We start from the raw sequence: 115,343 nt of genomic DNA, 5'->3' as shown, positions 1-115,343 counted from the left end.
ACGACGGCACGTTCAGCGACTTCATCGAGCATCAGACGCTTGCCGGCCTCGAACAGATGCTGCTGGCGAACGGCCATCCGGTGCGGATGCGCGGCGCGATGCTCGCGCTCGGCTCGTTGCTGCGGCCGGTGATGACGAGCGGTTCGTCGCATCTCGAACGCGGCTTGACGCTGCCACTGCCGACCGATCCGCTGTATCGCAGTCTCGTGGCCGCGTTCTGGCTCGAACTGATCGCGCCGTTCGTCGCGAAGGCGGACTTCGAACTGGCGATCTTCATCGGCACGATCGCGCAGCGCGAACGGCTCGTCGTCGGCTTTAACGGCGCGTCCGCCAAAACGCTGCACAGCGTGGTCGATCCGCAGACGTACGCTGCCCACAACATCGACATTGACGATCCGGAGTGGATCGACGAACAGGCACACAGCGATCATGGCATCAGCAAACTCGTCAGCTATCTGGACCAGCGACAACTGTCGCTGCGCGTCAGCATCGACACGTTTCGCGAAGCCTTCGCCGGGGCGTGACGTGATGCGCGGCGATGCCTTTGCCCGTACACGGGCGCTGACCGGGTCCTGGTCCCGTTTTGCGGTCGCGGCGGTGTACGTCACGCTGGCCGCGGTTCTGTTGACCGGCGCCGATGCTGCGTTCGCGGACAACGGCGGCGCCAGCGCGCCTGTCGTCCAGGCCAACGCGGCACCGGGGCAGGTAGTGGCGGGCGGCAAGGTGCCTGACGAAGCCACGCACGCCGCGGTGCTCGCCCGCTTGCGCGACACGTATGGTGCCGCGAACGTCGTCGACCAGATCGAGGTGGGTGACGTGGCGACGCCGCCGAACTGGTCCGCGAACGTGCAAAAGCTGATCGGCCCGCAACTGAAGCAGATCAGTAAAGGTGAGCTGAAGATCGACGGCACGCAGATCGACGTGCGCGGCGAAGTGGGCAACGAAGCGACGCGTCAGCAGGTCGCGAGCGACATGGCCACCGCGCTGAACCCGACTTACACGATCCGCAACGGACTGCGCGTGCGCGCGTCCGAACAGGGCCTGCTCGACCAGACGTTGGCCAACCGCACGATCGAATTCGAAACCGGCAGCGCGACGCTCGCGCCGCAGGGCCGCGCGATTCTCGACCAGATGGCCGCCGTGCTCGTCAAGATGAATACACGCGTGGTCGAGATCATCGGCCACACCGACAACGCGGGCAATCGCGCATCGAACATCGCGCTGAGCCAGGCGCGCGCGGATGCAGTGAAGGGTTACCTGGTGTCGAAAGGCATCTCGCCGCAACAGTTGACGACGACCGGCGTCGGACCGGACCAGCCGGTGGCGTCGAACGATACGAGCGACGGGCGGGCGCGTAACCGGCGCATCGAGTTTCGGGCAGGGTTGTAGGCAGCGTGATTCCTGACTGATGGAGGCGAAGCCTCGTGCTTGAATTTTCAGAACAGCAGGCGGCGGCGCTCGCGCAGATCGATGCGCGCGGCTATGTCGAGCAGATCCGGCAAGACCTCGTGCAGGAAAATCCCGCGTTTGCGGACGACGGGACGCTGTCCGTGCGGCTATGGCATGCCTATGAGGCTGCGCGCGAGATGGGTATCTCCACGGATGAAAACATGGCGGCATTCCTGCGCCTCGAAGCGTTCTCGCCAGGGTTCTACGAAAAACCCGCGACGCGCAACTGGCTGACCCGGCCTGGGCGTCCAGCCGATGCGAGATTCCACGACTATCTGCGTGTGATCCGGTGGCACATCGAGCATCCGGACTGGAAGGGAGGGCTGGAGCATGGCGGGACTGGCAGTGCCGGTGGTCGAGGGAGCGGCAACGGAGCTTGGGCCGCTCTTGGCGCGAGTTGGAGCCGCCTTGTTGGGCGGGACGGCGGCGGCGGGAACGGCTAGCCTGTCGGGCGATACGGCAAAGGACAGCAGCAAGGCAACGCCTGCTGTTCGCGCGGTGCCGCGCAGTGACGAACGCTGCAAAAAATGTCCGCCGGAAGCGGGGGCGAAGCTGCGACGGAATCACGGCGTAAACTGGAATTCATACCGCTATCAAGCCCGTATTACCGGCTTTGCATTCGATGAAGAAAGCTGCCGCTGGAGTGACGAGTGGGCGTGGGAGGGCATCGATTTCGATGGCTTTCGTGCGGGCGAGTGTCTGTTGCAGGAAGCCAAAGGCAACTATGACCAGTTCATCGGCACGGACGGACGGCCCAAGCCATTCTTTATGGGATTCACTGATATGAGCGAGCAGATTCTGAATCAGTCCATCGCGGTCAACTCGAATCCGCCGGCCCGTCTGATGTGGTATTTCGCAACGCCCAAAGCCCACACCTACATGCTGCCGACGCTCACGCGCGCTCGCGTGCCGTCGGTCTATCAACCGTGATCAATAGCATGCAAATCGTCGCGCAATTTCACGATGCTTCTGACTTTGCTGCGCCAGCGGATTTCGCGGCGCATCTGAAACGGCTATGGCCGGTGATCGAACTGCTGGCAAGCAAAGATAGCCGTCTTGGCCGGTGGAACCTGACCGGATATACGGAAGAGGAAGCCCGGTTGTATCCCGCTTTCGAGAGTCCCGGTGTGCCGTCGACGGCATTGCTGGCCGTGCTGGAAACCAAATATCACAACAAGAAAAATCGGGCGAAGGTTCTTGGTCTGTGGAATGCACAAAACGATGCCGACGATGGCGCGACACTGTCGCTGTCGATCGATACGGGGCCGTTACCGTCCGAGATCGCTATCGATCTGCCGGGTGCGAACAGCGACAGCGCGGGATTGGCCGACTTCCCGGCAATGCGGGATGTTGTTTCGCTGTTGGCGGTCACCTATCTGCCGGTAGCAGTGACGGTTGCTCCGCTGGACTACTTCGAGAAGAGAGTGTTCGACGATAAGCCCGGTGTCGGCTGGATGCTGTATTTGCCGAAGGTCATCACCGAACAGCAGGTTCCTGAAGCGCGCGCGCTGATTCCGGTGCCCGCCGCGGGTAAGCAGCAGACCGGCACGATCATCGTCAGCGTCATCGATGCGATGTTCTCGGCAGACAAGCCGGAGCACGTCGAGATCGCCAATCGTATCGAGATCCGTCTGGTGGACCAGGATCTGCTGCCTGCGTATTCGGAGCTTTAGCGCGCGGGCCTGGCCGTTCGGCGGAAAATTCAGACACGCTGGCTTGTCCAGACTTCGGTCAGTTGACCGTTCACCTGCACCAGCCAGTCATGGGTCGGCGCAAAGAACGTCTGCCGTTGCTGTTCCGTCATCACGCCGACGATCCCGGGTAATAGCCGCGCGTCGTACCAGCGCAGCAGCGACACCGTTCCGTCCGGCATGCGCACATCGAGACGTTGCGTCAGCGCGTCGGCAAGCGGTCGCAAGTCGAGGCGGCTGATAAGCCAGCTCACGCCGGCCGGTGACTTTGCAAGCGCGGTTGCAATCGCCAGGTTCGAAGGCGCGCCCTTCGCGGCATCCATGAGCCAGGGGCCGGCCGGGGACAGCGTGTCGTCCGCCGTCAACGAAAAGAGTCCCCACGACCCCGCGCCGGGTTCGGGGTATCCCAGCCCTTGCATCTGCGCGAGCGTGCCGTCCACCAGCGCATACAGTCGGGCAAGCGGGCCGAACTGCAGAATCGCGCGGTCGAGTTCTTCATCGAGCGTCAAGGCCATCCGCTAGCCTCGCGGCACGGTGGTCGCGCCGCTTGCGGCAGCGGCCTGCAAACATTCGAGGCACAAGGTCGAAGACGGTGCCGGCGTGTCGGCCGCCGCGACGGCAGCAGCGGAACCGGAACCGCTTCCTGTTTGCTGCGTCGTTGGACTGCTCGACAGCAACTGACCGCTCGCTTCGATGATCGCGCCGCATGCGAGCTTGTCGCCGTGATAGGCCAGCGGCCGTCCATGAACGATGGTCTGCGGCGCATGGCTCGTCACGATGGGAAAGGAGCCGCCGCACTTCGGACACGGCACCAGATCGCCAAGCTGCGCGGCGGCCTTGCCTTGTACCTGGTAGGCGTCGCATCCGGTTTCGATCGTTCCGCCGTGAGAGGTTTTGTCTCCGACGCGGGCGACATTGCTGGCCATACTGGGTTCCTCTTTTGATCAGAACATGTTCGGTTATGCGCTTGGGAGTGGCATTGGATTCGCGTCGGTATCAGCGAAGCGTGGCGCAGGACAACGTGAATGCCACGCATGCGAAATTGTCAGAGGCTTCCGGGTTCACTGGGACAAATCGCTTGAGTAGATGTTGCGATCTGGATTGTGGAACCAGTTGCCTTTGTCCCAATAGACTTGCTTCTTTTCCGCATTGAATCCCAGCACGCCCAGATAGCCCGGGATGGCGAGCTTTTTCCAGTGATTGCCTTTGTCGTTCGAGAAGAAGACCCCGTTGCCTTCGATCTTTGCCCGTTTGCTTCCGAGAAAAGACGGTTGAACGGTCTCGTACTCACTGGTGATGGTCGCGAGGATGAGCGGACCACTGACGTAGAAATTGGTTTGCTGATTGGACCGGATGCTGGACGAAGCCGGAAGTGGCCAGAATGGATTCGGCAGATCGCCGAGCTTGCTCCACGAATGGCCGTCTTGCCCCAATTCGGCCAGTTCATCCTCGGCGTGGATGCTGCGACTCAGCTCCGCGATCACGTGGCCTGCACCATCGTCCTTGACCTCGTCTAAGTAGAGCCCCTGTGTCGTGCGGATGGCACCGGCTTCCCAATGTCCGTCATGAAGCGTCAATTGCGTTTCACGCGTGAAAGTCTGCCGCTTGCGGTCAGTATCCCAATAGCTCTGGCTGACCCAGGCCGTTGCCTGCTGATCATTGAACTGGATGACATGCGCCGCGATGTCGACAGGGTCTCCCGGTGTGTAAGACAGCGTGCCTTGCGGAGCTTGCCACAACTGATCAGTGGATTCGATGGCCTGTGCGTGTGCGCCCTGGTCGGACGAATAGAAAAGCTTTCCTTGCCCCGCGGCCCAGACTTCGTTGCTGCCGTGAAAGTAAGGATTCAGGCCCCATGCGAGCCATCCCGCGTCGGCCATGAAACCACCTTGGAGTACGCGCCAGTTTTTTCCCTGGTCGTCTGCCTGGAAAACTGCCGTCTGAGTTTGCAGGCCTGCTTTTTTCTCTGGGGGTTGCGCGCCGGTCAGCAGAAGCATGCTTGCTTTATCCGCGGAAGGCAGCGCGCACGCTTCGCCATTGATATAGGCCACCGTGTGAAACGCGCCATCGCTACCCAAACGGGAGATCTCCGAGACTTCGTGAGAGTCAGTGTCTGGCGTGGAACCGGCGGGCAGCAGGGAGTCCAGATTGATCGCACCCTGCGGGGGATTCTGGCCATCTTCAGTCTCGATGCGGCCGACCAGCCAGACGCTTTGCTTCGTGGTGACGACCCCCGTGCAGGCCTGGTCCATGGCACGCTGCCCGTCGGTAAGCGCCCGGCCCAGAATCTGCTGATTCGGCTGGCTTCCGCCAAGTTCCAGATGCGCTCGCGCCAATACCCACACAAAAGCAATCAATAGCAGCGCGATCGGCACGATGACGCAAAGCTTGACGATCGATAGACGACTTTTTTTCATGACGGTCTGTAAAGGGGGAAATCTGGATAGCGCGCTACGGCAAACGCGTGTGCCTCAGCGCGACCGGCAAGGGAGGTCGAAAAATTCTCCAGGTGCCTATCGGCCTTATTCACTTTCTTGAAGGACACGCATCTTTACCTGCTGCTTACGCCTCCGCTAGTGATACGGGACTCGCGTCGATATCCACAGGCCAAACCGGCTCGCGACTCGTGCGCATGCCGATGTAGTGCAGAACTGCCGTCAATATTTCGAATGGCTTCAGCAACCAGACGACAGATGTAGCGACGACGTTACCCTCGGCAAGTAGCGCCTTGTCGTCGCGGGCAAGCAGTTTCAGGCTGTTGCTCAGCGATACCTCAAGTGGCACCAAAGGAGGGGCGGCGACGGCGGACGGGCCGCCTTCCATGTATCGGCGAATGAGCTCGAATTGATCGTTTAGCGTATGGACAATCGAGCGGCCGTTTTCGGTCGTCTCGTCGTCGATGGTGAATACCCGCCGCCCCACTGAGAACGACTGCATCACGCGCCCCTGATCGTCGAGTACATGGCAACGCAGTCCGTATGGTGTTCCCCTCGAAATTGGATCCTTCGGGCGTTTCTCGATAAAAAAGAACGCCTTGTCCCACGGAACGGAAATAACGCCGTTCGAGCCGGCCCCACGAAAGGCATGCACCATGCGCGTCTGGCGATTGAAGCGGATCGGGATTCTGGTCCACGTGAAGTTTTCCTGGTGCAGTCCCCATAACGACGCGAGTACGATGAAGAATCCGAATAACATGAAACACACGATGAATGCCTCGGCCAGGGTTAGCTCAGTACCGGAAACATTAGAAGGTGGATTCAACAGGCACAATATTGCTAGCGAGACGGCGAACACGCCCCCAGCGAGAACGAAAAGGCAGCCATAGGTCAGCATGCCTCGCTGCGCGTACGCAGCATTGGTCATTTCCAGCCACGTGTCATTCATCGTGAAAACGAGATAGTCATCCTGAGTCTCGTTGCTGCTAGCGGACCGGTCAACACGCAGTTGCCGCGTCTTTTCTTCGTCGGTCAGCTGTCGGTGCAGCTTGATCCAGAATGTGCCGTCCCATGCCATTCCTGCTCTCTCCGTTTGCCTGCGCGTTATTGATGTCCTTTCTCGAAAGACACGCATCTGTACCTGCTGCTCACGCCCTCGCCATCGACACCGGACTCGCGTCGATATCCACAGGCCAAACCGGCTCGCGACTCGTGCGCATGCCGATGTAGTGCAGAACTGCCGTCAATATTTCGAATGGCTTCAGCAACCAGACGACAGATGTAGCGACGACGTTACCCTCGGCAAGTAGCGCCTTGTCGTCGCGGGCAAGCAGTTTCAGGCTGTTGCTCAGCGATACCTCAAGTGGCACCAAAGGAGGGGCGGCGACGGCGGACGGGCCGCCTTCCATGTATCGGCGAATGAGCTCGAATTGATCGTTTAGCGTATGGACAATCGAGCGGCCGTTTTCGGTCGTCTCGTCGTCGATGGTGAATACCCGCCGCCCCACTGAGAACGACTGCATCACACGCCCCTGGTCGTCGAGTACATGGCAACGCAGTCCGTACGGTGTTCCCCTCGAAATCGGATCCTTCGGGCGTTTCTCGATAAAAAAGAACGCCTTGTCCCACGGAACGGAAATAACGCCGTTCGAGCCGGCCCCACGAAAGGCATGCACCATGCGCGTCTGGCGATTAAAGCGAATCGGGACTCTGGTCCAGGTGAAGTTTTCCTGGTGAAGTCCCCATAACGACGCGAGTACGATGAAGAATCCGAATAACATGCCACACGCCATGAATGCGTCGGCTAGCATCAACTCAGTGCCGAAGGTATTGGGAGGTGGATTCAACAGGCACCATATTGCGACGTAAGCAGCGACCACCCCTCCCACAAGAAGGAAAAGGCAGCCATAGGTCAGCATCCCCCGCTGCACGTACGCAGCATTGGTCATTTCCAGCCACGTGTCGTTCATCGCGAAAACGAGATAGTCATCTTGGGTCACGTTGCTGCTAGCGGACCGGTCGACACGCAGTTGCCGCGTCGTTTCTTCGTCGGTCAATTGCCGGCGCAGCTTGACCCAGAATGTGCCGTCCCATGCCATTCCTGTTCTCTCCGTCCGCCGACGTGCGTTATTGATGCCGTTTCTCGAAAGACACGCGCTGTACCTGCTGCTCACGCCCTCGCCATCGACACCGGACTTGCGTCGATATCCGCGGGCCAGACCGGTTCGCGGCTCGTGCGCATACCGATGTAGTGCAGAAGCGCTATCAGCATCAGGAAGGGTTTCAATACCCAGACGAGAGCTGTCGCGACCACGTTGCCCTCTGCAAGTAACGCCTTATCGTTGCGGAAAGCCAGCTTGCAGCTATTGCTCAGCGACACCTCGATCGGCACCAGATCGGGTGCGGGAACGGCGCTCGGTCCGCCCTCCATGTATCGACGAATGAACTCGAACTGGTCGTTCAGTTCGTGGACAATCGAGCGACCGTTTTCGGTCGTCTCGTCGTCGATGGTGTACACACGCCGGCCGACCGTGAACGACTGGCTCACACGCCCCTGGTCGTCGAGCACGTGGCAACGCAGACCGTACGGCGTTCCCCTCGAAATCGGGTCCTTCGGGCGCTTCTCGATAAAAAAGAACGCCTTGTCCCAAGGAACGGAAATGACGCCTTTCGCACCTGCCCCACGAAAGGCATGCACCATGCGCGTGCGATGGTTGAATCGAATCGGAATCCGCGTCCAGGTAAAGTTTTCCTGGTGGAGTCCCCAGAGACACACCAACACCATACAGCACCCGAAAAGCATGAAGCAGACCATGAAAGCCATTGCGAACGTCAACTCGGCACCGTGCGTGTTGGGTGGCGGGTTGCGCATCGCCCATATCGCTCCGCATACAAACATAATGCTGACGGGCAGAAGCATGAGGAAACCATACGTCAATATGCCTCGTTGCACGTAGGCGTTATTCGTCAATTCGAGCCACGCGTCGTTCATCGCGAAGGCGGAATAGTCGGTCTTCACCCTCGTGCTCGCAGATCGATCGACTCGCAGTTGCCGCGTCTTCTCTTCATCGGTCAGTTGACGGCGCAGCTTGACCCAGTACGTGCCATCCCATGCCATTCTTATGCTCCCAAGCCGTTATAGGCCTTCTGCTCTTCCGCAAAAGATAGGTATTTGCCGTCCTCGTGTTTACCGAAATAGCTCCGACCAAGAAACTCCTTTATCTCTCTCTCCTTGAACCACATGATGACAAGGCCGATGGCAATTAACAGAAGAGTGAGTGGCAATAGCCATGACGCCATTATGTCAAGCAGAAGGCATACGGCAAGCACGAAGCCGAGAATTCCCGACATAAAGTACGCGATGGCCAGTCCGACGTGCCCCGCCTTCCATTGCTCCGTGAAGTTGATGAAGTCATATACGGCACCGACAATAGCAGCAGGCGCTCCTAGTATGCGTCCCGCCACGCCCAGGTTTTCTGCCAGATCCTTCGACAAAAATTTCGGCAGCGTCAGCTTCGCGCTGTGCATCGACTCGATCAGATTGCCGGAAAAACCCGCAGCGCCGCCGGCCAGTGTGGTCAGCGACGTACCGAACTTGAGCATCGTTTCGCGGCTGTTGAAGTGCGTCGATTTGCTGAACTCTTTCCACGCGAACATCACGTTGATCGCGGTGAATACCGCGCCGATCGCCGAGCCCGCAACTTCGCCGCCTGTCACCTTACGGAACGTCGGCACGAATTCGGCTTCGATGGTCTCGTCGGTCAGCATCAGCTTGTTCGCCGGATTGACGACCTGCTGCGCCGTGGCCTTTCCGGCTGCGCCCTTGTTGACGTCGGCGAGCCCGTCCTTGTCCAGGATGATGTATTGCGGCACCGACGTTGTCCGGCCGTTGGCGTCCTTGGTCGTGAACTGCGCGCGGATTTGTGACTTCAGCGTGCGCATGCTCGGGCGCTTGTCCGCCGGCATCATCTCGTACATCTGACGGGCAAAATACGTGATCCATTGAGACTGCGAGCCCTGCACGGGACGGTAGACCACCACCTTACCCGTGCGTGCGGCGGCAAGGAGAACCGCGGTCTTCGCGGCCACACTCTCGGCGCCGCCCGCCACCACCTTCGCAATCGGCGCGCCGGCTTCATAAACAAGACGCGCGCCACGTAGATAAAAAGTCGTGAAGTCTTTAGGCGCTTTGCCCTGCACCGCCTTGGCGGCTTGAAACCAGCTCTCGATAGCCTTCGCGCTGGTCTCGCGCAATTCGGCCACCGGAAATCCCGCCGCCGAATTCAGGTTGTTGACGTTCACAGTCAGGTTCAGACAAAGGGCGCGCAGCAACAGATTCGTTTGATCGTCCGGCTTGCCCTGCAACCATTTCGTGAGCTGGTCGAACGTCTCCTTGCGAGCGCTCGCCCCTGCGATGCAATCGGTAAATGTGCTTTCGTAGTGCATCCCGCTCAGCGCATCAGTCGCGTCATGGTCGTACTGAAACACATGCGCAAGGTTCGGCGACGTGAGCCACTTCGTGTAATCCTGCGACAACGGCAGCCAGGTGACATTCTGTTCGTTGGCAAAATCCTTCTGCATTGCCTTGAGATACTGGCCCGCCGCGTTTACGCTTACGCAGTCGTTATAAGGCTCCCACGAGTCGTCGCGAACCTGCTTCAACCCCGCCTGATCGCTCGCACGCGCCTGCGCAAGCTGGCTATTCATCGCTTTGCCGCCGTCGAAGAGCGAGAGGATCGCATTGTTCTCCATGATCTGGCCTTCCAGCATCTGCTCGGCGCTGCTGTCGTCCTTGACCGCGCCGTCCTCGACCACCGCCTGCCAGTTCATGACCATCGATGCCGACCATGCCCCCCACTGATACTTAGCTTGCACCACACCATACGCAAAGCGATTCTCAACGTTCAGTTCCTGCGTAATACCAACCGGGTCCCACAGCGCAAAAACCGCCCCTTTCTTCGGCGCAAGATGATCCATCGCGGCATTCAGCGCGGCCGCTTCCTGACTGCGATCGCGCCACGGAAACGGCGACGTCATGAACGGCACAGTCCCCCCTCCCTTGTATTCGGAAACGACCTGCTGCACGTGCGTTGCCGACGCGGCGTGAGTCGCATTGCCCGGACTCGCGAACCACGCCGACGCGTTGAACGCCTGCATCCGCTTCGTGCGGCATCCATCCTTGTCCGCCGCGTACGCGTCCCGCACGGCCTTGGTCCACTGCACGTCGCTGAATGCGAGAAAGACCGTGCCTACCGTATCGGCATGGTCGATCGTGATGCACTGCGCGAGTTCCGGATGTCCGGTCTGGGTACACGAGAAGGGCTTTTCGAGCGAGCGGTCCAGCACCGTGTCGAGCGGGCAGTCGTAGCAGTTTCCTTCGTTCGTCACCGCATAGCATTGCCACTTCGACGTCTTCGGATAGTAGACGTACACGAACCCGGATCGCAGCGAGCGCAGTGTGTATTTCGCCTTCGCATTGGCCACGTCCTGCACGTGCATGCCGAAATTGCCGCTGACGAGCGGCACGCCGTCGATGCCATGCGCGCGTGTCGCCGCCAGCGCGGCATAACGCACCGGAAGGATGGGCAATCCCTTCTTCTGGCACATCTTGCATGAAGTCGACGGAGCACCCGCCGCAGCGGCGGACTTCGTCATGGCGGATACGCTAGGTGTGCCGGATTGCGCAGGCATTGTTGTTCTCCAGAAAACCGGTTCTGTGTCAGCGCAACGGATAGTCGGCGCTTTCGCGGCCGATACGTTGCCAGTCGTTATCGTCGAAGGCCGCTACTGCTTCGGCGTACGGCTTCGCGCGTGCACCGGCAATCACCGCCTGAATCTGCGGATGCCGGTCGAAATTCGATGCCACGAGCACGCCGTGTAGCGCGAACGGGATCTGATCTTCCGCTTCGAGACCGTAGGCCTCGGCCTTGCGAATCTGCGCGTCGATCTGGCGGGGCAGTTCAGGCGTGATGTCCACGCCTCCGTCCTGCAGCAGCGTCAGCACCTGGCGGACCAGCGCGAGCCGCGCGATCTGCTGATACTGCTCGTCGCGCACGGCGAGCGGCGCGCTGGGCTGTCCGTCGAAACGCGCGTTCTTCCATTGGCCCGACACATCCAGCCAGCTCCAGCGCACGACCGGTCCCATCAGCGTGGCCAGTTGCGACGGTTCGAGTATCCAGCCCAGATGCGAGTACACGCGCGGATCGTAGTAACGGAACACGGCTGTGCCGGCCACGGGTTTGGACAGAAGCAGCGCTTGCGCGAGATGCTCGCGTACTTCATCGATCCCGGCCTCGGTCTCCAGAGTCGCGCACACGATCGGCGCGCGCTGCTGTTCGTGATCGTTCGAGGCCATCGCATGGATGTGCGAAAGTTGCCGTTCACCGTGATCGAGCAGGTATAGCACCGGCGCCACGCCGGCGAGTTCGGGACGCTTTTCCGGCACGAGTTCGCCCACCTCGTAGGCTCTCGGTCCGTCGCCCATGTCGAACTCGCCGTTGTTAGGCTCGACGATCAGATAGGTGTCCGTGGTCATGGTTATCGCGGGCAGGGGAGCGGGATCAAACGAGCGCGGCGCCGCTCGATGCGGCGGAGGCGAACTGGGATGCACAGGAGCCGGAAGCCGGCACCGATGCCGATGCATTCTCGCCTTGCGGGCCGTCGAAAACGTGGGATGCCCCCTTGAAGTCGAGCTTGCCCGGCGCATGCACCTGAATGTCGCCGTTGGCGATGCGGATCACCGCGCCGCCGGCCGACAGCGTGATTTCCTTCTGCGCGCTCACCGCAACCGCATCGGCGGTCGACACGACTTTCAGCGTCTTGTCGGCGGTCAGTTCCAGGTTGTCCGCCAGCGCCATCACCTGCACCTTGCCCTTGCCGGCGAACAGCTTCATGCCGGCGCCCTGCGCGAACAGGCTGATTTTCTGTCCGACGCTCGTAATGAAGGACTGAGTCGCGGCAACGTAGGTGTTGCCGCCGCTGACCATGTTGACGTGATCGGTCGCGGCCACGTGGGCCGACTTCATCGTCGTCAAGCCGATGCCGTTCGGGCTTCCGAGCACCATCACGGGTTCCGAGAATCCGTTGGCGGAACCCGAACCGCCGCCAGCGCTACCGCCGCTGCTACCGCCACTACCAGCGCCGCCGGACTGATTGCTCTGCGTTGCGGTGACGAACGCGGCGAGTTCGTCATGCCCTTCGGTCAATCCTTCCGCCTGCACGGCCGTTGCCGAGTCCGAGCGGGTCTGCATGATGTTCGCCGAATCGGACAGATGGCTGTTGGCCTCTTTCACATCGAGCGGCTGGCTGGCGGTGCCTCCGCGCGAGAAGGTTGACAGGTACAGGCCCTGCGAAGCCCTCACCGCGCCGAACGATTCCGTCTTCAGATCGAAGCCCGTACCGAGGAACGAACCGCGATTGTTGTCCTGCTGGTCCACCAGATAGCCCAGTTGCAGGTACGACGATGCGCTCGAACTGAAGATCTGCGTCCTGTTCTGTCCGGTGGTGTCGTCGAATACCAGTTGGTTGAAGCCCGAGCCTTTGTATTCCTTCGACTTGTATCCGGACATCACGCCCTGCGTGTGCCATTGCGGTGTCTGCGCGCCATTGAAAACCGCGCCCGAGACGAGCGGCCGATCGCAATCGCCATCGAGAAAGGTGACGACCACTTCCTGACCGATACGCGGCACGTAGACACCGCCGAAGTTACTGCCGGCGTGCGTGCTCATCACCCGCATCCAGCACGACGAGCTTTCCGTATTGCCGGAGCGGTCCCAGTTCATCAGGACCTTCACGCGGTTCAGGCTGTCGGTGTACACCTCTTCGCCCGACGGTCCGACGACGGTTGCCGTCTGTGTCGACAGCACGGGCTTTTTGTGTTCGAACGGGCTTCGATACGGAACGGTACGCCGCTGTGCTTCGATTTCGACGAGGAAGAATCCGGCGCTGCCCGATGCGTCGGGCACCTGAAACGGATCGCTCGTGCCCTGGTGATTGGCGCGGACCGCAGCCAGTTCGTTCTGCAGGCTATAGGGAAACGGTTGGCTATCGCCGACCGACAGATTGTTCTCGACGTACCAGCGCGTTTCGATAACGACGAACTGACGGTCCTGAGCGGAGTCATTCGCGTATTCCGGATAGTCGACGAACTCGAACCAGTGCCCCGCATCCATGCGCCGCACGCTGCCCGTACCGTGGAAGCGTTTCGCGCGCGACTCCCACTCTTCCATGTGGAAGCGGCTGATATCTGAGCCCCGGCCGCTCGCGTTATACGTATAGGCGCCGCCGTATTCATACACTTCCGCCTGATCCGGCAGACTGCCCTGGTCCGCTTTGGTCGGAATGCTCTGAGCCTTCGGCGTTTGAGGCGTTTTGTAGTCGACGGTGGTGAACGAATACGTGGTGCTCTGTAGCGCGCGCGAGCCGACCCATTGCACGAGCGCATCGGTTTCGCTCGTCACGCTCGAACGATAGAACTCGACCTGTTGAGGCGAAAGCGGCTTCAACGAATAGATATCGTCGGTGATGACGAGCGTGTGCGACTTGCCGTCGGACCCCTGTTCGACGGTGTAAAACCAGCCTTCCGATTCCAGCAGCCGATGCACGAAGTTGTGGTCGTCCTCGTACTGCATGCAGAAAGACCGTACAGGTGCCGGCTTGGCGATTTCGAACCGGTAAGCGCCGGCCGCCTGCGGATGCTTCGCGAAGATCGCCTCGATAATCGCGTCGGTCGTTTGTTCCTGAAAGATCTGCGCGTCTTTCCTGAAACGCAGGAAATGCATCCAGCTCGACATCACCAACTGATAGCTCGTCAACTGTCCGTCCGAACCGAGCCGTCTCGCCGTATGTACATACGCGTTGATCGGTACATACGTGCTGCTGTCGGTTTGCTGTAGCCAGAGCGTCGCTGTCGTCGCAATCAACGACTTCAACTCGACGGTGCCGTTGAGCGACACCACGTCGATGGTGAAGCTGAGTTCTCTGCCAATCCGCGAATGGCCGATGATTCGTTGCGGCAGCAACACGTCCGAGCCCAGCACCGTGTCGAGCTTAAGGAGCCGGCCTGACTGGCTGGCGGTCGATTGCAAAATCGACGTGATGTCCTGAGCGCCCATGTTCTTTTTCCTCCGCCCGTCAGCCTTCCTTCACCCCAAGCAACTCGCGCAGATGGGCCAGCGACCCATCGTCCTTGACGACCGCCGACAGCCACTGATGCAACGGCATATCCGCCCATTCCGCTGCCTTGTCCGCCAGATACGCCGCCGGACTATGCGGCTCCGTCCTGCGAAAGAACACGGCCACCGCGCGCAGTTGCGCGACGGCGTCCTCCCGGCTCCGGATTCCAGCCGGGCCAACCGGCTGGGCAGACTGCGCAGACTGGAAACGCGAAACGGTCACGTCGGGCTCCTGATCGGACAGCAACGGTAACGGTGCGATAAAACGCGGCTCGCTTCGCTCGGGCGGCGAAGACACCGCTGGCCGCGCCTCGGGGGGATTCGGCACGGCATGCGTGTTCGCTCCCACATCGCGCGCGAAACGTTCGGCGAGCCGATACACGGTGTCGTAGGTGTCGCGCGTGCGGCGAAAACTCGGCGCCGCGTCGCCCGCGCGTTGATCGAGCTGCGTGTCGAGCGCGTTCATCGCCGCTTCGAACGCGCGCAACTGATCGAGCAGCGCCGGATAGAACGCCACCGCGGTCGCACGCTTCGACGCGTCGATCTGTTCGATCGACGGCTTGCCGCGCAGGATGTCGTCCGCGTGATCGGGATCGCGCTTCGCGGCCTGCGCGGCGTTGGTCGCCACCTCCCAGTCGAGCGCGCTGAACGCCATGCCCGATTGCGTCAGCGGTACCACGCGCAGCAGTTCGGCGCTACGCCCCGCGAGCCAGCCGACATTGGCGAGCCGATACCCGGCATCGTCGGCATCGTCGCCATCCGCGAGCGGATGGATCTGCTCCCAGTAACGTTCGACCAGACCCGTCAGCACCCGATAACCCGCCGTGAGTCCCGCCAACCCGTCGCGTATCGCGAGCGCTTCGGTCAGCCACACGGCGAGCCGCAGGTCCTTGGTTCGCGTGCTCAACAGCGTCGTGCAATGCGTGATCACGAACGGCCAGTCCGCTTCCTTGATATCGGTGACCCATTCGCCCTGGTCGAGCGACGGGTCGTCGAAGCGGCGCGCCTGCTGGATCGCGTCGAAGTCCGTCGACAGCAGCAGATCGTCGCCGCACGGCGAGGTTTCGCTGATTGGTTCGAGCAGCGCGGCGTGATCGGTGTGCATGTCGGTCTGCATGTCGTTTGATGAAAGATCGCGAGTGCCCATTCAGCTCACCGTGTAGTCGAAATCGCCGGCGTCGTTGGCGCGCACGGCAATGCGTTCGATCGCGACGCCGTCCGCCAGACGCGTGAGCACGTGCTGCGCGAGTTCGGGCAGCAGCGTGCCGTTCAGAATGTGGTCGACGTTGCGCGCGCCGGAATCCACCTCGGTACAGCGGGCCAGCACCGCATCGACCAGCGACTCGTCCCAGTCGAATTGCGCTCCGTGGTTCGCCGCAATGCGAGTCGCTATCCGGTCGAGTTTGAGTTCGATGATGCCGGCCAGCACGTCGTCGGGAATCGGGTAGTACGGCACGACTTTCATGCGGCCGAGGAAGGCCGGCTTGAACGCCTTGTAGAGCGCCGGGCGCAGCAGTTCCGTGAGCGCGTCCGCGTCGGGCAGTTCGTCGGCGGGCTGGTTCAGGCAGGCCTGCATCACCGTGGTGGAGCCGATATTCGACGTCAACACAATCAACGTATTGCGGAAATCGATCGCGCGCCCCTCGGCATCGTCCATCGTGCCTTTGTCGAACACCTGGAAAAACATTTCGAGCACGTCGGGATGCGCTTTCTCGATCTCATCGAGCAACACGACCGAGTACGGATTGCGACGTACCGCCTCGGTCAGCACACCGCCTTCGCCATAGCCGACGTATCCTGGCGGCGAGCCCTTCAGCCCCGATACGCTGTGCGCTTCCTGGTACTCGCTCATGTTGACCGTCACGAGCTTGCGTTCGCCGCCATATAGAAGGTCCGCGAGCGCCAGCGCGGTCTCCGTCTTGCCGACGCCTGACGGCCCCACGAACATGAACACGCCGCGCGGCTTGTCCGGATCTTCGAGGTTCGCGCCGGCTGTCCGCACGCGTTGCGCGATCGCATCGAGCGCATGATCCTGGCCGAGCACGCGAGCGGCGAGCAGTTCGCGCAGATTCAGCACGGTCTGGATTTCGCTCTTCATCATGCGGCCGAGCGGGATGCCGGTCCACGACGCGACGATTTCGGCGACTCCATGCGCATCCACCTGCAACGGCACCATCGGTCCTTGCGCCTGCAACGTATGCAGTTTTTCGATCAGAGCGGGGAGGGCGTCGCGCGCGGCATCGGCGTCGCGCAGCCGCTCGCCCGACGTGCCGTCGGCGCGCGCGGCATCGATCCGCTCGCGCAATGCGCTGATTTGCGTGACGAGTTCGCGCTCTTCGTCGTAGCGCGCCTCGCTCGCGGCAAGACGCTGCGATTCGGCGTCACGAGTGGCGCGCAACGCGTCGAGACGCTCAGCGTGATCGATCCCGCTCGCGTCTTCGCGTTCGAGCGCGGCGATTTCCGCGTCGATCCGCTCGATGTATTTCCTGCTGTCGTCGATCAGGCCTGGCGTCGAGCCATGCGCGAGCGCCACTTTCGCGCAGGCGGTGTCGAGCACGCTGATCGCCTTGTCCGGCAACTGACGCCCGACGATATAGCGATGCGACAGGCGCACGGCCTCGGTGATCGCCTCATCGAGAATGCGCACGCCGAAGTGACGTTCCATCAGCGCGCTCATGCCGCGCAACATCGCGGCGGCGAGCGGCTCGTCGGGCTCCTCGATTTTCACGACCTGGAAACGGCGCGCCAACGCCGCGTCCTTTTCGAAGTACTTCTTGTATTCGCTCCAGGTGGTGGCGGCGATCGTGCGCAGCTCGCCGCGCGCGAGCGCCGGCTTCAGCAGATTCGCCGCGTCGTTCTGGCCGGCCTGACCGCCCGCGCCGATGATCGTGTGCGCCTCGTCGATAAACAGAATGACCGGATGCGGGCTCTTCTTGACCTCGTCGATCACGCTCTTCAGGCGATTCTCGAACTCGCCCTTTACGCTCGCGCCCGCTTGCAGCAGGCCCATGTCGAGCACGTGCAGCGCTACGCCGCGCAACGGCTGCGGCACATCGCCGGCGGCAATGCGCAATGCCAATCCTTCGACGACCGCGGTTTTGCCGACACCCGCCTCCCCGGTCAGGATCGGGTTGTTCTGCCGGCGCCGCATCAGGATGTCGATCGCCTGGCGGATCTCCGCCTCGCGGCCGATCACTGGGTCCACATGTCCGTCGCGCGCGCGGCGCGTCAGATCGGTCGTGTAGGTATCGAGCGCGGGTGTTGGTGACGCGCCGGTTTGCATCTGGATCGGCTCGTCGCCTTGCGTCGCCGTCGGCTGCGGCGCGGCTTCCGACGAGCCCTCGGTCAGCTCGTCGAAACGATGCTTGAGTTCGGCCACGCGCACGTCGCCGAAGCGCGGCGACATCCGCTGCGCGAACTGCGCGAGGTCCGGCGCGCTCAACAGCGCGAGCAGCAGATGACCCGAGCGGATACGGCCGATCTGCGAATCGAGCGATGCAATCAGCCAACCCTGCTCGAACAGCGCGATCAGATGCGGAGAAAACACCGGCGTGCGGGTATTGCCTGTTTTCAGGCGTTCGAGTTCGCGCTCCAGATCCGCGCGCAACGCATGCGGATCGATGCGCGATGCCCGCAGCACGGCAATGACGTCGCCCTCTGGCTGGTCGAGAAACGCGAGCATCAAATGCTCGAGATCGACTTCGTAGTGCCCGCGCGCGAGGCACAAGCTCGCCGCCCGTTCGGCGGCGAGGCGGCAAGCCGCGTTGAGTTTTTCGATCAGCGTTTTAAGGGGCGTGCTCATGTCGTGGGGGTGGGCTCGTTCGTCTTCGAGGTCAGTGAATTACATGCAGTTCGTAGCGCGCGTCCGAGCGGTCGTGCTCGGACTCGCGTGTGCACAGGAAGGCGTCCCAGCCGAGCCGCGAACCTTTGCCGAGATAGCTCGGTGCCACGTCCTCGCGCCTGAGCACCAGCGTGACTTCGTATTCGAAGGTCACGCCGGCCAGCAAGGTCAGCATCCGTTCGAGCGCGCGCGAATGTTCCGCGCCCGGCAGGAACGCCTCGTAGTCACGCAGCGTTAGTGGGCCGATCACGAGCCGGACGCGCATGTCGCGCTGCCAGACGCGCTCGCCGGCAAACGCGGTCGCGCCGAGTACGGCGTTGCGTTGACCGAGCATCGACAACTGCTCGGGCGGCACGTCGTACCACCTGCCGACGAACTGCTCGACGCCGATCGGTACGTTGAAGTATTCGGACAGCGTGTGCCGCAGCCACGCCGCCGATACCGGCCGATGCCTTGCGGCCACCGCATGGCCGGCTACCGCTTCGTCGAGTAGCGCGCCATCGCCTTCGTGCAGCGCGCCGCGGGCATCGTCGCTGACGACACCCGCGAGCGCCAGCAGCAGCGGCAGATAGCGTTCGTCGCGATCGAGTTCGTAGTGAAGCGGCAGACGGTATTTCTTCCATGCCGCGTAGAAGAGCGCCGTCGCTCGATTGGAAAACACGTCGAAGAATTCGCGCGCCGCGCCGTCGCGCCACAGATGCTCGCGCGCGGCGATCTGTTCGGTGTAGTGCAGCGGCAGCGCGCCCTGGCCGCCGAGCAGACCGAAGAATGCCGGCGTCAGATCGACGCGCGAGATCGTGCCGGCATCGAGCGCCGCGGTCCGTGCTCCGTCCGCGCCCAACGCATTGCCCGCGTCGTCGTACGGCATGATCCGCTCGATCTCGCTCGGCGGAAACGCGAGCGACAGCGTGTTGCGAAAGCCGATCCGGTAGGGCAGCACGTCGCTTTTTGCGGTGGGCGATGAATCGCTGAACCATTTCTCGATCAGCCGCACAGCCTGGAAAAATTCGAAGCTGTGCGGCTCTTCGAGCAGGCGCTCGATTACGCGAGGATCGATTCGCCGCTGCGGGGTTTGCATCGGATGATCTCCTCGCCGGTGCGTGCCGAAATGGCCACCAGCTGCACGAAACTGTTGAGATGCACATAGAGCCCGAAGAACCGGTCGAGCACCCGCACGAAGGTGCCGAGGCTCGTGCCGACGAAAAATTCCTCGTCGAGCGTCACGCGAACTTCGAGGCCGCGCACGAACGTGGCGAATGGTTTGCCGGGCAGCCACTGCACCGAGCCGGATTGCGCGACGTCGACGATGCCTTCGATATGCCGCGCGGACACGGCGGTGCGGCGCAGATCGTAGAGCGCGAGCATCTCCCGCAGCACCGTCGCACCGCCGTTCACCAGCGACACATGGTTCAGCGCGAGATGCGACAACAGTCGCCAGTGAGCGGCCTGACGGCGCTCGAAACGCGCGGTCGGGGTAGGGCGCCGCAGCATCGCCATGTCGCCGGCTTGCGACACGCCTTCGGCGAACAGGTCGCCGCCGCCGAGGCCCATCGCGAGTCCGGCCGGCAGATCGCCGTTCGTGCAGGTCAGTTCGAGGCTCAACGTGTCGGTCTGCTGCGCGGACGGATCGAAGTCGATATCGACGATCGAGATTTCCGTTTCGTAGCCGGGGCTTTTCTGCGCGACCCATTCGTTGCGGCGCGAAAACCAGTAGTGACCGGCGCGCGCGCTTTCGCCGTGACGCAGCGAATAGAACGGACGGAATTCGACGACGCGTTCGTCATGCTGACGCTGCCGCACGAGTTGCACCGAATCGATCGAATACACCTCGTACGCGAACGCATGTCGCCCTTCAGCGACGACCGGATAAGAAACAGCTTCATGCGTGAGCCGGATCGGGTCGCCGTGCTGCCGGAACAGGTTCACCACTGGCGTGCAGAAGAGGCGCAGATGATCGGCCGACAGCGCATCGAGCAGCCGCGCCGCATGCGAATCGCCGCGTACGTCTTTCAACACGACGTGCAGCGTCAGCTGATTGCATCGACCGACGGGCGCGGCCGTCATCGCCGCGAGATCGAAATCGACGAAGTCGAATTTCGCCGGGAACGCGAAGTACTCGGTCAACAAGCGGTAGGCGGGATGCGAACGCGCCGGGTAGTCGATCAGCGCATCGTCTTCGGCAAAGCCGGCCTGCGAGAACGGCAGCGACGTTAGCGCATGCCAGCGCCCGTTACGCTCCGGTTCGACGTAGGCCTGCAACGCATGCACGAACAGGCAATCGCCGAGCGCCGCGATCAGCGACTGCTCGCCGTGCAGGTAGGTGCGCAGTTGATCGACGCCCAGCCCCGCGAGATCGCGCTGCGGAGCCGTCGATTCGAACGTGATCGACACGATGCCGCTCGCGTTGCCCGGCAGCACGATCGCGCCGGGCGCCATCGCGACCGGCATGTAGCGCGCCTGCGCAACGCGCAGCGGTGCGAGCACGACATCGAACGCGGTACGGAAGCGGCACTGCACGCCGCGTATCGGTCGCGATTTCAGTTCGGTGCCCCGTTTCACCAGAGCGGGCGCGGTGAGCTGCGCGAGCGACGCACCGCCGCCCATCTGCGCGATCGAGCACGACGGAAACGGACGCAGATAGTGCGGATACAGGACTTCGAGCAACGCCTCGGTGAATTCGGGGTAGTCGTCGTCCAGCTTCTTGTTGATGCGCGCGCCGAGCAGCGCGAACGACTCGATCATGCGCTCGACGTGCGGGTCCTCGCCATGCTCGCCCACCATCGTCAGGCGCGCGGCGATCTTCGGGTAACGCTGGGCGAAGTCGCGCGAGTACCGCCGCAGGAACGACAGCTCGCGCTCGTAATACGGCAACAGCTCTTCCATCGGTATTTCCAGCCCCTGAAACTCAGTGTGCTCCGCGCGCTCACGCCGGCAACGGCCGTGTAGGCGTGACTTACGCCTTTGCGCGAGCGCGCGTGACCGAATACTGCAAGGTCGACGGCTGGAGCGTCGCGTCGAAATTCACGGGCTCCTGCGTCGGGTGCACGACCAGCACCGCCTGAATCGCGAAACACAATGCGTTCGCGGACTGCCTCGCCAGTTCCAGCGTGACCGCCACTCGCTGCAAGCGCGGCTCGTGACGCTCGATTGCCTGCTGGATGGAGCGGCAGATGAAGGTCCGGTCGTAATGGCTCGCGAGACTCAGGCCGGAGAAATCGTTCAGCCCGTAGGTGAGCACCGAACGCTGGCACTCCGGCAACGCCGCCAGTTCGTGCTCGCTGAACGCGATGCGCGTATTCAGGATCGACTCGAGATCACGCGCAACCGTGGCCTTCAGCTCGTCGATCGACAACTGCCGCATCACGGCAGGCGCCGACGCGTGCGGCTGGTCGTCGAACAGCTTGTCGAGCAGGCTTGGTTCGAAACGCTTCATAAGACGCGGCGCCCTCGCCAGGTCGCCGTGCCGGCAAACCTACGTGCCGGCACGCCGCCTCGCCTGCGCACGACCATCAGACCGCGTAGGTCTTGTCGTTCTTCGTGAGGCTCCATGCACCTTGCGCGTTGCCGCCCTGGTTGCCGCCGATTTTCTGCTGCGTGTACTTCCACTGCACCGCCGCGTACTTCAGCGAGAACTGTTCGGTCGGCAGTCCCACGCCGGCGACTGCCGGCGTGACGCTCGAAATGATCACGTACTTCAGCTTGATTTCGAGGTACTTGATGCGGTTGCCTTCACCGTCCGAGCGCATGAAGTCGATCGACACTTCGTCGAACGTCGTGCCGCCCGACGCATGCTGGTACAGCAGCGGGCTCACCACGTCGATGTCTTTCGTGAACTGCATGTCGCCATGCTCGCAACGCTCGGCGGTATGGCCACCGGCCGTGGAGGCCGTCGCGGAACGCGGCTGAACGATGGAATGAGTCCACGCGTCGATCTCGATCCAGCCCGCGTGATCCTTATCCTGCGATTCGCCTTTGATCGCGGGATTGCCAAATTTAAGGTAAATGTCTTTCATTGCTCACGACTCCCCGAAGGATGGTTTGTACCGTGTGTCAAGAATTTGCCGGCTTCGGCAGATCGGCGACGAGCCGTAGCGAAATCGACAGTTCGTCCAGCTGAAAATGCGGGCGCAGGAATGCGACCGATCGATAAGAACCCGGCTTGCCCGGAATCTCGGCGACCTGGATCGATGCCTCGCGCAACGGAAACTGCGCTTTCTGTTCCTGGGTCGCGTTGTCGTCGAGCAGCACGTATTGCGAGATCCAGCGATTCAGGAACACTTCGACGTTCTGCGCGGATGCGAAACTGCCGATCTTGTCGCGCATCATTGCCTTCAGATAATGGGCAACGCGAGAAACGGAGAAGATGTATTGCAGTTGCGCGGACAGCACCGCGTTCGCATTTGCGCTGTCCGTGCTGTACTTCTTCGGTTTCTGCACCGACTGCGCCGCGAAGAACGCCGCGTAGTCCGAGTTCTTGCAGTGCACGAGCGGAATGAAGCCGAGGTCGCTCAGTTCTTTTTCGCGCCGATCGGTAATCGCGATCTCGGTCGGACACTTGAGCGCGATCTCGCCGTCGTCGGTCTTGAACGTGTGGGTCGGCAGATCTTCGACGAGGCCGCCGCCTTCCACGCCGCGAATCGCCGCGCACCAGCCGAAGTCGTCGAATGCGGCGGTCAGACGAGCAGCGAATGCCCATGAAGCGTTGCACCACAGATACTTGCTGTGATCGGTGCCGTCCACGTCCTCGACGAAATTGAAGCTATCCGCCGTCTGGCCATCTTTCGGATTGAACGGCAGGCGGCCGAGAAAACGCGGCAGCGTGAGCCCGACGTAGCGCGAATCCTCGGCGTCGCGAAACGACTTCCACTTCGTATATTCGACGGTGTCGAACACCTTGCCGAGATCGCGCGGCTTGCCGAGTTCGGCGAACGATTCGAGGCCGAGCAGTTGCGGCGAAGCGGACGTCACGAACGGCGCGTGCGCGGCGGCCGCCACATGCGACATCTGCTCGATGAAGTACATGTCTTCCGGCTGACGCGTGATTTCATAGTCGCCGATCAGCGCGCCGAACGGCGCACCGCCGAACGTGCCGAATTCCTCTTCGTACACTTTCTTGAAGAGCGCGCTCTGATCGAATTCGACGGCACCCTTGAAGTCGCGCACGATGTCGCGCATCGGCGCATGCAGGGCCTTGATCTTGATCGTCGACCCCGTGTTGCTTTCCTTGCACAGATAGTCGAGGCCGCGCCACGTGCTTTCGAGGCGCTGAAATGCCGGCGCGTGCATCACCGCGCTCAGCTGCGCGGAGATCAGCCGGTCGAGTTCGGCGACCCGCGCGTCGATCGTCGCGGACAGATTGTTCGAGACGACCACCGTGCCGTCGAGCACCTGGTGCACCAGCTCGCCGATCAGATCTTTTGCGCGCGCATGTTCGAGTTCGGACTTCGCGACCTTGCTTTTCTCGACGATTTCATCGAGCAGCGAGGGCGCGCCGACGGTCGCTTCTTCTTCGGCGGCAACGGCGCCGCGGGCTGCTTCGGTCTGCTGGTTCATCACGATCTCCCGTCTTCGGAATCGTCCGGCGTATTCTTTTCGCCATCGCCCGGCGTGCCGGTAACGTTTGCCAGTGCCTGCAATTGCTGGGTATTGGTCAGCACTTCGCTCAGCAGATCTTCGAGACGGTCGTTGCCCGCCAGCTTGTTGCGCAGATCCGCGAGTTTCGAACGCGCTTCGAGCAGGCGCCGCAGCGGTTCGATCTGCGAGACGACTTCATCGGGATTGAAGTCGGCGATCGAGCGGAACCGCAGGTCCACCGCGAACGTGCCGCCCGCATCGCTCAGCTTGTTGGGCACCTGGAACGCCGCGCGCGGCTCGATGCCCTTCATCACGTCGTCGAAGTTGTCCCGATCGATGCTGACGAAACGGCGATCGCGCAGCCTCGGCTGTTCGACTTCGGACTGGCCGGCCAGGTCGCCCATCACGCCGACGACGAACGGCAACTCCTTCACTTCGATCGCATCGCCGAGTTCGACCTCATAGGTCAACTGAACCCGCGGCGGCCGCACTTTCTGCAAGCGCTTCTGAATGCTTTCCTTCTTTGCCATCGACGATTCCCCCTGCTGGCGCCAGAACCGGTTCGGGCACAGCGCGCCGAACCGCATGCCGCCTGTGAAATGGCCCGCCTAGCGCAGCGCGCTGAACGGATCCGCCGCCTGCCCACCCGACGCGCTCTTCGCGGCTGCGCTCACCGCCGGTGTTGCGACCGGGGTCGCTACCGGCGTGGTGACGGCGCCGCTGCCCGCCGCGTCCGCGGGCTTTTGCGCGACCGCCGGGACATGCTTGACGATGTGCCGGCGCTTGGGCGGGGCCTTGGCTGCCTGCGGCTGCTGCTCGGGCGGGAACAACGCGTCCTCGCCCAAGGTGTCGCGCAGCTGCTGCGCCAGTGCCTGCGCGTCCGACTTCGCGTCTCCCGCGAGCGACGCATCCTGACGCAATTGACCGAGCGACGCAGTCGCGATGCGCAAGCCTGCCACCGCGAGCACGCTCTTCGCGCCGCGATCGGACTGGTCACGCTGCAGCGCTTCCTGCGCGGCAACGATCGCCTGGCCATAGTGCTGTTGCTGAAACTGAATCTGCGCGATGCGGGACCAGGGTTCCTCACGCGTCGGGTCGGCGGCGGCCAGCTTTTGATAGAGGCCAATCGCGCGATCCTGATCACCGGCCTTCGATGCGGCATCCGCTTCGGCGAGCCCCTTATCGAATGCGCCCGGCGTCGACGCGATGTCGTTTTTTTGCGTGGCGCAGCCGGAAATCAGACCGCACACTAACAAGCCCCCGCAAATTACTGAAAAGAATTGCTTTTTCATCGTTTTATCACAGCGTGTAATTTCGGACGTGAACGAAGAAACTGGTTTTACACCTGGCGCCAATGCGCGGGTATAGTACAGGCCAAATTTGATTAGTTCAACATTCGTCAGAAGGAAGTCAGGGTATATCAAGGTTGTGATTACAAATAGCCTTCTTATGCGAAAACGATTTCAAGTCTTGAATTGTTAAATCCAGTTCCGTATTCAAAGTCGCACTGATTCTATAAGACGGTTAATGGTGAAAAAATTGCAATGCATATTGATTACGGCGAAGCTGAAACTAACAAATTTACCGATCACGCGTGCATTGCACGTCGCTATTCATTGATGGACGCACGCCTGATTCGCTACCTATGTGCACTCGGCGCCATTGCGGTGCTTGGCGGCTGCGCGGCTGCCGTACCGGCGCTCGGCAGCGCCGCGTCCGCCGCGCTGCAGCTTGCTGGAGTTGGCAAGCCGCCGGTGCCCGACGCGCAGAAACCCCCACGAAATATAGGGGTAAAACTATACGCGGCGCCGAATCTGAATGCGGCGAACGACAATCGGCCGCTCGCTTTAGTGGTTCGCCTCTACATATTGAAAGATCCGACTTCGTTCGAGCAGGCACCTTTCGATGCGTTTACGGATCCGGCAAAAGAGAAAAGCGCATTGGGTGATGATCTGCTTGGCGTCCGGGAAGTGACACTCACGCCGGGCCAGCATTACAGCGCGACTGAAAAGGTTTCGTACGAGGCGCAGGCCGTCGGAATCGTCGCGCTATTTCGCGCGCCAGCAATGCAGCGCTGGAAATTCGCATTCGATCCGGCGAAATCCGAAAAATCCGGCATAATCGTCGGCCTGCATAATTGTGCAATGACGGTCACCGGCGGCTCGGTGATCCCCACTGAACAAGGATTGCCCACCGAGTCGCTAAACCTTCTGTCATCGGTGAATTGCGGGTAAGAGCGGGGAGTAAAGCGGCGGGTGAAGTAGCGAGTGAAGTGGATCGGACCGACCTATTTAACAATTCGCCAGTCTGTATTAATGGACGATATGGCGACATTTCATTGATTTGTCATGAGCTATTCGGCAAAGGTGCTTTGGGGAGAGGGCCTTTTCTTAAGGCCGCAGCATTTCCAGCGTCAGGACGCGTATCACGAGGCGCGCCTGTTCGAATCGGTCCAGGCGATCCAGCCGTACAACTGGGGAGTGCGTTCGGTCCGGATTGATCAGGACGCGCTCGGCAGCAATATCTTGCGCGTGGGCGCGCTGTCGCTCGTATTTCCGGACGGCACGCTGTATTCCGCGCCGCACGCGGACGATCTGCCGCCCCCCATCGCGCTCGATACCTTGCCCGAAGGCATCGCCGAATTCACCTTCTATCTCGCGTTGCACCAGATCCGCGAGACCGGCTCGAACCACGTGCCCGACCGCAACGCGGGCTTCGTCGCGCGCTTCGTAGCCGAGCAGACGAGCGTGGCCGATCAGTACACCGACGCCGCGCTCGCGGACATCATGTTCCTGAAGCACAACGTCAAGCTGATCGCCCACAGCGAGCCGCGCGACCAGCTGCTGTCGTTACCGCTCGTGCGCGTGCGGCGCACCGCGACCTCCGGCTTCGAACTCGATGAGAGCTTCGTGCCGCCGGGTCTCGCCATCGAGGCGTCGCCGCTGCTGTTGCAAAAGTTGCGGCAACTGATCGACGCGCTGCAGGCGAAGGTCAACGCGCTGTACGGCTTTCATCGCGAGCCGACCAAGAACATCATCGAATTCCGTTCCGGCGATATCGCATCGTTCTGGCTGCTGCACACCGCGAGCGGCGCGTTTGCCACGCTCGCGCATCTGTACCAGCATTCGGCATTGCATCCCGAACGGCTGTTTCAGGAGTTGCTGCGCCTCGCGGGGCAACTGATGACCTTCTCGAAGGGCTACGCACTCGCCGATCTGCCGGCTTACCGGCATGACGATCCGGGCCCCGGCTTCGCCCGGCTCGACACGATCATCCGCGAACTGCTCGAAACGGTGATCTCGACGCAGTACTTCGCGATCGCGCTCGAAGAAGTGCGGCCGTCGTTTCATATCGGCCGGCTCGATTCCGGCAAGATCGACGAGAAGACCACGTTCTATCTCGCGGTGTCGGCCAACATGCCGGCGGTCGAACTCTTCGAGGCCGTGCCGGCCCGCTTCAAGGTAGGCGCACCCGACGACGTCGACAAACTGGTTCTTTCGGCGATGCCGGGCGTGCGGCTTCTTTATACGCCGCAGGTTCCGCCGGCCATTCCGGTACGCCCGGGCGCCTGCTACTTCTCCATCGAACCACGCGGCGCGTTGTACGAACGCATGGTTCAGTCGCGGTCCGCGATGGTGTATGTGCCCGCGGGCATCAATGATCTGAAGCTCGAACTGATCGCGGTGACGTCATGAGCAACGCGCCTTCCCTGTTTGCCGGCGTTACGCCGCCGCCCGTCAATGCCAATGTACCCGCTCACGAACCGGCCTACCAGGTGCGTTCGTTACTGGATCTGCTGTATGACGGCTTTTTCATGCTGTTCCTGCTGAAGAACGGCCGGGAACCGGAGGATGCCGGCGAATTCGGTGCGCGCGTACGGCAGTTCCTCGGCGATTTCGAACGCGGTGCGAAGAAACTCGGTGCCGCCGCCGAAGATGTGTTCGCCGCCAAATTCGCGTTCTGTGCCGCGCTTGATGAGGCGGTGTTGTCGTCGTCGTTTCGCATCCGCGATGCGTGGGAGCAGCGGCCGTTGCAACTCGCGCTATTCGGCGAGCAACTGGCCGGCGAGAAATTTTTCCAGCACCTCGAAGAGAGCAGGGCACAGGGCGTGGCCCGCCTGCATTCGCTGGAGGTGTTTCATATGTGCCTGCTGCTCGGATTTCAGGGCAAGTACATGCTCGAAGGGCCGGAAAAGCTGGCCTATCTGACCGCGCGTCTCGGTGACGAAATCGCGAACATGAAAGGCAAACGCGCGCAGTTCGCACCGCACTGGCCGTTGCCCGATCAGATCGCGAACCGGCTGCGGCGCGAGGTGCCGTTGTGGTCGATCGGCGCGATCTTTTCTCTGGTCGCGCTGCTCGCGTATCTGGGACTCAACACTTGGCTGCGGGACAACACGCTGCATGCGCTCGCGCCGTATTCGCAGGTCATCAAGCTCGGGCCGGAGTCGGCGAATCTGACGATTTCGCTGCCTTGAGTTGCGTAGTTGTGTGAGGGTGCTGCGTGTGGGCGCTACGCCCCTTGCGCACCACCCTCGGCCTCGGCCGACGCATTCATGTGCTGAACCAGATTCTCTCGTGCGAACTCCGTGTGCCGCATGCTGAGTTCAGCGGCGAGCGCTTCATTACCGTTCGCAATGGCTTCGGCAATCGCCGCATGCTCATCCCAAACCGTCTTGCGCTGCCCCACGACCTGGTGCACGGCCCCCATCACACGTCGCAGATGAATCCAGTGAAGTCGCGCGTTCTCAACGATCAACGGATTCCCGGACGCCGCATAGATCGCAGCATGAAAAGCCATATCGGCCTCGATCATGGCCTTGATGTCGCCACCCTTCGATAGCTTGCGGCCGGTCGCAATCAGCGACTTATCCAACTTCACGCGCTGCTTCGCGGCGAGACGGGCAGCGAGGCTGTCCAGCGCGCCTCTCAGTTCGTACAGGTGACCGACTCGTCGCGCGTCGAGCGGCGCAACTTGCAGCCCGCGGCCAGGCGCATCCTCGACCAGACCGTCTTTCTTCAACAGCCGGAACGCCTGCAGCACGGGAGAGCGGGATACGGCGAGTTGTTCGGCGATCTCCTCCTGAACAATGCGCGTTCCGGGAGCGAGCGAACCTTCGCTAATGGCGTCGAGCAGCACCCGGTAGACCTCGTCCACGTAGTCGGGGCGCGACTGCAACTTCAAAAGTTTTGCTGACATGATGACAAGCGCTGTGAATACAGAATACTGTCAGCTTACCAGCATTGCCGGGCGTGAGAAACGGCGCGAAATCAAGGGGGACAGGCAGATTTACCGTCCCATCGAGATCAACGGACAACCGCGGACAAGCACGCAAACCACAGCGGGATGGCCGCATCGAAGCCGGCTTCGTAAAGCACGTCGACCCGCACGTCGACCCGCACGTCCGCTCGCACATCGCTCGCGATGAACGCGTTACCAAGCGCGGCCCGTGCTTTGCGGCCGCCGTTCGAGTCGCTTTGCTGAACGAGAATGACAGCGGAGGTCGCGCAATATCGCCCGGCTTGCGTGACAGCGAAGCTCGCATCGTCGAGCAAGCCTTCGGCGCTGCAGTGATGGTCATCGCGCACGACGATCGACGTGAGCCCATACGCCGTTCGACCCAGAATCCATCCGGCTCGACAGCGGCCAAAGGTGTCGGCCTCGGTCGGCACGCGTAGCAGCCCCGTCAGTCCTTCAAATTGCCCGTTCGTTTGCAGAACCGCGCGCGCCGTCGGCGGAATCGTGCCGGCATGCATCCACGGAGTTAGCGCGGAGCCGGGCCGATCGCGGTCCTTGAACGAAAAGCCGGTCTCACCAATCAGCGGCGCCAGCCGTGTAGATGTCGCCTGCTCGGACACCATCAGGTAATCAGGGATCTGCACTGCATTTCTCCGTTGGTTCCAGATGGGAGTAGTCGAGGGTTCGATAAACCCGGCCGATTAAAAAGAATTCCGACTACTGTCTACTGTATCCAAACAGCGTAAAGTCTCGGACGATAGCGAGCCTATCCGTACAAACACCAAGCATCCGGCGCCTGCCCTTCTCTAGTCGAAAAATCCACCAGTAAGCGTTTACCCATAGAGACATCGCCGCATCACGCATCTAATCTCTGTATACAGAGTTCAGAACACAGTCTCCGGTAGACGGTTCTGGCAACAACACCTGGATAGGGTCCCTATCAATCATTGGAGGCACGAAGTCATGAGCGTCAAATCGGACAAGATGGATGAGCAAAAGCGCACCGGAGCAGGGTCGGCCCCGGTCGCGAAAAAGCTGATTCCTTTCGGCGGTTACTACGCGAACCGGACGCCGGAGCACGATCCCGAGCTGACGGAAACGGGTCCGGGCACACCGACGGGCGAGTTCATGCGGCGGTTCTGGCATCCCGTCTGCATGTCGATGGAACTGACCGACACGCCGCGCTTCCTCAAAATCCTGAACGAAGAACTCGTCGCGTTTCGCGACAAGAGCGGCCGCGTCGGCGTGCTGCACGCGCATTGCGTGCACCGTGGCGCGTCGCTCGAATACGGCGCGATCCAGGAGCGCGGCATCATGTGCTGCTACCACGGCATGGTGTTCGACGTGGATGGCGCGTGTCTTCACGTGCCGTTCCCGAAAGGCGAGGAGAAGGAAGCCGAGAAGTACGCGTGCTCGATTCGCCAGGGCGCGTACAAAGCCGTCGAGCGCAACGGCCTCGTGTTTGCCTACATGGGGCCGCCGGAAGAAGAGCCGCCGTTCCCGGAATGGGAAGGCGATTACACGGTGATGCCCGGCGACGAACTGGTCCCGTACAGCAACTTCCAGCACTGCAACTGGCTGCAAGTGCAGGACAACGCGGCGGACAACTATCACCCGACGGCGCTGCACGCGGGCAAGAACGTCGTCGACGGCAACTATCAGGGCACGACGTTCGATGAAGTCGGCGCCGCGTCGATGGAAGTGGCGCCCGACATGAACTTCGTGCCGGTGCAAGGCGGCCGCAGCCTCGCGTGCGCCGGTGCACGCCGTGTCAACAAGGACCGGCTCTTCGTGCGCGTCCAGCATCAGGTGCTGCCGAATCTGAGCCTGCATGCGTACACATCGGAAGACGGTTCGAAGAAAAAGTACTTCAGCCGCTTCCATATCATCCGCTGGACGGTCCCTGTCGATGACGAAAACAGCAAGATGATCGGCTGGCGCGTGATGGGCCCGGGCATCGATACCCGTGGCATCGGCAACAAGGATATGGTTGGCTACGAAACCATCGACTTCCTCGAAGGCCAGGTCGCCATGCGCCGTCCGGAGCGTTTCGGCAAGTACAAGCTCGAAGATCTGCCGCCGATTCCGACCAACCATCGTGAGCGCGCGATCTACAAGCAGGCGCAATACGCGCCGGGCGATTACGAAGCCATCATCAGCCAGCGTCCGATCGCGGTCCACGCGCTGGAAAACCCGACCAAGTTCGACGCGGGTCTTTATCAGTTCCGCAAGATGCTGCGCGACGCGGTGCGCGGCACGAACGCCGCCGCATCGGCGCAAGGTTTCGCCGAATGGTTCCGTGCTTTGGGCGGCGCGCCCAACAGCTTCTGCTCGGGCAACGTCTTCGAAATCGCCGAGGGAGAGACGGTTGAAGAAGAAGTCGCACGTCGTCGCAAGGTACTGAAGACGGTCGTCCAGATCCTGACCGAAAGCGACGGCATGAAAGGCGAAGCGCGCGGCGAATTCGTGCGCGACAGGTTCGAAGAACTCGAGCAGTCGTTGAAGCGCTAATCAGCCGCGCGCGCCATCGCCGGCGACAAGGTACGCGCCGGCACCCGCCGTCCGATGCGGCGGCGGGTTGCTCGCCAGCAAGGAAGAGATCATGGACACGGTATTGGAAAGAGAAGAAGCGCTCGAAGAAGACATCGAAGCCGGCACGCTCGATGTCCGGGTCAAGCAGATCCGTTACGAAGGCAAAGGTATCAACTCATACGAACTCACGAGCCCGAGCGGCGCGACGTTACCGCGCTTCGAGGCCGGTGCGCACATCGACATTCATTTGAAGAACGGCGTCATCAGGCAGTACTCGCTGTGCAATTCGCCTGCCGAGCGTAATCGTTATGTGATCGCGGTGCTGAAGGACGAAGGCGGCCGCGGTGGCTCGCGCGCCGTTCACGAGAGCATCGCCGCGGGGGACATCGTCACGATCAGCACGCCGCGTAATCACTTCGCGCTCGCCGGCGATGCGAGCAAGGTGATCCTGATTGCGGGCGGTATCGGCGTCACGCCGTTAAAGGCAATGGCGCATGAACTGGAACAGCGCGGCGTCGACTTCGACATGCACTACTGCGCACGCAGCCTCGAAGCTGCGGCCTTTGGCCCCGAACTGGAACGCATGCAGCGCGCGGGAAAGCTGCGCTATCACTTCGACGATGGCGAAGAGGCGAATCGTCTGGACTTGCGTGCGTTGTTGAATCAGCCGAAGCCCGGTACGCACGTCTATTACTGCGGGCCGGGCGGATTCATGGCGGCCTGCGCCGACGCCGCAAGTCATTGGCCGAAAGGCACCGTGCACTTCGAGCATTTCAAGGCGCCGGAGCAGCCGAAGCGGGCGCCCGCCGACACGGAAAACCAGCGCGGCTGCGACGTCACGATTGCCAGGACCGGTCAGGTCATACACGTCGAACCCGACCAGAACTTTAGCGAGGCACTGAACGAGGCCGGCATTGAAGTTCCGACCTCATGCTGCGCCGGGTTATGCGCGACTTGCAAGGTTCGCTACCTCGACGGTGAAGTCGAACACAACGACTTCATCCTCGATGACGACGAGCGCAAGGAATTCCTCACGGTCTGCGTGTCGCGGCCAGTGAGCCGGACTCTGGTGCTGGACCTGTAACCACCAACCATCGATGCGGGACTGCATGTTCCAACGCAGCCCCACGCAGTCCCGCGCGGCGGCGCCCCGTGTGATCGCCGCAGTCAAAGTCTTCGCTTGTCTATCTGTTTCCCACTCGATATGAGGAGTATCTGATGTCTACAGTCGCCGAACGGCAATCGGAAACCAGTCAGCAGTCGATTCTGAAGCCCGGCAAGATTTCGATTTACGAGCCGGACCAGCCAGGGCTGATTTTCCCGACGATGCCCAAATTCTCGAACGTCGCCGAGCATCGCAGGTATCTGAAGGAGCGTCTGGTCGGCGCATGTCGCGCGTTTGCTCTGCAGGGGTTCGACTACGGCTTCGCCGGTCACCTGACGGTACGCGATCCAGAGAACCCGAGCCTGTACTGGACGAACCCGATGGCCGTTCACTTCTCACAAGTGAAGATGTCCAACCTGATCTGCGCGGACCATCAAGGCCTTGTCGTCGAGGGCGAATACGCGATCAATCGCGCGGGCTTCGTGTTGCACGCGGCCGTGCACGAGCAGCATCAGGACATCGTCGCGATGTGCCACGCGCACACCACTTACGGCACCGCATTCGCTGCGCTCGGCCGGCCGCTCGCGCCGATTTCGCAAGACGCGGCCGCGTTCTATGAAGACCATGTCGTGATCGGCGACGAGGCCGGCAAGGTTGCAGTGGAAGTGAAGGGCGGCAACAAGGTAGCCAATGCCTTCGCCGGTGTGAAGGCTGCCATTCACCAGAATCACGGGCTGCTCACGGCGAGCCGTCACAGCATCGACTCCGCCGCGTTCTGGTTCATCGCGCTCGAACGCTGCTGTCAGCAGCAATTGATGATCGAAGCCGCCGGCATCACGCCGAAGGAAGTCACGCCGGAGCGCGCGCGCTACAGCCGCGAGCACGTGGGCAGCGACTACATCGGCTGGCTGCACTTCCAGACCATCTGGAGCGAGTTGGTCAATACGCAGCCGGACATGTTCGACTAGACATCGCGCTTACGTAGTCCCCGATCGTGCGCGCTGTCTCTGAGGCGCGCATGCATCAAACGTCGGCGGAGAAGAGTCGGAAGGTCACCCGCCGTTTACAAGAAGGTCCTCAGGAGACATACCGTGAGTTCCCACAGTCCTGCCACCTACGTGGCAAGCGCTGACACGTCTGCCTTTACGAAAGCAACGTGGCGCCTGCTACCGTTCCTGTTTGTTTGCTACCTGTTTGCTTATCTCGACCGTATCAATGTCGCTTTTGCCAAGTTGCAGATGCTCAGCGATCTCGGCTTCAGCGAGGCGGTTTATGGATTCGGTGCAAGCGTGTTTTTCATCGGTTATCTGCTGTTCGAAATTCCAAGCAATCTGTTGCTGTTGCGTGTGGGTCCGCGGCGCTGGATTGCGCGAATCATGGTCACGTGGGGCCTTGTGTCGGCCGCGATGATGTTCGTCAGAACGCCGACGACGTTCTACGTGATGCGCTTTCTGCTGGGCGTCGCGGAAGCCGGCTTCTTCCCCGCGATCGTGCTTTATCTGACCTACTGGTTCCCCGCATCGCGACGCTCGAAAGTGACTGCGCTGTTTCTCACGGGCATTCCGATGTCGGGTGTGCTGGGCGGTCCGCTGTCGGGCTGGATCATGACGGCGTTCAATGGCGCGCATGGTTTTGCCGGCTGGCAATGGCTGTTCCTGGCCGAGGGCGTGCCGACCGCGCTGCTGGGTGTCGCCGCGTTTTTCTATCTCGACGACAAGGTGCGCGACGCAACGTGGCTCAGCGAGGAGCAGAAGGATCTGATCGAGCAGAAGCTGAAGGAAGAAGCACCCGCGAGCGCGTTGCATTCACTGAGGGATGGTTTGCTCAGCTCGAAGGTGCTGCTGGTCAGCGCGATCTACTTCTTCTACACGATGGGTTTGTATGGCGTCAGTTTCTGGCTGCCTACCTTGATCAAATCGAGTGGCGTGGCCGACCCGTTCGAGGTCGGGTTGCTGTCCGCGATTCCGTACGCTGCCGGCGCGGCTGCGATGGTGCTCGTCAGTCACAACTCGGATCGCACCGGCGAACGTCGCTGGCATCTGATTGTGCCGGGACTCGTCGGTGCATTCGGCCTTGCGATGAGCGTGTGTTTCTCGGGCTCGACTCTGGCGGCGATGATTGCGTTGACGGTGGGCACGATGGGTGTGATGACCACCATCTCGCAGTTCTGGGTCATTCCGCCGGCGTTCCTCGGCGGTGCCGCGGCAGCCGCCGGGTTGGCACTCGCGAATTCGGTGGGCAGCATTTCCGGCGTGGTCAGTCCGTCGCTGATCGGTGTCATCAAGCAGGCTTCCGGCTCGGCGGGGGCCGGGGTGCTCGCGCTTGCGGTGAGCCTCGTGATCGGCGGACTGCTGGTTTTGTTTGTTCCGGCTACGCTCGTGAACAATCGGCGGCGATAGCAGGGCGGTTGTGCGGAAGTCGAAAGCCGGCCGGAGTCGAAAGATCTGACGATTTCGCTGCCTTGAGTCAGTGTGCGGTTTAGCGCGTGTCAGCTCGTCTAGTGATGTAAGGGATTCTTTTCCTTTTCATCTGGATATCGCAGGTTTCGGGCAAAGTCCCCCAGCCGAAACCGATCACGCACCGACATGAAACCGCGCAGCAAAACGAATCGAAAAGGGTACGCGCTGGCGCTGTGTCTCGCCGTCTTGACCAGCATCGCCGTACCCGCATCTCCGGCCATCGCGCAAACGCCCGCGATACCGCAGCCGTGGATCACCTATGCCCAGCTCGTCGGCCACCAGTTCCAGGCATGGCTGGAGGGCGACGACGACGCGGCGAATCAGCTGCATCAGTATCTGGAAGAGCGGATCCTGAACGCGAAAGGCGATGCGCCGCCGCCGGCTGTCGTCATCCGGGCGTGGATTGGCGCCGATGGCGGCGTGACGCGGATCGCTTTCGATTCGCTCGGCGATCCGAAGGCCGATGCACTTCTGCGGCAACTGCTTACCAGCCATCCGATGACGGAGCCGCCGCCGCCCGACATGTTGCAGCCGTTGCGCGTGCGCCTGCGTCTGGAAGCGAATCCGGATGCGCCGCCGGACACACCACCGGCGAGTTCCGCCAGGACGCCGTGACCACCTCTTCGACGACGGGCGCCGGCGCGTGGTGGCGCCTGGCCGCGGCGGCGATCTTCGCCGTGATGGCGCCCGTCGGCGCCACGCTGGCGCAGACGACGACGACCCGCGAAGAGCCGATGATGATCCCGCCGTCGAAGCCGATCGATGCGTTCGCACTCGAATCGAACGCGACAGGCTTTTTCGTCAACGACAACGGCGACGTGTTGACGGCCCGTCACGTTGTCGAAGCCTGCCAGTCACTCTTTCTGATCAAGGACGCGCAGGTCGCGCGGGCCACCGTCAAGGCCGTGAGCAAGGACCACGACCTTGCGGTGATCACCAGCCGGATCAAGCCGTTCCTCAACGCAAGCTTCGCGAAAACGGACAACGTGGGCGGCGCGCAGCCCGTGTTCACGGCCGGCTATGAGGTGCTGCGGCACATGCCGGATCGCGCGACGACGATGTACAACGCGGTCACGCTGGGCAAGCCGACGGCGCAGACCGGTGAGTTCTCGATGATGTCGTCGGCGACGAATGGCGCGAGTGGAAGTGCCGTGCTGGATCAGGGCGGCCTTGTCGTGGGCCTGGTCACGGATCGCTCCGAGGCATCCAACGCCGACCCGCGCGCCTATGTGACCCGGGCTGGCGCGGCCGACTACGTGGTCGCCGTGTCCGCGGACTCGATCAAGGCATTCCTCGCGGCAAACGGCATTCCGTTTACAGAAACCGATACGGTACAGCTCGAACTGATGCAGGCGCATGCACCGCGTGCCGCGACGCTGGAGGCCGGGGTGTTGTGTGGCGGTTAGTGATCGGGCAAGCTTGACCATCACCGAATTGACATCAAGCCCGACTAGTTTCAAATGACACGACTTACAAGGCTTTCAAGGAGCGTCGTATGAAAAATCTATCGATCGCGCTTGCCGCAACCATCATCGGGTTTTTCGTCGTACCGGCTCATGCGGCCGACGTCACTGGTGCGGGCAGTACGTTCGCCGCGCCCATTTACAACAAGTGGGCCGCAGCGTACGTGAAGACAGGCGGAGCCCGCGTCAACTATCAAGGCATCGGGTCGTCCGGCGGAATTAAACAGGTTCTTGCGAAAACGGTCGACTTCGCCGGTTCCGACGCGCCGATGAAAGACGATGAACTTGAAAAGAATGGTCTGTTCCAGTTCCCGACGGTGGTCGGCGGCGTGGTGGCGGCCGTCAATCTTCCGGGCGTCAAGCCGGGCGACTTGACGCTGTCCGGTCCGGTGCTTGCCGACATCTATCTCGGCAAACTCAAGAAGTGGAACGCGCCTGAGATTGCGGCGCTCAATCCGAACCTGAAGTTGCCGGACACGGACATCGCGGTCGTGCGGCGCGCGGATGGCTCAGGCACGAGTTTCATCTGGACGCACTACCTGTCGCAAGTGAGCTCGGAATGGAAAACAAAGGTCAGTGAAGGCACGACGGTGAATTGGCCGACCGGCACCGGCGGCAAGGGCAATGACGGCGTGGCGGCATTCGTACAGCGTATTCCGGGCGCCATCGGCTATGTGGAATGGGCGTACGTGAAGCAGAACAAGATGGCCTACACCGCGATGAAGAACCAGTCAGGCACTGTCGTGCAGCCGAGCATCGAAACATTCAAGGCGGCAGCGGCTGGCGCGGACTGGACCAAAAGTTTTTACCAGATTCTGACCAATGAGCCTGGGGCTAACGCATGGCCTGTCGTCGGCGCGACGTTCGTGATGCTGCACGCGGTGCAGGCAAAGCCGGAGCAAGGCAGGGAAACGCTGAAGTTCTTCGACTGGGCATTCAAGAGCGGCGGCCAGGCCGCGCAGGACCTCGACTACATCACGCTGCCCGACTCCGTGGTCGATGAAATTCGCACGCAATGGCGCGCGAAGGTGAAGGACTCGGGCGGGAAACCGGTTTTCCAATAGCGCGTTTCAAGCGACAGGGCCAGTGTTCCTGCGCCGTGCCCACAACTGCCTATTGAAATGCTGCTCGCCGATCAAGGCGCCCCACGCGGTAGCCCAGCGTTCGGCTTGTTCTGTGTCCGCCTCGTCGCACGTGGCGAGGCGTGCCATCGCGCGACGCAGGCGCTCGCGCATGTATCGTCTGCGAATCTCGGCGACTGACTGCAACGGCGTTCCGATTGCATCGCCTGACATGGCGGCAATACGGTTCATCACCAGACCGCCGTCTGACATGGCGTCACTTTCGGACGCGAACCCTCTCTCGTTGTAAGCGACTATCTGAAATCCGTATCCGCGTCCACGAGGGACACTGATACCCCAATGCCAGGCACCATCCTGTGCGAAGACGTGAAGTGCGACGGGTTTCCCGTCCATGGCGCACTGGAGCGTGGACACGGTTGACAACCTCAGGGACTGCGGGTGTGGAAGCTTCAGCTTAGTCACTGGAGTGCTGCGAAAGCAAGACGCGTGACCAGACGCGATTCGCTAACGAAAACGTCTGTCAAAAGCCTGCCACTTCGATCCAGTCCGCGGATCATCACGCGGGCGGAGGCGTTCTCGCGCAAGGAACGTGCGCGGTGGATAGGACCAAAGGCCAATACCGTTCCAGACCTATGCCCCATAAGCTGACAGGCGAATGTGTTTGCTTTAAGAAAATCAATAACTAATCGAATCACTGACGAGCTGATGTATCCCGAATCGGATCTTCACAACGTAGTCATTGGGATAGGCATTGGCGATCGGTTCAAAGGCGAACGGATGCTGGCGAGCCTGCTCTCGTAATACGAATGGAGGTAACCATGTCCGACCCGAAAGATCCGGCGGAAAACGGAACCCGCAGAGCCTTCCTGAAAAACGTCGCGGTGGCTGGCGTGGCAACGGGACTATCGGGCGTGGTCGGCGAGACATTGGCGCAAACAGGTGCGATGGCCAAATCAACGAGTCCGGCGTCGAAGCCCGCCACGCCCGCTACCATCGCGCTGAACAAACAGTACGCAGAGTTCCTTTCGTTCGCGGATGCCCAGGATTTCGAAGACGCCAAACGCGGACTGATCGCCACACTTCCCGAACCGGTGATCATCAAGGGACAAGGCGATATTCCCGCGTGGAATCTGCAGCAGTTCGAGTTCGTCAGCGGTGGCCCGGAAAACAATGCGCCACCGACGGTCAATCCGAGTCTTTGGCGCAATGCCAAGCTCAACATGAACCACGGGCTGTTCAAGGTCGTCGATGGCATCTGGCAGGTTCGCGGCTACGACCTCTCTGTGATGAGCATCATTCAGGGCGATCAGGGTTTTATCGTCGTGGACCCGTTCATCACGACCGAGGTGGCCTCGACGGTCTGGAAGCAGCTCGTTGTCCCGCACCTCGGCGATAAGCCCATTACTCATGTGATCTATACGCACAGCCACGTGGACCACTATGGCGGCGTGCGCGGACTCGCCAGTGACGACGATCTGAAATCCGGCAAGGTGAAAATCGTGGCGCCAACCGGCTTTACTGAAGCCGCCGTCGGTGAAAACGTCATTGCCGGCAATGCGATGGGGCGCCGCGCCAGCTACATGTACGGTTCGCTGCTGCCTCGTAGCCCTGAGGGGATTGTCGACGGCGGTTTGGGCAAGACCACTTCGGTGGGCACCATCACGCTTGCCGTGCCGTCCATTTTTGCCGAGAAGACCGGGCAGAAAATGACACTCGACGGCGTCGAGATGGTGGTGCTGATGGCGCCGGAATCGGAGGCACCGTCGGAGTACATGTTCTACCTGCCGAAGTTCAAGGCGTTCTGCGCCGCGGAAGACGCTACCCACACGCTTCACAATCTGTACACGCTGCGCGGCGCCAAGGTCCGCGACGCGCTGCTGTGGTCGAAATACCTGCAGTCGTCGCTCGAGATGTTCGGCGATGATGTGCAGGTCGTGTTCGCCTCGCACTATTGGCCGACGTGGGGCAACGATCGCGTCGTCGCGTTCCTTGGTGCGCAACGTGACATGTATCGCTACATGCATGATCAGGTTCTGCGCATGGCCAACAAGGGCATGACGCCACTCGAAATCGGCGAAGCGATCCGTCTGCCCGATAGCCTGGCGAAGCATTGGTTCTGCCGAAGCTACTACGGCACCGTCTACCACGATGCCGTTGCGCAATACAACCTGCGCCTCGGGTTTTTCGACGGCGTTCCGGCGAACCTGCACCGCTTGCAGCCAACCGATGCAGGCAAGCGATACGTCGAGTTCATGGGCGGCTCGGCCGCCGTTCTCAGCAAGGCACACGCGTACTACAACAAAGGCGAGTACCGATGGGTGGCTGAAGTCGTGAATCACGTCGTCTTTGCCGAGCCGCAAAACATGGCGGCCAAGCAGTTGCTGGCGGACGCTTATGAGCAGTTGGGTTATCAGTCGGAATCGGCGTCGTGGCGCAATTTCTATCTGACCGGTGCGATGGAATTGCGTAATGGCATCCAGCAGCTACCCGCGCCTCAGCCGCAGAGCCCCGACACGATCCAGGCGATGCCGCTCGACATGTTCCTCGATTACCTCGGTATCCGGCTCAACGGCGATCGCGCGGCCGGAAAAACGGCCTCGTTCAATCTGGTGTTGACCGATACCAAAGAGAACTACGTGCTGGGCGTCGAGAACAGCGCACTGCACTATTCGAGGAATAAAAGTTCGAAGACGTCTGATGCAACGGTCACGATGGCACGCGCGGACCTGAACGACATCATGATGGGGAAAACGAATATGCAGAAGCTCGTGATGGCCGGCAACGTCAAGATCGACGGCGATAACCAGAAACTGGGCGAGTTCGTATCGTGGCTCGACAACTTCGACTTCTGGTTCCCTATCGTTACGCCTTGAGGTGCGGTCATGTGCGCAATCTGCAACTTCAAGCTTGATTTCAGTGTTGGCCATCCATTGGCGCTGAGCGTTGCCGTGGCGGCGCGGCGCGCGATCGAAGCGGGTCTCATCGAGCCCGTCGATGCAGCGGGTGCAGGAGCGCTCTCGGCCGCGCGGATGAGAATGTCCGCCGTCGAAGCGTTGAATCTGCTACAGGCACGCATCGAAGACGCTCACAGCGAGCAAGCGTTGCTGGCTATCCCGGACTTCTACGTGCTGCTGATCGAGAACGACACCTGGGGCTTTTTCCACGCCACGACAGAAGGCTTCGATCCGGATATCGTTCCCGACATGCCCGATGTCGCAACGACCGACGAAGCGAAGCGCAGCAATATCATCGTCACATCGGAAGCGGGCTTGCGTGCATGGCTGGATGGGCGGCTGGACATCGGATACGCGTTGCGCGAATCGCTGCTCGTTGTCGACGCGCCGGTAACGTTCAGTGCGTTGCTGACGCAGATGCTGACGGCAGCCGGATCAGCAACCATCGGCGCTCATTGAATCCGATACGCGTCAGGTGCCATGTTGCCGCCGCGCTCGGAGTGACGACCGCTATAACGGAGACCTTGCATGGCAGCGTTCGTCGCTCATCCGGCTGTCCTGTTCGTGGTGCTGCTTGTGCTCTTCATCGGAGCCGTCGCGTTCGGCGCTCGCGTACTACGGCGCATAGTCGTCCTTCCGGAGGACGACCGCGAGGATTTCAACATTGTCCAGACCGCGACGTTGACGTTGCTGGCGCTGCTCGTCGGCTTCAGCCTTTCGATGGCGGTCGGCCGCTATGACCAGCGCAAGAATCTCGAAGAAGGCGAAGCCAACGCGATAGGAACGGAATACGCGCGCGCCGATCTCGCCGATGCGGCCATCGCCGCGAAGATCAAGGCCGGCCTGATTCGCTATACGGAGCTGAGACTGGCCGACTTCCGGACACGAGACCCGCAGGAACTCGAACGCATCGGCCGCGAGACGGCGGCGCTTCAATCCGAGTTGTGGCAACTCGCGACGCAGGTCGCGCATGAGCAACCGACACCGATCGGCGCGCTGGTCGTCGCAGGGATGAACGACGTGCTGAACTCACAGGATTATTCCGAGGCTGCGCGGATCAATCACATACCGCTCGGCGCGTGGTTTCTGATGATCCTCATCGCGCTCTTTGCTTGTGTCGTGCAGGGCTATGGCACCAGGGGGACGCTGCGCAAAGGCCTGCTGATTGCGATCCTCCCCGTGACGGTTGCGCTGTCGCTCGCGCTGATCTCGGACATCGATAGTCCACGCGGTGGAATCATCCACGTGCAGCCGCAGGATCTGGCCAGACTGCAGCGGTCTCTGGCGAAATGACGCATGCGCTTTTTTTCAACATGCTTCCTTGCCGCGATAGTGCCGCCATAGCTTCATGATCGATCCGTAAGCAAGTGCAGCGATGATCAGCGGAATCGCCACGTTATACGGAACGAAAACATCACTGACTTCGCGCGAGCCAATGCCTTGGGCAATGCTCGCCTGTGCAAACGCTTCACTATCTGGTATCAGGCCAGATTCGCGAGTACAGCGCATGGCCAGAACGAAAAGGCCGATAAAGAGAGTGACCTTGAACAGCGTGCAGGTGAGCGTTGCGCTAAGTGATGACCTTTCTCGCGGGACATCCTGCTGCGCCGCATTTCTGCCCTGATACCACTGCCATAGCTTCATGATCGCAACATAAGCCGCTACAGCTACGATCAACCAGATCGACACGAATACCGGCAGGGAGATAGCATCGGCTTCGCGCAAGCCAAGGCCGTTGGCGACGCTCAACCATCTAAGCTCCGCGCTCTTTGGCAATGGGTCATCTTCGCCAACAAAGCGCCCCGACAGAACCAGCAGGCCGACAAAGAGCGCGACTTTGAACAGCGCGCGGGCGAGTTCTGCCATATATGATGACCTTTCTATTAGGCCATCCTGCTGCGCGGCTTTTCTGCCCTGATATTGCCGCCATAGCCTCATGATCGTCACATAGGCGATCACCGTCACGATCAGATCGATAGACACGCAAACCCAAAAATACAGGTCCTCAGGGTCGCGGATGCCGAGCCAGTCCGAAGCAGAAATCCATGCTCGCGTTTCGGCTGGTGTCCATTCATGGGACAGTGGGATATAACGAACTGAAAGAAGGAATAACCCGATAAACAGCGCGACTTCGAATAGCCTACGGACAACAGTTCTCATGCGTGACGACTCCTTTCATGGGGTACCTCTCTGCGCGGTCCTTCTGTCGAGATACCGGCCCCATTGCTTCACGATCCATCTATGAGCAAACACAGCGATGATTAGCGAAATCGCCAGGTAAAGCGGAATGCAAACATCACTGGGTTCGCGCAAGCCAAGGCTTTGGGCAATGCTCAACGATCCGAGCGCCTCACTATCCGGTGTCAGGCCAGACTCGCGAGTACAGCGCTCGACCAGAAGGAAAAGGCCGATAAAGAGAGCGACCTTGAATAGCCTACGGGCGAGTACTGCAATACGTGATGATCTTTCTAACGGGCTATCCTGCTGCGCGGCTTTTCTGCCCTGATACCACCGCCACAGCTTCATGATCGATCTATAAGCGAATGCAGCGATAGTCAGCGATATCGTCACGTAAACCGGAACGTAGACATCGCTGGCTTCGCGCAAGCCAAGGCCTCGGGCAATGCTCAACCATCTAAGCGCCTCACTATCTGGCATCGGCAGATTGCGGCCGATAAAACGCACGAATAAAAGGAACAGGCCGATAAAGAGCGCGACCTTGAATAGCCTACGGACAAGTGTTGCCATAGGTGATGACCTCAATTGTTCCGTATGCGTTGATACTCGAATTACCGGCGGGGATCGTCGTTGTGCGCAGCAGCGCGTTGCGGATTCTAAGAAAATCTGTGCGGCTCGGCAGAGTAATGCAGCCGTAGGAAACTCCGTCGCCACCGGCCGGATGTAGACGGAACTGGCCGCGCTGGACACCATTGATCCAGGTAAAGTCGTCGACCTGTCCGTCATCCCGATACAGCGCGAACCATTCCGAATGGTAAGACGGCTTGCCTCTGAGTACGTTGTAAGTATCTTTAAAGTTGGCAATACGCTGTGAGGCCCAACCACCCGTAGGTCGATCGACAATCCAGTAACGGCCCGCCGGAAGTGGCCCATTATCGGGAACCATTGTGCAGCCGCCCCGATTCCGATAGATGCCGTCACCGGAAAATGCATCGAATGTACCGAGGCCATCAATCGTGAGTGGTGACACGAATTTGTTCTCGACCAGAAATTTGCCCCTAACAGCCATCGTCACCCCCGCTCACCCACGCTCATTCCACGAATCCGTGTACTTGATATTCCCATCAAGGTAATGCCACGTGATCCGTTCATACATCATGGACACAGACTCAACGTGATTAAGCTGGGATGCCTGCGCGAGTTTCGTATTAGTCATGCCGGAATTGATGCCGCACACCTTTACGCCTTCGAGCAGCATCACGAAGTACATCTCCTCTTTTCCCGCATCGTTGATGCGATACCACTTGATCTCGGCCGATTGCAGCGTTTGACCCTTCGCCACGGCTTTGTAGAGATAAGGCGTCGCCGCATCAAAGTCCTTTTCGAACGCAATTGGCGAGTGCGTACGCGCGCCGGTGATCTTGCCGGTCGCACCATCAACCGGAAGATTCACACCGTGGCTGAAGCTGATAACTTCAATGCTTCCTTCGCGATCCTGCACGGTCGACGAGCCTTTGATGTCTGCGCCGCCATCGTCTTTAAGCCACATATGTGCGGGTATCGGCATATCGACAACGCCTCCTTGGCAAGCTTGATGTAAGACAGGCGATCCTATCCGAGGTTATTCGGATTCGCAATTATTGAGATTGCACTATCCGGCAGTCATCCTGAGTACATGAGTTCCTTGCGAACTCTGATGAGCAATTAGCTTCGGCACCTAACGGCCCATTTCAAAGTGGTGTACTCCAACGAGCACTCACACTCGGTTGTCCGACCTTTGGGACTTCGCCCAAAATGTACAAGTACTAAATACGAGATGACTTTTGCCATATAGAATCATCTGGTCGTTGGGAAACATCCAACGGCCAGGTTTAGCAGCCTGCATCTGTACCCGTACTCCCACTCAGGTGGGAGTACGTCTGTCGCTGCACGTCTATACTTCCACGGGCGGGCTATGGCAGGGGAGCCGCAAGGCTCGCCGGTTTGGTACAGATCCGGTCTGCTAACCCTGTCATGTGCCCGCCCACCCCTTTCCCAAAAAAAGCGAGTGAGCAGGCGATTCATGAAGCAACAGGGAGAAGATCGCACCATGACCAAGTCCGTCAAAAAGCAAACGGCTTCACGCCCCCCCGTCGACGCAGTCCAGTACGAAAAGCTTGCGCTTTCCGCATTCGACTTATGCGATCGGGAAGTGAATCAACTGGATACGCTGATCACACTGATGTCGGCGATATGCCGCAACCCCGCGATCACTCGCGACGAAAGACACAATCAGAAAAAGCTCACCGAATTGCTGCTGGACACTGCGGAGCAATACCGGCGGGATCTCGAATGCGACCGTGAGCTATACCAGGTCATCGCGCTCGACGCGAAGGGCATCGCACAGACCCGACTCACAGCCAGCCACGCGGCCAAGCTGCTCGCCGAAGCATCACAAGAGGCCGCGGCAGCAAGGCAAGCAAAAACGCGCGTCGCTAGCACGAACACTGTGCAGTAACCAGCGACGGCATTGCACCAGGCAAGCAGGCAAACAGATCAGCACGTTGGCCAAGTCGTTCCAGTAGAAGGAACTGTCCGCGGTTTCGTAGATTGGCGGCGCGCTTGCGATGGTGTTTCGTCCGTCACAATTCGCCGATAGCATCACGGTCGCTCTGAAGACAAAAGCCGGCACGAGCTAATACTCGTGTCGGCTTTTGTCGTTGTCGAGCGTGCGACGCGCGGCTTCATTCACGCGTCACTGTTCACGATTTGTAATAAAAACGCGATGTCGTTTAACATTTTCATTCGAAAATTTAACAATCAGACTCGCCAATTACAAACCAATATGTTTTGGTTCATACAAAAAACCCGCTTTCTAAATTTTTTCTGAATTTGTCAACTTTTTGTGTAGACAATTGTTACATACCTATGCGACAGTGCAGGCGCAATGTCAATGATGAATTGCGCCATTTACATGGGGACTCGCCGAAGCCGTTTCGGCATCTACTCGTAGTGGCTTACGAACAAGAACTTGGCCCGCCCCGGAAGATAGCCGAATACCTGCGGGGTGATACTGCATACCCGCCTTGGGACCCTACACGCAAGGCGCTCTGGCTTACCGGGAACGGCACGCATGAACATTTTCCAGCGAGAAGGCGCGGTACACCCGCCCACTGAAAGAGTGTTTGTGGCATCCACTCAGCATAAAACGCCGAACGGCAACGACGCTTGTCTACATCATGGTCCTTCGTGAATAACGGCGTCCGATCGTTCTAATCAGAACGATCGTTCCTTTCAGAAAAATTTTCCGATTTAATTCGGGCGATTATTCGCCGGAAAATGGAATTGTCTGTTAATTCCATTTTCGTATTCCATTGCTATCAGCATTTGGGATTGGAATAACTCGCCCGCTGTTTTATCGGCTAATTGCACTCATCGTGCACTCATCGATTAATCAACGAACGGAGCAACGTCCGGGGATCGGCTCGTCCGTACGCAGCAGTTCGCGTCGACGAAGCCGCGGGGGCCTAAGGCGTTTCTCCTAACAAATTCAGCGGAAGGCAAAGCATGAACAGGTCATTCAGGACGGTGTGGAACGAGGCGCTCGGGGCGTGGGTGGCGGCATCGGAGATCGATCGCGCGCGGGGTAAGCGGGTGTCGTCGGTAAGTGCAGCGAATGGTGCGGACGTGGCAGGCACGGCGAAAACGGACACACGGCACGGCAATCATGTTTCGGCGAGTGCGATCGCAGCGGCGGCCGTGCTGGTTTTCGGCGCGGCGCTGTTGCCGGGTTACGCGCACGCGCAGATCGCCAACGGCGATCCGGGCGGTGCGGCAGCGACCGCAACTGCGCCGGGGGATACGGCGGTCGGATCGGGTGCCGCAGCAACCGGCGCCACGTCGACCGCGATCGGCAATGCAACGGTCGCGACGGGGGACAACTCGACCGCACTCGGCAGCAATTCGACCGCGAGCGGCCTCGATTCGACGGCGATCGGCAAGTTGGCGACGGCGGTGGGCTCGGGGTCCGTCGCGCTTGGCAATCAGGCCGAAGTGACATCGGGTGGGGCAGGCGGCCTTGCGCTCGGCAGCGGCACACTGTCCGGCGGTGGCTCCGCGGTCGCCATCGGTACGAACAGTGGCGCAACAGGCACCCAGTCGATTGCCATCGGCGCGGGCGGGGGTGTTGGCGGTGTGCCGGGTTCGGGTGCAAGTGCTTCAGGCAATAACTCGATTGCGATCGGCGCGGGCGCGGTGGGCACCGTCAATGGCACCGTGTCATCCGCCGCGAACTCCATCGCGATCGGCCTGGCCACCACTGCGGCGGCGGCGAGTGCGGTCGCTTTCGGTCCGAATTCCCAGGCGCTCGCCGCGTCGACGCTTGCCTTCGGCGACACCAACGTCGTTCAGGCTGCGGCCGGCGCCGGCTCGATGGCGGGCGGCCAAAACTCGCAGGTGATCAGCGGCACGGGCGCGGTCGCGCTCGGCCAGGGGCAGGTCGCGGCCGGCAACGGCGCGGTGGCGATCGGCGATCCGAACACCGCGATCGGCACCGGCGCGGTCGCGATGGGCGCGAACAACATCGCTTCCGGCGACGGCACCACGAACACCGCCGCGGCTAACGCAGCCAACGGCGCGATCGCGATCGGCAACTCGAACACGGCGGTGGGTCAGGGGTCGGTTGCGCTCGGCAATGCATCGACGGCGGGCACTGCGGGCGCGGTCGCGATCGGCAATACGGCGGCCGTGCAGGCTGCCGGCACGAATTCGATTGCGATTGGGTCGGGGGCGTTGTCGGCTCAGGCCACTAGCGTCGCAATCGGCAGTAGCGCGTCGAATCAGGGTTCCGTTAACAATCCAAATCAGGTCGCAATCGGTACGTCGGCCGCTACCGGCGGAGCCGGTGCGATTGCCATCGGTGCGAACGCTTCAGCGCTCTTTTCGAACTCGATTGTGGTCGGCTCGTCGGCTTCGGTGACCAACTCGTACGCGGTGGCCATCGGGACGGGGTTCATCGGCGGGGGCGCGACTGCCGGGGCCGACTCCGTCGCCATCGGCAGCGGCGGCGGCGGCCCGGGAGGCAACGCGGCGCAAGCAACTGGAACCCGGGCGGTCGCTATCGGGGCAAGCACGATTGCCAGCAGCCAGAACTCGACTGCCATCGGCTTCGGTGCCACCGCTGCTGGTGGCTTCGGTTCGGTCGCAGTCGGCGATAACACGAAGACCGGCACAATTGGTGCAAACGTGTCAGTGGGCCTCTCGAACTTGACCAACGCTGCCACCAGCGCCAGTACCGCAGTCGCAATCGGAGGCAGCAACACCGTGACTGGCGACGGCGCACTTGCGGTAGGCAAGTCGAACACCGCCTTCGGCAACGGCGCGGTCGCGCTCGGCGATCCGAGCTTCGCGAGCGGTACGGGCGCGTTCACCGGCGGCGCGAACAACATCGCCAACAGCGACGGCACGCAGACGGCCGTCCTTGGGAACGAGGCCAATGGCGCAGTCGCGATCGGTAACGGCAATACAGCGGTCGGCCAGGGCTCGGTCGCGCTCGGCAACGCGTCAACCGCAGGCAACGCGGGCTCGGTTGCGCTCGGCGACACGGCGGTCGTGGCGACCGCCGCGACCCAAGGCGTCGCGCTTGGCTCGGGCGCGCAGGCCACCGTGGCCAACGGCGTGGCGCTGGGCGCGAACTCGGTGACGAGAGCAGCGGACACTGGCACCTTCGTGATTACCGGCAGCGCGACGACGGCAGCAGGCACCACTCCCACGGGCGTGGTGTCGGTGGGCGGCGTGGGCACCGAGCGGCAGATCCAGAACGTCGCCGCGGGTGTCTTGTCGGCCACGTCGACGGACGCGGTGAACGGCTCGCAACTCTTCGCGACGAACTCAGCGGTGACGACCCTCAGCAATACGGTCGCGGCCGATGCGATTCACTATCTGAGCGTGAACGACGGCGGCACGCAGGCCGCCAACTTCACTAACAACGGCGCTGGTTTCGCGGGCTCGATTGCACTGGGGCCCGCGGCGTCGTCGGCCGGTCCCAACAGCGTGGCGATCGGCAATGGTGCACAGAATCAAGGCGCCGGTCTTTTTTCGAATCAGATCGCAATCGGCACGTCGGCCATATCCAACAATCCCGGTGCGATTGCCATCGGCGGGAGCGCTTCGTCGCCGTTTATCGGCGCCATCGCGGTCGGGCAGGCGGCATCTGCGGGCAACGGGTATGCAGTCGCGATCGGCGGGGGCGCTACGGCTTTCGGCGGAGCGCTTGCGGCAACCAGCAACTCCATCGCGATCGGTGGTGGCGGTGGCAACGTTGCGACTGGCACCCCGGCGCATGCCACCGCAGTCCGGGCGATCGCCATCGGCACAAACACAGTCGCAGCCCAGCAGAGCGCGGTCGCCCTCGGCTACGGCGCGACCACCGCCGATGCCGGCGATGTCGCACTCGGCTCGGCATCGGTGACGGCGGCGCCGCACACCGGCACCTTCGTGATCGCCGGCAGCACGACGGCGGCCGGTACAGCTGGCACAAGCGTGGTGTCGGTGGGCGGCGTGGGCACCGAGCGGCAAATCCAGAACGTCGGCGCAGGCGTGTTGTCGGCCACGTCGACCGATGCCGTCAACGGTTCGCAGCTATTCGCGACGAACTCGGCGGTGACGACGCTCAGCAGCACGATCGCCGCCGATGCGATGCACTACCTGAGCATCAACGACGGTGGCACGCAGGGCACCAACTTCGCGAACAACGGCGCGACCGGTGTGAATGCGATTGCGATCGGGGTGGGCGCGTCTTCGGCTACGACGAGCAGCGTGGCAATCGGCAATAGCGCCGTTAGCAACGGTGCTGGGGGAACGGGTGAGGTTTCCATCGGCGCTTCAGCCCAAACCACCATTGCGCTGGCCACCGCCATTGGTTCGAATGCGTCGGCGACGGGCTCGAGCGCCACGGCGCTCGGCAGCAAGGCGGCGGCGACCAACCAGTATGCGGTCGCAATCGGGGGCGGTCCGACGACCGCGAGTGGCGCGAGCGCGTCGGGCATCGGCGCTATCGCCATCGGTGGCGGAGCGGCGGCGAGCATGATCGCCGGGGCGCCGGCCGCCGCTTCCGGCACGCATGCGATCGCGATCGGTCAGGGCGCGACGTCCAATTTCACGCAAGCGCTTGCATTGGGGAACAAGGCGGTAATCGGCAGCGCGTCTTCGACAGCGATCGGCGACACCGCAAGTACGGGCGCGACCGGCGTGAACGTCGCCGTCGGCAACCTCAGTTCGGCCACGGCCGCCACCGGTGCGGGCGGGGCGGTGGCGATCGGACGTTCGAGCACGGCCTTCGGCGACGGCGCGGTCGCGCTCGGCGATCCGAGCTTCGCGAGCGGCACCGGCGCGTTCGTTGGCGGCGCGAACAACATCGCCAATAGCGACGGCACGCAGACCGCCACCATCAACAACGAGGCCAACGGCGCGGTCGCGATTGGTAACGGCAATACGGCAATCGGCCAGGGATCGGTTGCGCTGGGCAATACGTCGCAGGCCAATACGGCGGGCGCCGTCGCGTTGGGCGATACAGCGGTGGTTCAGGCTGCCGCGACGAACGGCGTCGCGCTGGGTTCCGGCTCGGTCGCCAGCGTCGCCAATAGCGTGGCGCTCGGCGCCGGCTCGCAGACGACGGCCGCCGTGCCGAACCCGGGTGTCACGCTGAACAGCGTCAACTACGCGTTTGCAGGCGCGGTGCCCGCGGGTGTCGTCAGCGTCGGCTCGGCAGGTGCGGAACGCCAGATTCAGAACGTCGCGGCGGGCCAACTGGGCGCAGGCAGCACCGATGCCGTCAACGGTTCGCAACTCTTCGCGACTAACCAGGCGGTGACGGCACTCAGCAGCACGATCTCCGGCGATGCGCTGCACTACCTGAGCATCAACGATGGCGGCACTCAAGGCACCAACTTCGCCAACGACGGCGCGACGGGTGCGAATGCGATTGCGTTGGGACCGAACGCATCGTCGGTCGGCGTGAGCAGCGTGGCGATCGGCGATGGCGCGGTCAATCAGGTGGCTGGCGCGGGTCAGGTTGCAATCGGCCAGGCGGCGGTGACGAGTCAAGCCGGCGCGGTGGCCCTCGGTTCGGGCGCACAAGCCACCGTGGCCAACAGCGTCGCGCTGGGCGCGAACTCGGTGACGACAGCGCCGGACACCGGCACCTTCGTGATCGCCGGCGCCGCGACGACGGCAGCGGGTACCGGCGGCACGAGCGTCGTGTCGGTGGGCGCGCCGGGCGCCGAGCGGCAAATCCAGAACGTCGGCGCGGGCGTGCTGTCGGCCACGTCGACGGATGCGGTCAACGGCTCGCAACTGTTCGCGACGAACACCGCTGTGACGAACCTCGGCGCCACGATCAACAACCTCGGCACCACCGTCACGAACTTCGCGCCGCAGATCACCAACAATTCGCTGGAGCTGACGAACATCAACAACGGCGCGGGCATCAAGTACTTCCACGCCGATTCGACGGCCGCCGATAGCGTGGCGAGCGGCGTCGACAGCGTCGCGATCGGACCGCTCGCGGTGGCCTCGGGCGATGACAGCTTCGCGGGCGGCAACGGCGCGCAGGCGAGCGTTGCGAACGCGGTGGCGATCGGCGCGCAGGCGAACGTGTCGGTAGCGGGTGGCATCGCGATTGGCTCCGGGTCGGTCTCGGATCGTCCGATTGCTGGCGGCACCGGCACCGTTGCAGGTAGCGGCAGCCATGCGGTGACGTTCAACACCAGCGATGAAACGCTGGGCGGCGCGGTGTCGTTCGGTATCGCCGGCAGCATGTACCGGCAGTTGACCAACGTTGCCGACGGCACGCAGGCCAACGATGCCGTGACGGTCCGTCAGCTCACCGGCGCGCTGCAGTCGTTCGCGGTCACCGATCAGTTGTATTTCCACGCGAACTCGACGGAGGCCGACTCTCTGGCTGTCGGTGCGAATTCGGTCGCGGTCGGTCCGAACACGGTGGTCAATGGGGATAACGGCGTCGGCATCGGCAATGGCGCGATCGTCGGGCAAACGGCGCCTGGCGGCATTGCTTTAGGTGAGGCCGCGCAGTCGGGGCAGGCCGATGCGATTGCGCTCGGCAGCGGTTCGTCCGCGAGCGGCGCGCAGTCGATCGCGCAGGGCGCCAATGCGAGCGCGACCAATGTCGGCGCGGTCGCGGTCGGCTCGGGCGCGATCAGCGGCGGCGTCGATTCGGTTGCGCTCGGTGCGGGTGCGAACGCGGCCAGCGACGGCGCGATTGCAGTGGGCTCGGCAGCAAGCAGCACGGCCGTCAACGCGCTCGCGTTCGGCCCCGGCGCCACCGCATCGTTCGCGAACAGCATTGCGCTCGGCTCGGGTTCGGCGACGACGGTCGGCGCATTGACTAACTACACCGCGTATGGACTCACTGCGCCGCAGACGTCGGCGGGTGAATTCAACATCGGCAACCGTCAGATCACCGGCGTCGCGGCGGGTAAGGCCGGCACCGATGCGGTCAACGTGTCGCAGCTCGACGCAGTCGCCACCGAGCTGACGACGCTGATCCAGAACAGCACCGGCGGCAGTGGCGGTAGCGGCGGCAGCGGCCCGTTCTCGTCGAATCCGACCGGCAGCACCGGCAGTTCGACGGGGCCGACGACGACCGGCTCGAATTCGTCGGCGGGCGGCACCAACGCGGCGGCGACGGGCGCGGGCAGCTCGGCGGTCGGTAACGATTCGATGGCAAGCGGCACCGGCTCGACGGCGGTCGGCACGGGCGCGACGTCGACCGGCAGCGGCTCGGTCGCGATCGGCAACGGCAGTAACGATGGCGGGCGCAACCAGGTCGTGTCGGTCGGTACGGCGACCGATACGCGTCAGGTCACCAACGTCGCGGCCGGCACCGAGGCGACCGATGCGGTCAACGTCCAGCAGTTGCAGAGCAGCGTGGCCAACACGCTGTCGCAGGCCAACAGCTACACGGACAACCAGATCAACGGCTTGCGCAACGAGGTGCAGTCGGACCGGCGCGACTCGGATGGCGGTGTTGCGACCGCGATGGCGGTGGCCGGTCTGCCGCAGCCGTCGGGACCGGGCAAGAGCATGGTGTCGCTGGCGGGCAGTGTGTATCGCGGACAGTCGGGGCAGGCGCTGGGTATCTCGACGATCTCGGAGAACAACCACTGGGTCTATAAGGCGGCGGTGTCGACCAATACGCGCGGCACGTATGGCGCGGTGGTGGGTGCCGGGTATCAGTGGTAACCGCGAGATAAGCGCGAGTGATAAGCGCGCAGTGACAACTGTGAATGATCGGCGCGAGCACTTATCGCGCAGCGAAAAACGCGCGGCGGTAAGCGCGTGACCGAAGGCCGGACGAACGTGGCGCGACACGCGGCCCGTTCGTTCGCTCCCAACGCAACGACATGATTTTGTGGACCAACTGAATATGAAAATTCAATCGATGGCGGCGCTCGGCGCCGCGCTCATCAGCGTGCTCGCGACGGCGGGCTGCATGATCGGCCCGAGCGATACGGCGTTTCCGTCGCTCGACTACGCAACGACGCCGCAAGGCAGCTATCCGAATCGCGATAATCTGCACACGGTCGCGCAAGGTCAGACGAAGAGCCAGGTGCTCGATCTGATCGGGCCGCCGCATTTCCAGGAGGGCGTGTTCCATGTGCGCGTGTGGAACTACCTGTTCCACTTCGCCGGCTCGCCGAAGGCCTGCCAGTATCAGGTCGTGTTCGACAGCGACGGCAAGGTCACGAAGACGGCGTGGAAAGAGAGTGATTGCGCAGAACTGGCGATGGGGAAATCGCAGAGCATGGGGAGCGCGGAGTAAGGGGGGAGGCGGGCGGTCGTCGGGGCCCGCGCTACAACTCCGGCCGCGCCAGATCGCTCGCGACGATATGTTCGCCGTACACCTCGGCGGCCGCGACCGCTTCGAGGCGTGTCGCGTGCGGGCCGAGTTCCGGCGCGCCGTCGAAGGGAAACAGCACGCGGCCGTCGGTCTTGCGCACGACCTTCAACACGCCATAGAAACGCCGGTAGCCGGCCATCTTGGCGGCCGCTGAAATCTCGAAGTCGTCCTCCGACGTACCGGGGATGCTGGGAATAAACGCAGGCTTGCTCATCGTTGAAAACATCGGCTGTTCATTGAACCGGCGGGCTCGAAAGAGAGCATCGTGGCCGGTTGCTCGCGCAACGCAATCGCGCGGGGGAAACGCGAATTGTCTCAAATCCGCGTGCGATGCGTCGGCACGCTTCGGTTGATGCATGTATCCGCCTGCGCTCTACCGCGATGCTGACCGACGACTGTGACGTCAGCGCGAAAACGTCTAATGATTACGGTAGGTTTCGGTTGCCCTTGATTTAAAAGACAAAAATCGTGACTTGGCGGAGCTTGCCGGTGATCGGGGTCTATAATGCGCGAATCTTCGCTACCCGATCCTTCCGTCATGAGCCGGTTACTTTGCCTGATCGTGCTTTCGCTCGGATTCGCGCAAACCGCCGCGGCCGACGAAACCACCGACCGAATTTCTGCGTATCTGATGCAGAAATTCGGCGTGGCAAAGGACAAAGCTCAAAAGATCTCCGACGCGGTGCAAGCGTCCGCCTCCAAGTACTCGCTGCCGCCCGCGCTGCTGCTGTCCATCATCTCGATCGAATCCCGCTTCAAGGAAAAGGCCCGCGGCCCCAACGGCGCGACCGGGCTGATGCAGGTCGTGCCGCAGGCGCATCGCGGGCTGCTGCGCAACGTCAAGGATCTGACCGATCCGGATGCGAACATCGAAGCGGGCTCGGCGATCCTGTACGGCTACATGCGCTCGGCCAACGGCGATATGAATGCGGCGCTGAAGAGTTACGGCGGGTCGTTTGCGTATGCGCGCAAGGTGAGCCTGCGCGTCGAGGATTTCGCTGGTGTCGCTCCGCCGCAGGACAACGCGCCGCATGCGGATGGGCAGGCCGCATCGTGCGAGGCCGATCGCTGCGCCGGCACGAATCAATGGGCCGATGCGTTCACCGTGCCGGCGGGCGGCGTGCCCGTGGCAAGCGGGGCAGTGGCGGCGTCTTCCGCCGCGGCATCGGGTTCGGGTTTGAGTTCGGCTGTGAACCCGGCTTCGGCCACCAGCGCCGCGCGCACTGCATCGAACTGATTTCGAGCGCGCGCGTCTTTATCACGGACGGTTCGCACGCCACGCTCTCCACTCTGCGCTTCCCGCCGGATCATTTTCGTGTGAGGCACGGTAAGGTGGTGTCGCGCGAAGGCTGCACGCTTTTTACGCGCGTCACGTTGCCCGCTCTACAATGCATTTCCATTCGCGCTGATTCAGCGCTTCTTGCAAGCCATCATGCAGATCCCGTTTTCCAGAACCACCGCCGCGGCCCTGTTCGGCCTGCTGGCGCTCGCCGCATGCAGCAGCACGCCGCAACCGAAGCTCACCCAGGAAATGTTCGAAACCGGCGCGAGCCCGTATGCGCGCAATTTCAATTCGAGCACGACCGATAGCTGCGAAGCCGCGCGCCGCGCATTGCTGAGCCAGGGCTATCTGACGACGATGGCGCGACCCGACACCGTCGACGGCACGAAAAATTTCCAGCCGACTGGCGATACCCATGTGGTCGTCGAATTTCATGTCGTCTGCACGCCGGGCGAAGAGGCGGCCGATACCAGCATCGTCTATGTGAACGCGGTGCAAAACGGCTTCGCGTTGAAGAAAAGCGATACGTCGGCGAGCGTCGGGTTGAGCGTGCTCGGTTCGCTGTCGCTGCCGATCCGCTCGAACAGCGACGCGATGGTGAAGATATCGAGCGAGACGATTCCGTCGGGCAAGTTCTACGACCGGTTCTTCGGACTCGTCGATCACTATTTACAGACGGTGGTGCGTACGCAGCCGGTCACGACTAGCCCGATCGAAACGAGTCTGCTGCCGGTGCCCGTGACAGCGCCGACGCCCGTGGTGGTGCCTGAGCCGGTGCCGATGATTCCACCGCCCGCGGTTCAGAAGATGTCGATGCCCGCGGCGGCGCCGCTGACGCTTACGATTCCAGCGCCGGTTCAGGCGCCGGCTGCTGCGGCTGTTCCGGCTGCGGCGTCTGCCACTGCCGCTGTTCAGCTAACAGCGCCTGCTGCGGTGCAAATACCGACGCCAGCGCTCACGCAGGCATCGTCGCCGGCTCCTGCTCCGGTAGCGACATCCGAGGCAACCGCGTTAACGACGACGCCAACGCCCGCCACACAGATCACGACATCGGCTAAGGCTTCGCTCACGATACCGCTGCCCATTCAGACAACGACTCCTGTCACCGCTCTTCAAGTAGCAACGCCACCCACGGTGGCTCAAGCCACAACGACAACGCCGCCGGTTAACGTGACGACGAACGTGACCACGCCGACTCCCGCACAGATCACCATGTCCGCACCGGCTATTCAACCGGTGGTTGACCCCATCGCCCACGCAGCAGCCACCTCACCCGCGAGCAGCCCAACCCTCGCACCGTAAATACCCACGCAGCGCGTCACCAGATCAAGGCTGATCAATCTCCGATCAGCCTTGAATTCAGGCGCTGGCCGGTATTTATCCTATGGTTTTAAATTCGTCCGTATACATACGTAGTAATAGTTAACAAGGGTTAACCCGTTCTGTGGATAACCTGCAAATGTCCCGCCGCGTCAACGTCATACGGAAACCATAACCCTGCGGACCACGTCTGTAGAAAAACTACATAGGCGGGATAACTGTGTAAGCGGGTTAACCGGCTTCGTGCTTATCAAGATTCCGCGCACAGGCTGTTCGTCGTGCTATCCCGACGTTGTTAAGAGGCCATTGTGGATAACCTGGCCCTCGCAACGCTTTTCCCCATGCGGCCGAGCGCACGATTCGCGCGATGCGAAGCGCTCGTTTTCGCACATACGCTCGCCCGCCGGACGCGCACATTGAGATCGCGGTACGAAGATTGCGAGCTTTCTTTTTGCAAACGCAACTGTTGCTATTTCGTCAAAACCTTTTAGCCAAAGACCAATCAGGCATAGAGTTAAAGTGTTTTATGAGGTTCTTGGTGCAGTGCGGGGGGATGTATGAAACGCAGATCAGCACGACAGCTAGTCCATCTTCTCTCGGACCTTCGGCATGCGCGTGATTGCAGTGCGTTACGCGCGGCCGCGACCAATCGGGCGATAGCGCTGGCCGCCGCCGAAGCCGACGAGGACGCCAGCGCAAGCGAAGATGACAACTCCGAAGCCACGCGCGACCCTCATCAGGACAAGCTGTTCCGGAGCCGGTCATGAGATCCGCGAGCGAACGGTCGTTGCGGTTTCTGGTCGAGAAATGGCTGTCGCCGGCGCCGTGCGAGCCGGTTCACGTGACGGAGTTCAGCCGCACGCGCACGCGCGGCCGGCGTTACGTGCGGGTCGAGACATCATCAGCGGGAGAGGGCGGTCGCGGTCTGTTCTTCTTTCGTCACGACGACGGTTGCTGGTGTGTGTTTCCGCCGACTGGCGATACACCGGATCTGATCGCGCATCCGCGCGCGGCTTAGTTCAGGAAGTCTGGGTCAGGAAGTCTGCGGCACCTGTTCTTCCCGGCTGCGCCGCCAGCCCGGCAGCACCTGACACACGATCAACCCCGCGAGCATCAGCGCGCAACCGAACAGCGCGCGACCCGTCAGCGTTTCACCGAGCACGAGCCAGCCCGCGAACGCCGCGAACACACCCTCCATGCTGAAAATCACGGCCGCGTGCGACGGCGCCGCATAGCGCTGCGCGACCACCTGAATCGTGTACGCGACGCCGACCGATAACGCCCCGCCATACGCGATCGTCGGCGCAGCGCGCGCGATCACCGCCGCGCTCACCGGTTCGATCGCGAGCCCGATCACGACGCACACGAGCCCGCAGGTCACGAACTGCACGAGTGCGAGCATCAGCGTGTCGTGGCGCGCGGCGAAACGTCCGACCAGCATCATCTGCGCGGAAATCACCAGCGCGCCGGCCAGCTGATACCAGTCGCCATACAGCATCGAGAAATGCTCGTCGACGCTCAGAAAATACATGCCGACTGCCGCGAGCAGTGCGCCGAGCCACGTGCCGAGGCCGGTTTTGTGCCGGAACAGCACGCCGAGCAGCGGCACGATCACCACGTACAGCGAACTGATAAAGCCCGCGTTGGCGATCTTCGTGTATTGCAGGCCGATCTGCTGCAACGAAATCGATACGGACAGCACGACGCCAAGCAGCGCGCCGGCACCGAGCAGTTCACGAGCGCCGCCGGGTTCGCGCTTCGTCAGCTCGGCGAGCGCGGAGCGGCGTACGCAGACGATCATCGTCAGCACGACGAGCGCGCCGAGCAGAAAGCGCAAGCCGGTAAACAGAAACGGGCCGATCGCATCGAGACTCAGGCGCTGCGCGACGAACGCGGAGCCCCAGATCATCGCGGCGATCAGCATCAGTACATTGGCGCGCAGGTGTTGGCGGGTATCGGAATTCAAAGCGGGATTCAAAGCTTTTTAACGTTTTATGGTGAGGAAGAGGCCGGCGAGTACGGCCTGTTCGTAGTGAGCTTCGCGGCGACTGAAAAGCGCGCCGCATCGTCTCGTGGGATGCCGCGCGCAGCGCCGCTAGCAAGGCTGAAATCGTTCACACGAATCGTTGACATGATACGCGGGCATCCCCGCACTGGCAGCCAGCCCCCTGACTCGCGCGATAATCGCGCAAAGGCCGCGCGTTGGGCGCCACGTGTCCGCCGTGCATCAACTGAGGCACGAAGCGTCGGACCATGCGCCGCCCCTGCTCACCACGGGCAATCATCATGGAAGACAAAGACTGGATCGCGGGCGCTGCTAAAGCACTGGCGATCATCGAAGCATTCGACGAGGAGCACGCGCGCATGACGCCGACGATGGTCGCCGCGCGCGCCGGTCTGTCGCGCACGGCGGCGCGCCGCTATCTGCTGACGTTGCGCGAACTCGGCTACGTGGATACCGACGGCAAGCTGTTCTGGCTCGCGCCGCGCGTGCTGCGGCTCGGCCAGTCGTACCTCGATTCGGCGCGCCTGCCGCGCACGGTGCAGCCGTTCCTTCAGCGCATCACCGCGACCGTGCAGGAGACCGCGCTGGTCGCGATCCTCGATGAACACGATGTCGTGTATGTGGCGCGCAACGGCGTCAATCGGGCGATGGCGGTGGGCTTCGTGACCGGCTCGCGCGCGCCGGCGCCGTTGTCGTCGGCGGGACTCGTGCTGCTGGCGTTCCAGGCGCCCGACAGCATCGACCAGTGGCTCGCCACCTATCCGATCAAGGTTTTCACGCCGTACACGTATTCGAGCGTCGAGCGCTTGCGCGAAGTGCTCGGCGAAATCCGCCGCGATGGCTACGTTGTGACCGACCAGCAACTGGAGGTGGGCGTGCGCGGCGTCGCGGTGCCGCTGCGCGACCGGCATGGCACGGTGGTCGCGGCGATCAGCGTCAGCATGCCGATCGGCCAGGAGTCGGCGAACGCCGCGCTGCACCGGGTTCTGCCGACGCTGCAGGAGACCGCGAGCCTGCTGCGCAATCTCGTTTGACCGAGCATCGACGCGACGCGCGAGGCGTTTGAATTCGGGCTCCGTAGCGACTCAGTATTGTCCCTGGTATGGGATGCCCGATGCCTGAAAGCACAAAGAAAGCAAGCTGTCTCTCAGAAAATACATATCGGGTTTTACGCATGACAAACCGCCTACGCTTGGGTAATACTCTCCCGCGGGGAGCGCAAGGTGCCTCGAAGTTCTACCTGCTCTACCGAGTAGCGGTTTTTCATCTCACATTGATCAGTCGTCTGGTTTGGGGAACAACACATGAAAAAAGTCATCGTCTCGCTCGCAGCCGCTTCGTTCGCGCTGGTTTCCATTCAGGCTTTCGCACAAGCTTCCGACGCAGCTGCGCCGGCAGCCGCTGCTAGCGCACCGAAGAAGCATCACATCAAGCAACTGAAGACCCACGGCAAGCGCGCTCCGGTTGCCGCGGCAGCTTCGGCAGCCGGCACGAACGACAAGGGCACGACGAACTAAGTTCGTCGCCCGCTAGCCGGGCGCGCCGTACCGGTATCCGGTATCGAGCCGCTAGTCGGCCGATATGGGACGGTGCGGTCAACAGCGTTGCCAGCAAAAAGGCCAGAGCTTGTGCTCTGGCCTTTTTGCGTTTGAGGCGGGTTTTGCGCGCGTTGTTGTGTGCTTCTTTTGCGCGCGCTTGTGTGTAATCGATCAGCCCGCGAGACCTCGCCGGATCACTTCGTCCAGCAGACCATTCAGGCCATCCGGATGCGTGGCGGCGCGCGTCTTCAGTTCTTCGACCAGTTCGCCGTTGAGCTTGCACGCGAAAGCGACCAGCCCTTGCGCCTGATCGAGCTTGCGCTGTTCGCGCCGATCGATTTTCGGCTCGCCCGCGGCACCCTGGCCGCCGCGCGGCACGGACGCCTGCTTCATCGCGTTGTTCAGTTTCAGCGCCTTGTTCTTTTCAAGGTCGGTTTTTTTCATCGCCATATCAGGCCTCTGCTGGATAAATAAGCCCGCATTGTACGCAGCGCGCCGGATACCGCGCGAGCGCCGATGCCCATATCAGCCGCCGGGCTCCGATGTACCGGCGGACACGCTGTCCATCAACGCACGCATTCGCTGCCAGTGCGTGCCCTCCCAGAAGATGCGCTGGCAGACGTCGCAGGTGACGAAGCGGCTATGCCGCTGCAGCACGCCATCCGGCACGCGCGGGCCGGCTTCCTCGCGAGCGATGCGCCGTAGCGGCGCATTGCACATCAGGCATAGACGGAACGGCTGTGCGCTGCCCGCCAGATCCAGCCGATCGAATACTTCGCGCAACTGCTGGTGCGGCCGCAGCGCGCGCACGTAGCAGCCATGCGTGATGTTGCGGCGTTTCAGCAGCTCGCGGTCGCGCGTCAGTACGATGCGCTGTTGCGCGGCGGCGAGCGCTTCGATATCGGCGTCGGGATAGTGGTTGTCGTAGAGCGTGTCGAAGCCGGCTAGCCGCAGCAGCGGCGCGAGGCCGCCGAGATGTGCATCGGCGATGAAGCGCATCACGCGCAGCGGCCGTTCGCGCACGCGCAGCAGCGGCTGGATATCGAGCGCTTCGAACTTCGGATAGACGGCGATGCGCTCGCCGTCCGCGATCGGATGATTGAAGTCGACCGATTCGCCGTTCACGAGGATCAGCTCGACCTCGGTATGCGGCACGCCGAGCACTTCGATCATGTGCTTGGTCGTCGCGCCACGCGCGCACGCACAAGCGAACTCGCGCCGACGCAGCGGCCGGGCGAGAAAGTCGTTCAGCTCCTCGTAGAAGCGGAATGTCGCGGTGACCATGCCGCAGTATCGCACCGGTTTTTGTTGCATGTTGTCCTGCGCATGTCGCATGAGTGTGCTTTACTTCGGGTTCTTTAGAAGACGGAGCGATTGATGGACATCGGTTTTATCGGGCTCGGCGAAATGGGCGCCGCGATGGTTGCAAACATTCTGAAAGCTGGGCACCAGGTGCGGGTGTGGAACCGCTCGCCGGAAAAGGCCCAGCCACTGGCCGAGCTGGGCGCGCAGATCGTCGCGACGCCGGCCGAAGCGTTTGCCGGCGACGCCGTGTTTTCGATGCTCGCCGACGATGCCGCGCTGCGCGAGGTCATCACCGCATCGCTGCTCGAGCATGCGCCGCGCGGGCTGATCCACGCGAACATGGCGACGATCTCGGTGGCGCTCGCCGAGGAACTGGCGACCGCGCATGCGTCGCGCGGCGTTCACTACGTGGCCGCGCCGGTGTTCGGCCGGCCCGACGTCGCGGCCGCCGGTAAGCTGACGATCGTTGCGGGCGGCCCGGCTGAATCGATCGACCGGCTTCAGCCGTTGTTCGACGTGATCGGCCAGAAGACCTGGCGCATCGGCTCGCTGCCGCAGCAGGCGAACGTGATGAAGCTCGCCGGCAATTTCATGATCGGCGCGGCGATCGAGACGCTCGGCGAAGCGGCTGCGCTCGTCACGGGCCACGGTCTCGCGATGCAGGATTTCCTCGACGTGATCACGAGCGGGCTGTTTCCGGGGCCGGTGTATTCGGGCTACGGCAAGCTGATCGCCGATCAGCGTTTCGAACCGGCGCTGTTCAAGGCGCGGCTCGGTCTGAAGGACGTGCGCCTCGCGCTCGCCGCCGCCGATGCGGTGACGACGCCGATGCCGGTTGCGAGCGTCGTGCGTGACAGCCTGATCGAAGCGGTCGCGCATGGCGACGGCGAGAAGGATTTCGCGGTGCTGGGGCAGGTTGCCGCGCGCCGCGCTGGCCGTTGATATCGGCAAGGAAGTCTGCGCGTCGCTGCGACTGTGGCGGCGACGCGTGTTGGCGGTCGCGGTGATGTCGTTCCGCGCCGCACACTGCGGTGGTGAATCGGCAAGGCATAATAGCCGCCCGATTTCTTTTTCCTTTCGATTCCGATGACTCTGCATACCTGGTGGCTGTTCGTTGCCACCGTCTTCGTCGTTTCCGCGATTCCCGGTCCCAACATGCTGCTCGTGATGACGCATGGCGCCCAGCATGGCCTGCGCCGCGCGAGCGCGACCATGGCCGGTTGCCTGTCGGCGCTGGTGCTGATGCTGGCGGTGTCGGCGGCTGGACTCGGCGTTGTTCTCGCCGCATGGCCGACGATGTTCAACGCACTGCGCATGATCGGCGCGGCTTACCTAGTCTACCTGGGCATCAAGGCGTGGCGCGCACCGGTCGATGAGGCCGTCGCGCAAAACGTCGACGAACTCGCGGCCCGGCCCGCACGCTCGCGTTTCGCGCTGTTTCGCAACGGCTTTCTGGTCGCCAGCAGCAATCCGAAGGCGATTTTGTTCGCGGCCGCGCTGCTGCCGCAATTCATCGATGCCACGCAGCCGAAGCTGCCGCAGTTCGGCGTGCTGGTTGCCACTTTCGCGGCGATCGAGGTCAGTTGGTATCTGGTGTACGCGAGCTTCGGCACGCGGATCGGTGCGAAGCTGAAGAGCGGCAGCGTCGCGCGTATGTTCAACCGGCTGACGGGCGGCGTGTTCGTCGGTTTCGGCGCGATGATGGCGCTGGTGCGCCACTAGACGCGTCGCGGTTCAGCGGGGCGGGAAATAGGGCCACGAATGTGACCGTTGTATGTTGACAACATCGAGGGTCAACCCTAATTTGCATGTTGCAACGCACCACCCTCTTTGTTATAGTTCGTTTTGTCTCCTCCATGTCTCCTCCGATATGGATTCAGCCCGCCAACTTAGGCGGGCTTTTTTTTGCCCGCAGTTTGGCCGCGGTGCGAGTCGGTGCCGCCGTCCCTCCAGGCATTAAATTCACGCGCTTCCGAAGCTTCCAAAACAGAAAAGCCGGTCTGCGGAGACCGGCTTTCGATGGATAACGGGCAGAGCTGGCGGCGTGTCGCCGCGTCCGCGGGCTGCTACTGTGTTTAGCGCTTCAAGCCGGTATCTTCGGCCGCGCCGATCGCAAGGTTCATACACTGGATCGCCGCGCCCGATGCACCCTTACCCAGGTTGTCCAGACGCGCGACGGTCACGAAGCGCTCTTCGTTGCCGAACACGAACAGGTCGACGCGATTGGTGTCGTTGTTCGCCTGCACGTCGAAAAAGCCGTTATCGAGATTCGCGTCGGCATTGAACGGTGCGACGTGTACGAACGCTTCGCCCGCGTAGTATTCGGCGAACAGCGCCTGCACATCCTGCGGCGTCGCCTTCTTGGCCAACTGGTCCGGCGAGAAGTACGTGGTGACCGCGAGACCCTTGTAGAAAGCACCGACGATCGGCGTAAAGATAGGCGCCGATTTCAGGCCGGTATGCGCAGCCATTTCCGGCAGATGCTTGTGCGTGAGGCCGAGCGCATACGGACGCGGGCTCTTCAGCTTGTCGTCGCCGCCGGCTTCGTAGTCGGCAATCATTTTCTTGCCGCCGCCGCTGTAGCCGGTGATCGAGTACGCGTGCGCATTGAATTCCGGCGCGACAACGCCGGCTTCGACGAGCGGGCGCATCGCGAGGACGAACGCCGATGCGTGGCAGCCCGGCACGGCGATGCGTTTAGCGGTACGCAGACGCTCGCGTTGCGCGCGCGCCAGTTCGGGCAAGCCGTAGGCCCAGTCGGACGAGGTGCGGAATGCGGTGCTGGCATCGAGCAGCACGGTGTGGTCGTTTTCGACGAGCGATGCGGATTCGCGCGAAGCGACGTCCGGCAGGCACAGGAACGTGACGTCCGATGCGTTGATGAGACGACGGCGCTCGTCGAGGTCCTTGCGCTTGGCTTCTTCGATACGCAGGATTTCCACATCGGCGCGCTGCGACAGGTATTCGAAAATCTTCAGGCCGGTCGTGCCTTCCTGTCCGTCGACAAAAACTTTCGTGCTCATCTCGATCTCACTCGCTGGAAACGGGGGCGCGACGCCGCGCCTGAACCGCGTATTTTAAGACCTCGGGGCCGCCCTCGTGCAAGGCGGGGCGAAAAAACGACGATGCGCGCCGAAAGTGACACGAGCGTGACCCATAGCGGGCAGATGCGTGCCGAAGCCGTATGGTTCAGTGCAGATCGGCGGAACGGGCGGCGCGCATCAAACGTATCGATTGCGTCGACGCTACCAGGCCGACACAACGACAACAACGACAGCCGCTAGCGCCCGTAATTGACGACCAGCCGCGCGCTGCCGATCGCGGCGGTGCCGATCTCATGATCGAACATCAGCGCGGGACGTCCTTGCGCAAGACGCAAGTCGGACGAGTTCAACGCATAGACCGTGATGATGTAGCGATGCGGTTTGCCCGCCGGCGGGCACGGGCCGCCATAGCCGTCGGTATCGAAATCGTTGCGCGCTTCGACCGCGCCGAGCTTCTTCAGAAAGCCGGACGAACTCGCGTTCTCCGGCAGGCCTTGGGTGGTGGCCGGAATGCCAGCGACCGCCCAGTGCCACCAGCCGCGCCCCGGCGCATCCTCGTCGAACATCGTGACCGCGAAACCACGAGTGCCCGCCGGCGCGTCGCGCCACGTCAGTTGCGGCGAATGGTTGGCGCCCTTGCAGTCGTTCTGGTCGAAAACCTGAGCGGTTTGCACGGTGCCGCCCGCGCGCACGTTCGTGCTCGTCAGCGTGAAGGTGCCGTCGGCGAGTGCGCGAGGGCTGTGCGTGACGCCGAGCGCGAGCCCGAACATCGCGCAGATAGCGAGCGATTGACGCCGCCACGGTGAAGCCGGCGAAACAACCAGGCAACGCGGGCGCATGTGCCGGTTCTCCTGTCAGCACGCGAGGAGCGTGTCCTCGCATGGTTGTTAGCTTTGATCGTGCCCCAACTCGAATGAAGTCTAACACCAGCTCTGCGTTCGGATCATCGTGCACGGCTCGCGAAATTCGCAGATAGGAAATCGGCTATAGTGCGAAGGCTTGTCGCACCGGCCTTGCTGCCTTTTATTCGCTGGCAGGCAGCATGGAAAGAGCCTTAAAAGTCCTGGAGACCGGTCTATTCGTACAAAGGAGGGCGATGCAATCTTCAGTCAGGGTCGTGGTTGCGGATGACCATCCGGTTATTCTTTTTGGCGCCGAACATGCGCTGCTCAAATTCCCCGGTCTGCAGGTCGTGGGACGCGCGCGGCAGTCCACCGAACTCGTCGATGTGCTCCAAACCACCGCCTGCGACGTGCTCGTCACCGATCTCGCGATGCCGGGCGGCCGCTATGGCGATGGCTTGCAGCTGATCGACTATCTACGCCGCAATTTCCCGACGCTGCCGATCGTCGTGCTGACGATGCTCGAGAATCCCGCGCTGCTCAAGCGGCTTCGCGAACTCGGCGTAACGGCTGTCGTCAACAAATCGGATGACATGAGCCATATCGGGGTCGCGGTTCAGCGCGTTAGCCGTAATCTCGAATACATGAGTCCGTCGGTGAAGGCGGTGCTCGATACATTGCGAATAAATTCACGCGGCAAGAATACCGAGACGATGCTGTCCAGGCGCGAACTGGAGGTCGTGCGGTTATTCGTGTCCGGTCTGACGATCAAGGAAATTTCCACGCTGCTGAATCGCAGCATCAAGACGATCAGCACGCAGAAGAACGCGGCGATGCGCAAGCTCGGGATCGACCGAGATTCCGAACTGTTCCAGTACGCGCAGAGCAATGGCTTGATGAATCAGGCTTCGCATCCGACGGACGACGTGGCCGGCGAGTCCTAAGTTCACACACGGTTTGGCCGGGTCATCGGCGCTGAAAAAAAAAGCCGCCTGTCGCGAGACAGGCGGCTTTTTGGTTCAGTGCTCAGCGGCTTACTGCGGCGAAGCGGTGGCGCCGCCGTGCGCGGCCGACCATTCGGCCGGCGCGTGCAGGAATTTTTCCACTTCGTCGAGCGTCTTCGTGTCGAAGTACTTGTTGTCCTTCGCGACGCGCAGCACGTCCCACCACGTGGCGAGCGCGTGCAGATCGACGTCGATGTCCTTCAGCACGGACACGCTTTCCTTGAAGATGTTGTAGTGGAACAGCACGAAGCAGTGATTCACCGTCGCGCCGGCGGTGCGCAGCGCGTTGATGAAGTTGATCTTGCTGCGGCTGTCGGTGGTCAGGTCTTCGACCAGCAGCACGCGCTGGCCTTCGGTCAGCAGACCTTCGATCTGCGCGTTACGGCCGAAACCCTTCGGCTTCTTGCGCACGTATTGCATCGGCACCATCAGGCGATCGGACAGCCATGCCGCGAACGGGATGCCGGCGGTTTCGCCGCCGGCGACCGCGTCGATCTGCTCATAGCCGACGTCGCGCAGAATCGTCGCTTCGGCCATTTCCATCAGGCCGCGGCGCACGCGCGGGTAGGAGATCAGCTTGCGGCAGTCGATATACACCGGGCTCGCCCAGCCGGACGTGAAGATATACGGTTTCTCCGCGTTGAAATGCACTGCTTGCACTTCGAGCAGCATCTTGGCGGTCGTGTCGGAGATCGTCTGGCGATCGAAGCCTGTCATGGGCGGATCCTTCGGAGTGAGCGGGGGAGAAGCGGGCGCTGGGCCCGATGGCGCAGCAAGCGGGGTATGCCGCGCCATGCTGGGCGGAATACGCGGCCGGCTTGTGTTGCAGACCGGCTTTTGCTGCGCGCGTTGGGCGGCTATTTTACCCGAAATGGGGGTTGCCGAGGAGGCGTGTCGCGCGTGACGGCGAGGCCCGCGTCAGGCTAGCTTGTGTTCACGCGATTTTCATCGGCGTTGCGTGACGCGGCGTGCTGTCGCCTTCGGAATGCTTTCAGTCCGGACGCGTCCGCACGGTACACGACCGGGCTGCAAGAGACCGCTCGCCACATCGCGGATACCCCGCACGGATGCGGCATCGCAGCATTTATCGGCCGCTGTTTCGCGGATGGTGAAGCCTGGTTAACCAATCGGTGCATCGACTCATCCGGGGTGTACACTGATCGACCCGCGAAGCTCTCCACATCGTCCCGTCCTTCGCCGAGGTAAGGCATCGCGCCCGATCGGCGCGAGCGAAAACCGCCTCGGCCGGCTATCTGTCCGGCAACTGCAAGCGGAGCAACGGTGGGGTGCCCCGGGCCCAATTACTTACGTCTCGCAGGCCTAGAAATGGACGAACAACTTAAGCAAAGCGCTCTCGCCTACCACCAGAATCCGAAACCCGGCAAGATTTCGGTCACGCCCACCAAGCCGCTGTCGAATCAGCTCGACCTGTCGCTGGCTTACTCGCCGGGCGTCGCCGCGGCCTGTATGGCGATCTACGAAACCCCGCTCGATGCGCAGAAGTACACCTCGCGCGGCAACCTCGTCGGCGTGATCACGAACGGCACCGCGGTGCTCGGCCTCGGCAACATCGGCCCGCTCGCCGCCAAGCCGGTGATGGAAGGCAAGGGGTGTCTGTTCAAGAAGTTCGCCGGCATCGACGTGTTTGACATCGAACTGAACGAGTCCGATCCGGACAAGCTCGTCGAGGCGATCGCGATGCTCGAGCCGACGCTCGGCGGCATCAACCTCGAAGACATCAAGGCGCCCGAGTGCTTCTACATCGAGAAGAAGCTGCGCGAGCGCATGAAGATTCCGGTCTTCCACGACGATCAGCACGGCACCGCGATCATCGCATCGGCTGCGATCCTGAACGGCCTGAAGGTGGTCGGCAAGAAGCTCGACGAAGTGAAACTGGTCTGCTCTGGCGCTGGCGCCGCGGCGATTGCGTGTCTGGATCTGCTGGTCAACCTCGGCCTGTCGAAGCAGAACATCCTCGTCACCGACTCGAAGGGCGTGATCTACGAAGGTCGCGGCAATCTCGATCCGTCGAAGGAGCGCTACGCGGCCAACACCGATGCGCGCACGCTCGCCGACGCGATCCGTGGCGCCGACGTGTTCCTCGGCTGCTCGAGCGCTGGTGTGCTGAAGCCCGAGATGGTCGTCGAAATGGGCACGCAGCCGCTGATCCTCGCGCTCGCGAACCCCGAGCCGGAAATCCGTCCGGAAGACGCGAAGAAGGTGCGCCCGGATGCGATCATCGCGACGGGCCGTTCGGACTATCCGAACCAGGTCAACAACGTGCTGTGCTTCCCGTTCATCTTCCGTGGCGCGCTCGATGTCGGCGCAACCACGATCACCGAAGAGATGAAGCTCGCCTGCGTGCGCGCGATCGCCGAGCTGGCCGAAGAAACCGACCAGGGCGATGAAGTCGCGAAGGCCTACGAAGGCCACTCGCTCGAATTCGGCCCGGAGTACCTGATTCCGAAGCCGTTCGACCCGCGCCTGATCATCAAGATCGCGCCGGCCGTCGCGCAGGCCGCAATGGATTCGGGCGTCGCAACCCGTCCGATCAAGGACATGGACGCGTACCGCGAAGAACTCGGCACTACCGTCTACCGCACCGGCATGGTGATGCGGCCGGTGTTCGCCGCGGCGAAGGCCGCGCCTGCGCGCATCGTGTTCGCCGAAGGCGAAGATGAGCGCGTGCTGCGCGCCGCGCAGTTCGTGCTGCTGGAAAAGATCGCCAAGCCGATCCTGGTCGGCCGGCCGTCGGTGATCGAGATGCGTCTGAAGAAGATGGGCTCGAAACTGAAGTGCGGCGAGGACTTCGAGATCGTCGATCCGGAAGACGATCCGCGCTACCAGCAGTGCTGGCAGGCCTATCACGAACTCGGCGCGCGCGCGGGTGTAACGCCGGATGTCGCGAAGGCCGCGATGCGCAAGTTCAACACGCTGATCGGCGCGATCCTGGTGCGTCTGGGCGAAGCCGACGGCATGATCTGCGGGATGATCGGCCAGTACCACACGCATCTGAACTTCATCGACCAGGTGCTCGGCAAGGCCGACGACGTGCAGAACTTCGCCGCGATGAACCTGCTGATGCTGCCGGGCCGCAACCTGTTCATCTGCGACACGTACGTGAACGAAATGCCGACGGCTGAACAGCTCGCCGACATGACGTTGCTCGCCGCGCGCGAGATCGAGAAGTTCGGCATTACGCCGAAGGTCGCGCTGCTGTCGAACTCGAACTTCGGCAGCGCGCCGTCGTCGTCTTCGCAGCGCATGGCTGCCGCGCGCAAGCTGATCGCCGAACGCGCACCGTCGCTGGAAATCGACGGCGAAATGCACGGTGATGCGGCGCTGTCGGAAACGATCCGCAAGGCTGCGTTCCCCGGCACGACGCTCGCTGGTGAAGCGAACCTGCTGATCATGCCGAATGTCGAAGCGGCGAATATCGCGTACAACCTGCTGAAGGTGGTGGGCGGTGAAGGCGTGACGGTCGGGCCGTTCCTGCTCGGCGCGGAAAAGCCGGTGCATATCCTGACGCCGGCTGCGACCGTGCGGCGGATCATCAATATGACGGCGGTGGCTTCGGCGAACGCGCGCAAGGCGGTCAACGCGAAGTAAGGCATGCGCCTATAACGAGGCCGTGACGGCCTCGGCAGCCTTGACAAAAAACGCTACGGGACTTCGGTCCCGTAGCGGTTTTTTATGGCGAGAAAAAAGGCGGCGGTCCGTAAAAACCGTCGCCTTTCTGGTGGCAAGCGATGCCTGCTTGCCGGACGGCACGCTGATTCGAATTCAGCCCGTCAAACCGGCACGGGCCTTAAAAACAACGCAGGATCAAGCCGCGTGCTGCGTCTTGCCGGCATCGGACGAACGCCAGCGCGTCAGCAACTCGTTCCACTTGATCCGGACACCCTTCAGGTTGTTCTCCTTCACGTGCCCATAGCCGCGGATGCCGTCCGGCAGATTCGCCAGCTCGACCGCGAGGTCGCGCTTCTGCGCGGTCAACCCGCCGATCAGCTCACGCACCAGCGCCTCGTACTCGCCGATCAACGCCCGCTCGGTGCGACGCTCATCGGTTTTGCCGAATACGTCGAGCGCGGTGCCGCGCAGGAACTTGAGTTTGGCGAGCAGCGGCATCGTGCGGAACATCCATGGGCCGTACTTCTTCTTCACCAGATGCCCGTGCGCGTCCGTCTTCGACAGCGTCGGCGGCGCGAGATGCAGATGCAGCTTCCAGTCGCCTTCGAACGTCGCTTTCAGCTTCTCGATGAACGCCGGGTCGCTGTACAGACGCGCGACTTCGTATTCATCCTTGTACGCCATCAGCTTGTGCAGGTTCTTCGCGACTGCTTCGGTGAGCGGCATCTGGCCGTCGGCGGCATCGAGCGCTTCCTCGGCGGTGCGCACCTGCGCCACCAGCGCGCGATAGCGCTCGGCATACGCGCGGTTCTGCCACGCGGCGAGGTAGTCGGCGCGCTTGTCGATCAGCGTGTCGAGCGCTTTCGGCGTATGCAGCGCGATGATCTTGCCGTTCGCGGTATCCGGCGTGTCGGCGCGTCCTTGCGTCTGCGCGAGCTTGCGGACCGCGGCGAGATCGTGCGCGGCACGGCGGCCCCATTCGAACGCCGCGAGGTTCTTTTCGACCTGTACGTTGTTCAACTCGATCGCGCGAACCAGCGATTCATGCGTGAGCGGGACCCAGCCGCGCTGCCACGCGTAGCCGAGCACGAACGGGTTCGTGTAGATCGCGTCGCCGAGCAGCGCGACCGCGAAGTGATTCGCATCGACGCTCGACACGTTGTCGTCGCCCGCGGCGGTGCGCACGTCGGCTTCGGTGCTGCTGCCCGGGAAACGCCAGTTCGGGTTCTTGATCAGCTCGGCGGTCGGCGTGTGCGCGCTGTTCAGCACGACGTGCGTGCGGCCTTCCTGCATCCGCGACACGCATTCGTCACTCGCGGTCACGATCGCATCGCAGCCGATCACGAGGCTCGCTTCGCCCATCGCGATACGGGTTGCGTGGATGTCGGCGGGCTGGTTTGCGATCTGCACGTGGCTCATCACGGCGCCGCCTTTCTGCGCGAGGCCGGTCACGTCGAGCACGGTGACGCCTTTGCTCTCCAGATGCGCGGCCATGCCGAGCAGCGCGCCGATCGTGACGACGCCGGTGCCGCCGACGCCGGTCACGAGCACGCCGTATGGATTGTCAATGGATGGCAGATCGGGTGTCGGCACCGGCGGCATCGCGTCACCAGCGACGCCCGACGCGGCCTTCGGCTTGCGCAACTGGCCGCCTTCCACCGACACGAAGCTCGGGCAGAAGCCGTTCACGCACGAGAAGTCCTTGTTGCAGGTCGACTGGTTAATCTGGCGCTTGGTGCCGTACTCGGTGTCGAGCGGTTCGACCGACAGGCAGTTCGACTTCACCGAGCAATCGCCGCAGCCTTCGCACACCGCTTCGTTGATCACGACGCGCCGTGCCGGATCTGGGTACGCGCCGCGTTTCCTGCGGCGGCGCTTTTCGGTCGCGCAGGTCTGGTCGTAGATCAGGATCGTGGTGCCGGCAACCTCGCGCAGCTGGCGCTGCACGTCGTCGAGCTGGTCGCGATGATGAATGTCGATGCCGGGCGCGAGGCCGACGTTCGCCGTGTACTTTTCCGGCTGGTCGGTGACGATCACGATCTTCGCCGCGCCCTCGGCGGCGAGCTGATGCGTGATCTGCGGCACGGTCAGCACGCCGTCGACCGGCTGGCCGCCGGTCATCGCAACCGCGTCGTTGTACAGCAGCTTGTAGGTGATGTTCGCCTTCGACGCGATCGCCGCGCGAATCGCCAGCAGCCCGGAGTGGAAGTAGGTGCCGTCGCCGAGATTGGCGAACACGTGCTTGTCGTTGGTGAACGGCGCCTGGCCGATCCACGCGACGCCTTCGCCGCCCATCTGGCTGAACGTGCTGGTGCTGCGGTCCATCCAGACTGTCATGTAGTGGCAGCCGATGCCGGCCATCGCGCGCGAGCCTTCCGGCACGTTGGTCGACGTGTTGTGCGGACAGCCCGAGCAGAACCACGGCTTGCGCTCGACTTCGACGCGCGGGCGCGCAAGCGCCTTTTCCTTCGCTTCGATCACCGCGATGCGTGCGGCAATGCGAGCGCGCACGTCCGACGGCAGATCGAACTTGTCGAGCCGCGTGGCGATTGCCTTCGCGATGATCGCGGGCGACAGCTCGTAGTGCGCCGGCAGCAGCCAGTTGCCCATCGGCACCGACCATTCGCCGCCCGCTCCATCCTTCTCGTCGAACTTGCCGAACACGCGCGGACGCTGCGCGTCGGGCCAGTTGTACAGCTCTTCCTTGATCGCATATTCGAGGATCTGACGCTTTTCCTCGACCACCAGGATTTCGTGGAGGCCACGCGCGAACGCCTGCGCGCCCTGCGCTTCGAGCGGCCACACGCAGCCGACCTTGTACAGACGGATGCCGATGCGCGAGCAGGTTTCGTCGTCGAGACCGAGGTCGGTCAGCGCCTGGCGCACGTCGAGATAAGCCTTGCCGCCGGTCATGATGCCGAAGCGCGCATGCGGCGAATCGATTTCGACGCGGTCGAGCTTGTTCGCGCGCACGTAGGCGAGGCCGGCGTACCACTTGTAGTCGAGCAGCCGCGCTTCCTGCACGAGCGGCGGATCGGGCCAGCGGATGTTCAGGCCACCTTCCGGCATCATGAAATCTTCCGGCAGGATGATCTGCGTGCGATGCGGATCGATATCGACCGAAGCGGACGATTCGACCACGTCGGTCACGCACTTCATCGCGACCCACAGGCCCGAGTAGCGGCTCATCGCCCAGCCGTGCAGGCCGAAGTCGAGATATTCCTGCACGTTCGACGGAAACAGCACCGGCAGGCCGCAGGCCTTGAAGATGTGTTCGGATTGGTGCGCGAGCGTCGAGGATTTGGCTGCGTGGTCGTCGCCGGCCAGCACCAGAACGCCGCCGTGCCGCGACGAGCCGGCTGAGTTGCCGTGCTTGAACACGTCGCCGGAGCGGTCGACGCCAGGGCCCTTGCCGTACCACATCGAAAACACGCCGTCGTATTTGGCGCTCGGGTACAGATTGACCTGCTGCGAGCCCCACACGGCGGTGGCCGCGAGGTCTTCGTTGACGCCGGGCTGGAACACGACCTGGTGGGCGGCGAGATGCTGCTTGGCTTTCCACAGCGACAGATCGAGTCCGCCGAGTGGCGATCCACGGTAGCCGGAGATGAAGCCGGCCGTATTGAGGCCGGCGGCGCGGTCGCGTTCCTGCTGCAGCATCGGCAGGCGAACCAGCGCCTGGATACCGCTCATATACGCGCGGCCGCGTTCGAGGGTGTATTTGTCGTCGAGCGTGACGGAAGACAACGCGGCTTCGAGCGAGGCTCGCTGACCAGCGTCTAGCGGGGCATTCATTATGTGTACTCCTCCACTCAGCTTGGGATCACCAAAACTTTTCTGGCCCCGGCATCTTGTGAATGCTGGGGCCGGGGTCGTCATATTGACGTGTTTAAAGCGATGGTAGCACTGGTGGAAACCCGCCGCAGTGGGTTCGGAACGGCTTGCGCGCAGGCGGATTTTCGGACGGATCGGCGCGCGTTGCTTGCGTGTTCCATGCATTTGTCCTGCATTTGGGCTCGAATACGCTTCTATTGCGATTGCGCATGTAACAAGCTGTAAAACCTACAAATTTGCGGAACCGTAGTGAAAACCACTGTCTAATCCCCGACCTGCGAGCAATGCCCGTGTAACGCCGCGCATTCGGCGCGGCTTCGGGGCAGCAGGGCAGTCAGACAAGGAGTACGCATGAACACTAGAAACATCCAGACCTTCCTGATGGTTTCCGCCGCCTTTTTCGCGATGAGCGCGCCGGCGCGGTCGAACCCGGGCAGTATGGGCGCACTGTCGAACGCGATCAGCCGCACCGCGCGGGTTGCACCGGCGCGGCTCGCCGCGAACCGGGATGAGCGCTTTATCCTTACGGACGAGCGCAAGCAGAATTCATGACGCTTCGCGTGGGCGACGCGTCTTTTGACAACCGGCCGCTGGCCACGATGAGGACGGCGGCGTAGATGGATAAAAGGGCGAGGATCTTGCGATCCTCGCCCTTTTTTATCTGCTGGCCGTTTTGCGGACAGCGCGGCGTGATCAGCTCTTGTCCTGCACCACGCCGCGGCGGATCTGATCGAGTTCGATCGATTCGAACAGCGCCTTGAAGTTGCCCTCGCCGAAGCCCTGATTGCCCTTGCGCTGGATGATCTCGAAGAAGATCGGGCCGATCTGGTTTTCGGTGAAGATCTGCAGCAGCAGGTCGTTCGGCGCGCCGTCGATCAGGATTTTGCGCTTGCGCAGTTCGTCGAGCGGCTCGCCGTGATTCGGCACGCGGCGGTCCACGAGCTCGTAGTAGGTGTCGATCGTGTCGAGCAGCGAGATGTTCGACGCGCGCAGGCCGTCGACCGTGCGATAGATGTCGCTGCTGCCGAGCGCGATGTGCTGAATTCCCTCGCCGTGGTACGCGTCGAGATATTCCTGGATCTGGCCGGCGGTGTCCGAACCTTCCTCGTTGATCGGAATCCGGATCTTGCCGCACGGCGAGGTCATCGCCTTGGACTTCACGCCGGTCACCTTGCCTTCGATATCGAAGTAACGCACTTCGCGGAAGTTGAACAGGCGCTCGTAGAACTCCGCCCATTCCTGCATGCGGCCGCGATGCACGTTATGCGTGAGGTGATCGATATAGGTGAGGCCGTGGCCGACCGGATTCGGATTCGCGCCGGGAATCGGTTCGAAGTCGACGTCGTAGATATCGATATCGCCGATGCTGTTCGGCGTTGCTCCATTCTTGCCGCGCCAGCGATCGACGAAATAGATCAGCGAATCGCCGATGCCCTTGATCGCCGGGATGTTCAGCTCCATCGGGCCGGTCTTGTTGTCGAAGCCCCACGCGCCTTTTTCGAGCGCCTGGCTGTAGGCCTTCGCGGCATCCTGCACGCGAAACGCGATCGCGCAGATCGACGGGCCGTGCAGGCGGGTGAAGCGCTGCGCGAACGAATCCTTTTCCGCGTTGACGATGAAGTTGATGTCGCCCTGACGATACAGCGTCACGTCCTTATGCCGATGCCGCGCGACGGCGGTGAAGCCCATCTGCTCGAACAGTTTGCCGAGTGCTTTCGGGTCCGGCGCCGTGTATTCGATGAATTCGAAGCCATCGGTACCGAGCGGATTTTCCCAGCTTGAAACCTGCATTGTGTGTCTCCAATCCCATGCGAGCTTTTGCGAAGCGCCACGTATCAGCGCAAAAAACGGTCGCTTGAACGTGACCGCGTAGCAGAAAGTGTAGAACTGTATGGAGGGCAAAAACTTGCGAACTTAGTCGTACAACATTACGCTGAAAGCAGGATATAGCGTATTTCAAGAAAACAACGGCAGAAAATGGCTAACCCAGAAATAGACGCAATCGACCGGCGTATTCTCGCCATCCTTCAGGAGAACGGCCGGCTCTCGAATCAGGAGATTGCCGAGCGGATCAATCTGTCGCCGAGTCCCTGTCTGCGGCGGATCCGCCGGCTAGAGGAAACTGGGGTGATTCGCGGCTATGTCGCGCTGCTCGACGCGCAGCGGCTGGGGCTCGATCTACTCGCGTATGTCAGCGTACGGCTGGAAAAGGGCGGTGGCCGCGCGTTCAGTCCGCCTGGCGAGGCAACGCACGCCGATCTGTTCGGCGCGGCGGTGCAGACGTGGCCGGAAGTCGTCGCCTGCCATGCGATGACCGGCGAGATGGACTATCTGCTGCGTGTCCAGGTCGAGGACATGGCGCATTTTTCGCGCTTCGTGCAGGACCAGTTGCTGCGGCATCCGTCGGTGATCGACGTGAAGTCGAGTTTTTCGCTAGAGAAGATCAAGGAAACGACCGCACTGCCGATTCTCTAGGTCGCAGCGCGCGGTAAGCGGTTTCGCATGCATGGTCCGACCAGCGTGCCGCAGACAAAAAAAGGGCGACCTTGCGGCCGCCCTTCACATTTCCCCGTAGCGTTTATTCAGGCAGCGACAGCCGCCGGCATGAACGACTCGAACAGTCGCGATGCCTGGCGCGCGTGGCGCTTGAGTGCGTAGTCGAACACGGCGGCCTGCTCCTGCAGCATTTCGGCGAGGATGCTCGACTGATCGGCCGGTGCCAGCGTCAGATAGGCGTCGGCTTCGCCGTATGCGTATTCGATCTTCATACCGGCTTTTTTCGCGATGTGCATCATCGTCGAGTTGCGTGACAGGCAGTGGATGTACAGCATCGTCACGTGCGTGTTGCGGCTGCGGATCGCGGCGCGCTCGAACAGCTTCGAGCCGACGCCCTGGCCGCGCGCGCTTTCGATCACGGACACGCCGAATTCGGCGGTGCGCTTGTCGCCTTCCGCCGGCAGATAAGCCAGATGGCCGACGCCGCTCAACTCCAGCTTGCTGTTGAACACGCCGAACACGGTGTCGCGCGTGAACTCGATTCCGCGCACGTAGTTTTCGATTACGTGGTTCGGCACGAACTGGCCGAAACGCAGCAGACGGTCGTCTTCGTCGAGCGACAGGAAGTGAGTCAGCAGCCGGTCGCGATCGAGCGCGGTGAGTTCGCGAACCAGAATGGGCGCACGGCCGCCAGACAGCGATGCACGATCGTTCAGCGCGATCGGCTCGGCGGTGCCAGGTGTCAGCGTATTCATGGTCGGGTTCTCCTTTTGATCAGGCGGTGTGATGCACCGCAAAATCAATTTTAGCGGAAACCCGAAGCCATCACTAGGGAAAACCCGTATAAAAATCCGAGAGGGTTATCTAAACCGTACATCGAATTTGTATAGGATTATGATTTTAAAGAAAAATATTGAGGCGGAGTGTGGCTGTGGCAAGGCGCCGCCTGTCCTCGTGCGGCGCATCTATTCGTTATGAATATTGCTGCTCCGCGTCATATGGTGGCTTGCGGCGGCTTTCTTGCGATCGATTCGGCGGTTCAGCCACCGCCACCGCGTCATTTCGCCGGCGCCGACCCCAAACCATGCTCGACCATGCCCACCACCTGCTCGGCGAACTCGCTGTAGCCCATCCGTCCGTCCGGCTTTAACCAGGTGAACGTCCAGTTGATCATGCCGAACACCATCATCGTCAGCGCGGTCTGATTGTCGCGGGTCGCCCGCTCGGGATAAGCGCGCGCGAGCTGGCGCGCGAAGGCGGCCACGACATCGCGCTGGCGATTCAGGATGATCTCGCGTTGCGCGTCGACCAGATACTTGACGTCATTGAGTAGCGCGACGTGCCGGCTGTGCGACGTCTCGTATTCCGACAGAAACGCACGGATCAGCTCGGCGAAAGTTTCTCGCTCGCTGAGTCCACGCCGCTGGCTCAAGCCCTCCACCTCGGCGATGATCAGCATCAGTCGCTTCGTGTAGCGATCGAGCAGATCGAACAGGATCGCTTCCTTGCTCTCGTAATAGTGATAAAGGCGCGCTTTCGAGGTGCCGCTCGCCGCGGCGAGATCCGCCATCGATGTGCTCGGATAGCTGGTCAGCGCGAATTTGGCGGCGGCGAGTTCGAGGATCTGCTCGCGTTGGGTTTCGTGGTCGGGGGCTCTGGTGCGGGCCATAGTCGTCTGTTTTTATGGATGTGAGCAAAGCTCGAGCGAGCGCCACGCGTTCGCGTCGCCACGCAAGCGCATGCGGCGCACGGCGGCGAGTTCGCGCATGCGCCACAGCACGATGCTGTCGCTGACGAGAAACCATTGCTCGGCGCTCATCACGTCGGCGGCGACGCGCGCGGCGGGCTGCCAGTCTTCGGTTGCGCGCTGGAGGATCAGCGCGTCGAGTTCCGCGAAGCTGCCGCTCGTGAACGTGTTGTCGCGCCAGCGTCGCGTCTCGCCGTTCGCATGCTTGGCTTCCTGCCATTCGAGTGCCAGCCGGCTGATGCGCAGTACGGAAATCGGCGCGGCGTCCGGCAGACGGGTCAGCAACACGTCCGGTGCGAACATGCCGACCGACGTCGCGCGATCCTTGCGGCTATGCGCCCACGCGAGCGGATCGGTGAGGTCGGCAATCGACAGACGCACCTCGTTCAGGCGCTGCGGGCTATTGCGCAGGTAGTAGCAGACGCGGCGCAGCATCAATTGATCGGACGAGCTTTCGCCGTGCCAGACCACCAGATTCGCGCTGCTGTTCACGAAGCTGTTCAGCGTCGCGGCCTGTTCGCGGAATTCCCGCACGAAATCGCGCCGCGTGTCGGCGCTGACGCGTTCCCAGAAGCCGGCCCGCAGTTGTGGACCGTCGTCGGCCCCACGCAGCGGACCGACGGCCAGATCGTCCCGTAACGGTTGGACGCGATCTTCGCGGCCGGCCTGGGCCAGTGCGGCGCGCAGTGATTCGGCGGCGACGTCGCCATTGGTGAGGTGAATCGTGCTCATTGGCAAGGACTGGCTATGACGCTAGCGGCTGTGACAAAAGAGGCCGCTCGCCGAACGGAACCCGATGTTCCGATCGACGAGCGGCCCCTAGTGTAAGCGGATAGCGAAATGGCTGAAAGCGCCGGCGGCTGCCGTGCTGTCCGGGGCGGTGCCGACGCCACACAGCCCCGAACTGCGACAACGCCGTCGCTGCCCTCGAATCAACGCTCGTCGTAGCTCACCACCACGCGATCGCTGACCGGATGACATTGGCAGGTCAGCACGAAGCCGTCGCGGATCTCATGCTCTTCCAGCGTGTAGTTCTTTTCCATCTTCACTTCGCCTTCGAGCACCTTCGCGCGACAGGTGCAGCACACGCCGCCCTTGCACGCATACGGCAACGCGAGCCCCGCGCGCAGGCCAACGTCGAGCACGCTGACGCCCTGGTACGGCAGACGCAGCTTGCGCCGCTTGCCGTCGAGCACGATTTCGAGGTCGGCGGCCGGTGTGTCTTCGGTGATTTCGACAGGCGGCACGCCCGCTTGCGGCAGCGGCGTGCCGAAACGCTCGACGTGCACCTTGGCGGGCGGCACGCCGGCCGCCTTCAGCGCGGCTTCGGCGGCATCCATCATCGGCGCGGGGCCGCAGATAAACGCTTCGTCGATCGCCTCGGCCGGGACCAGGTGCTCGATAAAAGCCGCGCACTTTTCCTGATCGAGCACGCCGTTGAACAGCTCGACGTCCTGCAGATCGTCGGACAGCACGTGATACAGCACGAAGCGGTTCATGAAGCGGTTCTTCAGATCTTCGAGCTCTTCGGCGAACATGATCTGGTCGACGCTGCGATTGCCGTACACCAGCGTGAAGGTGCTGCGCGGCTCGATTTCGAGCGTCGTCTTGATGATCGCGAGCACCGGCGTGATGCCCGAGCCGCCCGAAAACGCGACGTACTGCTGCCCCTGATCGGCGTTCAGGTGGGTGAAGAAGCGGCCGTCCGGCGTCATCACGTCGATCGTGTGGCCGGGTTGCAGCGTGTCGAACGCGAAGTTCGAGAAGCGTCCGCCGCGCACGCGCTTGATGCCGATGCGCAGTTCGCCGTCGCGGTCGTAATCGGTGACGCCGACGCAGATCGAATACGAGCGGCGGGTTTCTTCACCGTCGATATGCGTCTTCAGCGTGACGAACTGGCCCTGCGTGAAGCGATACTGGTCGCGCAGTTCGACCGGGACTTCGAACGCGACCGACACGGCATCGGCGGTTTCGGGACGCACTTCGCGGATACGCAGCGGATGAAATTGCGGGGTGGCCATATCAATACGGTTTGAAGTAGTCGAAGGGTTCGCGGCAGTCGATACAGCGGTACAGCGCCTTGCAGGCGGTCGAGCCGAATTGCGCGAGCCGCTCGGTATGCGCGGAGCCGCAGCGCGGGCAGACCGGCGCCGGTAGCGCGCGCGGGATGAAGCGCAGCACTTTTTCCTGTGGCGCGGACGCCGCCGAGCCGCATTGGCCGGTGGGCGGCGCGATGCCGTACGCGCGAAGCTTTTCGCGGGCGTCGGCGGTGATCCAGTCAGTGGTCCAGGCCGGTGCCAGCACGGTGGCGACCCGATACGGCGTGAGTTCCGCCGCATCGAGCGCGCGGCCGATGTCTTCGGCAATCTGCGACATCGCCGGGCAACCGGAGTACGTCGGCGTGATCACGACTTCGAGCGCACCGTCGGCGGCGCGTCGCACGTCGCGCAGAATGCCGAGCTCGCGGATCGATACCACCGGGATTTCTGGATCGGGTACCGCTTCGAGCACGTTCCACACGCGGGCGAGCATCGCATCGGCCGGCTTGGCCGGGTGCGCTGGCGCGGCGCTGAACAGGGCGGTCGAGGTCGTCATCGCGTGATTACCAGGTGGCGCCGGGATGCTGGCGCGCGAGGCTCTGCATTTCGGCGAGCACGAAACCCATGTGCTCGGAATGCTCGCCGTGCTTGCCGGTCGTGATGTGCTTGACCGCTTCGGGCAGCGTCAGCGTGGCTTCGTCGAGCGTCGCGCGGACGTCGGCGAGCCAGGCGGCTTCGAGCTCCGACGTGCGCGGGCCGACGCCGGCCGCGGCGATCGCGTCTTCCACCGCGTCCGCGCTGAAGAACTCGCGCGTGTACGGCATCAGATAGTCGAGCGCGGCCTGCGCGCGGCGGTGCGATTCGTCGGTGCCGTCACCGAAGCGGATCAGCCACTCGCTCGCGTGATGCACGTGATAAGTCGTTTCCTTGATCGACTTCGCGGCGATCGCGGCGAGCTGTTCGTCGGTGGACCCGGCGAGCGCCGTCCACAGATGCGCCATCAGCGTCGAGTACAGGAAATTGCGCACGATCGTCACCGCGTAGTCCTTTTCGGCCTGCGCGGTACCCGCCAGCGGGCCGTAGTGCGGCAGCTCGGCGAGCGTGTAGTTCGCGAATTCGCGCTCGGCGCGGAAGTACGCGTAGTCGTCCTCGGTGCGCGCGTTGCCGGTGAGCTGCTGCTCGAGCGCGGCGGCGTGCGTGTACAGCAGACGCGCCTGGCCGACCAGATCGAGGCTCATGTTCGACAGCGCGATGTCTTCTTCGAGGATCGGGCCGTGGCCGCACCACTCGGTATTGCGCTGACCGAGGATCAGCGCGGTATCCGCGAGGCGCAGCACGTATTGCAGATGTTGGGGCGTGATCGTCATGGCCGCGCTTACATGTGGTTGACTTCGTCGGGGAGCGTGTAGAACGTCGGATGGCGATAGATCTTGTCGCCCGCCGGTTCGAACAGCTCGGCCTTGTCGTCCGGCGCGGAGGCCGTGATCGCCGATGACGGCACCACCCAGATGCTCACGCCTTCCTGGCGGCGCGTGTAGACGTCGCGCGCCATGCGCAGCGCCATCGGCGCGTCGGCGGCGTGCAGACTGCCGCAGTGCTTGTGGTCGAGTCCCTGCTTGCTGCGCACGAACACTTCCCAAATCGGCCATTCCTTGTTCATTGCTATCTCCTGATTCCTCTGATGCGCCGCGCTGCTCAGGCGGCGTGCTGTTGTGCGCGCTGACGCTGCTTGTCGGCGTGGGCGAGCGCGGCTTCGCGCACCCAGGCACCGTCTTCATGGGCTTTGACGCGGGTCGCGAGGCGCTCGCGGTTACACGGGCCGTCGCCATTGACGACGCGCCAGAACTCTTCCCAGTCGATGTCGCCGTAGTCGTAGTGGCCGCGCGCCTCGTTCCATTTGAGGTCCTGGTCGGGCAACGTGACGCCGAGCACCTTGGCCTGCTCGACGGTGGCGTCGACGAATTTCTGCCGCAGGTCGTCGTTGGAAATGCGCTTGATGCCCCATTTCGACGACTGGTTGCTGTGGATCGAATCCTTGTCGCTCGGGCCGAACATCATCAGAACCGGCCACCACCAGCGATTCACCGCCTGCTGGACCAGCTCGCGCTGCGCGTCGGTGCCGGCCATCATCGCGAGCAGCGCGTCGAAGCCTTGGCGCTGATGGAACGACTCTTCCTTGCAGATGCGGATCATCGCGCGGGCATACGGGCCGTAGGTGCAGCGGCACAGCGGGATCTGATTCATGATCGCGGCGCCGTCGACCAGCCAGCCGATCACGCCGACATCGGCCCACGTGGGAGTCGGGTAATTAAATATGCTCGAATATTTGGCCTTGCCCGAATGCAGCGCGGCGATCAGCTGATCGCGCGATACGCCGAGCGTTTCGGCCGCGCTATACAGATAGAGGCCGTGGCCCGCTTCGTCCTGCACCTTGGCGATCAGGATCGCCTTGCGCTTCAGGCTCGGCGCGCGCGTGATCCAGTTGCCCTCCGGCAGCATCCCGACGATTTCCGAGTGCGCGTGCTGCGAGATTTGCCGGACCAGCGTTTTGCGGTAAGCGTCGGGCATCCAGTCCTGAGGCTCGATCTTGCCGTCCGCGGTCATGACCGCATCGAACCGCGCCTGCTCGGGCGAGGCCGCTTCCGCGTCGAGCGGGGCGACATTGCCGGGAATATCCAGGGATTGCGTGTACATGGGGGACGCTCTCTACAGGAAGGTTGTATGTGTCGGCGTAGTATAAACCAACCGACCGGTCGGTTAATAAATTTTTTGACGAGAACCGACGAAGCCGATAGGAAGTGACGAAGCGGGCAGGATGTTCGTCCGTAGCTGGCCCTAAGAACTGGCTAAGCCGTTGGTTCATCAGCAACCGCCGCCCCGTGGCGGCACTTACCCGATAAAATTACGAATTGGCCGCGATTTGCGGCCTTCTTGCATTCCCGGTACTCATGTTACGTCTAAGCGAAATCAAACTCCCGCTCGATCACTCCGACAGCGCCCTCGAGACGGCCGTCCGCGCGCGCCTCGCGGAACTTGGCGTGGGTGGCGACGGGCTCATCCGATACACCGTGTTTCGCCGCGCGCACGATGCGCGCAAACGCGCCGACATCAAGCTCACCTACATCGTCGATGTCGAGGTCAAGGATGAAGCGGCCGCGCTGAAGCGGCTCGCCGACGTGCCGCACTGCGGCGTGACGCCGGACATGAGCTACAAGTTCGTCGCCCGCGCGCCGGCCCAGTTGAGCACGCCGCGTCCGGTCGTGATCGGAATGGGGCCGTGCGGGCTGTTCGCGGGGCTGCTCCTCGCGCAGATGGGCTTCCGGCCGATCATTCTCGAGCGCGGCAAGGCAGTGCGCGAACGCACCAAGGACACGTTCGGACTGTGGCGCAAGTCGGTGCTGAACCCGGAGTCGAACGTGCAGTTCGGCGAGGGCGGCGCGGGCACGTTCTCGGACGGCAAGCTGTATAGCCAGATCAAGGATCCGAAGCATTACGGCCGCAAGGTGCTCGACGAATTCGTGCAGGCTGGCGCGCCGGAAGACATCCTGTATCTGAGCCGGCCGCACATCGGCACGTTCCGACTCGTCAGCATGGTCGAGAAGATGCGCGCGAAGATTCACGAACTGGGCGGCGAAGTGCGTTTCGAGACGCGCGTCGAGGATATCGAGATCGACGCCGGCAAGGTGCGTGGCCTGCGGCTTTCGACCGGCGAGACGCTGCGTTGCGACCACGTCGTGCTGGCGGTCGGCCATAGCGCACGGGATACGTTCCAGATGCTCCACGACCGCGGTGTGTTCATGGAGGCGAAGCCGTTTTCGCTCGGATTCCGGATCGAGCATCCGCAGGGCGTAATCGATCGTAGCCGTTTCGGCAAATTCGCCGGTCACAAACAGCTTGGCGCGGCCGACTATAAGGTAGTGCATCACTGCAGCAACGGGCGCGCGGTGTACAGCTTCTGCATGTGTCCGGGCGGTACCGTGGTCGCGGCCACGTCGGAGCCGGGGCGCGTCGTCACGAACGGCATGAGCCAGTACTCGCGCGCGGAGCGTAATGCGAACGCGGGCATCGTGGTCGGCATTACGCCTGACGATTACCCGGGTGGCCCGCTCGCCGGCATCGCGTTCCAGCGCAAATGGGAAGAGCGGGCGTTCGAGCTCGGCGGGGGCAACTATATGGCGCCGGGGCAACTGGTCGGGGACTTCATCGCGGGGCGGCCGTCCACGTCGCTGGGTTCCGTGGTGCCGTCGTACAAGCCGGGCGTGCATCCCACCGACCTTAGCACCGCGCTGCCCGACTATGTGATCGAGGCGATCCGCGAGGCGCTGCCGCAGATGGAGAAGAAGATCGCCGGTTTCGCGATGCACGATGCGGTGCTGACGGGGGTTGAGACGAGAACGTCTTCGCCCGTGCGCGTGCGCCGCGGCGACGATTATCAAAGCGTGAATGTCGAAGGACTGTTTCCGGCGGGCGAAGGCGCCGGGTATGCGGGCGGGATCTATTCGGCGGCTATCGATGGAATCGAGGTTGCCGAGGCGGTCGCGTTGAAAATCATGGGCGAGCAGGTGGCTTGAGTCGGTGCGCGGCGTCGGTGTGATTGACGTTGCCGGCGATTACCCGCGATCACCGTGGCGATCGGGCACAATGCGCGTTTCGCCTCGATCCGATCATCCGAATGACCATTCGTAGCCTGGCTGCCGCCTGTGGTGCGGCGTTGCTCGCCCAGTTTGTTCCTGTTGCCGTCTGCTCCGATGCCCTCGCCGCTGAAACGCCGGCGCACTGGGTGTCCGTGTGGGCGACCGCGTTGCAGCCCATTCCTCAGCGGGCCGAGTTGCCGCCGCTATATCGTGCGCCGGAAGTTGCCGGGCGGACGGTTCGTCAGATCGTTTATCCGACGCTGTCGGGAAAAGTCGCGCGAATTCATCTGAGTAATGTGTACGGCAAGACGCCTCTTGTCGTCGAGGAACTGCGTATCGCCCGTTCGGCTGGCGGCGCGGCGGCGGCTGAGGGTGATGGAAGTCGGGTGACGTTCGGTGGCAAGGGCGCGGTCAGTGTCCCGTCGGGTGCGGAGCTGGAGAGCGACCCGATCACGATTGGTATTTCCGCGGGCGAGCCGTACGCCATCAGTGCATTCATGGGGTCCGAGCAGCGGATCGTCGCCTGGCATCGCGTGGCGAACCAGGTGAATTACGTGTCTGCACCCGGTAATCACAGCGCGGACGGCTCCGCCGCGGCGTTTCGCGGACGATTTACGCAGTACGTGTGGGTGACCGGGTTGTCGGTCGAGGCGGCGGAGCCGTCGGCTACTGTCGCTGCAATCGGCGACTCGATTACCGATGGCATGCGCTCCAGCCTGAATCAGAACCGTCGCTGGCCGGATGCGCTGGCGCACCGACTGGCGGCGAGCGGAGCGCAGTCGACCGCGATCGTGAATCTCGGCATTAGCGGCAACCGTCTGCTGAGCGATTCACCCTGCTACGGGGACGCGCTCGCCAGCCGGTTCGACCGCGATGTTTTGCGGCGTCCGGGTGTCAAGGCGGTGGTCTTGCTGATCGGCATCAACGACATCAACTTCGCGGCGATGCCGCCGCATGGCGGGCTCGATTGCGATTTCCCGCATACGGTGGTGACCGCCGCCGATCTGATCGCCGGCTACCAGCGGGTGATCGGAGCGGCACGACGCTCTGGTGTGAAAGTATTCGGCGCAACGCTGACACCGGCTTCGCTGCCGCCGGAGCGGGAAGCGATCCGGCTCGCCGTTAATCAGTGGATTCGAACCAGCCATGCGTTCGACGGCGTCGTGGATTTCGATGCAGCGTTGCGTGACCGGGCGCAGCCGGACCGGTTGCAACGTGCTTTCGATAGTGGCGATCACATCCATCCGAGCGATGCAGGCTATGCGGCGATGGCCGATGCCGTCCCCGCTGACGTCGTGGTGAACGCGACCCGGAAGTGATTCGCAGGTTTTTTTAAGCAAAATCGAAAATGCTATTGACGAAGCGAGGAACAGTCTCCATAATCTCGCTTCTCTGCTGCAGACGCAGCGACGTGAAACGAAGCGGTGCCGGAGGTTGCGGTGCTGTGATTCACGAACGATCTTTAAAAACTAACAGCCGATAAGTGTGGGCGCTTGATGCGGAATGCGCAGCCGGTTCTTCGGAGCCGGCGATGGCAAAAGTATCAGAAGCCTCACACAGTAATTGAAGGAAGGTTTGCCTGTTGAAAGACAGGCTGATCATCGTCAGTACGTTGAGTGAGCGACCGGTTTCTAACGAAACCGAAAACAGTAACAGGTTTGAACTGAAGAGTTTGATCCTGGCTCAGATTGAACGCTGGCGGCATGCCTTACACATGCAAGTCGGACGGCAGCACGGGAGCAATCCTGGTGGCGAGTGGCGAACGGGTGAGTAATACATCGGAACGTGTCCTGGAGTGGGGGATAGCCCGGCGAAAGCCGGATTAATACCGCATACGCTCTGTGGAGGAAAGCGGGGGATCTTCGGACCTCGCGCTCAAGGGGCGGCCGATGGCAGATTAGGTAGTTGGTGGGGTAAAGGCCTACCAAGCCGACGATCTGTAGCTGGTCTGAGAGGACGACCAGCCACACTGGGACTGAGACACGGCCCAGACTCCTACGGGAGGCAGCAGTGGGGAATTTTGGACAATGGGGGCAACCCTGATCCAGCAATGCCGCGTGTGTGAAGAAGGCCTTCGGGTTGTAAAGCACTTTTGTCCGGAAAGAAAACTTCGGGGTTAATACCTCTGGAGGATGACGGTACCGGAAGAATAAGCACCGGCTAACTACGTGCCAGCAGCCGCGGTAATACGTAGGGTGCGAGCGTTAATCGGAATTACTGGGCGTAAAGCGTGCGCAGGCGGTTCGTTAAGACAGATGTGAAATCCCCGGGCTTAACCTGGGAACTGCATTTGTGACTGGCGGGCTTGAGTATGGCAGAGGGGGGTAGAATTCCACGTGTAGCAGTGAAATGCGTAGAGATGTGGAGGAATACCGATGGCGAAGGCAGCCCCCTGGGCCAATACTGACGCTCATGCACGAAAGCGTGGGGAGCAAACAGGATTAGATACCCTGGTAGTCCACGCCCTAAACGATGTCAACTGGTTGTCGGGCCTTCATTGGCTTGGTAACGTAGCTAACGCGTGAAGTTGACCGCCTGGGGAGTACGGTCGCAAGATTAAAACTCAAAGGAATTGACGGGGACCCGCACAAGCGGTGGATGATGTGGATTAATTCGATGCAACGCGAAAAACCTTACCTACCCTTGACATGTACGGAAGTCCGCTGAGAGGTGGATGTGCCCGAAAGGGAGCCGTAACACAGGTGCTGCATGGCTGTCGTCAGCTCGTGTCGTGAGATGTTGGGTTAAGTCCCGCAACGAGCGCAACCCTTGTCCCTAGTTGCTACGCAAGAGCACTCCAGGGAGACTGCCGGTGACAAACCGGAGGAAGGTGGGGATGACGTCAAGTCCTCATGGCCCTTATGGGTAGGGCTTCACACGTCATACAATGGTCGGAACAGAGGGTTGCCAAGCCGCGAGGTGGAGCCAATCCCAGAAAACCGATCGTAGTCCGGATCGCACTCTGCAACTCGAGTGCGTGAAGCTGGAATCGCTAGTAATCGCGGATCAGCATGCCGCGGTGAATACGTTCCCGGGTCTTGTACACACCGCCCGTCACACCATGGGAGTGGGTTTTACCAGAAGTGGCTAGTCTAACCGCAAGGAGGACGGTCACCACGGTAGGATTCATGACTGGGGTGAAGTCGTAACAAGGTAGCCGTATCGGAAGGTGCGGCTGGATCACCTCCTTTCCAGAGCCCGCGTGTTCTGACATCGAAGCGCTCACGCTTATCGGCTGTAGTTAGAAGAAGATCAGACAGACTCAGGGGTCTGTAGCTCAGTCGGTTAGAGCACCGTCTTGATAAGGCGGGGGTCGATGGTTCGAATCCATCCAGACCCACCAGTGCCTGTCTGTGGTGCTGGCTGAAGACCCGCTGGGGCTGAACGGATGAGGTATCTGTCTGTTGCATGACTGGGGGATTAGCTCAGCTGGGAGAGCACCTGCTTTGCAAGCAGGGGGTCGTCGGTTCGATCCCGTCATCCTCCACCAATCCTCAATGCCAAGGGTTCAGCATGAAGCGATGCTGAGTACTTCGCATTGGCGATTGAGCCAGTCAGAGCGATATGAGGCAACTCATAATCGGCTGTCGTTCTTTAACAATCAGGAAGAAGTAGTAAAGAGATTCACGAAAGCGTACTTAGAGATGGGTGCGTGAGTAGGTGAATCAGGGTTGTGATTGTATCGATGTATTTTTAAGTGATCGAAAGATCGCTTTGGAATACGGCGCAACACGAATACTCAACCTGTAGCGAGTGCGTCTCGAGATGAGACATACCCGTTATAGGGTCAAGCGAACAAGTGCATGTGGTGGATGCCTTGGCGATCACAGGCGATGAAGGACGCGGTAGCCTGCGAAAAGCTCCGGGGAGCTGGCAAACGAGCATTGATCCGGAGATGTCCGAATGGGGAAACCCACCTCTTATGAGGTATCCGTAGCTGAATACATAGGCTACGTGAAGCGAACGCGGTGAACTGAAACATCTAAGTAACCGCAGGAAAAGAAATCAACCGAGATTCCCAAAGTAGTGGCGAGCGAAATGGGATCAGCCTGTACTCTTTATTCTCATTGTTAGTCGAACGCTCTGGAAAGTGCGGCCATAGCAGGTGATAGCCCTGTAGACGAAAACAGCGGGAAAGAACTGGGTGTACGACAAGTAGGGCGGGACACGTGAAATCCTGTCTGAAGATGGGGGGACCATCCTCCAAGGCTAAATACTCGTGATCGACCGATAGTGAACCAGTACCGTGAGGGAAAGGCGAAAAGAACCCCGGGAGGGGAGTGAAACAGATCCTGAAACCGCATGCATACAAACAGTCGGAGCCTCGCAAGGGGTGACGGCGTACCTTTTGTATAATGGGTCAGCGACTTACATTCAGTGGCAAGCTTAACCGATTAGGGCAGGCGTAGCGAAAGCGAGTCCGAACAGGGCGTCCAGTCGCTGGGTGTAGACCCGAAACCAGGTGATCTATCCATGGCCAGGTTGAAGGCACGGTAACACGTGCTGGAGGACCGAACCCACTAACGTTGAAAAGTTAGGGGATGAGCTGTGGATAGGGGTGAAAGGCTAAACAAACCTGGAAATAGCTGGTTCTCTCCGAAAACTATTTAGGTAGTGCCTCGTGTATCACCTTCGGGGGTAGAGCACTGTCATGGTTGTGGGGTCCATTGCGGATTACTACGCCATAGCAAACTCCGAATACCGAAGAGTGCAATCACGGGAGACAGACATCGGGTGCTAACGTCCGGTGTCAAGAGGGAAACAACCCAGACCGCCAGCTAAGGTCCCCAAATATGACTAAGTGGGAAACGAAGTGGGAAGGCTAAAACAGTCAGGAGGTTGGCTTAGAAGCAGCCATCCTTTAAAGAAAGCGTAATAGCTCACTGATCGAGTCGTCCTGCGCGGAAGATGTAACGGGGCTAAGTCATATACCGAAGCTGCGGATGCATATTTATATGCATGGTAGGAGAGCGTTCCGTAAGCCTGCGAAGGTGCACTGGAAAGTGTGCTGGAGGTATCGGAAGTGCGAATGCTGACATGAGTAGCGATAAAGGGGGTGAAAGGCCCCCTCGCCGTAAGCCCAAGGTTTCCTACGCAACGTTCATCGGCGTAGGGTGAGTCGGCCCCTAAGGCGAGGCAGAAATGCGTAGCTGATGGGAAGCAGATTAATATTTCTGCACCATTGTGAAATGCGATGGGGGGACGGATCGCGGAAGGTTGTCCGGGTGTTGGAAGTCCCGGTCGCTGCATTGGAGAAGGCGCTTTGGCAAATCCGGGCGCAGGATTCAAGGGTGTGGCGCGAGCGACTTAGGTCGCGAAGCAACTGGAAGGGGTTCCAGGAAAAGCCTCTAAGCTTCAGTTTCACAGTGACCGTACCGCAAACCGACACAGGTGGGCGAGATGAGTATTCTAAGGCGCTTGAGAGAACTCGGGAGAAGGAACTCGGCAAATTGGTACCGTAACTTCGGGATAAGGTACGCCCTTGTAGCTTGACTGGCCTGCGCCAGAAGGGTGAAAGGGTTGCAATAAACTGGTGGCTGCGACTGTTTAATAAAAACACAGCACTCTGCAAACACGAAAGTGGACGTATAGGGTGTGACGCCTGCCCGGTGCCGGAAGATTAAATGATGGGGTGCAAGCTCCTGATTGAAGTCCCGGTAAACGGCGGCCGTAACTATAACGGTCCTAAGGTAGCGAAATTCCTTGTCGGGTAAGTTCCGACCTGCACGAATGGCGTAACGATGGCCACACTGTCTCCTCCCGAGACTCAGCGAAGTTGAAGTGTTTGTGATGATGCAATCTCCCCGCGGCTAGACGGAAAGACCCCATGAACCTTTACTGTAGCTTTGCATTGGACTTTGAACCGGTCTGTGTAGGATAGGTGGGAGGCTTTGAAGCTGGGACGCTAGTCTCAGTGGAGCCGTCCTTGAAATACCACCCTGATCTGTTTGAGGTTCTAACCTTGGTCCGTAATCCGGATCGGGGACAGTGCATGGTAGGCAGTTTGACTGGGGCGGTCTCCTCCCAAAGTGTAACGGAGGAGTACGAAGGTACGCTAGGTACGGTCGGAAATCGTGCTGATAGTGCAATGGCATAAGCGTGCTTGACTGTGAGACTGACAAGTCGAACAGGTGCGAAAGCAGGTCATAGTGATCCGGTGGTTCTGTATGGAAGGGCCATCGCTCAACGGATAAAAGGTACTCTGGGGATAACAGGCTGATACCGCCCAAGAGTTCATATCGACGGCGGTGTTTGGCACCTCGATGTCGGCTCATCTCATCCTGGGGCTGTAGCCGGTCCCAAGGGTATGGCTGTTCGCCATTTAAAGAGGTACGTGAGCTGGGTTTAAAACGTCGTGAGACAGTTTGGTCCCTATCTGCCGTGGGCGCTGGATATTTGAAGGGACCTGCTCCTAGTACGAGAGGACCGGAGTGGACGAACCTCTGGTGTACCGGTTGTCACGCCAGTGGCATCGCCGGGTAGCTATGTTCGGAAGAGATAACCGCTGAAAGCATCTAAGCGGGAAACTCGCCTTGAGATGAGATATCCCCGGGGCTTCGAGCCCCTTGAAGGGTCGTTCAAGACCAGGACGTTGATAGGTCAGGTGTGCACGTACAGTAATGTACTGAGCTAACTGATACTAATTGCCCGTAAGGCTTGATCCTATAACAGGTGTGTCTCGACAACCGTTAGTGCTTCAGCACTTACGGGTGTCCGATCCCCGAAGGGGATGCGAACCTCCACAGGAGGTGACAGGACACACGGTTGAGTGATCAGTGTTGTGCCAGAACCAACACAACCCCCCAACACGATTCACACACGAATCCTTTACGCTTCTTCCCGATTGGCTGTGGCGCTCACCGGTTGACTCCAACCCCCAGCGACGCAGCAACCCGTCATGCCTGATGACCATAGCGAGTCGGTCCCACCCCTTCCCATCCCGAACAGGACCGTGAAACGACTCCACGCCGATGATAGTGCGGATTGCCCGTGTGAAAGTAGGTAATCGTCAGGCTCCCCTCATGTCAGAAACCCCACCCCCAGCGGTGGGGTTTCTGCGTTTACGCGTTCAGTAACCTTTACATATAAGTGAGAGCATTGGGTTTAAAGCGATCAGGCAGGTGTTGACAAATGATTGTTGTTCGCTCATAATCATCAGTTCTCTGCGGAGGGGTGCCCGAGTGGCTAAAGGGGGCAGACTGTAAATCTGTTGGCTTACGCCTACGTTGGTTCGAATCCAACCTCCTCCACCAGAATGCAAGTTGTAGTAGATGTTGGGAATCTATGGCCCTCGCGGGTGTAGCTCAATGGTAGAGCAGAAGCCTTCCAAGCTTACGACGAGGGTTCGATTCCCTTCACCCGCTCCAGTAGTTAGAAGCAGTGCCCATGTGGCTCAGTGGTAGAGCACTCCCTTGGTAAGGGAGAGGTCGGCAGTTCGATCCTGCCCATGGGCACCAGAAGTATTCAGTGATTGTTTGCGCCCGGCGCAACGTACGGAAAATCCTCTTAGGAGTCGAAAATGGCCAAGGGTAAGTTTGAGCGGACCAAGCCGCACGTGAACGTGGGCACGATCGGTCACGTTGACCACGGCAAGACCACGCTGACGGCAGCGATCACGACGGTTCTGACGCAGAAGTTTGGCGGCGAAGCAAAGGCATACGACCAGATCGACGCGGCGCCGGAAGAAAAGGCGCGCGGCATTACCATCAACACCGCGCACGTCGAGTATGAAACGGCGAACCGCCACTACGCACACGTCGACTGCCCGGGCCACGCTGACTATGTGAAGAACATGATCACAGGCGCAGCGCAGATGGACGGCGCGATCCTGGTGTGTTCGGCTGCAGACGGCCCGATGCCGCAAACGCGTGAGCACATCCTGCTGGCGCGTCAGGTTGGCGTTCCGTACATCATCGTGTTCCTGAACAAGTGCGACATGGTGGACGACGCTGAACTGCTGGAGCTGGTCGAGATGGAAGTTCGCGAACTTCTGTCGAAGTACGACTTCCCGGGCGACGACACGCCGATCATCAAGGGTTCGGCCAAGCTGGCGCTGGAAGGCGACAAGGGCGAGCTGGGCGAAGTGGCGATCATGAACCTGGCCGACGCACTGGACACGTACATCCCGACGCCGGAGCGCGCGATTGACGGTGCGTTCCTGATGCCGGTGGAAGACGTGTTCTCGATCTCGGGTCGCGGCACGGTGGTGACGGGTCGCGTCGAGCGCGGCATTGTGAAGGTCGGCGAAGAAATCGAAATCGTCGGTATCAAGCCGACGGTGAAGACGACCTGCACGGGCGTGGAAATGTTCCGCAAGCTGCTCGACCAGGGTCAGGCAGGCGACAACGTTGGTATCCTGCTGCGCGGCACGAAGCGTGAAGACGTCGAGCGTGGTCAGGTTCTGGCGAAGCCGGGCACGATCAATCCGCACACGCACTTCACGGCTGAAGTGTATGTGCTGAGCAAGGACGAAGGCGGTCGTCACACGCCGTTCTTCAACAACTACCGTCCGCAGTTCTACTTCCGTACGACGGACGTGACGGGCTCGATCGAGCTGCCGAAGGACAAGGAAATGGTGATGCCGGGCGATAACGTGTCGATCACGGTGAAGCTCATCAACCCGATCGCGATGGAAGAAGGCCTGCGCTTCGCGATCCGTGAAGGTGGCCGTACGGTCGGCGCTGGTGTCGTTGCCAAGATCATCGAGTAACGCCAGATAGTTCTCGATAATCGGTTGTATCGGGGTTGGCGGTGTCGTCAGCCCCAAATGGTTTAGGGGTATAGCTCAACTGGCAGAGCGTCGGTCTCCAAAACCGAAGGTTGGGGGTTCGATTCCCTCTGCCCCTGCCAACTATCGCGCTATAGTGGCGCTTCGTAAGGTGTTATGGCGAATCCTTCCGTCGAAACTGTAAATACATCTGGCGATAAGCTGATGCTGGTCGCGAGTGTGTTGCTGGTCTTGGCCGGGTTCGTGGGGTTCTTCTGGCTGAGTGGTCAGGAATGGTACGTCCGCGGAGCTGCCTTGGCTGTTGGTGCGATCGCGGGTGTTGCAGTTGCTCTGTTGTCGGCGCCTGGCAAGGGTTTCATCGCTTTCGCCAAAGATTCATACAAGGAAGTTCGTAAGGTTGTTTGGCCTACTCGCAAAGAGGCGACCCAAACAACACTCGTAGTTTTCGGCTTCGTTGTGGTCATGGCAATCTTTCTGTGGATTAGTGATAAATCCATTGAATGGGCGATTTTCTCGGTGATTCTGGGTTGGAAATGATATGAGCGATACTCCGGCATCCCCGAGCGGTAAGCGTTGGTACGTGGTGCATGCCTACTCCGGTATGGAGAAGAGCGTGCAACGAGCGCTCCAGGAGCGTATCGAGCGTGCTGGCATGCAGGACCAGTTTGGCCAGATTCTCGTTCCTACTGAAGAAGTTGTCGAAGTGAAGGGCGGGCACAAATCGGTGACCGAGCGTCGTTTCTTCCCAGGCTATGTGCTGGTGGAAATGGAAATGACAGATGAAACATGGCACCTCGTAAAGAATACGGCAAAGGTGACCGGTTTTGTCGGTGGGGCACGCAATCGCCCGAGTCCGATTTCCCCTCGGGAAGTCGAAAAAATCATGTCGCAGATGCAGGAAGGCGTGGAGAAGCCGCGCCCCAAGACCCTGTTCGAAGTGGGCGAGATGGTGCGGGTAAAGGAAGGCCCGTTCACGGATTTCAACGGTAGCGTCGAAGAAGTGAATTACGAGAAGTCGCGAGTCCGTGTTTCTGTTACAATCTTCGGCCGCGCAACGCCGGTCGAGCTGGAATTCGGCCAAGTCGAAAAGTTGTAATCCAGAATTCTACGGAACGCACCAATAGGTGCGTTCCGTATTTCGCGCTTACGGTCCGCGTAAAGACTGTTGAGGAGCGTCATTAGCCAGCTTTTTCGGCGAACGCGCGCTATTACTCACCGAACGTCGGCATGGCGTTCCGAAGAGGTTCTCAAGATGGCAAAGAAAATCATCGGCTTTATCAAGCTGCAGATTCCTGCAGGCAAAGCCAACCCCTCGCCGCCGGTCGGTCCGGCACTGGGCCAGCGTGGCCTGAACATTATGGAGTTCTGCAAGGCGTTCAACGCGCAGACTCAAGCACTGGAACCGGGTCTGCCGATTCCTGTTGTGATCACCGCATTCGCGGATAAGAGCTTCACGTTCGTTCTGAAGACGCCGCCGGCTACGGTTCTGATCAAGAAGGCAGCGAAGGTGGACAAGGGTTCGAGCAAGCCGCATACCGATAAGGTCGGCAAAATTACCCGCGCTCAAGCTGAAGATATCGCCAAGACCAAGATGCCCGATTTGACGGCTGCAGATCTGGACGCAGCGGTTCGTACGATCGCTGGTAGCGCCCGCTCGATGGGCATCACCGTGGAGGGCGTGTAAATGGCTAAGCTTTCGAAGCGTCTGCAAGCATTTGCAGCCAAGGTTGATCGTCAGAAGCTGTACCCGCTCGAAGACGCTCTGTCGCTCGTGAAGGATTGTGCAAGCGCAAAGTTCGATGAATCGATCGACGTCGCAGTGCAGCTCGGCATCGATGCGAAGAAGTCGGACCAAGTCGTTCGCGGCTCAGTCGTGTTGCCCGCCGGCACCGGTAAGTCTGTTCGCGTCGCTGTGTTCGCGCAAGGCGAAAAAGCTGAGCAGGCTCGCGCAGCAGGCGCTGAAGTTGTCGGCATGGAAGATCTGGCAGAACAAGTCAAGGCCGGAAATCTTAACTTCGACATCGTGATCGCTTCGCCGGACACGATGCGTGTCGTCGGTACGCTCGGTCAGATCCTCGGCCCGCGCGGCCTCATGCCGAACCCGAAGGTCGGCACGGTTACGCCGGACGTCGCGACCGCTGTCAAGAACGCCAAGGCTGGTCAGGTGCAATTCCGTGTGGACAAGGCGGGCATCATCCACGCGACCATCGGCCGTGCTTCGTTTGAACCAGCAGCTTTGCGTAGCAATTTGAACGCGCTGATCGAAGCGTTGCAAAAGGCGAAGCCTGCAACGAGCAAGGGTGTGTATCTGCGCAAGGTTGCACTGTCGAGCACGATGGGTGTCGGCGTTCGCGTCGACCAGACGTCGATCGCAGCACAGTAATTAAATTTTGCCGCTACGGTGCGAGCCGGGCGGTTTTATGGGCTTTGGGCGGTTGCGCGGTGGCAGTCTGCATCGAGCGACCGGTTGTCAAAGACCGTTGGCGGACACGCAGCAGGTAGGTGTGTCCTTAATGCAAAGCCAACGCAGATGGCGAACCCGAGAAAGTTTGTAGTGGTGAAGCTGTTTGATGCTCGCGGCAATGCAAGCGTCGGGCGGTTGAAATACTCCTGACTGGTCGGACGCCGTTATTGAACGCAATACACAAGGCGCACGCCGCGTGTATTGAATCTGGAGGTTAACCGTGCCACTTAACAAAGAAAGCAAGCAGGCCGTTGTCGCTGAGGTTTCCGCGCAAGTTGCGAAAGCCCAGACCATCGTTCTGGCTGAGTATCGTGGGATCACGGTTGGCGATCTGACCAAGCTGCGCGCGAAAGCGCGTGAGCAACAGGTTTACCTTCGCGTGTTGAAGAACACGCTGGCGCGTCGCGCCGTCGAAGGTACCCCGTTTGCTCCTCTGGCAGAGCAGATGACCGGCCCGTTGATCTACGGCATCTCGGAAGATGCAATTGCCGCTGCCAAAGTCGTGAATGACTTCGGTAAGGGTAATGACAAGTTGGTCATCAAGGCAGGCTCGTACGAAGGTAAGGTGATGGACAAGGCTGGCGTGCAAGCGTTGGCAAACATCCCGAGCCGCGAAGAACTGCTCTCCAAGCTGCTGTTCGTTATGCAAGCTCCTGTTTCCGGCTTTGCGCGCGCTCTGGCCGCGCTGGCGGAAAAGAAGCAAGGCGAAGAAGCCGCTGCGTAATGCACTTCGGTCGAGCGTAATTGATCGCTGGCTGTATCCGAATTCAATTTAGGAGTATTTCAAATGGCAATCGCAAAAGAAGACATTCTCGAAGCCGTTGGCTCGATGTCGGTTCTGGAACTGAACGAACTGGTCAAGGCGTTCGAAGAAAAGTTTGGCGTGTCGGCAGCTGCTGTTGCAGTGGCAGGCCCGGCAGGCGGCGGCGCTGCAGCTGCTGCTGAAGAGCAGACCGAATTCACGGTCGTGCTGGCAGAAGTGGGCTCGAACAAGGTTGCAGTCATTAAGGCTGTTCGCGAACTGACGGGTCTCGGCCTGAAGGAAGCGAAGGACCTGGTCGACGGCGCACCGAAGCCCGTCAAGGAAGCTGTGCCCAAGGCTGCTGCTGAAGAAGCCAAGAAGAAGCTGGAAGAAGCCGGCGCGAAGGTTGAAGTCAAGTAAGTTTCAAGGCGCTGTGCGAAGGCTGGCGGTTTTTCACCGCCGGCCTTTTTGTGCTTTGTGGGGGCTGCGTTTTTGCTGGTGTTAGCCGGCAAAAACGTGACCCCAGAAGCCAAAGAAAATCGCCAGTTGGCAACATTGACCGGCGTTTCTCTTTGTCTTCTGAAGCGACTGCAGAAGGCAAGTTTGGTCGGGTAGCGGGCAACACAGGCATCCGCTGCCGTCAGCCAGCGGTTGGTAGCGGCCAACCACCAAGCTTCTAGGCTCGTTCAAGCCATCGGACGGCCATCGGGTCTCAGTCGGTGAACACTCGGGTTGTCTCATCAAGGTATCCTGCCTCGACAACTATGCCCGCCGTGATTCGGAGATCGTATGCAATATTCCTTCACCGAGAAGAAGCGTATTCGCAAGAGTTTTGCGAAACGCCCCATCGTTCACCAAGTACCTTTCCTGCTGGCTACCCAGCTTGAATCATTCAGCACGTTTCTGCAAGCAGAGACATCTTCTACGCAACGCAAGTCAGAAGGCTTGCAGGCTGCGTTTACCTCCGTATTTCCGATCGTTTCGCATAACGGCTTTGCTCGCCTCGAGTTTGTCAGCTACATGCTGTCGCCGCCGGCATTCAACATCAAGGAATGTCAGCAGCGCGGTCTGACGTACTGCTCGGCGCTGCGCGCCAAAGTGCGCCTAGTGCTGCTCGACAAGGAATCGCCGAGCAAGCCGGTCGTCAAGGAAGTGAAGGAACAGGAAGTGTACATGGGCGAAATTCCGCTCATGACGCCGACCGGTTCGTTCGTCATCAACGGCACGGAACGTGTGATCGTTTCCCAGTTGCACCGTTCGCCGGGCGTGTTCTTCGAACACGACAAAGGCAAGACGCACAGCTCGGGCAAGCTCCTGTTCTCGGCACGTATCATTCCTTACCGCGGTTCGTGGCTCGATTTCGAGTTCGACCCGAAGGACGTGCTGTACTTCCGCGTCGACCGTCGCCGCAAGATGCCGGTCACGATCCTGCTGAAGGCGATCGGCCTGACGCCGGAACAGATCCTCGCGAACTTCTTCGTGTTCGACAATTTCACGCTGATGCCGGAAGGCGCGCAGATGGAATTCGTGCCGGAGCGTCTGCGTGGTGAAGTCGCGCGTTTCGACATTACGGACCGCGACGGCAACGTGATCGTCCAGAAGGACAAGCGGATCAATGCGAAGCACATTCGCGACCTCGACAACGCGAAGACCAAGTTCATCTCGGTGCCGGAAGACTATCTGCTCGGCCGCGTGCTTGCGAAGAATGTGATCGACGGCGACACCGGTGAAGTCATCGCAAACGCGAACGACGAAATCACGGAAACCGTGCTCGAGAAGCTGCGCGAAGCGAAGATCAAGGACATCCAGACGCTCTACACGAACGATCTGGACCAGGGTCCGTACATCTCGTCGACGCTGCGCATCGACGAGACGGCCGACAAGATGGCCGCACGCATTGCGATCTACCGCATGATGCGCCCGGGTGAGCCGCCGACCGAAGAAGCGGTCGAGGCGTTGTTCAACCGTCTTTTCTACAGCGAAGAAGCGTACGACCTGTCGAAGGTGGGTCGTATGAAGTTCAACCGCCGCGTCGGTCGTGACGAAATCATCGGCCCGATGACGCTGCAGGACGACGACATCCTCGCGACGATCAAGATTCTCGTTGAACTGCGTAACGGCAAGGGCGAAGTGGACGACATCGACCACCTCGGCAATCGCCGTGTGCGTTGTGTCGGCGAACTCGCGGAGAACCAGTTCCGCGCGGGTCTCGTGCGCGTCGAGCGCGCGGTGAAGGAACGCCTCGGCCAGGCCGAAAGCGAAAACCTGATGCCGCACGACCTGATCAACTCGAAGCCGATTTCGTCGGCAATCCGCGAGTTCTTCGGTTCGTCGCAGCTGTCGCAGTTCATGGACCAAACCAACCCGCTGTCGGAAATCACGCACAAGCGCCGTGTTTCCGCACTGGGCCCGGGCGGTCTGACGCGCGAGCGCGCAGGCTTTGAAGTCCGCGACGTGCACCCGACCCACTATGGCCGCGTGTGCCCGATCGAAACGCCGGAAGGTCCGAACATCGGCCTGATCAACTCGCTCGCTCTGTACGCGCATCTGAACGAATACGGCTTCCTCGAAACGCCGTATCGCAAGGTGGCGGACGGCAAGGTGACCGATCAGATCGATTACCTGTCGGCGATCGAAGAAGGCCGTTACGTGATCGCTCAGGCGAACGCGGCGGTGGCTGACGACGGCACGTTGACCGACGAACTCGTGTCGTCGCGTGAAGCGGGCGAAACGCTGATGGTCACGCCGGACCGCATTCAGTACATGGATGTGGCACCGTCGCAGATCGTGTCGGTGGCAGCTTCGTTGATTCCGTTCCTCGAGCACGACGACGCGAACCGCGCATTGATGGGTTCGAACATGCAGCGTCAGGCTGTGCCGTGTTTGCGCCCGGAGAAGCCGGTCGTGGGTACGGGTATCGAGCGCACGGTGGCGGTCGACTCGGGCACGACGGTTCAGGCGTTGCGTGGTGGCGTGGTCGACTACGTCGACGCGGGCCGTATCGTGATTCGCGTGAACGACGACGAAGCAGTCGCGGGTGAAGTCGGTGTCGACATCTACAACCTGATCAAGTACACGCGTTCGAACCAGAACACGAACATCAACCAGCGTCCGATCGTGAAGATGGGCGACAGCGTGGCTCGTGGCGACGTGCTGGCGGACGGCGCATCGACTGATCTGGGCGAGCTCGCGCTCGGTCAGAACATGCTGATCGCGTTCATGCCGTGGAACGGCTACAACTTCGAAGACTCGATCCTGATCTCGGAAAAGGTCGTGGCCGATGATCGCTACACGTCGATCCACATCGAAGAACTGAATGTTGTCGCTCGCGACACGAAGCTCGGACCGGAAGAAATCACGCGCGACATTTCGAACCTCGCGGAAGTACAGCTTGGCCGTCTCGACGAGTCGGGCATCGTGTACATCGGCGCGGAAGTCGAAGCGGGCGACGTGCTGGTCGGCAAGGTCACGCCGAAGGGCGAAACCCAGTTGACGCCGGAAGAAAAGCTGCTGCGCGCGATCTTCGGTGAAAAGGCCTCGGACGTGAAGGACACGTCGCTGCGCGTGCCGTCGGGCATGAGCGGTACCGTGATCGACGTGCAGGTGTTCACGCGTGAAGGTATCCAGCGCGACAAGCGTGCTCAACAGATCATCGACGATGAACTGAAGCGCTATCGCCTCGACCTGAACGACCAGCTGCGCATCGTGGAAGGCGACGCGTTCCAGCGTCTCGCCCGTATGCTCGAAGGCAAGGTCGCGAACGGCGGCCCGAAGAAGCTCGCGAAGGGCACGAAGATCGAACAGGCTTACCTGGAAGATCTCGACCACTACCACTGGTTCGACATCCGCCTCGCGGACGAAGAAGCAGCGGCACAGCTCGAAGCGATCAAGAACTCGATCGAAGAGAAGCGCCACCAGTTCGACCTCGCGTTCGAAGAAAAGCGCAAGAAGCTCACGCAAGGCGACGAACTGCCGCCGGGCGTGCTGAAGATGGTCAAGGTGTACCTGGCAGTGAAGCGCCGTCTGCAGCCTGGCGACAAGATGGCAGGCCGTCACGGTAACAAGGGTGTCGTGTCGAAGATCGTGCCGATCGAAGACATGCCGTACATGGCCGATGGCCGTCCGGCCGACGTCGTGCTGAACCCGCTCGGCGTGCCGTCGCGGATGAACGTCGGTCAGGTTCTCGAAGTGCATCTGGGTTGGGCCGCGAAGGGTCTTGGCTGGCGTATCGGCGAAATGCTGCAGCGTCAGGCGAAGATCGCTGAACTGCGCGAATTCCTGACCAAGATTTACAACGAGTCGGGCCGTGCGGAAGAGCTGGACAGCTTCAGCGACGACGAAATCGTCGAACTGGCGAAGAACCTGCGCGAAGGCGTGCCGTTCGCGACGCCGGTGTTCGACGGTGCGACGGAAGAAGAAATGTCGCGCGCGCTGGACCTCGCATTCCCGGACGACATCGCGCAGAACCTCGGTATGACGCCGTCGAAGAACCAGGTTCGTCTGTACGACGGCCGCACGGGCGAGATGTTCGAGCGTACGGTGACGGTCGGTTACATGCACTACCTGAAGCTGCACCACCTGGTCGACGACAAGATGCACGCGCGTTCCACGGGTCCGTACTCGCTCGTGACGCAGCAGCCGTTGGGCGGTAAGGCGCAGTTCGGTGGCCAGCGTTTCGGTGAGATGGAAGTGTGGGCGCTCGAAGCGTACGGCGCATCGTACGTGCTGCAGGAAATGCTGACGGTGAAGTCGGACGACGTGACGGGCCGGACCAAGGTGTACGAGAACCTGGTCAAGGGCGATCACGTGATTGATGCCGGTATGCCGGAATCCTTCAACGTGTTGGTGAAGGAAATCCGCTCGCTGGGTATCGACATCGACCTCGACCGCAACTAATCGGACTACGGAGAGAAAGCAATGAAAGCTCTGCTCGATCTATTCAAGCAAGTCCAACAACCTGAAGTTTTTGACGCGATCAAGATCGGTCTGGCCTCGCCGGACAAGATCCGTTCGTGGTCGTTCGGCGAAGTCAAGAAGCCGGAAACCATCAACTACCGGACGTTCAAGCCGGAGCGCGATGGTCTGTTCTGCGCGAAGATTTTCGGTCCGATCAAGGACTACGAATGCCTTTGCGGCAAGTACAAGCGCCTGAAGCACCGCGGCGTGATCTGCGAGAAGTGCGGCGTCGAAGTGACGCTCGCCAAGGTGCGTCGTGAACGGATGGGCCACATTGAGCTGGCCTCGCCGGTCGCGCACATCTGGTTCCTGAAGTCGCTGCCGTCGCGTCTGGGCATGGTGCTCGACATGACGCTGCGCGATATCGAGCGCGTGCTGTACTTCGAAGCATACGTGGTGATCGATCCGGGCATGACGCCGCTGAAAGCGCGGCAGATCATGACCGAAGAGGATTACTACAACAAGGTCGAGGAATACGGCGACGAATTCCGTGCCGAAATGGGCGCGGAAGGTATTCGCGAGTTGCTGCGTGCGATCAACATCGACGAGCAGGTCGAACTGCTGCGCACGGAACTGAAGAACACCGGTTCGGAAGCGAAGATCAAGAAGTACGCGAAGCGCCTGAAGGTGCTCGAGGCGTTCCAGCGTTCGGGCATCAAGCCGGACTGGATGGTGCTCGAAGTGCTGCCGGTGCTGCCGCCGGAACTGCGTCCGCTGGTGCCGCTCGACGGCGGCCGTTTCGCGACGTCGGACCTGAACGACCTGTATCGCCGCGTGATCAACCGTAACAACCGGTTGAAGCGTCTGCTCGAGCTGAAGGCGCCTGAAATCATCGTCCGCAACGAAAAGCGGATGCTGCAGGAAGCCGTCGACTCGCTGCTCGACAACGGCCGTCGCGGCAAGGCGATGACCGGCGCGAACAAGCGTCCGCTGAAGTCGCTCGCTGACATGATCAAGGGTAAGGGCGGTCGTTTCCGTCAGAACCTGCTCGGTAAGCGTGTGGACTACTCTGGCCGGTCGGTGATCGTGGTCGGCCCGACGCTGAAGCTGCATCAGTGCGGTCTGCCGAAGCTGATGGCGCTCGAACTGTTCAAGCCGTTCATCTTCAACAAGCTGGAAGTGATGGGTGTTGCTACCACCATCAAGGCTGCGAAGAAGGAAGTCGAGAACCAGACCGCGGTGGTGTGGGACATCCTCGAAGAGGTGATCCGCGAGCATCCGGTCATGCTGAACCGTGCGCCGACGCTGCACCGTCTCGGCATCCAGGCTTTCGAGCCGGTGCTGATCGAAGGTAAGGCAATCCAGCTGCACCCGCTCGTCTGCGCGGCGTTCAACGCCGACTTCGACGGTGACCAGATGGCTGTTCACGTGCCGCTGTCGCTCGAAGCGCAGATGGAAGCGCGCACGCTGATGCTGGCGTCGAACAACGTGCTGTTCCCGGCCAACGGCGATCCGTCGATCGTGCCGTCGCAGGATATCGTGCTCGGTCTGTACTACGCGACTCGCGAAGCAGTGAACGGCAAGGGCGAAGGCCTGTCGTTCACGGGCGTCTCGGAAGTGCTGCGTGCATACGAGAACAAGGAAGTCGAGCTGGCCTCGCGCGTCAACGTGCGGATCACCGAAATGGTCCACAACGAAGACAAGTCGGAAGGCGCGCCGGCTTTCGTGCCGAAGATCACGCTGTATGCGACCACGGTTGGCCGCGCGATCCTGTCGGAAATCCTGCCGCCGGGCCTGCCGTTCTCGGTGCTGAACAAGCCGCTGAAGAAGAAGGAAATCTCGCGTCTGATCAACACTGCGTTCCGCAAGTGCGGTCTGCGTGAGACGGTGATTTTCGCCGATCAGCTGATGCAGTCGGGCTTCCGTCTCGCAACGCGCGCTGGTATCTCGATCTGCGTCGACGACATGCTCGTGCCGCCGCAGAAGGAAACCATCGTCGGCGACGCCGCGAAGAAGGTGAAGGAATACGACCGTCAGTACATGTCGGGTCTCGTTACCGCGCAGGAACGCTACAACAACGTCGTGGACATCTGGTCTGCCACGTCGGAAGCGGTCGGCAAGGCGATGATGGAGCAACTGTCGACGGAACCGGTAACGGACCGCGACGGCAACCAGACGCGTCAGGAGTCGTTCAACTCCATCTACATGATGGCCGACTCGGGTGCACGTGGTTCCGCGGTTCAGATCCGTCAGCTGGCCGGTATGCGCGGCCTGATGGCGAAGCCGGACGGCTCGATCATCGAGACGCCGATTACGGCGAACTTCCGCGAAGGTCTGAACGTGTTGCAGTACTTCATCTCGACCCACGGTGCACGTAAGGGTCTGGCTGATACGGCACTGAAGACGGCGAACTCGGGTTACCTGACGCGTCGTCTGGTCGACGTGACACAGGATCTGGTGGTCGTCGAGGACGATTGCGGCACGTCGAACGGCGTGGCGATGAAGGCGCTGGTGGAAGGCGGTGAAGTGGTCGAAGCGCTGCGTGATCGTATTCTCGGTCGCGTGGCTGTTGCCGACGTCGTCAATCCGGAATCGCAGGAAACGCTGTTCGAATCGGGCACGTTGCTCGATGAAGACGCGGTCGAAGAGATCGAACGCCTTGGCATCGACGAAGTGCGCGTGCGCACGCCGCTCACCTGCGAAACGCGCTACGGTCTGTGCGCGGCCTGCTACGGTCGCGACCTCGGTCGCGGCTCGCTGGTGAACGTCGGCGAGGCGGTCGGCGTGATCGCGGCACAGTCGATCGGCGAACCGGGCACGCAGCTCACGATGCGTACGTTCCACATCGGTGGTGCGGCGTCGCGTGCGGCAGTGGCTTCGTCGGTTGAAGCGAAGTCGAACGGTACGGTGCGTTTCACGTCGACGATGCGTTACGTGACGAATGCGAAGGGCGAGCAGATCGTCATCTCGCGTTCGGGCGAAGCAATGATCACCGACGACCACGGTCGCGAGCGCGAACGTCACAAGGTGCCGTACGGCGCCACGCTGCTGCAGCTCGACGGTGCGCAGATCAAGGCCGGCACGCAACTGGCGACATGGGATCCGATGACGCGTCCGATCATCACCGAGTACGGCGGTACGGTGAAGTTCGAAAACGTCGAGGAAGGCGTGACGGTCGCGAAGCAGATCGACGACGTGACGGGGCTGTCCACGCTGGTCGTGATCGACGTGAAGCGTCGTGGTTCGCAAGCGTCGAAGACGGTTCGTCCGCAGGTCAAGCTGCTCGACGCGAACGGCGAGGAAGTGAAGATCCCGAACACCGAGCACTCGGTGCAGATCGGCTTCCAGGTCGGCGCGCTGATCACCGTGAAGGACGGTCAGCAGGTGCAGGTCGGTGAAGTGCTCGCACGTATCCCGACCGAATCGCAGAAGACGCGTGACATTACCGGCGGTCTGCCGCGTGTGGCGGAACTGTTCGAAGCACGTTCGCCGAAGGACGCGGGTATCCTGGCGGAAGTCACGGGTACGACGTCGTTCGGTAAGGACACGAAGGGCAAGCAGCGTCTCGTTATCACGGACCTCGAGGGCAACCAGCACGAGTTCCTGATCGCGAAGGAAAAGCAGGTTCTGGTGCACGACGGTCAGGTCGTCAACAAGGGCGAAATGATCGTCGATGGGCCGGCGGATCCACACGACATCCTGCGTCTGCAGGGCGTCGAAGCGCTGTCGCGTTACATCGTGGACGAAGTGCAGGACGTGTACCGTCTGCAGGGCGTGAAGATCAACGACAAGCACATTGAAGTGATCGTGCGTCAGATGCTGCGCCGCGTGCAGATTTCGGACAACGGCGATACGCGTTTCATCCCGGGCGAACAGGTCGAGCGGTCGGATATGCTCGACGAGAACGACCGTATGATCGCGGAAGACAAGCGTCCGGCAACGTACGAAAACGTGCTGCTCGGTATCACGAAGGCGTCGCTGTCGACCGATTCGTTCATCTCCGCGGCGTCGTTCCAGGAAACGACCCGCGTGTTGACCGAAGCGGCGATCATGGGCAAGCGCGACGACCTGCGTGGCCTGAAGGAAAACGTGATCGTCGGCCGTCTGATTCCGGCTGGTACGGGCCTCGCGTTCCACAAGGCGCGCAAGAGCAAGGAACTGGCCGACCGCGAGCGTTTCGATCAGATCGCAGCGGAAGAGTCGTTCGAATTCGGTACGCCGGAAACCCCGGCCGCCGAACAGCAGCACTCGGGCGAATAAGTCCTGGGCCGGCGTTAGCCGGCTCGGCTTAACTGCCTCGAAAGCCGCTCAGTTTCGACTGAGCGGCTTTTTTTTATGCGCGTTTTCCGCCGATGCGTCGCTGCCATATGGCTGCGCCACCTTTAATCGACCTAAGCTGGATGGCTAACGTTGTCGCAACGTGAAGGCGGGGCGCGAATGCGTTGGTAAAATTCGTGTCACTGTCTCTAGCCGTCTCTTTCGTCGCCTCTGTCAAATTCATGTCCCGTCCGCTCGAAATCCTCAACGAAGTATTCGGCTATCCCGCTTTCAGAGGACAGCAGGGCGAAATTGTCGAGCACGTCGCCGATGGCGGCGATTGCCTCGTGCTGATGCCGACTGGCGGCGGCAAATCTCTGTGCTATCAGATTCCGTCGCTGGTACGGCGCGAGCGTGGCTTCGGCGCCGGCATCGTGGTGTCGCCGCTGATTGCGCTGATGCAGGACCAGGTGGCCGCGCTGACCGAGGTCGGCGTGCGCGCCGCGTATCTGAACTCGACGCTGTCGAGCGCGGAAGCGATGGCCACCGAGCGTGCGTTGCGCGACGGCGACATCGATCTGCTTTACGTCGCGCCCGAACGACTGATGACGCAGCGCTTCCAGGAGCTGCTCGAGCGCACACGCATCGGCCTTTTCGCGATCGACGAGGCGCACTGTGTGTCGCAATGGGGGCATGACTTCCGCCCCGAATATATTCAGCTGTCTGTATTGCACGAGCGCTTTCCGAACGTGCCCCGCATCGCGCTCACGGCCACTGCGGACGCGATTACGCGTGACGAAATCATTCAACGTCTCGCGCTCGAGGATGCGCGTGTATTCGTGTCGAGCTTCGACCGCCCGAATATTCGCTATCGCATTGCCGAAAAGGACAATGCGCGCACGCAGCTGCTCGACTTCATTCGTGCCGAACATACGAAGCCGGACGGCACGACCGACGCCGGCGTCGTCTATTGCCTGTCGCGCCGCAAGGTGGAGGAAACGGCGGAGTGGTTGAAGGAAAAGGGCATGCGCGCACTGCCGTACCACGCCGGCATGGAGTTCGAGGTGCGTCAGAAGCACCAGGAGATGTTTCAGCGCGAAGAAGGCATCGTCATGTGCGCGACGATCGCGTTCGGTATGGGGATCGACAAGCCGGACGTGCGGTTCGTCGCCCATCTGGATCTGCCGAAGAGCGTCGAAGGCTACTATCAGGAAACTGGTCGCGCGGGCCGCGACGGAATGCCGTCGAATGCGTGGATGGCCTATGGACTTGGCGACGTCGTCCAGCAACGCAAGATGATCGACGAGTCCGAAGCCGACGAAGCGCACAAGCGCGTGCAAACCGGCAAGCTCGACGCGCTGCTCGGCCTGTGCGAAACGGCGACCTGCCGCCGCGTGCGCCTGCTCGCCTACTTTGGGGAGACCAGCCAGCCGTGCGGCAACTGCGATAACTGTCTGGAGCCGCCACCCACATGGGATGCGACGCGAGAGGCACAGATGGCGCTGTCGTGCGTGTTCCGTGCGCAACGGGCGAGCGGCTTTCACTTCGGCGCCGGCCATCTGATCGACATCCTGCGCGGCAATCGCAGCGAAAAGATCCTGCAGCGAGGCCACGAAAAGCTAACGACCTTCGGGATCGGCGCGGCGCTGGGCGAGGCCGAGTGGCGCGCGGTGTTCCGTCAGCTCGTTGCGTTCGGCTATCTGACGGTCGACCATGAAGGCTTCGGCTCGCTAGTGCTGACCGAGGCGAGCAAGCCGGTGCTCAAGGGCGAGCAAAAGGTGACCATGCGTCGCTATGTGAAGCCGACGCGCACGCGCCAATCGTCGGGCCGTACGAGTGAGCGTGCCGATCCAACGATCGGCATGGGGCCGCGCGAGCGCGCCCGTTGGGAGCGGCTGCGCATGTGGCGCACGGAAACGGCGAAGAGCGACGGCGTACCGGCCTACGTGATTTTCCATGACGCGACGCTCGCGGAAATTGCACGCCTCGGCCCTGATTCAATCGACGATCTGCGTGGCATTCCGGGTATGGGCGCGCGTAAGCTCGATCGTTTTGGCTACGAATTGCTGGATGTCGTAGGCGCCGAGTGACCGTAGCGTGACCGTTTGGACTGACCTGTGGGGCTGGAAAGCATCGCAAGCTGTTGACTCTCTTAGTGTTTTCGAAATATCATGCTAGGTTCCGGTTCTTGGGATGCTCGTGCGTGGAGCTAATTCACGTGTAGGCACCCGCCCGGAAGTTCGATGCGCAGGCGTTTCCGCTTTGCCCGGAAACAGATGCGTCGATTTTGTTCAATTTCAGGAATAAACAATGCCAACCATCAATCAACTGGTTCGCAAAGGCCGCACGTCGGAAACGACGAAAAGCAAGAGCCCGGCCTTGCAGGACTGCCCCCAGCGTCGTGGCGTGTGCACCCGCGTGTACACCACGACGCCGAAGAAGCCGAACTCGGCACTTCGTAAGGTCGCCAAGGTTCGCTTGACGAACGGTTTCGAAGTCATTTCGTACATCGGTGGCGAAGGCCACAACCTGCAGGAACACTCGGTCGTGCTGATTCGCGGTGGCCGTGTGAAGGACTTGCCGGGTGTGCGTTACCACATGGTTCGCGGCTCGCTGGATACCCAGGGCGTCAAGGATCGTAAGCAGGCTCGCTCGAAGTATGGTGCGAAGCGTGCCAAGGCTGGCAAGTAATTAGCCGGTCAGTCGTAGTTTCAGGGCGCCTGTAAGGGCGTAATGGCGATGGTGCCGGAAGTGCCGGTGCTGTCGAGTAAGTGGTCACCCGACCAGGCTGGTAAGTCTTACGGATGAATCGGGTTAGTTGGTGACCGCGGGGCCGTAGACGGCTCCAACTGAAAAAGTAAAGGAAGAAACATGCCGCGTCGTCGCGAAGTTCCCAAGCGGGAAGTGTTGCCGGATCCGAAATTCGGTAACGTTGATGTAGCAAAATTCATGAACGTACTGATGCTCTCCGGCAAGAAGTCGGTTGCCGAGCGTATCGTGTACGGCGCTTTCGAACAGATCCAGACCAAGGGTGGCAAGGACCCGCTGGAAGTGTTCACGGTGGCGCTCAACAACGTCAAGCCGGTGGTCGAAGTGAAGAGCCGCCGCGTTGGTGGTGCGAACTATCAGGTTCCGGTCGAAGTGCGTCCGTCGCGTCGTATGGCATTGGCGATGCGTTGGCTGCGTGAAGCCGCGAAGAAGCGCAGCGAGAAATCGATGGCCCTGCGTCTGGCAGGTGAACTTTCCGAAGCGGCCGAAGGCCGTGGCGGTGCGATGAAGAAGCGCGACGAAGTTCACCGGATGGCAGAAGCCAACAAGGCGTTCTCGCACTTCCGTTTCTAAGCTTCCCGACCTCGGGTTTAGCTGAAAAAACGGAAAGAAATTCCGGGCGGGTGCGCTTCAAAAGCGCCTCGCCCGTTTGTGTTACAGCGCGATGGGTATCTCTCGCATCGCGTCATCCCAATAGAGGATCAAAGTGGCTCGCAAGACTCCTATCGAGCGCTACCGTAACATCGGTATTAGCGCTCACATCGACGCCGGCAAAACGACGACGACCGAGCGCATTCTGTTCTACACCGGCGTGAACCACAAGATTGGTGAAGTTCACGACGGCGCTGCCACCATGGACTGGATGGAGCAGGAACAGGAGCGCGGCATCACGATCACTTCCGCTGCTACCACCGCATTCTGGAAGGGTATGGCGGGCGACCGCGCCGAGCACCGCATCAACATCATCGACACCCCGGGTCACGTCGACTTCACGATCGAAGTCGAGCGTTCGATGCGCGTGCTCGACGGTGCATGCATGGTGTATTGCGCAGTGGGCGGTGTGCAGCCCCAGTCGGAAACCGTGTGGCGTCAGGCGAACAAGTACAAAGTTCCCCGTCTCGCGTTCATCAACAAGATGGACCGTACCGGCGCGAACTTCTTCAAGGTCTACGACCAGCTCAAGCTGCGTCTGAAGGCGAATCCGGTTCCGGTCGTCGTGCCTATCGGCGCGGAAGAGAGCTTCACGGGCGTCGTCGATCTGATGAAGATGAAGGCGATCATTTGGGACGACGCGTCCCAAGGCACCAAGTTTTCGTACGAAGATATCCCGGCAGAACTCGTCGACTCGTGCAATGAATGGCGCGAAAAGATGATCGAAGCTGCGGCTGAGTCGAGCGAAGAACTGATGAACAAGTACCTGGAAGAGGGCGAGCTCTCCGAAGCGGAAATCATCAAGGGCCTGCGCGACCGTACGATCGCTTGCGAAATCCAGCCGATGCTGTGCGGCACCGCGTTCAAGAACAAGGGCGTGCAACGTATGCTCGACGCCGTTCTGGACTTCCTGCCGTCGCCGATCGACATTCCGCCGGTTACGGGCGAACTGGAAAACGGCGAGAAGGGTGAGCGCCGTGCTTCCGACGACGAAAAATTCTCGTCGCTGGCATTCAAGATCATGACCGACCCGTTCGTCGGCCAGCTGATCTTCTTCCGTGTGTACTCGGGCGTCGTCAATTCGGGCGACACGGTGCTGAACGCGACCAAGGACAAGAAGGAACGTCTCGGCCGTATTCTGCAGATGCACGCGAACCAGCGCGAAGAAATCAAAGAAGTGCGCGCAGGCGACATCGCTGCTGCAGTGGGTCTGAAGGAAGCGACGACCGGCGACACGCTGTGCGATCCGCAAAACCCGATTGTCCTCGAGCGCATGATTTTCCCGGAGCCGGTGATTTCGCAGGCTGTTGAGCCGAAGACGAAGCCCGACCAGGAAAAGATGGGTCTGGCGCTGAACCGTCTGGCACAGGAAGATCCGTCGTTCCGCGTTCAAACGGACGAAGAATCGGGCCAAACCATTATTTCGGGCATGGGCGAGCTCCACCTGGAAATTCTGGTTGACCGTATGAAGCGCGAATTCGGCGTCGAAGCAACGGTCGGCAAGCCGCAGGTTGCTTACCGCGAAACGATCCGCGGCAAGGCAGAAGACGTCGATGGCAAGTTCGTCAAGCAGTCGGGTGGTCGCGGCCAGTACGGTCACGCGGTCATCACGCTCGAGCCGAACGAGCAGGGCAAGGGCTACGAGTTCCTCGACGAGATCAAGGGCGGTGTGATTCCGCGTGAATACATCCCGGCAGTCGACAAGGGTATCCAGGAAACACTGAAGGCTGGCGTGCTGGCAGGCTTCCCCGTCGTTGACGTGAAGGTTCACCTGACGTTCGGTTCGTACCACGACGTTGACTCGAACGAAAACGCGTTCCGCATGGCCGGCTCGATGGCGTTCAAGGAAGCGATGCGCAAGGCTCAGCCGGTCATCCTCGAACCGATGATGGCCGTCGAAGTCGAAACGCCGGAAGACTACATGGGCAACGTGATGGGCGACCTGTCGGGCCGTCGCGGTATTGTTCAGGGCATGGACGACATGGTTGGCGGCGGCAAGATCGTCCGCGCAGAAGTGCCGCTGTCGGAAATGTTCGGCTACTCGACGTCGTTGCGTTCGCTGACGCAAGGTCGTGCAACGTACACGATGGAGTTCAAGCACTACGCTGAAGCTCCGCGCAACGTGTCGGAAGCGATCATCAACGCGAAGTCGAAATAATCGCGCGGCAAAGTCATTCAACGATTAACTTTCTGAAAGAAGAGAAACATGGCTAAAGGTAAATTCGAACGGACCAAGCCGCACGTGAACGTGGGCACGATCGGTCACGTTGACCACGGCAAGACCACGCTGACGGCAGCGATCACGACGGTTCTGACGCAGAAGTTTGGCGGCGAAGCGAAGGCATACGACCAGATCGACGCGGCGCCGGAAGAAAAGGCGCGCGGTATCACGATCAACACGGCACACGTCGAGTACGAAACGGCTAACCGCCATTACGCGCACGTTGACTGCCCGGGCCACGCTGACTACGTGAAGAACATGATCACGGGCGCAGCGCAGATGGACGGCGCAATCCTGGTGTGTTCGGCTGCAGACGGCCCGATGCCGCAAACTCGTGAGCACATCCTGCTCGCGCGTCAGGTTGGTGTTCCGTACATCATCGTGTTCCTGAACAAGTGCGACATGGTGGACGACGCTGAACTGCTGGAGCTGGTCGAGATGGAAGTTCGCGAACTTCTGTCGAAGTACGACTTCCCGGGCGACGACACGCCGATCATCAAGGGTTCGGCCAAGCTGGCGCTGGAAGGCGACAAGGGCGAGCTGGGCGAAGTGGCGATCATGAACCTGGCCGACGCACTGGACACGTACATTCCGACGCCGGAGCGCGCGGTTGACGGCGCGTTCCTGATGCCGGTTGAGGACGTGTTCTCGATCTCGGGTCGCGGCACGGTGGTGACGGGTCGCGTTGAGCGCGGCATCATCAAGGTCGGCGAGGAAATCGAAATCGTCGGTATCCGCGCAACGGCCAAGACGACGTGCACGGGCGTGGAAATGTTCCGCAAGCTGCTCGATCAGGGTCAGGCAGGCGACAACGTTGGTATCCTGCTGCGCGGCACGAAGCGTGAAGACGTCGAGCGTGGTCAGGTTCTGGCGAAGCCGGGCACGATCAATCCGCACACGCACTTCACGGCTGAAGTGTATGTGCTGAGCAAGGACGAAGGCGGTCGTCACACGCCGTTCTTCAACAACTACCGTCCGCAGTTCTACTTCCGTACGACGGACGTGACGGGCTCGATCGAGCTGCCGAAGGACAAGGAAATGGTGATGCCGGGCGACAACGTGTCGATCACGGTGAAGCTGATCAACCCGATCGCGATGGAAGAAGGCCTGCGCTTCGCAATCCGTGAAGGTGGCCGTACGGTCGGCGCCGGTGTCGTTGCCAAGATCATCGAGTAAAATCAGCAGTTGCAGTAGCTGAGTGTAGTAACGCCCGGGTTCGGGTACTCGCTCTCCGCGAGCGCCCGAACCCACGCTCTTTCACCAATCGGCGATGCAACATCGCCTCGCTCTTTTCAAGGAATTCGTCATGCAGAACCAAAAAATCCGCATCCGCCTGAAGGCTTTCGACTATCGCTTGATCGATCAATCGGCAGCGGAAATCGTCGATACGGCAAAGCGGACTGGCGCAATCGTTCGTGGTCCGGTGCCCCTGCCGACCCGCATTCAACGCTTTGACATCCTGCGTTCGCCGCACGTCAACAAGACCTCGCGCGACCAGCTCGAAATCCGTACGCATCTTCGCCTGATGGACATCGTCGACCCGACGGACAAGACCGTGGACGCGCTGATGAAGCTCGATCTGCCGGCTGGCGTGGACGTTGAAATCAAGCTGCAATAAGGCTTCCGCCTGTTGCCCAGTAAGCCGGGCAGCGCTAAGTCGTTGATTGCTTGCGGAAAACGAAAAGCCTCGCTATAATGCTAGGCTTTTCGCGCATTCGCGTAAAAAAGTTGGCGTGCTGCAGCATGAATTCATGCCCGAAACGGCGCCGGCATTTTGTAAATTAGCCCCGACCAATCGCAGTCGGGAATGGAGAAAACGATGAGCCTTGGACTCGTAGGTCGCAAGGTTGGCATGACCCGTATCTTCACGGCTGAAGGGGATTCGATTCCCGTCACCGTGCTGGACGTGTCCGACAACCGCGTGACGCAGATCAAGACTGTTGAAACCGACGGCTACACGGCCGTGCAGGTTGCTTTCGGTACGCGCCGTGCATCGCGCGTGACGAAGCCGTTGGCAGGTCATCTCGCCAAAGCTGGCGTTCAGGCCGGTGAAATCCTCAAAGAATTCAAGATCGATGCCGCTAAGGCTGCCGAGTTGTCGAACGGCACCGTGGTCGGTCCTGAACTGTTCGAAGTGGGCCAGAAGGTCGACGTGCAAGGCGTGTCGATCGGTAAGGGCTACGCCGGTACCATCAAGCGTTACAACTTCGCGTCCGGCCGTGCGTCGCACGGTAACTCGCGCTCGCACAACGTGCCGGGCTCGATCGGTATGGCGCAGGATCCGGGTCGCGTGTTTCCGGGTAAGCGCATGACCGGTCACATGGGTGACGAGAATGTAACGGTGCAAAACCTCGAAATCGCTCGTATCGACGCTGACCGCAAGCTGTTGCTGGTCAAGGGCGCCGTTCCGGGTGCGAAGGGTGGCAAGGTATTCGTTACGCCGGCCGTGAAGACGCGTGCCGTGAAAGGAGCGAAATAATGGAACTTAAGCTCCTGAATGCCAATGGTCAGGAAGGTGCAGGCGTTAGCGCGTCGGACGTCGTGTTCGGCCGCGATTACAACGAAGCCCTGATTCACCAGGTTGTGGTGGCGTACCAGGCGAATGCCCGTAGCGGCAACCGCGCGCAGAAGGATCGTGAGCAAGTCAAGCACACGACCAAGAAGCCGTGGCGCCAGAAGGGTACGGGCCGTGCCCGTGCCGGTATGTCGTCGAGCCCGCTGTGGCGCGGCGGTGGCCGGATCTTCCCGAATTCGCCGGAAGAAAACTTTTCGCATAAGGTCAACAAGAAGATGCATCGCGCAGGTCTCTGCTCGATCTTCTCGCAGCTGGCCCGTGAAGGCCGTATCTCGGTGGTCGACGAGCTGACGCTCGAAGCACCGAAGACCAAGCTGCTGGCCGAAAAATTCAAGGCGATGGGGCTCGATTCCGTGCTGGTGATCACCGACACGGTTGACGAAAACCTGTACCTCGCGTCGCGCAACCTCGCCCACGTGGCAGTTGTCGAGCCGCGTTACGCCGACCCGCTGTCGCTGATCTACTTCAAGAAAGTCCTGATCACGAAGGCTGCGGTCGCCCAGATCGAGGAGTTGCTGTCATGAGCGAGATTCGCAAGAACGATCATCGTTTGATGCAGGTCCTGCTCGCGCCGGTGGTCTCCGAAAAGGCGACGCTGGTTGCCGACAAGAACGAGCAGGTTGTGTTCGAAGTCGCGCCGGATGCCACGAAGCAGGAAGTGAAAGCTGCAGTCGAGCTGCTGTTCAAGGTGGAAGTTGATTCCGTCAACGTGCTGGTTGCGAAGGGTAAAGCCAAGCGCTTTGGCCGCTTCATGGGCAAGCGCAAGGACGTGAAGAAGGCGTACGTCTGCCTGAAGCCCGGCCAGGAAATCAACTTTGAAGCGGAGGCCAAGTAATCATGGCAATCGTGAAAGTTAAGCCGACTTCGCCGGGCCGCCGCGCGATGGTCAAAGTGGTCAACAAGGATCTGCATAAGGGCAAGCCGTTTGCGGCACTGCTCGATTCGCAGTCGACGACCGCCGGCCGTAACAACAACGGTCACATCACCACGCGTCACAAGGGTGGTGGTCACAAGCATCACTATCGTGTCGTCGACTTCCGTCGCACGAAAGATGGTATTCCGGCAAAGGTCGAGCGTCTCGAGTACGACCCGAACCGTAGCGCGAACATCGCGCTGGTTCTGTACGCAGACGGCGAGCGCCGTTACATCATTGCTCCGAAGGGTGTCACCGTCGGTCAGCAACTGATGTCGGGTTCGGAAGCGCCGATCCGCGCAGGTAACACGCTGCCGATCCGCAACATCCCGGTCG

Annotated in this window: 93 protein-coding genes, 6 tRNA genes, 3 rRNA genes and 1 pseudogene (2 of these 103 cut by a window edge); 62 read left to right on the top strand and 41 right to left on the bottom strand. The window is 61.3% G+C overall.

Going from position 1 to position 115,343, the window contains the following annotated elements:
- The 5 genes in view from tagF to L0U82_RS17320 are tightly spaced (at most 35 nt apart) and all read left to right on the top strand, a layout consistent with a single transcriptional unit that may run on beyond the window.
- A protein-coding gene (gene tagF, locus L0U82_RS17340) for a type VI secretion system-associated protein TagF (protein ID WP_233832531.1) crosses the window boundary here: on the top strand, positions 1–524 show its 3' portion. Its footprint begins 466 nt before the window's first position; the window shows 524 of its 990 coding nt (coding positions 467–990); its start codon lies off the left edge, out of view; its stop codon occupies positions 522–524.
- A gap of 4 nt (positions 525–528) precedes the next feature.
- Positions 529–1,389 carry an OmpA family protein gene (locus L0U82_RS17335; RefSeq protein ID WP_326489731.1) on the top strand — a complete coding sequence of 287 codons (861 nt, stop codon included), beginning with the start codon at positions 529–531 and terminating at the stop codon, positions 1,387–1,389.
- Between the two features lie 35 nt (positions 1,390–1,424).
- Positions 1,425–1,892, top strand: a complete 468-nt coding sequence (locus L0U82_RS17330; protein ID WP_233832530.1) for a hypothetical protein — start codon at positions 1,425–1,427, stop codon at positions 1,890–1,892.
- The gene (locus tag L0U82_RS17325; RefSeq protein WP_233832529.1) at positions 1,780–2,379 is read left to right on the top strand and encodes a restriction endonuclease fold toxin 5 domain-containing protein; all 600 of its coding nucleotides are present in this window, start codon (positions 1,780–1,782) and stop codon (positions 2,377–2,379) included. The genes L0U82_RS17330 and L0U82_RS17325 overlap by 113 nt, the downstream gene beginning before the upstream one ends.
- A gap of 8 nt (positions 2,380–2,387) precedes the next feature.
- Positions 2,388–3,122: an immunity 52 family protein gene (locus L0U82_RS17320; RefSeq protein WP_233832527.1), complete on the top strand. Its 735-nt coding sequence runs from the start codon at positions 2,388–2,390 to the stop codon at positions 3,120–3,122.
- A 29-nt stretch (positions 3,123–3,151) separates the two neighbouring features.
- Here L0U82_RS17320 and L0U82_RS17315 read toward each other — a convergent pair whose 3' ends face one another.
- From L0U82_RS17315 to L0U82_RS17230, 18 genes are all read right to left on the bottom strand, one after another.
- Entirely contained in the window at positions 3,152–3,655 is a 504-nt protein-coding gene (locus tag L0U82_RS17315) for a DUF4123 domain-containing protein (protein ID WP_233832526.1), read from the bottom strand.
- A 3-nt stretch (positions 3,656–3,658) separates the two neighbouring features.
- On the bottom strand, positions 3,659–4,066 hold the full coding sequence (locus L0U82_RS17310; protein ID WP_233832524.1) for a PAAR domain-containing protein: 408 nt from the start codon (positions 4,064–4,066) through the stop codon (positions 3,659–3,661).
- Positions 4,067–4,201: 135 nt separating this feature from the next.
- Entirely contained in the window at positions 4,202–5,557 is a 1,356-nt protein-coding gene (locus L0U82_RS17305; protein ID WP_233832523.1) for a hypothetical protein, read from the bottom strand.
- A gap of 145 nt (positions 5,558–5,702) precedes the next feature.
- Positions 5,703–6,653 carry a DUF6708 domain-containing protein gene (locus L0U82_RS17300; protein ID WP_233832522.1) on the bottom strand — a complete coding sequence of 317 codons (951 nt, stop codon included), beginning with the start codon at positions 6,651–6,653 and terminating at the stop codon, positions 5,703–5,705.
- Between the two features lie 70 nt (positions 6,654–6,723).
- Positions 6,724–7,674, bottom strand: coding sequence for a DUF6708 domain-containing protein (locus L0U82_RS17295; RefSeq protein WP_233832520.1), 951 nt, complete (start codon positions 7,672–7,674; stop codon positions 6,724–6,726).
- A gap of 71 nt (positions 7,675–7,745) precedes the next feature.
- Entirely contained in the window at positions 7,746–8,693 is a 948-nt protein-coding gene (locus L0U82_RS17290) for a DUF6708 domain-containing protein (protein ID WP_233832519.1), read from the bottom strand.
- A 2-nt stretch (positions 8,694–8,695) separates the two neighbouring features.
- On the bottom strand, positions 8,696–11,182 hold the full coding sequence (locus L0U82_RS17285) for a T6SS effector BTH_I2691 family protein (protein ID WP_326489746.1): 2,487 nt from the start codon (positions 11,180–11,182) through the stop codon (positions 8,696–8,698).
- 112 nt (positions 11,183–11,294) lie between these two features.
- A complete protein-coding gene (locus tag L0U82_RS17280; RefSeq protein WP_233832516.1) occupies positions 11,295–12,110 on the bottom strand; it encodes a DUF4123 domain-containing protein in 816 nt (271 codons plus the stop codon).
- A gap of 25 nt (positions 12,111–12,135) precedes the next feature.
- On the bottom strand, positions 12,136–14,688 hold the full coding sequence (locus L0U82_RS17275; RefSeq protein WP_233832514.1) for a type VI secretion system Vgr family protein: 2,553 nt from the start codon (positions 14,686–14,688) through the stop codon (positions 12,136–12,138).
- Between the two features lie 19 nt (positions 14,689–14,707).
- Complete coding sequence (gene tssA, locus L0U82_RS17270) at positions 14,708–15,853, bottom strand: type VI secretion system protein TssA (protein ID WP_233832512.1); 1,146 nt, start codon at positions 15,851–15,853, stop codon at positions 14,708–14,710.
- A 42-nt stretch (positions 15,854–15,895) separates the two neighbouring features.
- Positions 15,896–18,550, bottom strand: coding sequence for a type VI secretion system ATPase TssH (tssH, locus tag L0U82_RS17265; protein ID WP_233832511.1), 2,655 nt, complete (start codon positions 18,548–18,550; stop codon positions 15,896–15,898).
- Between the two features lie 31 nt (positions 18,551–18,581).
- Positions 18,582–19,667 (bottom strand): type VI secretion system baseplate subunit TssG, encoded by a 1,086-nt coding sequence (gene tssG / locus L0U82_RS17260; protein WP_233832509.1) that lies wholly within the window; start codon positions 19,665–19,667, stop codon positions 18,582–18,584.
- A complete protein-coding gene (gene tssF, locus L0U82_RS17255) occupies positions 19,631–21,472 on the bottom strand; it encodes a type VI secretion system baseplate subunit TssF (RefSeq protein ID WP_233832508.1) in 1,842 nt (613 codons plus the stop codon). The genes tssG and tssF overlap by 37 nt, the downstream gene beginning before the upstream one ends.
- A gap of 70 nt (positions 21,473–21,542) precedes the next feature.
- Positions 21,543–22,022, bottom strand: a complete 480-nt coding sequence (gene tssE, locus L0U82_RS17250; protein ID WP_233832506.1) for a type VI secretion system baseplate subunit TssE — start codon at positions 22,020–22,022, stop codon at positions 21,543–21,545.
- A 76-nt stretch (positions 22,023–22,098) separates the two neighbouring features.
- The gene (locus L0U82_RS17245) at positions 22,099–22,602 is read right to left on the bottom strand and encodes an Hcp family type VI secretion system effector (protein WP_233832504.1); all 504 of its coding nucleotides are present in this window, start codon (positions 22,600–22,602) and stop codon (positions 22,099–22,101) included.
- 37 nt (positions 22,603–22,639) lie between these two features.
- Positions 22,640–24,142, bottom strand: a complete 1,503-nt coding sequence (gene tssC / locus L0U82_RS17240) for a type VI secretion system contractile sheath large subunit (protein WP_233832503.1) — start codon at positions 24,140–24,142, stop codon at positions 22,640–22,642.
- Positions 24,142–24,693: a type VI secretion system contractile sheath small subunit gene (gene tssB / locus L0U82_RS17235; RefSeq protein ID WP_233832501.1), complete on the bottom strand. Its 552-nt coding sequence runs from the start codon at positions 24,691–24,693 to the stop codon at positions 24,142–24,144. The genes tssC and tssB overlap by 1 nt, the downstream gene beginning before the upstream one ends.
- A gap of 78 nt (positions 24,694–24,771) precedes the next feature.
- Complete coding sequence (locus L0U82_RS17230; protein ID WP_233832500.1) at positions 24,772–25,455, bottom strand: tetratricopeptide repeat protein; 684 nt, start codon at positions 25,453–25,455, stop codon at positions 24,772–24,774.
- Between the two features lie 327 nt (positions 25,456–25,782).
- On the opposite strand from L0U82_RS17230, the gene tssJ reads away from it, so the two are divergent.
- The 3 genes from tssJ (at position 25,783) to icmH (ending at position 28,640) form a co-directional block, all read left to right on the top strand.
- Positions 25,783–26,397 (top strand): type VI secretion system lipoprotein TssJ, encoded by a 615-nt coding sequence (gene tssJ / locus L0U82_RS17225; RefSeq protein WP_233833330.1) that lies wholly within the window; start codon positions 25,783–25,785, stop codon positions 26,395–26,397.
- A 114-nt stretch (positions 26,398–26,511) separates the two neighbouring features.
- Entirely contained in the window at positions 26,512–27,858 is a 1,347-nt protein-coding gene (gene tssK, locus L0U82_RS17220; RefSeq protein ID WP_233832498.1) for a type VI secretion system baseplate subunit TssK, read from the top strand.
- Positions 27,855–28,640, top strand: a complete 786-nt coding sequence (gene icmH / locus L0U82_RS17215) for a type IVB secretion system protein IcmH/DotU (protein WP_233832497.1) — start codon at positions 27,855–27,857, stop codon at positions 28,638–28,640. The genes tssK and icmH overlap by 4 nt, the downstream gene beginning before the upstream one ends.
- A 35-nt stretch (positions 28,641–28,675) precedes the next feature.
- Here the strand turns inward: icmH and L0U82_RS17210 are convergent, their stop codons facing one another.
- Complete coding sequence (locus tag L0U82_RS17210; RefSeq protein ID WP_233832495.1) at positions 28,676–29,362, bottom strand: GntR family transcriptional regulator; 687 nt, start codon at positions 29,360–29,362, stop codon at positions 28,676–28,678.
- A gap of 107 nt (positions 29,363–29,469) precedes the next feature.
- Positions 29,470–30,045, bottom strand: coding sequence for a hypothetical protein (locus tag L0U82_RS17205; RefSeq protein WP_233832494.1), 576 nt, complete (start codon positions 30,043–30,045; stop codon positions 29,470–29,472).
- Between the two features lie 319 nt (positions 30,046–30,364).
- Between L0U82_RS17205 and L0U82_RS17200 the strand changes: the two genes are divergently transcribed.
- The 10 genes from L0U82_RS17200 (at position 30,365) to L0U82_RS17155 (ending at position 42,289) form a co-directional block, all read left to right on the top strand.
- The gene (locus tag L0U82_RS17200; RefSeq protein WP_233832493.1) at positions 30,365–31,912 is read left to right on the top strand and encodes a Rieske 2Fe-2S domain-containing protein; all 1,548 of its coding nucleotides are present in this window, start codon (positions 30,365–30,367) and stop codon (positions 31,910–31,912) included.
- Positions 31,913–32,003: 91 nt separating this feature from the next.
- Positions 32,004–33,017: a PDR/VanB family oxidoreductase gene (locus tag L0U82_RS17195; RefSeq protein WP_233832492.1), complete on the top strand. Its 1,014-nt coding sequence runs from the start codon at positions 32,004–32,006 to the stop codon at positions 33,015–33,017.
- Positions 33,018–33,151: 134 nt separating this feature from the next.
- Positions 33,152–34,006 carry a class II aldolase/adducin family protein gene (locus tag L0U82_RS17190; protein WP_233832490.1) on the top strand — a complete coding sequence of 285 codons (855 nt, stop codon included), beginning with the start codon at positions 33,152–33,154 and terminating at the stop codon, positions 34,004–34,006.
- A 123-nt stretch (positions 34,007–34,129) separates the two neighbouring features.
- A complete protein-coding gene (locus L0U82_RS17185) occupies positions 34,130–35,437 on the top strand; it encodes an MFS transporter (RefSeq protein ID WP_233832489.1) in 1,308 nt (435 codons plus the stop codon).
- Positions 35,438–35,623: 186 nt separating this feature from the next.
- Positions 35,624–36,112, top strand: coding sequence for a YbaB/EbfC family DNA-binding protein (locus L0U82_RS17180; protein WP_233832488.1), 489 nt, complete (start codon positions 35,624–35,626; stop codon positions 36,110–36,112).
- On the top strand, positions 36,109–36,903 hold the full coding sequence (locus tag L0U82_RS17175) for a S1 family peptidase (protein WP_233832486.1): 795 nt from the start codon (positions 36,109–36,111) through the stop codon (positions 36,901–36,903). Before L0U82_RS17180 ends, L0U82_RS17175 begins: the two co-directional genes overlap by 4 nt.
- 89 nt (positions 36,904–36,992) lie before the next feature.
- On the top strand, positions 36,993–38,024 hold the full coding sequence (gene pstS, locus L0U82_RS17170; RefSeq protein WP_233832485.1) for a phosphate ABC transporter substrate-binding protein PstS: 1,032 nt from the start codon (positions 36,993–36,995) through the stop codon (positions 38,022–38,024).
- Between the two features lie 836 nt (positions 38,025–38,860).
- A complete protein-coding gene (locus L0U82_RS17165) occupies positions 38,861–40,915 on the top strand; it encodes an alkyl/aryl-sulfatase (protein WP_233832484.1) in 2,055 nt (684 codons plus the stop codon).
- Between the two features lie 9 nt (positions 40,916–40,924).
- A complete protein-coding gene (locus L0U82_RS17160) occupies positions 40,925–41,455 on the top strand; it encodes a hypothetical protein (protein ID WP_233832483.1) in 531 nt (176 codons plus the stop codon).
- Between the two features lie 69 nt (positions 41,456–41,524).
- The gene (locus L0U82_RS17155) at positions 41,525–42,289 is read left to right on the top strand and encodes a bestrophin-like domain (protein WP_233832481.1); all 765 of its coding nucleotides are present in this window, start codon (positions 41,525–41,527) and stop codon (positions 42,287–42,289) included.
- A gap of 15 nt (positions 42,290–42,304) precedes the next feature.
- On the opposite strand, the gene L0U82_RS39865 is transcribed toward L0U82_RS17155, so the two are convergent.
- From L0U82_RS39865 to L0U82_RS17135, 4 genes are read right to left on the bottom strand one after another with little or no spacing between them, the layout of a single operon-like run.
- Positions 42,305–43,156 (bottom strand): hypothetical protein, encoded by an 852-nt coding sequence (locus tag L0U82_RS39865; RefSeq protein WP_326489730.1) that lies wholly within the window; start codon positions 43,154–43,156, stop codon positions 42,305–42,307.
- Positions 43,157–43,171: 15 nt separating this feature from the next.
- Complete coding sequence (locus L0U82_RS17145; protein WP_233832480.1) at positions 43,172–43,744, bottom strand: hypothetical protein; 573 nt, start codon at positions 43,742–43,744, stop codon at positions 43,172–43,174.
- The gene (locus L0U82_RS17140) at positions 43,725–44,243 is read right to left on the bottom strand and encodes a DUF2778 domain-containing protein (RefSeq protein WP_233832479.1); all 519 of its coding nucleotides are present in this window, start codon (positions 44,241–44,243) and stop codon (positions 43,725–43,727) included. The genes L0U82_RS17145 and L0U82_RS17140 overlap by 20 nt, the downstream gene beginning before the upstream one ends.
- Positions 44,244–44,255: 12 nt before the next feature.
- Entirely contained in the window at positions 44,256–44,741 is a 486-nt protein-coding gene (locus tag L0U82_RS17135; RefSeq protein WP_233832478.1) for an Hcp family type VI secretion system effector, read from the bottom strand.
- 522 nt (positions 44,742–45,263) lie between these two features.
- Here L0U82_RS17135 and L0U82_RS17130 point away from each other — a divergent pair.
- From L0U82_RS17130 to L0U82_RS17120, 3 genes are all read left to right on the top strand, one after another.
- On the top strand, positions 45,264–45,671 hold the full coding sequence (locus L0U82_RS17130; RefSeq protein ID WP_233833328.1) for a hypothetical protein: 408 nt from the start codon (positions 45,264–45,266) through the stop codon (positions 45,669–45,671).
- A gap of 1,049 nt (positions 45,672–46,720) precedes the next feature.
- Positions 46,721–53,413, top strand: a complete 6,693-nt coding sequence (locus L0U82_RS17125; protein ID WP_233832476.1) for an ESPR-type extended signal peptide-containing protein — start codon at positions 46,721–46,723, stop codon at positions 53,411–53,413.
- 184 nt (positions 53,414–53,597) lie between these two features.
- Entirely contained in the window at positions 53,598–53,993 is a 396-nt protein-coding gene (locus L0U82_RS17120) for an outer membrane protein assembly factor BamE (protein ID WP_233832475.1), read from the top strand.
- Between the two features lie 31 nt (positions 53,994–54,024).
- Here L0U82_RS17120 and L0U82_RS17115 read toward each other — a convergent pair whose 3' ends face one another.
- Positions 54,025–54,285 (bottom strand): DUF6723 family protein, encoded by a 261-nt coding sequence (locus tag L0U82_RS17115; RefSeq protein ID WP_233833326.1) that lies wholly within the window; start codon positions 54,283–54,285, stop codon positions 54,025–54,027.
- 324 nt (positions 54,286–54,609) lie between these two features.
- On the opposite strand from L0U82_RS17115, the gene L0U82_RS17110 reads away from it, so the two are divergent.
- The 3 genes and pseudogenes from L0U82_RS17110 to L0U82_RS17100 all read left to right on the top strand — a co-directional run bounded on the left by L0U82_RS17110 (position 54,610) and on the right by L0U82_RS17100 (position 57,691).
- Positions 54,610–55,308, top strand: a complete 699-nt coding sequence (locus L0U82_RS17110) for a lytic transglycosylase domain-containing protein (protein ID WP_233832473.1) — start codon at positions 54,610–54,612, stop codon at positions 55,306–55,308.
- Positions 55,309–55,503: 195 nt separating this feature from the next.
- Positions 55,504–56,181, top strand: a pseudogene (locus L0U82_RS17105) (DUF2242 domain-containing protein); the annotation flags it as partial.
- A gap of 1,255 nt (positions 56,182–57,436) precedes the next feature.
- Complete coding sequence (locus L0U82_RS17100; protein ID WP_233832471.1) at positions 57,437–57,691, top strand: hypothetical protein; 255 nt, start codon at positions 57,437–57,439, stop codon at positions 57,689–57,691.
- Positions 57,692–57,706: 15 nt separating this feature from the next.
- Here L0U82_RS17100 and L0U82_RS17095 read toward each other — a convergent pair whose 3' ends face one another.
- Complete coding sequence (locus L0U82_RS17095) at positions 57,707–58,639, bottom strand: DMT family transporter (RefSeq protein WP_233832469.1); 933 nt, start codon at positions 58,637–58,639, stop codon at positions 57,707–57,709.
- 320 nt (positions 58,640–58,959) lie between these two features.
- Between L0U82_RS17095 and L0U82_RS17090 the strand changes: the two genes are divergently transcribed.
- Positions 58,960–59,712 carry an IclR family transcriptional regulator domain-containing protein gene (locus L0U82_RS17090; protein ID WP_233832468.1) on the top strand — a complete coding sequence of 251 codons (753 nt, stop codon included), beginning with the start codon at positions 58,960–58,962 and terminating at the stop codon, positions 59,710–59,712.
- Positions 59,713–59,982: 270 nt separating this feature from the next.
- Positions 59,983–60,195: a hypothetical protein gene (locus tag L0U82_RS17085; protein ID WP_233832466.1), complete on the top strand. Its 213-nt coding sequence runs from the start codon at positions 59,983–59,985 to the stop codon at positions 60,193–60,195.
- 192 nt (positions 60,196–60,387) lie between these two features.
- On the opposite strand, the gene L0U82_RS17080 is transcribed toward L0U82_RS17085, so the two are convergent.
- Complete coding sequence (locus L0U82_RS17080; RefSeq protein WP_233832464.1) at positions 60,388–60,666, bottom strand: hypothetical protein; 279 nt, start codon at positions 60,664–60,666, stop codon at positions 60,388–60,390.
- Positions 60,667–60,741: 75 nt separating this feature from the next.
- Entirely contained in the window at positions 60,742–61,500 is a 759-nt protein-coding gene (locus L0U82_RS17075; RefSeq protein ID WP_233833316.1) for a Mut7-C ubiquitin/RNAse domain-containing protein, read from the bottom strand.
- Between the two features lie 93 nt (positions 61,501–61,593).
- On the opposite strand from L0U82_RS17075, the gene L0U82_RS17070 reads away from it, so the two are divergent.
- A complete protein-coding gene (locus L0U82_RS17070; RefSeq protein ID WP_233832463.1) occupies positions 61,594–62,463 on the top strand; it encodes an NAD(P)-dependent oxidoreductase in 870 nt (289 codons plus the stop codon).
- Positions 62,464–62,607: 144 nt separating this feature from the next.
- Positions 62,608–63,243 carry a LysE family translocator gene (locus tag L0U82_RS17065; protein ID WP_233832462.1) on the top strand — a complete coding sequence of 212 codons (636 nt, stop codon included), beginning with the start codon at positions 62,608–62,610 and terminating at the stop codon, positions 63,241–63,243.
- 353 nt (positions 63,244–63,596) lie between these two features.
- On the opposite strand, the gene argC is transcribed toward L0U82_RS17065, so the two are convergent.
- Both argC and L0U82_RS17055 read right to left on the bottom strand, forming a co-directional pair.
- The gene (gene argC, locus L0U82_RS17060) at positions 63,597–64,544 is read right to left on the bottom strand and encodes an N-acetyl-gamma-glutamyl-phosphate reductase (protein WP_233832460.1); all 948 of its coding nucleotides are present in this window, start codon (positions 64,542–64,544) and stop codon (positions 63,597–63,599) included.
- A gap of 257 nt (positions 64,545–64,801) precedes the next feature.
- A complete protein-coding gene (locus L0U82_RS17055; RefSeq protein WP_233832459.1) occupies positions 64,802–65,404 on the bottom strand; it encodes a YbhB/YbcL family Raf kinase inhibitor-like protein in 603 nt (200 codons plus the stop codon).
- Between the two features lie 257 nt (positions 65,405–65,661).
- Between L0U82_RS17055 and L0U82_RS17050 the strand changes: the two genes are divergently transcribed.
- The gene (locus L0U82_RS17050; protein WP_233832457.1) at positions 65,662–66,351 is read left to right on the top strand and encodes a response regulator; all 690 of its coding nucleotides are present in this window, start codon (positions 65,662–65,664) and stop codon (positions 66,349–66,351) included.
- Between the two features lie 90 nt (positions 66,352–66,441).
- Here L0U82_RS17050 and L0U82_RS17045 read toward each other — a convergent pair whose 3' ends face one another.
- Entirely contained in the window at positions 66,442–67,128 is a 687-nt protein-coding gene (locus tag L0U82_RS17045; RefSeq protein ID WP_233832456.1) for an orotate phosphoribosyltransferase, read from the bottom strand.
- Positions 67,129–67,737: 609 nt separating this feature from the next.
- Between L0U82_RS17045 and L0U82_RS17040 the strand changes: the two genes are divergently transcribed.
- Positions 67,738–70,020: an NADP-dependent malic enzyme gene (locus L0U82_RS17040; RefSeq protein WP_233832454.1), complete on the top strand. Its 2,283-nt coding sequence runs from the start codon at positions 67,738–67,740 to the stop codon at positions 70,018–70,020.
- A gap of 216 nt (positions 70,021–70,236) precedes the next feature.
- On the opposite strand, the gene L0U82_RS17035 is transcribed toward L0U82_RS17040, so the two are convergent.
- A complete protein-coding gene (locus tag L0U82_RS17035) occupies positions 70,237–73,836 on the bottom strand; it encodes an indolepyruvate ferredoxin oxidoreductase family protein (RefSeq protein WP_233832453.1) in 3,600 nt (1,199 codons plus the stop codon).
- 390 nt (positions 73,837–74,226) lie between these two features.
- On the opposite strand from L0U82_RS17035, the gene L0U82_RS17030 reads away from it, so the two are divergent.
- Positions 74,227–74,427, top strand: a complete 201-nt coding sequence (locus tag L0U82_RS17030; RefSeq protein ID WP_233832452.1) for a hypothetical protein — start codon at positions 74,227–74,229, stop codon at positions 74,425–74,427.
- A gap of 141 nt (positions 74,428–74,568) precedes the next feature.
- On the opposite strand, the gene hppD is transcribed toward L0U82_RS17030, so the two are convergent.
- Positions 74,569–75,666: a 4-hydroxyphenylpyruvate dioxygenase gene (gene hppD, locus L0U82_RS17025; RefSeq protein WP_233832450.1), complete on the bottom strand. Its 1,098-nt coding sequence runs from the start codon at positions 75,664–75,666 to the stop codon at positions 74,569–74,571.
- A 186-nt stretch (positions 75,667–75,852) separates the two neighbouring features.
- On the opposite strand from hppD, the gene L0U82_RS17020 reads away from it, so the two are divergent.
- Positions 75,853–76,350 carry an Lrp/AsnC family transcriptional regulator gene (locus tag L0U82_RS17020; protein ID WP_233832448.1) on the top strand — a complete coding sequence of 166 codons (498 nt, stop codon included), beginning with the start codon at positions 75,853–75,855 and terminating at the stop codon, positions 76,348–76,350.
- A 107-nt stretch (positions 76,351–76,457) separates the two neighbouring features.
- Here the strand turns inward: L0U82_RS17020 and L0U82_RS17015 are convergent, their stop codons facing one another.
- The 8 genes from L0U82_RS17015 to paaA form a co-directional block, all read right to left on the bottom strand.
- On the bottom strand, positions 76,458–77,126 hold the full coding sequence (locus L0U82_RS17015; RefSeq protein WP_233832447.1) for a GNAT family N-acetyltransferase: 669 nt from the start codon (positions 77,124–77,126) through the stop codon (positions 76,458–76,460).
- A gap of 302 nt (positions 77,127–77,428) precedes the next feature.
- The gene (locus L0U82_RS17010; RefSeq protein WP_233832446.1) at positions 77,429–78,040 is read right to left on the bottom strand and encodes a TetR/AcrR family transcriptional regulator; all 612 of its coding nucleotides are present in this window, start codon (positions 78,038–78,040) and stop codon (positions 77,429–77,431) included.
- 12 nt (positions 78,041–78,052) lie between these two features.
- A complete protein-coding gene (locus tag L0U82_RS17005) occupies positions 78,053–78,850 on the bottom strand; it encodes a DUF1835 domain-containing protein (RefSeq protein WP_233832444.1) in 798 nt (265 codons plus the stop codon).
- A 200-nt stretch (positions 78,851–79,050) separates the two neighbouring features.
- A complete protein-coding gene (gene paaE / locus L0U82_RS17000) occupies positions 79,051–80,139 on the bottom strand; it encodes a 1,2-phenylacetyl-CoA epoxidase subunit PaaE (protein WP_233832443.1) in 1,089 nt (362 codons plus the stop codon).
- A gap of 1 nt (position 80,140) precedes the next feature.
- Positions 80,141–80,713: a 1,2-phenylacetyl-CoA epoxidase subunit PaaD gene (paaD, locus tag L0U82_RS16995; RefSeq protein WP_326489729.1), complete on the bottom strand. Its 573-nt coding sequence runs from the start codon at positions 80,711–80,713 to the stop codon at positions 80,141–80,143.
- Between the two features lie 7 nt (positions 80,714–80,720).
- Positions 80,721–81,524, bottom strand: coding sequence for a 1,2-phenylacetyl-CoA epoxidase subunit PaaC (gene paaC, locus L0U82_RS16990; RefSeq protein ID WP_233832441.1), 804 nt, complete (start codon positions 81,522–81,524; stop codon positions 80,721–80,723).
- Between the two features lie 8 nt (positions 81,525–81,532).
- Positions 81,533–81,817, bottom strand: a complete 285-nt coding sequence (paaB, locus tag L0U82_RS16985; protein ID WP_233832440.1) for a 1,2-phenylacetyl-CoA epoxidase subunit PaaB — start codon at positions 81,815–81,817, stop codon at positions 81,533–81,535.
- Between the two features lie 35 nt (positions 81,818–81,852).
- Positions 81,853–82,851 (bottom strand): 1,2-phenylacetyl-CoA epoxidase subunit PaaA, encoded by a 999-nt coding sequence (gene paaA, locus L0U82_RS16980; protein ID WP_233832438.1) that lies wholly within the window; start codon positions 82,849–82,851, stop codon positions 81,853–81,855.
- Between the two features lie 254 nt (positions 82,852–83,105).
- Between paaA and L0U82_RS16975 the strand changes: the two genes are divergently transcribed.
- The 30 genes from L0U82_RS16975 to rplB all read left to right on the top strand — a co-directional run.
- Positions 83,106–84,728, top strand: coding sequence for an NAD(P)/FAD-dependent oxidoreductase (locus L0U82_RS16975; protein WP_233832437.1), 1,623 nt, complete (start codon positions 83,106–83,108; stop codon positions 84,726–84,728).
- 101 nt (positions 84,729–84,829) lie between these two features.
- Complete coding sequence (locus L0U82_RS16970; protein WP_233833313.1) at positions 84,830–86,110, top strand: SGNH/GDSL hydrolase family protein; 1,281 nt, start codon at positions 84,830–84,832, stop codon at positions 86,108–86,110.
- A 341-nt stretch (positions 86,111–86,451) separates the two neighbouring features.
- Positions 86,452–87,982, top strand: a 16S ribosomal RNA gene (locus L0U82_RS16965).
- 75 nt (positions 87,983–88,057) lie between these two features.
- Positions 88,058–88,134, top strand: a tRNA-Ile gene (locus L0U82_RS16960).
- A 71-nt stretch (positions 88,135–88,205) separates the two neighbouring features.
- Positions 88,206–88,281, top strand: a tRNA-Ala gene (locus L0U82_RS16955).
- 295 nt (positions 88,282–88,576) lie between these two features.
- Positions 88,577–91,456 (top strand): 23S ribosomal RNA (locus tag L0U82_RS16950).
- A 236-nt stretch (positions 91,457–91,692) separates the two neighbouring features.
- A 5S ribosomal RNA gene (rrf, locus tag L0U82_RS16945) occupies positions 91,693–91,806 on the top strand.
- The 16S, 23S and 5S rRNA genes sit together here with 5 tRNA genes alongside, the layout of an rRNA operon.
- A 152-nt stretch (positions 91,807–91,958) precedes the next feature.
- Positions 91,959–92,044, top strand: a tRNA-Tyr gene (locus L0U82_RS16940).
- A gap of 40 nt (positions 92,045–92,084) precedes the next feature.
- Positions 92,085–92,158 (top strand) — tRNA-Gly (locus L0U82_RS16935).
- Between the two features lie 15 nt (positions 92,159–92,173).
- A tRNA-Thr gene (locus tag L0U82_RS16930) sits at positions 92,174–92,248 on the top strand.
- Positions 92,249–92,310: 62 nt separating this feature from the next.
- The gene (gene tuf, locus L0U82_RS16925) at positions 92,311–93,501 is read left to right on the top strand and encodes an elongation factor Tu (protein WP_233832423.1); all 1,191 of its coding nucleotides are present in this window, start codon (positions 92,311–92,313) and stop codon (positions 93,499–93,501) included.
- A 64-nt stretch (positions 93,502–93,565) separates the two neighbouring features.
- Positions 93,566–93,641 (top strand) — tRNA-Trp (locus tag L0U82_RS16920).
- 34 nt (positions 93,642–93,675) lie between these two features.
- Positions 93,676–94,056: a preprotein translocase subunit SecE gene (gene secE, locus L0U82_RS16915; protein WP_233832421.1), complete on the top strand. Its 381-nt coding sequence runs from the start codon at positions 93,676–93,678 to the stop codon at positions 94,054–94,056.
- Between the two features lies 1 nt (position 94,057).
- The gene (gene nusG, locus L0U82_RS16910; protein ID WP_075303275.1) at positions 94,058–94,615 is read left to right on the top strand and encodes a transcription termination/antitermination protein NusG; all 558 of its coding nucleotides are present in this window, start codon (positions 94,058–94,060) and stop codon (positions 94,613–94,615) included.
- 156 nt (positions 94,616–94,771) lie between these two features.
- Positions 94,772–95,203, top strand: a complete 432-nt coding sequence (gene rplK, locus L0U82_RS16905) for a 50S ribosomal protein L11 (protein ID WP_013589839.1) — start codon at positions 94,772–94,774, stop codon at positions 95,201–95,203.
- Positions 95,204–95,902, top strand: a complete 699-nt coding sequence (rplA, locus tag L0U82_RS16900; RefSeq protein ID WP_233832420.1) for a 50S ribosomal protein L1 — start codon at positions 95,204–95,206, stop codon at positions 95,900–95,902.
- A gap of 301 nt (positions 95,903–96,203) precedes the next feature.
- Entirely contained in the window at positions 96,204–96,707 is a 504-nt protein-coding gene (gene rplJ, locus L0U82_RS16895; protein WP_233832418.1) for a 50S ribosomal protein L10, read from the top strand.
- Between the two features lie 63 nt (positions 96,708–96,770).
- Complete coding sequence (rplL, locus tag L0U82_RS16890) at positions 96,771–97,145, top strand: 50S ribosomal protein L7/L12 (protein WP_233832417.1); 375 nt, start codon at positions 96,771–96,773, stop codon at positions 97,143–97,145.
- Between the two features lie 369 nt (positions 97,146–97,514).
- Positions 97,515–101,621: a DNA-directed RNA polymerase subunit beta gene (gene rpoB / locus L0U82_RS16885; RefSeq protein ID WP_233832416.1), complete on the top strand. Its 4,107-nt coding sequence runs from the start codon at positions 97,515–97,517 to the stop codon at positions 101,619–101,621.
- A 21-nt stretch (positions 101,622–101,642) separates the two neighbouring features.
- Positions 101,643–105,881 carry a DNA-directed RNA polymerase subunit beta' gene (rpoC, locus tag L0U82_RS16880; RefSeq protein ID WP_233832414.1) on the top strand — a complete coding sequence of 1,413 codons (4,239 nt, stop codon included), beginning with the start codon at positions 101,643–101,645 and terminating at the stop codon, positions 105,879–105,881.
- 239 nt (positions 105,882–106,120) lie between these two features.
- Positions 106,121–107,968 carry a DNA helicase RecQ gene (gene recQ, locus L0U82_RS16875; RefSeq protein ID WP_233832413.1) on the top strand — a complete coding sequence of 616 codons (1,848 nt, stop codon included), beginning with the start codon at positions 106,121–106,123 and terminating at the stop codon, positions 107,966–107,968.
- A 220-nt stretch (positions 107,969–108,188) separates the two neighbouring features.
- Positions 108,189–108,569 (top strand): 30S ribosomal protein S12, encoded by a 381-nt coding sequence (gene rpsL / locus L0U82_RS16870; RefSeq protein ID WP_006053290.1) that lies wholly within the window; start codon positions 108,189–108,191, stop codon positions 108,567–108,569.
- Positions 108,570–108,749: 180 nt separating this feature from the next.
- Positions 108,750–109,220 (top strand): 30S ribosomal protein S7, encoded by a 471-nt coding sequence (gene rpsG / locus L0U82_RS16865; RefSeq protein ID WP_006053291.1) that lies wholly within the window; start codon positions 108,750–108,752, stop codon positions 109,218–109,220.
- Positions 109,221–109,353: 133 nt separating this feature from the next.
- Positions 109,354–111,456: an elongation factor G gene (fusA, locus tag L0U82_RS16860; RefSeq protein WP_233832412.1), complete on the top strand. Its 2,103-nt coding sequence runs from the start codon at positions 109,354–109,356 to the stop codon at positions 111,454–111,456.
- A 48-nt stretch (positions 111,457–111,504) separates the two neighbouring features.
- Positions 111,505–112,695, top strand: a complete 1,191-nt coding sequence (tuf, locus tag L0U82_RS16855; protein WP_233832410.1) for an elongation factor Tu — start codon at positions 111,505–111,507, stop codon at positions 112,693–112,695.
- A 130-nt stretch (positions 112,696–112,825) separates the two neighbouring features.
- A complete protein-coding gene (gene rpsJ / locus L0U82_RS16850; protein ID WP_017777154.1) occupies positions 112,826–113,137 on the top strand; it encodes a 30S ribosomal protein S10 in 312 nt (103 codons plus the stop codon).
- A 201-nt stretch (positions 113,138–113,338) separates the two neighbouring features.
- Positions 113,339–113,998, top strand: coding sequence for a 50S ribosomal protein L3 (gene rplC, locus L0U82_RS16845; RefSeq protein ID WP_233832409.1), 660 nt, complete (start codon positions 113,339–113,341; stop codon positions 113,996–113,998).
- Positions 113,998–114,618 (top strand): 50S ribosomal protein L4, encoded by a 621-nt coding sequence (gene rplD / locus L0U82_RS16840; protein ID WP_008923346.1) that lies wholly within the window; start codon positions 113,998–114,000, stop codon positions 114,616–114,618. Before rplC ends, rplD begins: the two co-directional genes overlap by 1 nt.
- Positions 114,615–114,929: a 50S ribosomal protein L23 gene (gene rplW / locus L0U82_RS16835; protein ID WP_008923345.1), complete on the top strand. Its 315-nt coding sequence runs from the start codon at positions 114,615–114,617 to the stop codon at positions 114,927–114,929. The genes rplD and rplW overlap by 4 nt, the downstream gene beginning before the upstream one ends.
- 2 nt (positions 114,930–114,931) lie before the next feature.
- Positions 114,932–115,343: the beginning of a 50S ribosomal protein L2 gene (gene rplB, locus L0U82_RS16830; RefSeq protein WP_233832408.1), read on the top strand. It continues 416 nt past the right edge of the window; the window shows 412 of its 828 coding nt (coding positions 1–412); it begins with the start codon at positions 114,932–114,934; its stop codon lies off the right edge, out of view.

Origin of the sequence: Paraburkholderia sp. ZP32-5, from assembly GCF_021390495.1 — a bacterium.
Classification (GTDB): domain Bacteria; phylum Pseudomonadota; class Gammaproteobacteria; order Burkholderiales; family Burkholderiaceae; genus Paraburkholderia.
Note: the sequence above shows the minus strand (reverse complement) of the source record. Positions and strands in the feature narration are given on the sequence as shown.

Excerpts from the sequence above, each read along its gene's own strand:
- L0U82_RS17335 (WP_326489731.1), top strand. The coding sequence starts at position 529 with ATGCGCGGCGATGCCTTTGCCCGTACACGGGCGCTGACCGGGTCCTGG.
- L0U82_RS17325 (WP_233832529.1), top strand. The coding sequence starts at position 1,780 with ATGGCGGGACTGGCAGTGCCGGTGGTCGAGGGAGCGGCAACGGAGCTT.
- L0U82_RS17320 (WP_233832527.1), top strand. The coding sequence starts at position 2,388 with ATGCAAATCGTCGCGCAATTTCACGATGCTTCTGACTTTGCTGCGCCA.
- L0U82_RS17315 (WP_233832526.1), bottom strand. The coding sequence starts at position 3,655 with ATGGCCTTGACGCTCGATGAAGAACTCGACCGCGCGATTCTGCAGTTC.
- L0U82_RS17310 (WP_233832524.1), bottom strand. The coding sequence starts at position 4,066 with ATGGCCAGCAATGTCGCCCGCGTCGGAGACAAAACCTCTCACGGCGGA.
- L0U82_RS17305 (WP_233832523.1), bottom strand. The coding sequence starts at position 5,557 with ATGAAAAAAAGTCGTCTATCGATCGTCAAGCTTTGCGTCATCGTGCCG.
- L0U82_RS17300 (WP_233832522.1), bottom strand. The coding sequence starts at position 6,653 with ATGGCATGGGACGGCACATTCTGGATCAAGCTGCACCGACAGCTGACC.
- L0U82_RS17295 (WP_233832520.1), bottom strand. The coding sequence starts at position 7,674 with ATGGCATGGGACGGCACATTCTGGGTCAAGCTGCGCCGGCAATTGACC.
- L0U82_RS17290 (WP_233832519.1), bottom strand. The coding sequence starts at position 8,693 with ATGGCATGGGATGGCACGTACTGGGTCAAGCTGCGCCGTCAACTGACC.
- L0U82_RS17285 (WP_326489746.1), bottom strand. The coding sequence starts at position 11,182 with ATGTGCCAGAAGAAGGGATTGCCCATCCTTCCGGTGCGTTATGCCGCG.
- L0U82_RS17280 (WP_233832516.1), bottom strand. The coding sequence starts at position 12,110 with ATGACCACGGACACCTATCTGATCGTCGAGCCTAACAACGGCGAGTTC.
- L0U82_RS17275 (WP_233832514.1), bottom strand. The coding sequence starts at position 14,688 with ATGGGCGCTCAGGACATCACGTCGATTTTGCAATCGACCGCCAGCCAG.
- tssA (WP_233832512.1), bottom strand. The coding sequence starts at position 15,853 with ATGCACACCGATCACGCCGCGCTGCTCGAACCAATCAGCGAAACCTCG.
- tssH (WP_233832511.1), bottom strand. The coding sequence starts at position 18,550 with ATGAGCACGCCCCTTAAAACGCTGATCGAAAAACTCAACGCGGCTTGC.
- tssG (WP_233832509.1), bottom strand. The coding sequence starts at position 19,667 with ATGCAAACCCCGCAGCGGCGAATCGATCCTCGCGTAATCGAGCGCCTG.
- tssF (WP_233832508.1), bottom strand. The coding sequence starts at position 21,472 with ATGGAAGAGCTGTTGCCGTATTACGAGCGCGAGCTGTCGTTCCTGCGG.
- tssE (WP_233832506.1), bottom strand. The coding sequence starts at position 22,022 with ATGAAGCGTTTCGAACCAAGCCTGCTCGACAAGCTGTTCGACGACCAG.
- L0U82_RS17245 (WP_233832504.1), bottom strand. The coding sequence starts at position 22,602 with ATGAAAGACATTTACCTTAAATTTGGCAATCCCGCGATCAAAGGCGAA.
- tssC (WP_233832503.1), bottom strand. The coding sequence starts at position 24,142 with ATGAACCAGCAGACCGAAGCAGCCCGCGGCGCCGTTGCCGCCGAAGAA.
- tssB (WP_233832501.1), bottom strand. The coding sequence starts at position 24,693 with ATGGCAAAGAAGGAAAGCATTCAGAAGCGCTTGCAGAAAGTGCGGCCG.
- L0U82_RS17230 (WP_233832500.1), bottom strand. The coding sequence starts at position 25,455 with ATGAAAAAGCAATTCTTTTCAGTAATTTGCGGGGGCTTGTTAGTGTGC.
- tssJ (WP_233833330.1), top strand. The coding sequence starts at position 25,783 with ATGGACGCACGCCTGATTCGCTACCTATGTGCACTCGGCGCCATTGCG.
- tssK (WP_233832498.1), top strand. The coding sequence starts at position 26,512 with ATGAGCTATTCGGCAAAGGTGCTTTGGGGAGAGGGCCTTTTCTTAAGG.
- icmH (WP_233832497.1), top strand. The coding sequence starts at position 27,855 with ATGAGCAACGCGCCTTCCCTGTTTGCCGGCGTTACGCCGCCGCCCGTC.
- L0U82_RS17210 (WP_233832495.1), bottom strand. The coding sequence starts at position 29,362 with ATGTCAGCAAAACTTTTGAAGTTGCAGTCGCGCCCCGACTACGTGGAC.
- L0U82_RS17200 (WP_233832493.1), top strand. The coding sequence starts at position 30,365 with ATGAGCGTCAAATCGGACAAGATGGATGAGCAAAAGCGCACCGGAGCA.
- L0U82_RS17195 (WP_233832492.1), top strand. The coding sequence starts at position 32,004 with ATGGACACGGTATTGGAAAGAGAAGAAGCGCTCGAAGAAGACATCGAA.
- L0U82_RS17190 (WP_233832490.1), top strand. The coding sequence starts at position 33,152 with ATGTCTACAGTCGCCGAACGGCAATCGGAAACCAGTCAGCAGTCGATT.
- L0U82_RS17180 (WP_233832488.1), top strand. The coding sequence starts at position 35,624 with ATGAAACCGCGCAGCAAAACGAATCGAAAAGGGTACGCGCTGGCGCTG.
- pstS (WP_233832485.1), top strand. The coding sequence starts at position 36,993 with ATGAAAAATCTATCGATCGCGCTTGCCGCAACCATCATCGGGTTTTTC.
- L0U82_RS17165 (WP_233832484.1), top strand. The coding sequence starts at position 38,861 with ATGTCCGACCCGAAAGATCCGGCGGAAAACGGAACCCGCAGAGCCTTC.
- L0U82_RS17160 (WP_233832483.1), top strand. The coding sequence starts at position 40,925 with ATGTGCGCAATCTGCAACTTCAAGCTTGATTTCAGTGTTGGCCATCCA.
- L0U82_RS17155 (WP_233832481.1), top strand. The coding sequence starts at position 41,525 with ATGGCAGCGTTCGTCGCTCATCCGGCTGTCCTGTTCGTGGTGCTGCTT.
- L0U82_RS39865 (WP_326489730.1), bottom strand. The coding sequence starts at position 43,156 with ATGAGAACTGTTGTCCGTAGGCTATTCGAAGTCGCGCTGTTTATCGGG.
- L0U82_RS17145 (WP_233832480.1), bottom strand. The coding sequence starts at position 43,744 with ATGGCAACACTTGTCCGTAGGCTATTCAAGGTCGCGCTCTTTATCGGC.
- L0U82_RS17140 (WP_233832479.1), bottom strand. The coding sequence starts at position 44,243 with ATGGCTGTTAGGGGCAAATTTCTGGTCGAGAACAAATTCGTGTCACCA.
- L0U82_RS17135 (WP_233832478.1), bottom strand. The coding sequence starts at position 44,741 with ATGCCGATACCCGCACATATGTGGCTTAAAGACGATGGCGGCGCAGAC.
- L0U82_RS17130 (WP_233833328.1), top strand. The coding sequence starts at position 45,264 with ATGACCAAGTCCGTCAAAAAGCAAACGGCTTCACGCCCCCCCGTCGAC.
- L0U82_RS17125 (WP_233832476.1), top strand. The coding sequence starts at position 46,721 with ATGAACAGGTCATTCAGGACGGTGTGGAACGAGGCGCTCGGGGCGTGG.
- L0U82_RS17120 (WP_233832475.1), top strand. The coding sequence starts at position 53,598 with ATGAAAATTCAATCGATGGCGGCGCTCGGCGCCGCGCTCATCAGCGTG.
- L0U82_RS17115 (WP_233833326.1), bottom strand. The coding sequence starts at position 54,285 with ATGAGCAAGCCTGCGTTTATTCCCAGCATCCCCGGTACGTCGGAGGAC.
- L0U82_RS17110 (WP_233832473.1), top strand. The coding sequence starts at position 54,610 with ATGAGCCGGTTACTTTGCCTGATCGTGCTTTCGCTCGGATTCGCGCAA.
- L0U82_RS17100 (WP_233832471.1), top strand. The coding sequence starts at position 57,437 with ATGAGATCCGCGAGCGAACGGTCGTTGCGGTTTCTGGTCGAGAAATGG.
- L0U82_RS17090 (WP_233832468.1), top strand. The coding sequence starts at position 58,960 with ATGGAAGACAAAGACTGGATCGCGGGCGCTGCTAAAGCACTGGCGATC.
- L0U82_RS17085 (WP_233832466.1), top strand. The coding sequence starts at position 59,983 with ATGAAAAAAGTCATCGTCTCGCTCGCAGCCGCTTCGTTCGCGCTGGTT.
- L0U82_RS17080 (WP_233832464.1), bottom strand. The coding sequence starts at position 60,666 with ATGGCGATGAAAAAAACCGACCTTGAAAAGAACAAGGCGCTGAAACTG.
- L0U82_RS17075 (WP_233833316.1), bottom strand. The coding sequence starts at position 61,500 with ATGGTCACCGCGACATTCCGCTTCTACGAGGAGCTGAACGACTTTCTC.
- L0U82_RS17070 (WP_233832463.1), top strand. The coding sequence starts at position 61,594 with ATGGACATCGGTTTTATCGGGCTCGGCGAAATGGGCGCCGCGATGGTT.
- L0U82_RS17065 (WP_233832462.1), top strand. The coding sequence starts at position 62,608 with ATGACTCTGCATACCTGGTGGCTGTTCGTTGCCACCGTCTTCGTCGTT.
- argC (WP_233832460.1), bottom strand. The coding sequence starts at position 64,544 with ATGAGCACGAAAGTTTTTGTCGACGGACAGGAAGGCACGACCGGCCTG.
- L0U82_RS17055 (WP_233832459.1), bottom strand. The coding sequence starts at position 65,404 with ATGCGCCCGCGTTGCCTGGTTGTTTCGCCGGCTTCACCGTGGCGGCGT.
- L0U82_RS17050 (WP_233832457.1), top strand. The coding sequence starts at position 65,662 with ATGCAATCTTCAGTCAGGGTCGTGGTTGCGGATGACCATCCGGTTATT.
- L0U82_RS17045 (WP_233832456.1), bottom strand. The coding sequence starts at position 67,128 with ATGACAGGCTTCGATCGCCAGACGATCTCCGACACGACCGCCAAGATG.
- L0U82_RS17040 (WP_233832454.1), top strand. The coding sequence starts at position 67,738 with ATGGACGAACAACTTAAGCAAAGCGCTCTCGCCTACCACCAGAATCCG.
- L0U82_RS17035 (WP_233832453.1), bottom strand. The coding sequence starts at position 73,836 with ATGAATGCCCCGCTAGACGCTGGTCAGCGAGCCTCGCTCGAAGCCGCG.
- L0U82_RS17030 (WP_233832452.1), top strand. The coding sequence starts at position 74,227 with ATGAACACTAGAAACATCCAGACCTTCCTGATGGTTTCCGCCGCCTTT.
- hppD (WP_233832450.1), bottom strand. The coding sequence starts at position 75,666 with ATGCAGGTTTCAAGCTGGGAAAATCCGCTCGGTACCGATGGCTTCGAA.
- L0U82_RS17020 (WP_233832448.1), top strand. The coding sequence starts at position 75,853 with ATGGCTAACCCAGAAATAGACGCAATCGACCGGCGTATTCTCGCCATC.
- L0U82_RS17015 (WP_233832447.1), bottom strand. The coding sequence starts at position 77,126 with ATGAATACGCTGACACCTGGCACCGCCGAGCCGATCGCGCTGAACGAT.
- L0U82_RS17010 (WP_233832446.1), bottom strand. The coding sequence starts at position 78,040 with ATGGCCCGCACCAGAGCCCCCGACCACGAAACCCAACGCGAGCAGATC.
- L0U82_RS17005 (WP_233832444.1), bottom strand. The coding sequence starts at position 78,850 with ATGAGCACGATTCACCTCACCAATGGCGACGTCGCCGCCGAATCACTG.
- paaE (WP_233832443.1), bottom strand. The coding sequence starts at position 80,139 with ATGGCCACCCCGCAATTTCATCCGCTGCGTATCCGCGAAGTGCGTCCC.
- paaD (WP_326489729.1), bottom strand. The coding sequence starts at position 80,713 with ATGACGACCTCGACCGCCCTGTTCAGCGCCGCGCCAGCGCACCCGGCC.
- paaC (WP_233832441.1), bottom strand. The coding sequence starts at position 81,524 with ATGACGATCACGCCCCAACATCTGCAATACGTGCTGCGCCTCGCGGAT.
- paaB (WP_233832440.1), bottom strand. The coding sequence starts at position 81,817 with ATGAACAAGGAATGGCCGATTTGGGAAGTGTTCGTGCGCAGCAAGCAG.
- paaA (WP_233832438.1), bottom strand. The coding sequence starts at position 82,851 with ATGTACACGCAATCCCTGGATATTCCCGGCAATGTCGCCCCGCTCGAC.
- L0U82_RS16975 (WP_233832437.1), top strand. The coding sequence starts at position 83,106 with ATGTTACGTCTAAGCGAAATCAAACTCCCGCTCGATCACTCCGACAGC.
- L0U82_RS16970 (WP_233833313.1), top strand. The coding sequence starts at position 84,830 with ATGACCATTCGTAGCCTGGCTGCCGCCTGTGGTGCGGCGTTGCTCGCC.
- tuf (WP_233832423.1), top strand. The coding sequence starts at position 92,311 with ATGGCCAAGGGTAAGTTTGAGCGGACCAAGCCGCACGTGAACGTGGGC.
- secE (WP_233832421.1), top strand. The coding sequence starts at position 93,676 with ATGGCGAATCCTTCCGTCGAAACTGTAAATACATCTGGCGATAAGCTG.
- nusG (WP_075303275.1), top strand. The coding sequence starts at position 94,058 with ATGAGCGATACTCCGGCATCCCCGAGCGGTAAGCGTTGGTACGTGGTG.
- rplK (WP_013589839.1), top strand. The coding sequence starts at position 94,772 with ATGGCAAAGAAAATCATCGGCTTTATCAAGCTGCAGATTCCTGCAGGC.
- rplA (WP_233832420.1), top strand. The coding sequence starts at position 95,204 with ATGGCTAAGCTTTCGAAGCGTCTGCAAGCATTTGCAGCCAAGGTTGAT.
- rplL (WP_233832417.1), top strand. The coding sequence starts at position 96,771 with ATGGCAATCGCAAAAGAAGACATTCTCGAAGCCGTTGGCTCGATGTCG.
- rpoB (WP_233832416.1), top strand. The coding sequence starts at position 97,515 with ATGCAATATTCCTTCACCGAGAAGAAGCGTATTCGCAAGAGTTTTGCG.
- rpoC (WP_233832414.1), top strand. The coding sequence starts at position 101,643 with ATGAAAGCTCTGCTCGATCTATTCAAGCAAGTCCAACAACCTGAAGTT.
- recQ (WP_233832413.1), top strand. The coding sequence starts at position 106,121 with ATGTCCCGTCCGCTCGAAATCCTCAACGAAGTATTCGGCTATCCCGCT.
- rpsL (WP_006053290.1), top strand. The coding sequence starts at position 108,189 with ATGCCAACCATCAATCAACTGGTTCGCAAAGGCCGCACGTCGGAAACG.
- rpsG (WP_006053291.1), top strand. The coding sequence starts at position 108,750 with ATGCCGCGTCGTCGCGAAGTTCCCAAGCGGGAAGTGTTGCCGGATCCG.
- tuf (WP_233832410.1), top strand. The coding sequence starts at position 111,505 with ATGGCTAAAGGTAAATTCGAACGGACCAAGCCGCACGTGAACGTGGGC.
- rpsJ (WP_017777154.1), top strand. The coding sequence starts at position 112,826 with ATGCAGAACCAAAAAATCCGCATCCGCCTGAAGGCTTTCGACTATCGC.
- rplC (WP_233832409.1), top strand. The coding sequence starts at position 113,339 with ATGAGCCTTGGACTCGTAGGTCGCAAGGTTGGCATGACCCGTATCTTC.
- rplD (WP_008923346.1), top strand. The coding sequence starts at position 113,998 with ATGGAACTTAAGCTCCTGAATGCCAATGGTCAGGAAGGTGCAGGCGTT.
- rplW (WP_008923345.1), top strand. The coding sequence starts at position 114,615 with ATGAGCGAGATTCGCAAGAACGATCATCGTTTGATGCAGGTCCTGCTC.